Origin of the sequence: Streptococcus oricebi (assembly GCF_017883985.1) — a bacterium.
Lineage (GTDB): Bacteria > Bacillota > Bacilli > Lactobacillales > Streptococcaceae > Streptococcus > Streptococcus oricebi.
In genome coordinates this window covers 8991-122557 of sequence record NZ_PRDG01000003.1, presented here as the reverse complement: position 1 = coordinate 122557, position 113567 = coordinate 8991, and the positions used below count along the sequence as shown (strand labels likewise).

At 43.7% G+C, this 113567-nt stretch carries 118 protein-coding genes, 1 pseudogene and 2 riboswitches (2 of these 121 cut by a window edge); of the genes and pseudogenes, 102 read left to right on the top strand and 17 right to left on the bottom strand.

The features are described from left to right. The 15 genes from C4K46_RS05610 to C4K46_RS05540 form a co-directional block, all read left to right on the top strand. Window positions 1-1015, top strand: partial view of a diaminopimelate decarboxylase gene (locus C4K46_RS05610; RefSeq protein WP_209627911.1) — the 3' portion only. It extends 236 nt beyond the left edge of the window; the window shows 1015 of its 1251 coding nt (coding positions 237-1251); the start codon falls outside the window, past its left edge; the stop codon is at window positions 1013-1015. A 53-nt stretch (window positions 1016-1068) separates the two neighbouring features. Continuing rightward, on the top strand, window positions 1069-1314 hold the full coding sequence (locus tag C4K46_RS05605) for a YneF family protein (RefSeq protein ID WP_209627910.1): 246 nt from the start codon (window positions 1069-1071) through the stop codon (window positions 1312-1314). A gap of 145 nt (window positions 1315-1459) precedes the next feature. Continuing rightward, on the top strand, window positions 1460-2254 hold the full coding sequence (racE, locus tag C4K46_RS05600; protein WP_209627909.1) for a glutamate racemase: 795 nt from the start codon (window positions 1460-1462) through the stop codon (window positions 2252-2254). Continuing rightward, window positions 2251-3240, top strand: a complete 990-nt coding sequence (locus C4K46_RS05595; RefSeq protein ID WP_209627908.1) for a nucleoside-triphosphate diphosphatase — start codon at window positions 2251-2253, stop codon at window positions 3238-3240. The genes racE and C4K46_RS05595 overlap by 4 nt, the downstream gene beginning before the upstream one ends. Then, window positions 3219-3740, top strand: a complete 522-nt coding sequence (locus C4K46_RS05590) for a metallophosphoesterase (RefSeq protein ID WP_209627907.1) — start codon at window positions 3219-3221, stop codon at window positions 3738-3740. The genes C4K46_RS05595 and C4K46_RS05590 overlap by 22 nt, the downstream gene beginning before the upstream one ends. Beyond that, a complete protein-coding gene (cbpB, locus tag C4K46_RS05585; RefSeq protein ID WP_209627906.1) occupies window positions 3737-4198 on the top strand; it encodes a cyclic-di-AMP-binding protein CbpB in 462 nt (153 codons plus the stop codon). The genes C4K46_RS05590 and cbpB overlap by 4 nt, the downstream gene beginning before the upstream one ends. Beyond that, entirely contained in the window at window positions 4195-4926 is a 732-nt protein-coding gene (gene xerD / locus C4K46_RS05580; protein ID WP_209627905.1) for a site-specific tyrosine recombinase XerD, read from the top strand. The genes cbpB and xerD overlap by 4 nt, the downstream gene beginning before the upstream one ends. After that, a complete protein-coding gene (locus C4K46_RS05575) occupies window positions 4926-5636 on the top strand; it encodes a segregation/condensation protein A (RefSeq protein WP_209627904.1) in 711 nt (236 codons plus the stop codon). Before xerD ends, C4K46_RS05575 begins: the two co-directional genes overlap by 1 nt. Continuing rightward, complete coding sequence (gene scpB / locus C4K46_RS05570; protein WP_209627903.1) at window positions 5629-6210, top strand: SMC-Scp complex subunit ScpB; 582 nt, start codon at window positions 5629-5631, stop codon at window positions 6208-6210. Before C4K46_RS05575 ends, scpB begins: the two co-directional genes overlap by 8 nt. Beyond that, window positions 6197-6919 carry a pseudouridine synthase gene (locus tag C4K46_RS05565; RefSeq protein ID WP_209627902.1) on the top strand — a complete coding sequence of 241 codons (723 nt, stop codon included), beginning with the start codon at window positions 6197-6199 and terminating at the stop codon, window positions 6917-6919. Before scpB ends, C4K46_RS05565 begins: the two co-directional genes overlap by 14 nt. Continuing rightward, complete coding sequence (yidD, locus tag C4K46_RS05560) at window positions 6919-7161, top strand: membrane protein insertion efficiency factor YidD (RefSeq protein WP_420853778.1); 243 nt, start codon at window positions 6919-6921, stop codon at window positions 7159-7161. The genes C4K46_RS05565 and yidD overlap by 1 nt, the downstream gene beginning before the upstream one ends. Window positions 7162-7327: 166 nt before the next feature. Continuing rightward, window positions 7328-7843 (top strand): tRNA (cytidine(34)-2'-O)-methyltransferase, encoded by a 516-nt coding sequence (locus C4K46_RS05555; RefSeq protein ID WP_209627900.1) that lies wholly within the window; start codon window positions 7328-7330, stop codon window positions 7841-7843. A gap of 151 nt (window positions 7844-7994) precedes the next feature. Beyond that, window positions 7995-8106, top strand: a riboswitch (FMN riboswitch). 138 nt (window positions 8107-8244) lie between these two features. Continuing rightward, window positions 8245-8802: an ECF transporter S component gene (locus tag C4K46_RS05550; protein WP_209628128.1), complete on the top strand. Its 558-nt coding sequence runs from the start codon at window positions 8245-8247 to the stop codon at window positions 8800-8802. Next, window positions 8792-9442 carry a phosphatase PAP2 family protein gene (locus C4K46_RS05545; protein WP_209627899.1) on the top strand — a complete coding sequence of 217 codons (651 nt, stop codon included), beginning with the start codon at window positions 8792-8794 and terminating at the stop codon, window positions 9440-9442. The genes C4K46_RS05550 and C4K46_RS05545 overlap by 11 nt, the downstream gene beginning before the upstream one ends. Further along, the gene (locus C4K46_RS05540; RefSeq protein WP_209627898.1) at window positions 9442-9750 is read left to right on the top strand and encodes an MGMT family protein; all 309 of its coding nucleotides are present in this window, start codon (window positions 9442-9444) and stop codon (window positions 9748-9750) included. Before C4K46_RS05545 ends, C4K46_RS05540 begins: the two co-directional genes overlap by 1 nt. A 29-nt stretch (window positions 9751-9779) precedes the next feature. On the opposite strand, the gene C4K46_RS05535 is transcribed toward C4K46_RS05540, so the two are convergent. Next, the gene (locus C4K46_RS05535; protein WP_338059779.1) at window positions 9780-10541 is read right to left on the bottom strand and encodes a Type 1 glutamine amidotransferase-like domain-containing protein; all 762 of its coding nucleotides are present in this window, start codon (window positions 10539-10541) and stop codon (window positions 9780-9782) included. 18 nt (window positions 10542-10559) lie between these two features. Between C4K46_RS05535 and C4K46_RS05530 the strand changes: the two genes are divergently transcribed. The 8 genes from C4K46_RS05530 to C4K46_RS05495 all read left to right on the top strand — a co-directional run bounded on the left by C4K46_RS05530 (window position 10560) and on the right by C4K46_RS05495 (window position 17198). Next, a complete protein-coding gene (locus tag C4K46_RS05530; RefSeq protein ID WP_245335144.1) occupies window positions 10560-11429 on the top strand; it encodes a helix-turn-helix transcriptional regulator in 870 nt (289 codons plus the stop codon). A gap of 75 nt (window positions 11430-11504) precedes the next feature. Further along, a complete protein-coding gene (locus C4K46_RS05525) occupies window positions 11505-11906 on the top strand; it encodes a VOC family protein (protein ID WP_209627896.1) in 402 nt (133 codons plus the stop codon). A 9-nt stretch (window positions 11907-11915) separates the two neighbouring features. Continuing rightward, the gene (locus C4K46_RS05520; RefSeq protein WP_209627895.1) at window positions 11916-12503 is read left to right on the top strand and encodes a TetR/AcrR family transcriptional regulator; all 588 of its coding nucleotides are present in this window, start codon (window positions 11916-11918) and stop codon (window positions 12501-12503) included. Beyond that, window positions 12496-13242, top strand: a complete 747-nt coding sequence (locus C4K46_RS05515) for a DNA alkylation repair protein (RefSeq protein WP_209627894.1) — start codon at window positions 12496-12498, stop codon at window positions 13240-13242. Before C4K46_RS05520 ends, C4K46_RS05515 begins: the two co-directional genes overlap by 8 nt. Window positions 13243-13302: 60 nt before the next feature. Further along, window positions 13303-14247: a tRNA modification radical SAM protein MnmL/YtqA gene (gene mnmL / locus C4K46_RS05510; protein ID WP_209628126.1), complete on the top strand. Its 945-nt coding sequence runs from the start codon at window positions 13303-13305 to the stop codon at window positions 14245-14247. After that, complete coding sequence (gene mnmM, locus C4K46_RS05505; protein ID WP_209627893.1) at window positions 14241-14789, top strand: tRNA 5-(aminomethyl)-2-thiouridylate-methyltransferase MnmM; 549 nt, start codon at window positions 14241-14243, stop codon at window positions 14787-14789. The genes mnmL and mnmM overlap by 7 nt, the downstream gene beginning before the upstream one ends. 85 nt (window positions 14790-14874) lie before the next feature. Beyond that, window positions 14875-15132, top strand: coding sequence for a hypothetical protein (locus tag C4K46_RS05500; RefSeq protein WP_209627892.1), 258 nt, complete (start codon window positions 14875-14877; stop codon window positions 15130-15132). Between the two features lie 11 nt (window positions 15133-15143). Beyond that, entirely contained in the window at window positions 15144-17198 is a 2055-nt protein-coding gene (locus C4K46_RS05495) for a cation:proton antiporter (RefSeq protein ID WP_209627891.1), read from the top strand. Window positions 17199-17212: 14 nt separating this feature from the next. Here the strand turns inward: C4K46_RS05495 and C4K46_RS05490 are convergent, their stop codons facing one another. Continuing rightward, the gene (locus C4K46_RS05490) at window positions 17213-18742 is read right to left on the bottom strand and encodes a beta-carotene 15,15'-monooxygenase (protein WP_209627890.1); all 1530 of its coding nucleotides are present in this window, start codon (window positions 18740-18742) and stop codon (window positions 17213-17215) included. Then, window positions 18736-19530, bottom strand: a complete 795-nt coding sequence (locus C4K46_RS05485; RefSeq protein WP_209627889.1) for an ABC transporter ATP-binding protein — start codon at window positions 19528-19530, stop codon at window positions 18736-18738. Before C4K46_RS05485 ends, C4K46_RS05490 begins: the two co-directional genes overlap by 7 nt. A gap of 74 nt (window positions 19531-19604) precedes the next feature. On the opposite strand from C4K46_RS05485, the gene C4K46_RS05480 reads away from it, so the two are divergent. Next, complete coding sequence (locus tag C4K46_RS05480) at window positions 19605-20729, top strand: AI-2E family transporter (RefSeq protein WP_209627888.1); 1125 nt, start codon at window positions 19605-19607, stop codon at window positions 20727-20729. Window positions 20730-20981: 252 nt separating this feature from the next. On the opposite strand, the gene C4K46_RS05475 is transcribed toward C4K46_RS05480, so the two are convergent. After that, on the bottom strand, window positions 20982-21335 hold the full coding sequence (locus tag C4K46_RS05475; RefSeq protein WP_209627887.1) for a hypothetical protein: 354 nt from the start codon (window positions 21333-21335) through the stop codon (window positions 20982-20984). Window positions 21336-21709: 374 nt separating this feature from the next. Here C4K46_RS05475 and C4K46_RS05470 point away from each other — a divergent pair, with 374 nt between their 5' ends. After that, the gene (locus C4K46_RS05470) at window positions 21710-23047 is read left to right on the top strand and encodes a hemolysin family protein (protein ID WP_209627886.1); all 1338 of its coding nucleotides are present in this window, start codon (window positions 21710-21712) and stop codon (window positions 23045-23047) included. An 86-nt stretch (window positions 23048-23133) separates the two neighbouring features. On the opposite strand, the gene treR is transcribed toward C4K46_RS05470, so the two are convergent. Then, window positions 23134-23844 carry a trehalose operon repressor gene (treR, locus tag C4K46_RS05465; RefSeq protein WP_209627885.1) on the bottom strand — a complete coding sequence of 237 codons (711 nt, stop codon included), beginning with the start codon at window positions 23842-23844 and terminating at the stop codon, window positions 23134-23136. 196 nt (window positions 23845-24040) lie between these two features. Between treR and treP the strand changes: the two genes are divergently transcribed. The 10 genes from treP (at window position 24041) to C4K46_RS05415 (ending at window position 33059) form a co-directional block, all read left to right on the top strand. Continuing rightward, window positions 24041-26032: a PTS system trehalose-specific EIIBC component gene (gene treP, locus C4K46_RS05460; RefSeq protein ID WP_209627884.1), complete on the top strand. Its 1992-nt coding sequence runs from the start codon at window positions 24041-24043 to the stop codon at window positions 26030-26032. A gap of 70 nt (window positions 26033-26102) precedes the next feature. Then, window positions 26103-27731 carry an alpha,alpha-phosphotrehalase gene (gene treC, locus C4K46_RS05455; RefSeq protein WP_209628125.1) on the top strand — a complete coding sequence of 543 codons (1629 nt, stop codon included), beginning with the start codon at window positions 26103-26105 and terminating at the stop codon, window positions 27729-27731. Window positions 27732-27977: 246 nt separating this feature from the next. Then, the gene (pflA, locus tag C4K46_RS05450; RefSeq protein ID WP_209627883.1) at window positions 27978-28772 is read left to right on the top strand and encodes a pyruvate formate-lyase-activating protein; all 795 of its coding nucleotides are present in this window, start codon (window positions 27978-27980) and stop codon (window positions 28770-28772) included. 108 nt (window positions 28773-28880) lie between these two features. Next, complete coding sequence (locus C4K46_RS05445) at window positions 28881-29816, top strand: manganese-dependent inorganic pyrophosphatase (RefSeq protein WP_209627882.1); 936 nt, start codon at window positions 28881-28883, stop codon at window positions 29814-29816. A 113-nt stretch (window positions 29817-29929) separates the two neighbouring features. Next, window positions 29930-30634, top strand: a complete 705-nt coding sequence (locus C4K46_RS05440; RefSeq protein ID WP_209627881.1) for an MBL fold metallo-hydrolase — start codon at window positions 29930-29932, stop codon at window positions 30632-30634. Continuing rightward, window positions 30634-31218 carry a TetR/AcrR family transcriptional regulator gene (locus C4K46_RS05435; protein ID WP_209627880.1) on the top strand — a complete coding sequence of 195 codons (585 nt, stop codon included), beginning with the start codon at window positions 30634-30636 and terminating at the stop codon, window positions 31216-31218. Before C4K46_RS05440 ends, C4K46_RS05435 begins: the two co-directional genes overlap by 1 nt. Further along, the gene (locus tag C4K46_RS05430) at window positions 31215-31544 is read left to right on the top strand and encodes a DUF2568 domain-containing protein (protein ID WP_209627879.1); all 330 of its coding nucleotides are present in this window, start codon (window positions 31215-31217) and stop codon (window positions 31542-31544) included. The genes C4K46_RS05435 and C4K46_RS05430 overlap by 4 nt, the downstream gene beginning before the upstream one ends. Before the next feature lie 38 nt (window positions 31545-31582). Continuing rightward, on the top strand, window positions 31583-32095 hold the full coding sequence (locus C4K46_RS05425; RefSeq protein ID WP_209627878.1) for a YiiX/YebB-like N1pC/P60 family cysteine hydrolase: 513 nt from the start codon (window positions 31583-31585) through the stop codon (window positions 32093-32095). Beyond that, window positions 32088-32744, top strand: a complete 657-nt coding sequence (locus tag C4K46_RS05420; RefSeq protein WP_209627877.1) for a DUF1803 domain-containing protein — start codon at window positions 32088-32090, stop codon at window positions 32742-32744. Before C4K46_RS05425 ends, C4K46_RS05420 begins: the two co-directional genes overlap by 8 nt. Before the next feature lie 114 nt (window positions 32745-32858). Continuing rightward, a complete protein-coding gene (locus tag C4K46_RS05415) occupies window positions 32859-33059 on the top strand; it encodes a CsbD family protein (RefSeq protein WP_209627876.1) in 201 nt (66 codons plus the stop codon). A gap of 75 nt (window positions 33060-33134) precedes the next feature. Here C4K46_RS05415 and C4K46_RS05410 read toward each other — a convergent pair whose 3' ends face one another. The 5 genes from C4K46_RS05410 to C4K46_RS05390 form a co-directional block, all read right to left on the bottom strand. Continuing rightward, window positions 33135-34139 (bottom strand): FecCD family ABC transporter permease, encoded by a 1005-nt coding sequence (locus C4K46_RS05410; RefSeq protein ID WP_209627875.1) that lies wholly within the window; start codon window positions 34137-34139, stop codon window positions 33135-33137. After that, window positions 34129-35148, bottom strand: a complete 1020-nt coding sequence (locus C4K46_RS05405; protein WP_209627874.1) for a FecCD family ABC transporter permease — start codon at window positions 35146-35148, stop codon at window positions 34129-34131. Before C4K46_RS05405 ends, C4K46_RS05410 begins: the two co-directional genes overlap by 11 nt. 12 nt (window positions 35149-35160) lie before the next feature. Further along, window positions 35161-36075, bottom strand: coding sequence for an iron-hydroxamate ABC transporter substrate-binding protein (locus C4K46_RS05400; RefSeq protein WP_209627873.1), 915 nt, complete (start codon window positions 36073-36075; stop codon window positions 35161-35163). Between the two features lie 16 nt (window positions 36076-36091). After that, entirely contained in the window at window positions 36092-36880 is a 789-nt protein-coding gene (locus tag C4K46_RS05395) for an ABC transporter ATP-binding protein (RefSeq protein WP_209627872.1), read from the bottom strand. Window positions 36881-37334: 454 nt separating this feature from the next. Beyond that, window positions 37335-38780: a UDP-N-acetylmuramoyl-L-alanyl-D-glutamate--L-lysine ligase gene (locus C4K46_RS05390; protein WP_209627871.1), complete on the bottom strand. Its 1446-nt coding sequence runs from the start codon at window positions 38778-38780 to the stop codon at window positions 37335-37337. 259 nt (window positions 38781-39039) lie between these two features. Between C4K46_RS05390 and C4K46_RS05385 the strand changes: the two genes are divergently transcribed. The 13 genes from C4K46_RS05385 to C4K46_RS05325 all read left to right on the top strand — a co-directional run bounded on the left by C4K46_RS05385 (window position 39040) and on the right by C4K46_RS05325 (window position 55037). After that, window positions 39040-40671, top strand: coding sequence for a putative polysaccharide biosynthesis protein (locus C4K46_RS05385; protein WP_209627870.1), 1632 nt, complete (start codon window positions 39040-39042; stop codon window positions 40669-40671). A 281-nt stretch (window positions 40672-40952) separates the two neighbouring features. Beyond that, entirely contained in the window at window positions 40953-42053 is a 1101-nt protein-coding gene (locus tag C4K46_RS05380) for a cystathionine gamma-synthase (protein ID WP_209627869.1), read from the top strand. Window position 42054: 1 nt separating this feature from the next. Beyond that, window positions 42055-43242: a MalY/PatB family protein gene (locus C4K46_RS05375; protein WP_209627868.1), complete on the top strand. Its 1188-nt coding sequence runs from the start codon at window positions 42055-42057 to the stop codon at window positions 43240-43242. A 73-nt stretch (window positions 43243-43315) separates the two neighbouring features. Beyond that, window positions 43316-43472, top strand: a riboswitch (M-box (ykoK) riboswitch). Window positions 43473-44329: 857 nt separating this feature from the next. Next, window positions 44330-46984, top strand: a complete 2655-nt coding sequence (mgtA, locus tag C4K46_RS05370) for a magnesium-translocating P-type ATPase (RefSeq protein WP_209627867.1) — start codon at window positions 44330-44332, stop codon at window positions 46982-46984. Window positions 46985-47177: 193 nt separating this feature from the next. Continuing rightward, on the top strand, window positions 47178-47807 hold the full coding sequence (gene upp, locus C4K46_RS05365; protein WP_209627866.1) for a uracil phosphoribosyltransferase: 630 nt from the start codon (window positions 47178-47180) through the stop codon (window positions 47805-47807). A 79-nt stretch (window positions 47808-47886) separates the two neighbouring features. Then, on the top strand, window positions 47887-48501 hold the full coding sequence (locus C4K46_RS05360; RefSeq protein ID WP_338059784.1) for an ATP-dependent Clp protease proteolytic subunit: 615 nt from the start codon (window positions 47887-47889) through the stop codon (window positions 48499-48501). Between the two features lie 169 nt (window positions 48502-48670). Beyond that, complete coding sequence (locus C4K46_RS05355) at window positions 48671-48925, top strand: DUF2129 domain-containing protein (protein ID WP_209627864.1); 255 nt, start codon at window positions 48671-48673, stop codon at window positions 48923-48925. 97 nt (window positions 48926-49022) lie between these two features. Continuing rightward, the gene (locus C4K46_RS05350; RefSeq protein WP_209627863.1) at window positions 49023-50183 is read left to right on the top strand and encodes an ABC transporter substrate-binding protein; all 1161 of its coding nucleotides are present in this window, start codon (window positions 49023-49025) and stop codon (window positions 50181-50183) included. Window positions 50184-50312: 129 nt separating this feature from the next. Next, complete coding sequence (locus C4K46_RS05345) at window positions 50313-51470, top strand: ABC transporter substrate-binding protein (protein WP_209627862.1); 1158 nt, start codon at window positions 50313-50315, stop codon at window positions 51468-51470. 266 nt (window positions 51471-51736) lie between these two features. Then, window positions 51737-52606 (top strand): branched-chain amino acid ABC transporter permease, encoded by an 870-nt coding sequence (locus tag C4K46_RS05340; protein WP_209627861.1) that lies wholly within the window; start codon window positions 51737-51739, stop codon window positions 52604-52606. A gap of 3 nt (window positions 52607-52609) precedes the next feature. Further along, entirely contained in the window at window positions 52610-53563 is a 954-nt protein-coding gene (locus C4K46_RS05335; RefSeq protein ID WP_209627860.1) for a branched-chain amino acid ABC transporter permease, read from the top strand. Beyond that, window positions 53563-54327: an ABC transporter ATP-binding protein gene (locus C4K46_RS05330; RefSeq protein ID WP_209627859.1), complete on the top strand. Its 765-nt coding sequence runs from the start codon at window positions 53563-53565 to the stop codon at window positions 54325-54327. The genes C4K46_RS05335 and C4K46_RS05330 overlap by 1 nt, the downstream gene beginning before the upstream one ends. Next, a complete protein-coding gene (locus tag C4K46_RS05325; RefSeq protein WP_209627858.1) occupies window positions 54327-55037 on the top strand; it encodes an ABC transporter ATP-binding protein in 711 nt (236 codons plus the stop codon). Before C4K46_RS05330 ends, C4K46_RS05325 begins: the two co-directional genes overlap by 1 nt. Window positions 55038-55320: 283 nt before the next feature. Here the strand turns inward: C4K46_RS05325 and C4K46_RS05320 are convergent, their stop codons facing one another. Next, window positions 55321-57435, bottom strand: a complete 2115-nt coding sequence (locus C4K46_RS05320; RefSeq protein ID WP_209627857.1) for a C69 family dipeptidase — start codon at window positions 57433-57435, stop codon at window positions 55321-55323. 299 nt (window positions 57436-57734) lie between these two features. On the opposite strand from C4K46_RS05320, the gene C4K46_RS05315 reads away from it, so the two are divergent. Further along, on the top strand, window positions 57735-58391 hold the full coding sequence (locus C4K46_RS05315; RefSeq protein WP_209627856.1) for a CBS domain-containing protein: 657 nt from the start codon (window positions 57735-57737) through the stop codon (window positions 58389-58391). 48 nt (window positions 58392-58439) lie between these two features. Here the strand turns inward: C4K46_RS05315 and C4K46_RS05310 are convergent, their stop codons facing one another. Next, complete coding sequence (locus tag C4K46_RS05310; RefSeq protein WP_209627855.1) at window positions 58440-59324, bottom strand: YitT family protein; 885 nt, start codon at window positions 59322-59324, stop codon at window positions 58440-58442. 285 nt (window positions 59325-59609) lie between these two features. On the opposite strand from C4K46_RS05310, the gene tmk reads away from it, so the two are divergent. The 18 genes from tmk to C4K46_RS05220 all read left to right on the top strand — a co-directional run bounded on the left by tmk (window position 59610) and on the right by C4K46_RS05220 (window position 74110). Next, a complete protein-coding gene (gene tmk / locus C4K46_RS05305; protein WP_209627854.1) occupies window positions 59610-60239 on the top strand; it encodes a dTMP kinase in 630 nt (209 codons plus the stop codon). A gap of 4 nt (window positions 60240-60243) precedes the next feature. Further along, window positions 60244-61128 carry a DNA polymerase III subunit delta' gene (locus C4K46_RS05300; RefSeq protein WP_209627853.1) on the top strand — a complete coding sequence of 295 codons (885 nt, stop codon included), beginning with the start codon at window positions 60244-60246 and terminating at the stop codon, window positions 61126-61128. 32 nt (window positions 61129-61160) lie between these two features. Beyond that, window positions 61161-61481, top strand: coding sequence for a DNA replication initiation control protein YabA (yabA, locus tag C4K46_RS05295; RefSeq protein ID WP_209627852.1), 321 nt, complete (start codon window positions 61161-61163; stop codon window positions 61479-61481). 2 nt (window positions 61482-61483) lie between these two features. Next, window positions 61484-62344 (top strand): 16S rRNA (cytidine(1402)-2'-O)-methyltransferase, encoded by an 861-nt coding sequence (gene rsmI / locus C4K46_RS05290; protein ID WP_209627851.1) that lies wholly within the window; start codon window positions 61484-61486, stop codon window positions 62342-62344. Window positions 62345-62387: 43 nt separating this feature from the next. Further along, window positions 62388-62585, top strand: a complete 198-nt coding sequence (locus C4K46_RS05285; protein WP_209628135.1) for a hypothetical protein — start codon at window positions 62388-62390, stop codon at window positions 62583-62585. 42 nt (window positions 62586-62627) lie between these two features. Continuing rightward, window positions 62628-63296, top strand: coding sequence for a hypothetical protein (locus tag C4K46_RS05280; protein ID WP_209627850.1), 669 nt, complete (start codon window positions 62628-62630; stop codon window positions 63294-63296). 8 nt (window positions 63297-63304) lie between these two features. Continuing rightward, window positions 63305-63895 carry a hypothetical protein gene (locus C4K46_RS05275; protein WP_209627849.1) on the top strand — a complete coding sequence of 197 codons (591 nt, stop codon included), beginning with the start codon at window positions 63305-63307 and terminating at the stop codon, window positions 63893-63895. 321 nt (window positions 63896-64216) lie between these two features. Continuing rightward, complete coding sequence (serC, locus tag C4K46_RS05270) at window positions 64217-65308, top strand: 3-phosphoserine/phosphohydroxythreonine transaminase (protein ID WP_209627848.1); 1092 nt, start codon at window positions 64217-64219, stop codon at window positions 65306-65308. 12 nt (window positions 65309-65320) lie between these two features. Then, on the top strand, window positions 65321-66508 hold the full coding sequence (locus C4K46_RS05265; RefSeq protein WP_209627847.1) for a 3-phosphoglycerate dehydrogenase family protein: 1188 nt from the start codon (window positions 65321-65323) through the stop codon (window positions 66506-66508). Further along, window positions 66505-66993, top strand: a complete 489-nt coding sequence (locus C4K46_RS05260) for a methylated-DNA--[protein]-cysteine S-methyltransferase (protein ID WP_209627846.1) — start codon at window positions 66505-66507, stop codon at window positions 66991-66993. Before C4K46_RS05265 ends, C4K46_RS05260 begins: the two co-directional genes overlap by 4 nt. A gap of 32 nt (window positions 66994-67025) precedes the next feature. Then, window positions 67026-67379 carry an arsenate reductase family protein gene (locus C4K46_RS05255; protein WP_209627845.1) on the top strand — a complete coding sequence of 118 codons (354 nt, stop codon included), beginning with the start codon at window positions 67026-67028 and terminating at the stop codon, window positions 67377-67379. Window positions 67380-67623: 244 nt separating this feature from the next. Next, a complete protein-coding gene (nth, locus tag C4K46_RS05250) occupies window positions 67624-68247 on the top strand; it encodes an endonuclease III (RefSeq protein ID WP_209627844.1) in 624 nt (207 codons plus the stop codon). Between the two features lie 102 nt (window positions 68248-68349). Beyond that, a complete protein-coding gene (locus tag C4K46_RS05245) occupies window positions 68350-69420 on the top strand; it encodes a DUF805 domain-containing protein (RefSeq protein ID WP_209627843.1) in 1071 nt (356 codons plus the stop codon). A 262-nt stretch (window positions 69421-69682) separates the two neighbouring features. After that, a complete protein-coding gene (locus tag C4K46_RS05240) occupies window positions 69683-70507 on the top strand; it encodes a DUF805 domain-containing protein (RefSeq protein WP_209627842.1) in 825 nt (274 codons plus the stop codon). 100 nt (window positions 70508-70607) lie between these two features. Continuing rightward, on the top strand, window positions 70608-71363 hold the full coding sequence (locus C4K46_RS05235; protein WP_209627841.1) for a MerR family transcriptional regulator: 756 nt from the start codon (window positions 70608-70610) through the stop codon (window positions 71361-71363). A gap of 4 nt (window positions 71364-71367) precedes the next feature. Next, window positions 71368-72363, top strand: a complete 996-nt coding sequence (locus tag C4K46_RS05230) for an alpha/beta fold hydrolase (RefSeq protein WP_209627840.1) — start codon at window positions 71368-71370, stop codon at window positions 72361-72363. Window positions 72364-72450: 87 nt separating this feature from the next. Continuing rightward, the gene (locus tag C4K46_RS05225) at window positions 72451-73323 is read left to right on the top strand and encodes an SDR family oxidoreductase (protein ID WP_209627839.1); all 873 of its coding nucleotides are present in this window, start codon (window positions 72451-72453) and stop codon (window positions 73321-73323) included. 145 nt (window positions 73324-73468) lie between these two features. Further along, window positions 73469-74110, top strand: coding sequence for a DUF4230 domain-containing protein (locus tag C4K46_RS05220; RefSeq protein ID WP_209627838.1), 642 nt, complete (start codon window positions 73469-73471; stop codon window positions 74108-74110). A 44-nt stretch (window positions 74111-74154) separates the two neighbouring features. On the opposite strand, the gene C4K46_RS05215 is transcribed toward C4K46_RS05220, so the two are convergent. After that, window positions 74155-74982, bottom strand: a complete 828-nt coding sequence (locus C4K46_RS05215; protein ID WP_209627837.1) for an exodeoxyribonuclease III — start codon at window positions 74980-74982, stop codon at window positions 74155-74157. 130 nt (window positions 74983-75112) lie between these two features. Between C4K46_RS05215 and C4K46_RS05210 the strand changes: the two genes are divergently transcribed. Together C4K46_RS05210 and C4K46_RS05205 are read left to right on the top strand one after the other, a co-directional pair. Continuing rightward, on the top strand, window positions 75113-75565 hold the full coding sequence (locus tag C4K46_RS05210; RefSeq protein WP_209627836.1) for a DUF3290 domain-containing protein: 453 nt from the start codon (window positions 75113-75115) through the stop codon (window positions 75563-75565). Continuing rightward, window positions 75562-76194, top strand: a complete 633-nt coding sequence (locus C4K46_RS05205; RefSeq protein ID WP_209627835.1) for a DUF421 domain-containing protein — start codon at window positions 75562-75564, stop codon at window positions 76192-76194. Before C4K46_RS05210 ends, C4K46_RS05205 begins: the two co-directional genes overlap by 4 nt. Window positions 76195-76343: 149 nt before the next feature. Here the strand turns inward: C4K46_RS05205 and C4K46_RS05200 are convergent, their stop codons facing one another. After that, window positions 76344-76907, bottom strand: coding sequence for a TetR/AcrR family transcriptional regulator (locus C4K46_RS05200; RefSeq protein WP_209627834.1), 564 nt, complete (start codon window positions 76905-76907; stop codon window positions 76344-76346). Between the two features lie 138 nt (window positions 76908-77045). Between C4K46_RS05200 and C4K46_RS05195 the strand changes: the two genes are divergently transcribed. From C4K46_RS05195 to C4K46_RS05055, 29 genes and pseudogenes are all read left to right on the top strand, one after another. After that, window positions 77046-78170, top strand: coding sequence for an alpha/beta fold hydrolase (locus C4K46_RS05195; protein WP_209627833.1), 1125 nt, complete (start codon window positions 77046-77048; stop codon window positions 78168-78170). 202 nt (window positions 78171-78372) lie between these two features. Continuing rightward, window positions 78373-79209, top strand: a complete 837-nt coding sequence (locus tag C4K46_RS05190; RefSeq protein WP_209627832.1) for a PRD domain-containing protein — start codon at window positions 78373-78375, stop codon at window positions 79207-79209. Window positions 79210-79257: 48 nt separating this feature from the next. Next, the gene (lacA, locus tag C4K46_RS05185; protein ID WP_209627831.1) at window positions 79258-79683 is read left to right on the top strand and encodes a galactose-6-phosphate isomerase subunit LacA; all 426 of its coding nucleotides are present in this window, start codon (window positions 79258-79260) and stop codon (window positions 79681-79683) included. A gap of 15 nt (window positions 79684-79698) precedes the next feature. Further along, window positions 79699-80214, top strand: coding sequence for a galactose-6-phosphate isomerase subunit LacB (gene lacB / locus C4K46_RS05180; protein ID WP_209627830.1), 516 nt, complete (start codon window positions 79699-79701; stop codon window positions 80212-80214). A gap of 12 nt (window positions 80215-80226) precedes the next feature. Beyond that, window positions 80227-81156: a tagatose-6-phosphate kinase gene (locus C4K46_RS05175; RefSeq protein ID WP_209627829.1), complete on the top strand. Its 930-nt coding sequence runs from the start codon at window positions 80227-80229 to the stop codon at window positions 81154-81156. A 3-nt stretch (window positions 81157-81159) separates the two neighbouring features. Further along, complete coding sequence (gene lacD / locus C4K46_RS05170) at window positions 81160-82140, top strand: tagatose-bisphosphate aldolase (protein ID WP_209627828.1); 981 nt, start codon at window positions 81160-81162, stop codon at window positions 82138-82140. Between the two features lie 11 nt (window positions 82141-82151). After that, the gene (locus tag C4K46_RS05165; protein ID WP_209627827.1) at window positions 82152-82466 is read left to right on the top strand and encodes a PTS lactose/cellobiose transporter subunit IIA; all 315 of its coding nucleotides are present in this window, start codon (window positions 82152-82154) and stop codon (window positions 82464-82466) included. Between the two features lie 2 nt (window positions 82467-82468). Then, window positions 82469-84172 carry a lactose-specific PTS transporter subunit EIIC gene (locus C4K46_RS05160; protein WP_209627826.1) on the top strand — a complete coding sequence of 568 codons (1704 nt, stop codon included), beginning with the start codon at window positions 82469-82471 and terminating at the stop codon, window positions 84170-84172. 14 nt (window positions 84173-84186) lie between these two features. Then, window positions 84187-85590 (top strand): 6-phospho-beta-galactosidase, encoded by a 1404-nt coding sequence (gene lacG, locus C4K46_RS05155; RefSeq protein ID WP_209627825.1) that lies wholly within the window; start codon window positions 84187-84189, stop codon window positions 85588-85590. 192 nt (window positions 85591-85782) lie between these two features. Beyond that, window positions 85783-87780: a methionine--tRNA ligase gene (metG, locus tag C4K46_RS05150; RefSeq protein WP_209627824.1), complete on the top strand. Its 1998-nt coding sequence runs from the start codon at window positions 85783-85785 to the stop codon at window positions 87778-87780. Between the two features lie 149 nt (window positions 87781-87929). Next, window positions 87930-89018 carry a glycosyltransferase family 8 protein gene (locus C4K46_RS05145; protein ID WP_209628124.1) on the top strand — a complete coding sequence of 363 codons (1089 nt, stop codon included), beginning with the start codon at window positions 87930-87932 and terminating at the stop codon, window positions 89016-89018. Window positions 89019-89077: 59 nt separating this feature from the next. Continuing rightward, window positions 89078-90124, top strand: a complete 1047-nt coding sequence (gene holA, locus C4K46_RS05140) for a DNA polymerase III subunit delta (RefSeq protein ID WP_209627823.1) — start codon at window positions 89078-89080, stop codon at window positions 90122-90124. 60 nt (window positions 90125-90184) lie between these two features. Beyond that, complete coding sequence (locus C4K46_RS05135) at window positions 90185-90793, top strand: superoxide dismutase (protein WP_209627822.1); 609 nt, start codon at window positions 90185-90187, stop codon at window positions 90791-90793. Between the two features lie 58 nt (window positions 90794-90851). Then, window positions 90852-91175, top strand: coding sequence for a hypothetical protein (locus C4K46_RS05130; RefSeq protein ID WP_209627821.1), 324 nt, complete (start codon window positions 90852-90854; stop codon window positions 91173-91175). Window positions 91176-91329: 154 nt separating this feature from the next. Beyond that, window positions 91330-92388, top strand: a complete 1059-nt coding sequence (locus C4K46_RS05125; RefSeq protein ID WP_209627820.1) for a serine hydrolase — start codon at window positions 91330-91332, stop codon at window positions 92386-92388. Window positions 92389-92625: 237 nt separating this feature from the next. Further along, complete coding sequence (locus C4K46_RS05120; protein ID WP_209627819.1) at window positions 92626-92766, top strand: hypothetical protein; 141 nt, start codon at window positions 92626-92628, stop codon at window positions 92764-92766. Between the two features lie 266 nt (window positions 92767-93032). Further along, window positions 93033-94613: an ATP-binding cassette domain-containing protein gene (locus C4K46_RS05115; RefSeq protein ID WP_209627818.1), complete on the top strand. Its 1581-nt coding sequence runs from the start codon at window positions 93033-93035 to the stop codon at window positions 94611-94613. A 14-nt stretch (window positions 94614-94627) separates the two neighbouring features. Beyond that, window positions 94628-95113, top strand: a complete 486-nt coding sequence (locus C4K46_RS05110; protein WP_209627817.1) for a hypothetical protein — start codon at window positions 94628-94630, stop codon at window positions 95111-95113. 169 nt (window positions 95114-95282) lie between these two features. Further along, window positions 95283-95528: pseudogene (locus tag C4K46_RS05105) on the top strand (methicillin resistance protein FmtA); the annotation flags it as partial. Window positions 95529-95744: 216 nt separating this feature from the next. Continuing rightward, the gene (locus C4K46_RS05100; protein WP_209627816.1) at window positions 95745-96512 is read left to right on the top strand and encodes a YhfC family intramembrane metalloprotease; all 768 of its coding nucleotides are present in this window, start codon (window positions 95745-95747) and stop codon (window positions 96510-96512) included. Next, window positions 96502-96780 carry an autorepressor SdpR family transcription factor gene (locus C4K46_RS05095; RefSeq protein WP_209627815.1) on the top strand — a complete coding sequence of 93 codons (279 nt, stop codon included), beginning with the start codon at window positions 96502-96504 and terminating at the stop codon, window positions 96778-96780. Before C4K46_RS05100 ends, C4K46_RS05095 begins: the two co-directional genes overlap by 11 nt. Continuing rightward, on the top strand, window positions 96770-97276 hold the full coding sequence (locus tag C4K46_RS05090; RefSeq protein WP_209627814.1) for a DUF1648 domain-containing protein: 507 nt from the start codon (window positions 96770-96772) through the stop codon (window positions 97274-97276). Before C4K46_RS05095 ends, C4K46_RS05090 begins: the two co-directional genes overlap by 11 nt. 113 nt (window positions 97277-97389) lie before the next feature. Further along, window positions 97390-98079: a Crp/Fnr family transcriptional regulator gene (locus C4K46_RS05085; RefSeq protein ID WP_209627813.1), complete on the top strand. Its 690-nt coding sequence runs from the start codon at window positions 97390-97392 to the stop codon at window positions 98077-98079. 125 nt (window positions 98080-98204) lie between these two features. Then, window positions 98205-98834 (top strand): hypothetical protein, encoded by a 630-nt coding sequence (locus tag C4K46_RS05080; protein ID WP_209627812.1) that lies wholly within the window; start codon window positions 98205-98207, stop codon window positions 98832-98834. 291 nt (window positions 98835-99125) lie between these two features. Beyond that, window positions 99126-99671 carry a hypothetical protein gene (locus C4K46_RS05075; protein ID WP_209627811.1) on the top strand — a complete coding sequence of 182 codons (546 nt, stop codon included), beginning with the start codon at window positions 99126-99128 and terminating at the stop codon, window positions 99669-99671. A 387-nt stretch (window positions 99672-100058) separates the two neighbouring features. After that, the gene (gene arcA, locus C4K46_RS05070) at window positions 100059-101288 is read left to right on the top strand and encodes an arginine deiminase (protein ID WP_209627810.1); all 1230 of its coding nucleotides are present in this window, start codon (window positions 100059-100061) and stop codon (window positions 101286-101288) included. 129 nt (window positions 101289-101417) lie between these two features. Further along, entirely contained in the window at window positions 101418-102434 is a 1017-nt protein-coding gene (argF, locus tag C4K46_RS05065; RefSeq protein WP_209627809.1) for an ornithine carbamoyltransferase, read from the top strand. A 200-nt stretch (window positions 102435-102634) separates the two neighbouring features. Then, entirely contained in the window at window positions 102635-103582 is a 948-nt protein-coding gene (gene arcC / locus C4K46_RS05060) for a carbamate kinase (protein WP_209627808.1), read from the top strand. 261 nt (window positions 103583-103843) lie between these two features. After that, window positions 103844-105346 (top strand): YfcC family protein, encoded by a 1503-nt coding sequence (locus C4K46_RS05055; RefSeq protein ID WP_209627807.1) that lies wholly within the window; start codon window positions 103844-103846, stop codon window positions 105344-105346. 46 nt (window positions 105347-105392) lie between these two features. On the opposite strand, the gene C4K46_RS05050 is transcribed toward C4K46_RS05055, so the two are convergent. Genes C4K46_RS05050 through C4K46_RS05040 form a run of 3 tightly spaced genes read right to left on the bottom strand, consistent with a single transcriptional unit; the run spans window position 105393 to window position 107087 of the window. Further along, entirely contained in the window at window positions 105393-105863 is a 471-nt protein-coding gene (locus C4K46_RS05050; protein ID WP_209627806.1) for an arginine repressor, read from the bottom strand. 7 nt (window positions 105864-105870) lie between these two features. Further along, entirely contained in the window at window positions 105871-106902 is a 1032-nt protein-coding gene (queA, locus tag C4K46_RS05045) for a tRNA preQ1(34) S-adenosylmethionine ribosyltransferase-isomerase QueA (protein ID WP_209627805.1), read from the bottom strand. A gap of 8 nt (window positions 106903-106910) precedes the next feature. Then, on the bottom strand, window positions 106911-107087 hold the full coding sequence (locus tag C4K46_RS05040; protein ID WP_209627804.1) for a hypothetical protein: 177 nt from the start codon (window positions 107085-107087) through the stop codon (window positions 106911-106913). 133 nt (window positions 107088-107220) lie between these two features. On the opposite strand from C4K46_RS05040, the gene C4K46_RS05035 reads away from it, so the two are divergent. From C4K46_RS05035 to C4K46_RS10555, 4 genes are all read left to right on the top strand, one after another. Further along, window positions 107221-107925 (top strand): glucosamine-6-phosphate deaminase, encoded by a 705-nt coding sequence (locus tag C4K46_RS05035; protein WP_209627803.1) that lies wholly within the window; start codon window positions 107221-107223, stop codon window positions 107923-107925. A 209-nt stretch (window positions 107926-108134) separates the two neighbouring features. After that, a complete protein-coding gene (locus C4K46_RS05030; protein ID WP_420853775.1) occupies window positions 108135-109508 on the top strand; it encodes a DUF1958 domain-containing protein in 1374 nt (457 codons plus the stop codon). Between the two features lie 223 nt (window positions 109509-109731). Further along, complete coding sequence (locus C4K46_RS05025) at window positions 109732-110145, top strand: hypothetical protein (RefSeq protein WP_209627802.1); 414 nt, start codon at window positions 109732-109734, stop codon at window positions 110143-110145. Window positions 110146-110174: 29 nt separating this feature from the next. Then, on the top strand, window positions 110175-113567 hold the 5' end (the start) of the coding sequence (locus tag C4K46_RS10555; protein WP_245335142.1) for a calcium-binding protein. It continues 3636 nt past the right edge of the window; 3393 of the gene's 7029 nt are visible here — the first part of the coding sequence; it begins with the start codon at window positions 110175-110177; its stop codon lies beyond the right edge, outside the window.

Sequence of the window (113567 nt, the reverse complement as noted above, 5' to 3'; positions counted from 1 at the left end):
GCTTTTGATGAGCCATAAGCTGGGCTTTGCAGGCTCTGATATCATGTTTTCGTCCAATAATACTCCGGCTGAAGAGTTTCAATATGCTAGAGAATTAGGAGCGATTATTAACCTAGATGCCTATGAGGACATCGCCTTTTTACAGGAAGTAGCGGGTATTCCGGAGACCATTTCCTGTCGCTACAATCCTGGTGGGACTTTTGAGCTGGGGACAGAAATCATGGACCACCCAGAGGACGCTAAGTTCGGGATGACCAAGGCGCAGTTGATTCAGGCCTTTAAAGATTTAAAGGATCTGGGGGTTAAAAAGTTTGGGATTCATGCCCTCTTGGCTTCCAATACCGTCAGCAATGCCTACTATCCCGAACTGGCGCGTCAGTTGTTTGAGCTGGCAGTAGAGGTTGTCCAGGAGACCGGGGTTGACTTGGACTTTATCAATCTTTCGGGTGGAATTGGGGTCAATTATCGACCGGAGGAAGAACCCAATGACATCGCCCTCATCGGTGAGGGAGTGCGGCAGGTTTATGAAGAGGTTTTAGAGCCAGCAGGTCTGGGCCAGATCAAGATTTTTGCTGAGCTGGGTCGCTTTATGCTGGCCCCTCATGGTCTCTTGGTAACCAAGGTTACTCACCGCAAGGAGACCTATCGGACTTATGTCGGGGTTGATGCCTCTGCGGTCAATCTCCTGCGGCCAGCTATGTACGGTTCCTACCATCATATCAGCAATATGACTAATCCAAACGGTGAGATTGAAGTAGCGGATGTGGTCGGCAGTCTCTGTGAAAATAATGATAAATTTGCGATTCAAAGAGAATTACCAAAAAATCATATTGGTGATACATTGGTCATTCATGATGCGGGAGCTCATGGTTTTTCAATGGGCTACCAGTATAATGCCAAGCTCCGTTCCAGCGAGATTTTGCTGAAAGAAAATGGGGAGGCCCAGATGATTCGTAGGGCAGAGAGGCCAGAAGATTATTTCGCCACTCTCTATGGCTTTAATTTTGAAAAATAACATAAATTTGATATAATAAAGTGAATGTAAAATAAGAGGAGAAAAAGTTAGATATGAATCTATGGTTAGCTATTTTTTTGATTTTGGCAGCCTTTCTTGGCGGAATGGTTGCAGGGATGTTCTTGGCCCGTCGCCAGATGGAGGACTACCTGGAGAAGAACCCGCCACTGAATGAGGATGTTGTTCGGACCATGATGAGTTCTATGGGCCAAAAGCCAAGTGAGGCCAAGGTCCAGCAGGTTGTTCGTCAAATCAATAAACAGCAAAAAAATGCGAAGAAGAAGGCGAAGAAAAAATAATTTGGAAATGAGAGGCTGGGCCGTAAGTGTCTCAGCCTTATTTTTTGAGTGGGAAAAGCTAGGGAGGACCTGTTTTTAAGGAGTTGCTTCTTTTTGAAAAGGAAATCCGGCTAGCAAGGGGAGTTCAAGTTAGAAAGAGCAGCAGATGGATAATCGACCAATTGGTTTTTTAGACTCGGGAGTGGGAGGCCTGACGGTAGTCAGAGAGCTAATGCGTCAACTCCCCTATGAAGAAATCATTTATATCGGCGACTCTGCTCGGGCGCCTTACGGCCCGAGACCAGCCCAGCAAATCAGAACCTATACCTGGCAGCTGGTTGATTTTTTGTTAACCAAGAATGTCAAGATGATTGTTATCGCCTGCAATACAGCAACCGCTGTTGTCTGGGAGGAAATCAAGGAAAAGTTAGATATTCCTGTCTTGGGAGTGATTTTACCGGGAGCCAGTGCGGCGATTAAGTCGACTGAGGCTGGTCGGATTGGTGTGATTGGGACACCGATGACGGTCAAATCGGATATTTACCGCCATAAAATTCAGGCCCTCTCGCCAGAAATGGACGTGACTAGTCTGGCCTGCCCCAAGTTTGCCCCCTTGGTTGAGTCCAATCAGCTAAATTCTAGCTTGACCAAGAAGGTGGTTTATGAAACCTTGCAGTCCTTGACTGGGCAGGTAGATACTCTGATTTTGGGTTGTACCCATTATCCCTTGCTTAAACCGATTATTCAAAATGTAATGGGGCCCCAGGTCAAATTGATTGATAGCGGGGCGGAGTGTGTCCGGGATATTTCCGTTTTATTGAATTATTTTGAAATCAACCGCAGTCGGGACAAGCAAGAATTGAGGCATCGTTTCTATACGACTGCCAGTGCCAAAAGTTTTGCCGACATTGCCAAGGTTTGGCTCAATCGGCAGGTAGATGTGGAGCATGTGACATTATGACAAGTAAAATCTATGAATACAGGGATGAAAATGACTGGTATATAGGCGAATGGTCGTCTTTTGGGGCAGGCTTTTATTTTAATGATGTCCCTGAAGAATCTGCAAATCAGCTTGAAAGACAGCTGCGAGAGCTAGTAGAGGACGGCCAGGAAAGTTTTGACCTGGTCCTTATCAAATATAGCTCGGCCATGACTCTGGTGCAGTTTGTTCTCAATATCATCAATGAGAATCTGGGGACAGACTACAAGGCAGTCGCTCATCAGGGAACAATCTTGATTGAGGATCAAGACCAGCTGAAAAAGGTGATTTTCCTGGATAAGCAGGGAGTCAAATTAACCGACTTTTTTGCCCAAGAATCCTTAGAAAAGTCAGTAGTGGGAGACAGTATCCTGATTGCGACCCATAATCAGGGAAAGGCCAAGGAATTTCGGGCCATCTTTGAAAAATTTGGCCTAAAGGTAGAGAGTCTGCATGACTATCCCGACCTGCCCCAGGTGGAAGAAACGGGGACGACCTTTGAGGAAAATGCCCGCCTAAAGGCGGAAACCATTGCCCAATTAACAGGCAAGATGGTCCTGGCTGATGATTCGGGTCTTCAAGTGGATATTTTAGGAGGGCTTCCGGGAGTCTGGTCGGCCCGCTTTGCAGGGCTTGATGCGACCGACCAGGAAAACAATATCAAGCTCCTACATGAGCTGGCTATGGTTTTTGATGTCAAGGACCGTAAGGCCCACTTTCATACAACCCTAGTGGTGGCTAGTCCAGGCAGGGAAAGTTTGGTGGTTGAGGCCGACTGGCCAGGTTATATCGCGCATGAGCCCAAGGGAGAAAACGGCTTTGGCTATGACCCTCTCTTTTTAGTAGGGGAGACAGGAAAAACGTCAGCCGAGCTGACTTTAGATGAGAAGAATAGTCAGTCGCATCGGGCTCAAGCAGTGCAGAAATTAGTGGAGGTATTTCCAGCATGGCAAAACAAACTATTATAGTCATGAGTGATTCTCATGGCGACCGTGCAATTGTTGAAGAAGTTAAGAATTATTATTTAGGGAAAGTAGATGCGATTTTTCATAATGGAGACTCGGAATTACCGAGTGATGACTCAGTTTGGTCTGGTATTCAGGTTGTCGCTGGCAATATGGACTTTTATGATGGCTATCCAGAGCGCTTGGTGACCAATCTAGCTGGGACCAAGATTGTCCAGGCTCATGGTCATCTCTTTCATATCAATTTTTCCTTCCAGAAGTTGGACCTCTGGGCCCAGGAAGAAGGGGCAGATATCTGCCTCTACGGTCATCTACACATTCCAGATGCCTGGATGAGCGGGGATACCCTCTTTGTCAATCCAGGATCAATTAGCCAACCTAGGGGGACCATCAATGAGCGCCTCTATGCCAAGGTTGAGATAGATGACCAGTCCTTTAAGGTGGACTTTTATACCCGCAAGCACCAAGTCTATCCAGGTCTATCAAAGGAGTTTGCTAGATGATTGCTAAAGAATTTGAAGATTATCTCCTAGAGCAGGAAGAAACTTTTTTGACTCCCGCAGCTGATTTGGCAGTGTTGATTGATAGTCATAATGTGGACCATGCCATCCTCTTGCTGAGTCAGATGACCTATTCGAGGGTCCCGGTAGTAACAGCAGACAAGAAGTTTGTCGGGACGATTTCTCTGACGGATATTTTGTCCTATCAGATGCAGCATGATTTGCCAGACCAAGAATTTATGTCCATGGATATTGTCTATATGACTAAAAAGGATGTTCCCAAGTTAGAAGTCAATTACAGCTTGACCAAGGTCCTCCACCAACTGGTGGACACCTCTTTTTTACCGGTTGTCGATGAAGGCAATACCTTTATGGGGATTATTACCAGAAAGTCCATTTTGAAAGTTATCAATTCCCTCTTACATGATTTTACCAACCAATACGAAATGAAAGCCAAATGAAAGAAGTTATTCAGCAATTTTTAGATCAAAAAGAATTAGCAGGAAATTCTCGTCAGGCCTACCAGTATGACCTGGAGCAATTTCTCTTACAGGTTGAAGAAATTGATGAGCAAAGGCTCCGCCTCTACCGGACCTGGCTGGACTCGCTCAAGGTCTCCGTTCAGAGGCGGAAATTATCAGCTGTCAATCAATTTTTGGCCTATCTCTATCAGGAAGGTCTCTTAGCTGACTTTCATCGTCTAAAGTCACCCAAGTCCAATATTGCGACAAAAGAGCAGCAGGAACTCTTGGATTTGGAAGATTTTTGGGATGAGAGTCCAAATCAAGCCGGTCGCTTGATTGCCCTCTTGATTGTGGAAACGGGCCTTTTACCCAGTGAAATTTTAAAGATTAGGACCGCAGATATTAGTCTGGATTTCCAGATTTTATCGGTGGAGAAGGCCGGACAAAAAAGGGTCCTCTCTCTTTCTAAGGAGCTTTTGACAGAGCTTGAGCCCCTTTTAGAGGAGACGACCTATATCTTTGAAAGAAAGGGCAGCCCCTACTCCCGCCAGTGGTGTTTTCGTCAACTTTCTGTCTTTCTGGCCGAAAAGGGTCAACCTCAATTATCGGCCCAGTCCTTGAGAGAGCAGTATATCTTGCGGCAACGCCAAAAGGGGGTTGACTTGACCCAGCTGGCGCGTGATTTGGGCCTAAAGACCAGCATCACCTTGGAAAAGTATAAATAATGGATATTAAGATTAAGGATTTTGAAGGTCCCTTGGACCTGCTCTTGCATCTGGTTTCTAAGTACCAGATGGATATTTATGATGTGCCGATTACCGAGGTTATCGAGCAATATCTGGCCTATGTGGCGACCTTGCAGGCCATGCGTCTGGAAGTGGCCGGTGAATATATGGTGATGGCAAGCCAGCTCATGCTGATTAAGAGCCGCAAGCTCCTACCCAAGGTGGCTGATGAGCTCGATCAAGTCGAGGACCTAGAGCAGGATTTGCTCTCGCAAATCGAGGAATATCGAAAGTTCAAGGTCTTGGGCGAGAAAATGGCAGACCAGCATCAAGTGAGGGCCCTGTCCTATTCCAAGCCCAAGTTGGAATTGGTCTATGAGGAGGCTGAGCTAGTTCACGACAAGTCAACGATTGACCTCTTTCTGGCCTTTGCCAAGGTCATGGCCAAAAAGCAGGAAGAATTTAGTCAGACTCATACGACCATTGTCAAGGATGAGTACAAAATCGAGGACATGATGGAGTTAGTCAAAGAGCGTTGTCGAGGTCAGAAACGCCTGGCCCTGCAAGCGATTTTTGCAGAGACTAGGGATATGAATGAAGTGATTACCCTCTTTCTGGCAACCTTGGAACTGGTCAAGGTCCAGGAAGTCCAGGTCATTCAGGAAGAAAATTTTGGGGAGATTTACCTAATAGGAAGAAAGTATGAGTAAATTATCAGAGATTGAAGCCCTGCTTTTTGTGGCAGGAGAAGATGGTTTAAGTCTCGGCCAGCTAGCCGAGCTCTTGTCCATGCCAGTAACCGGGGTTAGTCAGAGCTTAGAAAAACTAGCCGACAAGTATCAAGAGGACAAGGATTCTAGCCTGGCCCTACTGGAGACAGCCCGGACCTATAAGCTGGTCACCAAGCAGGACTTTGCCGAGCTCCTAAGGGCCTATTCCAAGGCTCCTATCAACCAGAGTCTGTCTCGGGCCTCGCTGGAAACCCTGTCTATTATCGCCTATAAACAGCCGATTACTAGGGTAGAAATTGACGATATTCGCGGGGTAAACTCCAGTGGCGCCCTGGCTAAATTGCAGGCCTTTGAACTGGTTTGTGAGGCGGGGAAAAAAGAGGTTTTGGGTCGGCCCAACCTCTATGTGACCACCGATTATTTCCTGGATTATATGGGAATCAATCATTTAGAGGAGTTGCCAGCGGTGGAAGAAAGTGAACTGGTGGCCGAAGAAAGCCAACTCTTTAAGGAAAGAAGGATTGAGGAAGAAGAGCAAGATGAGAATAAATAAATATATCGCCCATGCAGGAGTAGCCAGTCGGCGTAAGGCTGAAGAGTTGATTCGTCAGGGCTTGGTAACCATCAATGGACAGGTCGTCCGAGAGCTGGCAACCAGTGTCAAGTCAGGAGACTTGGTTGAGATAGAGGGTCAGCCCATCTACAATGAAGAAAAGGTCTACTACCTCCTCAATAAACCGCGGGGGGTCATCTCCAGTGTATCCGATGATAAGGGCCGCAAGACCGTTGTCGATTTACTGCCCCAGGTTAAGGAGCGGATTTATCCTGTTGGTCGCTTAGACTGGGATACGTCAGGAGTCTTGATTTTGACCAATGACGGGGATTTTACTGATGAGATGATTCACCCCCGCAATGAAATAGACAAGGTCTATGTAGCCCGCCTAAAGGGCCTAGCCAATAAGGAAAATCTCCGTCCCTTAACGCGGGGAATCGAGATTGATGGCAAGAAAACCAAGCCAGCTGTCTATGAAATTTTAAAACTGGACCCTAGCAAAAACCGCTCGGTCGTCCAGCTAACCATTCATGAGGGGCGAAATCATCAGGTTAAAAAGATGTTTGAGGCTGTCGGACTTTCGGTTGATAAACTATCGCGGACCCGCTTTGGCAACCTAGACTTGACTGGTCTCAGACCTGGTCAATATCGTCGGCTCAATAAAAAGGAAATCAGCCAGCTCCATACCCTGGCTGTCACCAAAAAATGATTAAAAAAATATTGATTGCCCCGGTTCGCCTCTATCAAAGATTGATTTCTCCCCTTTTTCCTCCCTCTTGCCGCTTTCAACCGAGCTGTTCCAACTATATGATTGAGGCCATTCAAAAGCACGGAGCTAAGGGGGTCTTAATGGGGCTGGCTCGAATTTTACGTTGCCACCCCTGGTCAAAGACAGGACCTGATCCGGTGCCGGATCATTTTAGCCTTAAAAGAAATTCAAAAAAATCTTAAATTTTCAAGACTTTAGGGTTGACTTGACCAAGGAAAGTGGTATACTAAATAAGTACTATCATTGATTTACCTCAAACCTGTTGTGATGTAAGTTAATGAAGTTTGAACCATGCTGTTTGCTGAGCTTGACTCCGGGCAGTGTGGCTATTTTTTTGGAGAAAGATAGATGAGTCAAGACTGCAGAAATCACATTGTTTTGTTTGAGCCACAGATTCCCCAAAATACGGGCAATATCGCTAGGACCTGTGCCGCAACCAATAGTCCCTTACATATTATCCAGCCTATGGGTTTTCCCATTGACGACCGCAAGATGAAAAGGGCCGGCCTTGACTACTGGGACAAGTTGGATATCCATTTTTATAGTAGCCTGGATGATTTTTTGGCCCAGATGACCGGAAAGCTTTATCTGATTTCTAAGTTTGCAGACCAGGTTTACTCGGAGGCTGATTTTAGCCTGACCGGGGACCATTATTTTCTCTTTGGTCGCGAGGACAAGGGCCTACCTGAGGACTTTATGCGTCAACATCGCGACAAGGTCCTGCGGATTCCCATGAATGACCAGCATGTCAGAAGCCTCAATGTTTCAAATGCGGTCTGTATGGTCGTCTATGAGGCCCTGCGTCAGCAAGATTTTGCTGGTCTAGAGCTGGTCCATACCTATGAAAAGGACAAACTTAAGTAAGAGACTTCCAAGAATAGAAGGCAAAGATAGCCCAGAAAATGCTAGAAAAGCTGGTCCTATCTTTCAATCTTTTTTTGCTTACTAATCTAGGCTTTTAGGAAAGCCCTTCAAACTAAAACCTTGCCTCGGCAAGGTTTTTTTGTTATGATAAAAGTGTCTTCAGGGCAGGGTGCAAGTCCCGACCGGCGGTAAAGTCCGCGAGCGCAAGCTGATGTGGTGTAAGTCCACAACCGACAGTATAGTCTGGATGGGAGAAGACGAAAGGGCTCAAGCCTTCTTGGGGAATTTAATCTTCTTTTAAGCTGGATTTAGTATCTTAAAAGAGGAAGATTTTTAGGCTCTCTATCTGGCCTCTGTCCTTTCCAACTTCTCTAATTTTTTATAAATTGGAGGAAGCTATGATGACACAAACACGTAAAATGGCTATGATTGCCATTCTTTCGGCTAGTTCATTTTTACTAATGTTCTTTGCCTTTCCCTTACTAACTGATTTTTTCAAGTTAGATTTTAGTATTTTGCCTATTTTATTGGGCCTCTTGATTTTAGATAGCAAGGGCGCTTTAACCATTTTGCTCCTGCGCTCACTCTTGAAATTGCTTCTAAACAATCAAGGGATAGAAACCTTGGTGGGTCTTCCCATGAATATGCTTGCAGTGGCTGCCTTTATCCTTATTTTTTCCTTTATCTGGAAAAGGGAGCAGACCCTTCCGCGCTTTATTCTAGCTAGCTTGCTAGCGACTCTGGCTTTGACCCTAATCATGATTTTGCTTAACTACCTCTATGCAGTCCCTCTTTATGCCACTTTTGCAGGCTTTCAGATTTCTGAATCCGGCGGTTGGGTAACCTACCTCTTAGCCCTAGTTGCCCCCTTTAATCTCTTGCAAGGTCTCATTTGGAGTTTTGCCTTTTGGCCAGTTCAAGCCCTCTTAAAACCAATTTTAAAAAAGTATGAAAAATAAAGAAATGTATTTGACCAGGGGCTCTTTTGCCCTTTTACTATTTGTAATCTTAGGCTATGTAGTCAAGTTTTATCCCGAACAGTTGACCAGCCTAGATAGCCAGATTCAGACAGCCATTCGGGGTGACTTGCCTGCTGTCTTGACCACTCTGATGAAATTTATCACCAGTTTTATCAATCCCCAAATTTTACCGATTTGGGTCCTGCTTTTAGCTGGGATTTTCTGGTTTAAGAAGTGGAGAAGCGAGAGTCTCTTTCTCCTGGGCAATCTAGCCCTGGCCGGTCTCTTGGTCCTCTTTATCAAGAACATCTACCAGCGCCCTCGGCCAGCCATTATCCATTTGGTGGTCGAAAAGGGATACTCCTTTCCAAGTAGCCACGCCCTGGCGGCCACTCTCCTTATCGGTAGTTTGATTATTATCAGCCGGCAGCGCTTGGGGAAAAACCGTCTCAGCTATCTGGTCCAGGCCCTCTTGGCCAGCTTTATCTTGCTCCTTCTCCTATCGCGGGTCTATCTGGGTGTTCATTATCCGACAGATGTCCTAGCGGGCTTGATTCTGGGCTTTGCCCTCTTAAATATTGAATATCCTTTTTACGATAGATGGCGCTTTCAATGGCGTTTCAAAGGAAGGCAGAAATAATGCCTGTCAAGCTTAATCCAGTAGTAGTGGAGCAAGTTCTGGCCCTAATGGAGCAGATTCCCCCAGGTAAGGTTGCTAGCTATGGGCAAATCGCGCGGCTGATTGGTCGGCCTCAAAATTCCCGCTTGGTCGCTCAAATCATCAGCCAGGCTGACCTCTATGGCAACTATCCCTGCCATCGGCTGGTCAATCATGCAGGCCGCCTAGCCCCAGCCTGGGAAGAACAAGAACACCTACTCTGGGCAGAGGGCGTGATTTTTAAACCCAACGGCTGCGTGGATATGAAAACCTGTCAGTGGGAGAAATAATAAGATAAAAGCAGACGGAAAGTCTGCTTTTATTTTCTCCTTACAGTGATTTGCCCGTCTTTCACCAAAATCGCTTCCTTGTTGCTAATTGCTTTCAAAGGAAGTTTTGCCGAATATTCCTCGACGATTTGTTGGGAAATTTTCTTAAAAGGCATACTCTTGTAATGAGGGACAACAGAAAAATCAACTAAAGCCAAACCTTGGAAGTTTTCCAAATCGGGCGCTTTTTTAGGACTGTCCATAGCCTGCAGATATGCAATATCTGGAGCTGTGACAACAGCACCAGCAGATTCGCCAAGATAGAGCTTACCAGCCAAAACCTCCTCTTTAATTAGCTTGTCGGCACCAGTCCTTTTGAGCTCTTGCAGCAAGAAAAAAGTATTGCCCCCTGTCATATAAATGATGTCATTCTTGATGAGCTTGTCAGCTATTTCTTGCGTGCTGGCTGTGGAAATGTCCAGCTCATCAACAATCAACCCCAGTTTTTTCAGAGCTTTCTTTCCAGCCTTGACAAAGAAAGTCACTTTTTCGACCTTACTAGCGGTTGGGATGAAAGTGACTCTTTTGTCGGCTAAATTTTCTTCAAATTCTGCCAGAAGCCCAGCCACATCGCTGAAAGATGAAGATAAAAATAATTTCTTATTCATGCTGTTTTCCTCCTGTATTTTCTTTCTAACTATAGTATAATAGATAAAAGTGTCAAAATATGGCACCTTTATATCGAAAGGAAATAAAAAATGAATAAATCCGAACGCCTCAACGATATGCTGATTTATCTGAATAATAAACATTATTTCAATCTCAATGATTTGATAGAAAAATATCAGATTTCGCGAAGCACGGCACTCCGTGATATTCAGTCTTTGGAGGCAATCGGTATGCCGATTTATGCCGAATATGGGAGGTATGGACGATACGGCATTTTGAAAAATCGTCTTTTGTCTCCTATTGTTTTTAGGCTGGATGAGATGTACGCTATGTATTTTGCTATGTTGACCTTGCAAAATTATCAGTCAACGCCTTTTGATTTGGATTTGAAAAAGCTGAAGCAAAAGTTTGAGACCTGTCTTTCCCCAGAACATCAAGCAAATCTGAGCAAGATGAGTCAGATTTTTAGCTTTGCGGCCAACGAGCAAATGACTGAAAGTCCCTTGTTGAAAGAGATTGTCTATGCAGCTTTGGAGCGTTCTATTCAGGATATTGCCTACAAGGGTGGAAAGGGCTCGCATACCTATAGAGTTCAATTTTTAAAAGTCACTTCCTCTTTTGGGCAATGGTATACCATTGCTTACAATTATCATCGGGCGGCTCTACAAGTTTTTCGCTGTGATAAAATTCTTTCCCTGTCTCAAAATGAAAGCGAGCTTCCACTGAGTGATGAGAGAATTGCAGAGCTTCTAAGCAAAGGTTTTAAAGATGAGACTGCCAAGGACTTTGAGGTCATAATCACAAAAAAGGGCGTGGATTTATTTTTGAAAGAGCATTATCCGTCCATGAGTCTTTTTTACAAAGATAATAAAGCAGTCGTCAAGGGTTACTACAACCAAAACGAAGAAGATTTTATCGCAGCTTATTTTTTAGCCTATGGAAAAGAAATCGAGAATATTCAGCCTGTGGAATTAAAACAAACCCTGTTGAGAAAAATGGAAAATAATTTGGAGTATTTAAAAACTTTGTAAAGTGGGGAATTTTTTAATTGACATACATACAGTGTGTATGTTATTCTTGTTTTAAAATAAATAAGGAGCAATTTTATGCTAAATAGTTTTTATCCTGTATTGATGTGTCAAGAGGTAGATTCTTGTGCTGATTTTTTCACTAGATATTTTCACTTTGACTGTGTTTTCCAAAGCGACTGGTATGTCAGCCTAAAGAGCAAGGAAGGTTTTGAATTAGCCGTGATAGCCAGTCATCATGATACCATACCTGAAACATATAGGCAGATCTGCCAAGGAATCATTTTAAATCTTGAAGTGGAGAATGTAAGCGACCTTTATTCTATTTTTAAGGAGGAAAAAGAAGTTCAGATTATCCAGGAGCTTCGCGACGAGGGTTTTGGACAGAGGCACTTTATTATAGCAGGACCAGAAAATATATTGATTGATATTATTAAGGTCATTCCGCCAAGTAAGCAGTATGCAGAAAATTATCAGTAGGAGATTTTGATGTCAAATAAAAAAGAAACAGCGAGCAAGCAAACTGTTGGTCAGCTCATGGAAGTAGCACGAAAACACTTTATTCTCTATGGTTATGACAAGAGTTCTTTGGAAAAGATTGTGGCAGAAGTGGGGATGACAAGAGGAGCTTTGTATCATCATTTTAAAAATAAAAGAGCTTTATTTGTAGCCGTCTTAAATGAAATCCAAAAGGAAGTCGGACAAGCTGTCGAAAGAGAGGCTGACTCGCATACAGATACATGGGAGCAGTTACTTTATGGCTGCCTTACCTTTGTCGAAGAAGCCATAAAAGAAGATAGGAAACGTATCTTACTGATTGATGCTGTAAATGTGGTGGATTGGAAAGAATGGCGTGAAATGGATCAAGCAAACTCGGCCACTCTTTTAAAAGAGCAGCTAGGATTGCTGAAAGATGAAGGAAAGTTGATTGATATAGATATTCCTGTGCTTGCCCATCTGCTGTCAGGTGCTTTAAATGAACTTTCTCTTTATCTAGCAGAGAGAGAAAGCTATGATAGACAGAGCATTTATCAGGTGATTGCCCGCTTACTAGGAGGTTTTAAGGTCAATGGCTAAAAAGCTGAAAGATTATTATGATGAGAACTATGTGATAGATTTGGCGACTAAGCTACAGTCAGTTTATAGCCCCTTTAATGCAAAAGAATTTATCGCAGAAGTTCGAGACGATTTAGAAAATCAAGAGTTTACAGGCAGACAGGTTTTAATAGCTCGCACTTTGAAGAAGTATATTGCTTTAAATTATGAGGAAACAATCGATCTATTTAGCAAAATCCTCGGTCCAGAATTAGAGGGAAGTTTGGGCATGTTTACAGAGGGTTATTGGCTCTGGCCGATTGGGAAATACGTAGAATTATATGGAGCAGAGCATTTTGAAGTAACTAGTTTATTTAGTAAAGAATTGACTAAAAGATTCACAGGTGAGTTTTGCATGCGTCCTCTTGTCCATCATTATCCAAAACAAGCTATGGAGTTGCTCTTGGAATGGAGTAAAGATGAGAATAAACGAGTTCGTAGATTAGCTAGCGAGTGTCTTAGAATAAGGCTGCCTTGGGCAAAGAAACTCTATGTGACTTTGGATTATTTTGATGATTATGTAACTTTACTGACCAATCTAAAGAACGATGAGGATAAGACGATTCAAAAGAGCGTCGCCAATAGCTTGAACGATTTGTACAAAGAAGCGCCAGAAAAGTTCGATGTGATTATTAAGAACTGGCAGGAGGAGGATTTATCCCCTCAAACTGCTTGGATTATTAAACACGCTTCGCGCACCAAGGAAAAACATGCTAAATAAGGCTGAAAAACAAGTCCTGAGTGGACTTTTTTTCATCTTTCTTGCTCAAGCTGTGTTATAATATATTCTATGAAACCTTACAACGCTTTGAATGATTATTATCGAAAATTATTTGGGGAAAAGACTTTTAAGGTGCCGATTGACGCAGGTTTTGACTGTCCTAATCGCGATGGTACAGTGGCTCGAGGCGGCTGTACCTTTTGTACGGTGTCGGGTTCGGGTGACGCCATTGTAGCTCCTGACGCACCCATTCGGGAGCAATTTTATAAGGAGATTGACTTTATGCACCGCAAGTGGCCAGATGTAAGGAAGTATCTGGTCTATTTTCAGAATTTCACCAATACCCATGAGCGGGTGGAGGTCCTGCGGGAGCGTTATGAGCAGGCCATCAATGAACCAGGAGTTGTAGGCATTAACATCGGGACAAGGCCCGACTGCCTGCCTGATGAGACTATCGCTTACTTGGCAGAACTGTCCGAGCGCATGCATGTGACGGTAGAGCTGGGTTTGCAGACGACTTATGAGGAAACTTCGGACTTGATTAACCGGGCGCATTCTTACGAGCTCTATGTGGAGACGGTCAAGCGCCTGCGAAAATTTCCCAAGATTGAGATTGTCTCCCATTTAATCAATGGCCTACCCGGAGAAAGTCATGAGATGATGTTAGAGAATGTCCGCCGTTGCGTGACAGACAATGATATTCAAGGAATTAAACTGCATTTACTGCATCTGATGACCAATACCCGTATGCAGCGGGATTACCATGAAGGGCGCCTGCAACTACTCAGCCAAGAAGAGTATGTCAATATTATCTGCGACCAGCTGGAAATTATCCCTGAGCACATCGTCATTCATCGGATTACGGGTGACGCCCCACCAGAGATGTTAATCGGTCCCATGTGGAGCCTCAATAAATGGGAAGTATTGAATGCTATTGAGCAGGAAATGCAAAGACGGGGAAGCGTTCAGGGTTGCAAAGCGAAAGAGCAGGTGTTTTCATGTTAAGACCTTTACAAATGGCCCACCAATTTTTGGCAGAGGTTATCCAACCAGAGGACACGGTGGTAGATGCTACCATGGGCAATGGCCATGATACCTTATTTTTGGCTGGCCTAGCCAAGACTGTTTATGCCTTTGATATTCAAGAAGAAGCCTTGATTAAGACGGAGAAGCGCTTGGAGGAGGCTGGTCTGACTAATGCCCAGCTGATTTTAGCCGGTCATGAAAAGGTAGACCAGTATGTAACTGAACCTATTCGTGCAGCCATTTTTAATCTGGGTTATTTGCCTGCGGCAGATAAATCCATTATCACTCAGCCGACAACTACGCTTGAGGCCCTGACCAAACTCTGCCAGGTCTTATCACTTGGCGGTCGGATTGGGGTCATGGTATACTATGGACATGAGGGTGGTCAAGAGGAGAAGGAGGCAGTCTTGGACTTTGTGAGCTCCCTGCCCCAGCAGGAGTTCACAGTGGCCATTTACCAGACCATTAACCAAATCAATCGACCCCCGTTTTTAATTCTCATCGAAAAATTGAAAAAATAATGATTATGAAAGGATTAGGGTCCAGAGGAAATCTTATCAGTAGCCTGGCTGCTAGTAGGATAGACTTCTAGGGCTCTCCCATCTTATGGACAAGCAATATTTACAAGACAAGCTGGCTGATTTACGCAGTCGTTATATCGAATCAAGCACTAGTCAGGATAGCCTGATTAGCAAGTACGATCAGGACCAGATGACCAAGAAAATGCTGCGGATTAAAAAGAAACTTCTGGCTTTGGAAATGGAAAGGTGTCAGAAAAAAATTGAACACCGAGACCTGTCCAAGGTTGATCAGAAGATTTCCCAGCAAAAGACACTCTTTGAAAAGTGTTGTAGACAAAGATAAGGAGGTTGGTATTGGAACTTCTCCTTGCAGCCATTATTTTTGTTTTGGTCCTGATTATCTCTAGTGCGACCAACAAACTCTTTCCCAAGCTTCCCCAGCCCCTCTTACAGATTCTGCTAGGGATTGGCTTGGGCTTCTTGATACCACAAAATGATTTTCACCTGGAAACGGATCTCTTTCTAGCCTTGGTTATCGGTCCCCTCCTATTTCGAGAGGCCGAAGAAAGTGATATTACCAGTATCCTCAAGCACTGGCGGATAATCCTTTTTCTCATTTTTCCGGTTATTTTTATCAGTACCCTTAGTCTGGGCTACCTGGCCCATTATTTCTGGTTGAGCCTACCCTTGGCGGCCTGTCTAGCGGTGGGAGCTGCCCTAGGTCCAACTGATTTGGTGGCCTTTTCCTCCCTGTCGGATCGCTTTTCCTTTCCCAAGCGGATTGAAAACACCCTAAAAGGAGAGGGCTTGCTCAATGATGCCAGCGGTTTGATTGCCTTTCAGGTTGCCCTTACCGCCTGGACCAATGGGACCTTTTCTTTAGAAAAGGCTAGCGTCTCCTTGGTTTTATCCATCCTGGGTGGTTTTTTGGTTGGCGGGCTGACTGCTCTAGTCAACCGTTGGCTCCACAGTTTTCTGTTGAGTATGCGGGCTTCTGATATTGCCAGTGAATTACTCTTGGAATTAGGCCTGCCCTTGGTTACCTTCTTTTTGGCCGAGGAAATCCATGTATCGGGGATTATTGCTGTGGTGGTGGCAGGAATCTTTAAGGCCAGTCGCTTTAAGCGGATTACCCTGCTAGAGGCCCAGGTTGATACGGTGACCGATACCGTCTGGCAGACCATTAGCTTTATGCTCAATGGCTCGGTCTTTGTTATCCTGGGAATGGAGATTGAAGTCATTGCGGAGCCTATTTTAAAGAGCCCCTTTTACGACAATCTGCTCCTCCTCGTCAGTATCTTACTTTTGACCCTACTTTTATTTGCCATTCGCTTTATCATGATTTTTGCCTTTTACTTCTACCGGCTCAGACGCCTGAAGAAGAAGATGCAAAATTATCTCAAGGACATCTTGCTTTTAACCTTTTCAGGGGTCAAGGGGACGGTTTCGATTGCAACCATTCTCTTGATTCCCACTGAGTTGGAGCAGGCCTATCCCCTCCTTCTCTTTCTGGTAGCAGGGGTGACCCTCCTTAGCTTTTTGAGCGGAATTTTAATCCTGCCTCGTCTGGCCCAGAGTCGCTCCGAAACTGGAGAGCACCTTATGCACATTGCTATTTTAAACGATGTGGTGGCTCAACTTGAGGAGGAACTCAAGGTCAGCAAGGCCAAGGCCCCCTTATATGCCGCTATTGACAACTATCATGGTCGGATTGAAAACCTGATGTTGGAGCAGGAAAAAGGCTCTGTTCAAAAGGACTGGACCAATCTCCAGCTTTTGATTTTAAGTATTGAAAATGATGGTCTGGAGCAGGCCTATGAAGAGGGAAAAATCAGCAATCGCAGCTACCATCTCTATCAGAAATATTTACAAAATAAGGAGCAGGCCATCAATCGGCATCTGGCCTCGCGCCTGACCTATTTCTTTTTAGTCTCGCTGCGTCTCTTGCGCCTCCTAGTTCATGAGCTCTTGACTCTGGGTTCTACCCTGCGCTCCTGGTCCAAGCCCAAGAGTCCTCGCTTAACCGAGCAGGATATCGAAGAAATTGCCCAACTCTATCTGTCAAATACAGAGGTGATTGTCGATAGTTTGGAAAATTTAAAAGGGGTCTACCAAACCTTCCTGATTAGCTTCTTGCAGGAATCGCGGATTAGGGAAACAGCTATTATCGGTAGTGGGGCCTTTATCGAGCGGGTTATTACCCGCATAAAACCCAACAATATTGACGAGATGCTCTGGGGCTACTATTTGGAGCGTAAACTTATCTTTGAATACGAAGAAAATAAGCTCATCTCTGCTAGCTATGCTAAGCGCCTACGTCGCAATGTTAATAATCTGGAAAATTATTCCTTGAAGGAAACGGTTAATACCCTGCCTTATGATATGATCAATTATGCCAGAAATCGTTAGATAAAAAAACTCACTCAGTTTTGCCGAGTGAGTTTTTGCTTGTTTAAGCTCAGGACCTGGGCTGCAGTAGGCAGCAGCAGGAGAATATAGATATAGACATACTGGCTCTTGGTTTCCCAAAAGAAGTGGAAGAAAAATCCTCCCAGAAAAAAGACATAGGGATAGAGCTCAAAAACGCTCAAGGACTTTTGGGCCCAAAAGATTTGGTAGAGCAAAAAGCAGCTTGTTAAGAGGTAGATGCTGGAAAGTAGGACCAGGCCAAAAAGATTGAGTCTTTGGTAGCCCTCTTTTTCCTCGTAAATGCTTCTTAAGAGCGGGGTGGCCGTATATTGCTGCCGCTCTAGCTGGGGTCCAGTCCAAATCGACTGGAAGGTTGGCTCGGTCCAAGTGGACTTAACCTTTTCATAGAAGAACCTTAGGGCATAGCTAGGATTCTTAAGAAAATTCAGCAGGAGCTGCTTGAGGTCCTGGATAGCCATTTGCTCGGCCTTTTTTTCATCATAGCCATTGCGTTTTAAAATTTTAGTATTGTAGGCATCATACCAGCCTCCCAAGGTCTTGCGGTTGGGGTCATCTCGCAGGCCCATGGTAACATAGGCAATCTTGGGTGTTCCCTCGCCGATGGTGTGGCCGACCAGGTCCTCATAGTAGCGATTGATGGCCTTGCCAGATAGAAAGAGGCAGGCCAGAATCGTTCCTAAAAGGAGCAATTTTTTAAAGGACCAAGTCTGAAAGAGGGAAAGAAAGTAGATGCCCAAGACCATAAGAACAAAGATAATGTAGTTGTTCCGCAAGAGGCAGGCGATAGAAAGTGAGATTGCCGCTAGCAAACCATAGTGAAAGGAAGGCTTGTCATTGAATAAGAGCAGCAAGTAAAAACCGAGCAGGCAGAAAAAGAAGCCTGGAATGGTGCCGTAGGCAAAGAGGATAAAGAAGAACTGAGGAAAAAAGAGAAAGGTCAAAAGAATGGTGTACTTGTGGACCAGCTCATCCTTGTTGAGTTTAGCTGTGATACGATAGATGAGAAAATTGCTCAAGATTATCCAGACTAGATTGATAGAAAAGATAAATTGGCTGGTCGGAGAGATGAGGGCATAGAGTCGTTCCAAGCTCATCAGGCCCAACTGGTGGGGGTTGCGGTACATATAGCCCCCCAGGGTCGTCAAGGAACTGTAATCCCCCCGATTAAAGGCCAGGGCGGCGTTAAAGACATGCTTGGCATCGGCCCGAATCAATCCCGAACTATTTATAATCAAGTAAGCAGCAGCCAGTAGATAGAACAGGCTGAGAAAGATAAAGAGTTTGGGAGCCGTTAGCTTATTTAGCCAGAAACGACTGAGGATAAGCAGGCCCAAAAAGGCCAGCAGGAGGGGATAAAAGATAAGGGGATTGTTCTCAAAGCGAATCCCTTCGGCAATCTCCAAGGGAATGTAGCTATGGGAGAAGAAGATTTGCAGGCCCAGAAAAAAGAGGAGGATAGCCGCTAAGGCCAGAATCAAGAAGTAGCCAAACTGAAAGATAAAATTTGTCAGTTTCTTTAGCATGGAGGAACCTCGGCTTTGACAAAATAGCGCTCCTGACCTAGGGGAATAATGTCTACTCCCTGACCGTAAAATTGACTCAAAATCTCCTTCTTAAAAATCTGACTCTTTTCTCCCTGGGCTACAATTTCCCCGTCCCTAAGGAGCAGGAGGTGGGACATGGTCTGACTAATCTCTTGGGCATGATGGGTGACATAGATGATGCTGGGAGCATCATCTAGCTGGCTGATTTTCTCAATTTGACCCAGCAATTTCTCGCGGGCAAAGAGATCTAGCCCACTAGTGGCCTCATCAAAGATTAAGATTTCTGGCTGATCCATCAGGCTACGAGCGATAAGGAGACTTTGGCGCTCTCCTTGTGAGAGACTAAGATACTTGCGACCAATCAAGTCCTGAGACCCCAGAGCAGTCAGTAAACTTTTAGCCTCTTTTAGCTCAGCCTGGTCATAGCTCTTGTAGAGAATGCTACTTTTATAGCGACCGGTCAGAACGATTTGCTCACTTAAAAGCTGGCTGGGGAAGCGTTCAGCCAAAAAAGAGCTGACTACTCCAATTTTTTGGCGCAGGCTAGGAATATCCCCCTGGCCAAAGGTCTGGCCCAGAACTTCTAAAGAGCCACTAGTCTTCCAAGTATCGGCCATGATGAGACGTAAAAGGGTTGATTTACCAGCCCCGTTCAGACCTAAAATGGCCCAGACTTCTCCCCTTTTTACCGTCCAATTAAGATTTTTCAAGAGGAACTTTCCCTGTCTCATCAGGGATAAATCCTTCATTTCGATAATTGTTTCCATTATTCTACTTTCTTTTTTTAAATCTTCTTTATTTTATCATAAAATATGTTAAAATAGCTCTTAGGAGGGGAAGAATGTTTCGTAATAGTAAGTTACTTTTTTGGACAGTGGAAATTTTACTAGCTAGCCTAGTCTTTTATCTCTGGCGTGAAATGGGAAATGTCGTAACACCACTGGTTAGTGTGGTTAATACGATTTTAATCCCCCTACTTATCGCAGGCTTTTTATACTATATCACCGAGCCGGTCGTGCGATTTTTGGAAAAACATTTCAAAATTAGAAGGATTTTCGGTATTCTCTTGGCCCTCTTTCTAATCTTTGGCCTCTTGATTTTAGGGGTGGTCTATCTCCTACCTATCTTAATCAACCAGTTGACCAGTTTGATTAACTCCAGCCAGAATGTTTACAGCGAGATTCAAAGTTTTGTCAATAACATTGCTAAAAATCCAGCCATTAGAAAGTTAAATATCCAGTCCACCCTGCAACAGCTCAATCTATCCTATGTTGATATTTTGCAAAATATTCTCAATAGTGTCACCAATAGTCTAGGCAGTGTGGTTTCGGCCCTCATCAATACCATGATGATTTTGATTATGACCCCGATTTTTCTGGTCTATTTCCTCTTGGACGGCTACAAGCTCTTGCCGCTCTTAGAGCGGACCGTTCTCAAGCGGGACAAGCTAAATATCGCTAACCTACTTAAAAACCTCAATGCCACCGTCGCCCGCTACATCAGTGGTATCTCTATTGATGCCCTCTTGATTGGAACCCTGGCCTTTATCGGTTATAGCGTGATTGGCCTCAAGTATGCCCTGGTCTTTGCTATCTTTTCGGCCCTGGCCAATCTCATTCCTTATATCGGTCCGACCATTGGCCTGATTCCCATGATTTTAACCAATGCCTTTACCGACCCTCAAAGAATGTTCCTGGCTATTGGCTATATGCTTCTGGTCCAGTTGGTGGATGGAAATATCCTCTATCCCCGGATTGTCGGTGGAGTCATGAAGGTCCACCCAATCACAATTATGATTCTCCTGCTCTTGTCCAGCAATATTTATGGAATTATTGGCATGATTATCGCCATTCCAACCTACTCCATCATCAAGGAAATCATCAAATTCCTAGCCAATCTCTATGATAACCATAAGGAAGCCCAAGAAGCCAAAAAAAAAGAAGAATATGGAATTATTGAGAAATAGGAAGCATTCTTTAAATAGGGTGAATTTTTGATGGTAGGAATACTTAAGACTAGAGAAATGATATTAGTCTTTCAGATTAAGATAAAAAGAGGATTAAATGTAATCCTCTTTTTATGATACAGTTCAGGTCTTAAGCTAGTCTCTTATTTTCTTTTTCTTAGGACCTAATAAAGCTGTAAAGATAGCTGCAATTGGATCAATAAATGAAAGCAAAATATTGATTAGCTCATTCATAATAAGACCTCCTTAATATCAGTTTTCACAATAAAAACCAACAGCTTGCCCACTCTGTCCCATTCCGAATTTACCTCTAGGACTTATCTTCTGATACCAACGTACCCTATATGTTTTTCCTGCATTTATAGTTCCGTATTTATATAAAACTGCATTTCGGACGCGATATTCAAAAGTTCCAGGAATTTTAGCTCCCCAGTGGTTTAAAGCACTACCTGTCCTGTATGCGAAAAAAGGACCATAAACCATATGAGTCATTTGTTTTTGTCGTTCCCAATATGGGTCTGTACCTGCCTTGACATTAGAGGTAGAGATTGCTGTAAATATGATTAAAGAAAAAAGTAACAAAGTAAATATTTTAATTTTTTTCATAATAAGCACACTTTCTTAGAATATAAAACCAAAAAGTTAGTACCTGTTCTAGTTGTATTCATTAAATATAGTTTCCGAAGTGTTCCTTTCTAAACAAATACAACTTTCTATATAAAATTATAACACATTTGATAAAAAATAGCAACATTCTCTCGTCCTAAATGTTGCTATTTCCAAGTGAAAAGTCCTGAAATAAAGCCAATTGCTTGAGAGTGTTCAAAAATAAATAATTAGAGAACTTAGAGATGTAAAACTATTATACACCAAAAGGAACATTCACAAAATATCTGACAATTTCTCTTTTATGAACTATGCAAACCGAGGGAATTTATGATATAATCAAAAGATAATACATACTTTAGGAGAGAAATTTCATGGAAGACCCCAGCAGTCAGACGCTTTTACTACAGTTTTTATTATTAGTCGTTTTGACCTTTTTAAATGCTTTTTTCTCAGCCGCCGAAATGGCCATGGTCTCGCTTAATCGGGCCCGGGTGGAGCAAAAGGCAGAAGAAGGAGATAGTAAGTATCTTCGCCTACTAAAAATCTTAGAAAATCCTAATAATTTTCTATCGACCATCCAGGTTGGAATCACCCTGATTAACATCTTGTCCGGGGCCAGCTTTGCGGATACCTTGGGGCGTAAAATCGCCAGTCTCTTAGGCAATTCTGAGACGGCCCACGCCCTGGCTAGCTTTTTGGCCTTGGCCCTCTTGACCTATATCTCTATCGTTTTTGGTGAGCTTTATCCCAAACGAATTGCCCTCAATCTCAAGGACGATTTGGCAGTCTGGGCCGCTCCCATTATTCTCTTTTTAGGAAAGATTGTCAGTCCTTTTGTCTGGCTCCTATCTGCCTCTACCAATCTCCTGAGTCGGATAACCCCGATGAAGTTTGATGATGCAGATGAAAAGATGACCCGCGATGAGATTGAGTATATGCTGACCAAGAGTGAGGAGACCTTGGACGCCGATGAAATCGAGATGTTGCAAGGGGTATTCTCTCTGGACGAGCTCATGGCGCGTGAGCTGATGGTGCCACGGACCGATGCCTTTATGGTCGATATTCAAGACGACACAAAGGAGATTATCGAAAGTATCCTCAAGCAGAGTTTTTCCCGTATCCCCGTTTATGACGGGGACAAGGACAAGGTGATTGGTCTCATTCATACCAAGCGCCTCCTGACAGAAGCCTTTACCAATGGTTTTGACAATATTGTCCTCAGAAAGATCTTGCAAGAGCCCCTCTTTGTGCCAGAGACCATCTTCGTTGATGACCTTTTAAAAGAGTTACGCAATACGCAAAATCAAATGGCTATCCTGCTGGACGAATACGGTGGTATGGCTGGTCTGGTGACCCTAGAGGACCTCTTAGAAGAGATTGTCGGGGAAATTGATGATGAAACCGACAAGACAGCTATCGAGGTTCATGAGATTGCTGACAGCACCTATATCGTACTAGGAACCATGAGTCTAAATGACTTCAACGAATACTTTGATGTCGAGCTAGAAAGTGATGATGTGGATACCATTGCTGGTTATTATCTGACCGGTGTAGGGACTATCCCTGACCAGAAAGAAAGAATTAGCTATGAAATTACAAGTAACAATAAAGAGTTGACCCTAATCAATGATAAGGTCAATAATGGCCGGGTAACCAAGGTCAAATTGCTGATTAAGGAAGTTCCGCCAGAAGAAGAGGAAGAGAAGTAGCCCTTGTTGCTTCTCTTTTTTATGTCTAGCGACTTGATATAGTTGGAAGTCAGTCAAAAAGAGACCTAAGCGGTCTCTTTTAACCTTTATTTATGGCGGTGGGCAAAGTCGACAAAGCGGAACTTTTCCAGTTTATGGCGGCTTTCCGTATATTGGAATTGCTGGCCGTCTGCTAGGTAGACTTGGGATTTGACCGAGACGACATGCTGGTCATTGCCTAGCTGGAGAAAGATTTTATCGCGGTCTGTGGCGTGATCAATGGTAATCTCCTTGCGGGCATAGGTGATGTCCAGCCCCAGGTCATTTTCCAGATAGGCATAGATGGACTGCTCGGCGATTTCCCGATTAAGGCCTGTGACTAGCTCCTTATCTATATAATCAATGTCTAAAACAGAAGCCGTATGGTCGACCAGACGCTGACGGATAATGCGCCAGACCAGGCGATAGGGGGCAAAACCGGTAATGCGAGCCAGCCGTTGATCGACAGTTAAGAGCTCAAAGCGGATGACCTTGGTCGTTGAGGGGAGGCCCAACTGCTCGATAAGCTCGCGGTAGCTAGTCAAGCGCGAAACCGGAAAGTCAATTTGTTCCCGCTTTAAAATCTTGGATCCCTGTCCTTGAATTTTCTCAATCAGGCCAATTTTTTCTACTAGAGCCAGAGCCTTTCTAACTGTTGAGCGACTGACTTGGTAGGTCTGGCTGAGCTCGTGTTCACTGGGCAAATAATCGCCGACCTGGTATTTTTCACTGAGGATTTCTTCTTGAATGGTTTTAAATAATTGCTGGTATTTTTTCATGGTTCACTTGTCTTCTTTTTAGCATACAACTGACCTTATTTTACCAAATAATTTTACTTTTTGCTAGAAATAGCTTGCATCTAAAATAGGAAACGTTTACAATTAAATAGTGAGCGTTTGGACAGACTTTAGTAAACTGTTCAAACAAGCATAAAAAAATAAAGGAGAGTGTTAGGGTAACCTAACCAAGCGAAAAATGGGAAAATTCGAAAAAGAAGCCAAGACCCTGTTAGACGCGATTGGCGGTAAGGAAAACGTCTCAGCTGTTAGCCACTGTGCAACGCGGATGCGTTTCGTCTTAGGCGATGACAAGAAGGCTGATGTAGCAGCTATTGAAGAGATTCCAGTTGTTAAAGGAACCTTTACCAATGCCGGTCAATTCCAAGTAATCATCGGAAATGATGTACCGATTTTTTACAATGACTTCACAGCTGTTTCTGGTATCGAAGGGGTATCAAAAGAAGCAGCTAAGTCAGCAGCTAAAAGTAAGCAAAACCCAATCCAACGGATTCTTGCCACCTTGGCTGAAATCTTTACACCACTGATTCCAGCCTTGATTGTTGGTGGTTTGTTGCTTGGTTTCCGTAATGTCTTAGAGGGAATTGGTTTTGAACAATTTGGAACCAAGATGGTAGATGGCAAAGAAGCTCTTAAAACCATCGTTGATGTTTATCCTTTCTGGAGCAATGTAAATGACTTCTTAGGAGTCATTACCGATGCTATTTTTGGTTTCCTACCTGTCGGTATTACTTGGTCCGTTTCCCGTAAAATGGGAACCAGCCAGATTTTAGGGATTGCCCTTGGTATCTGTTTGGTACACCCAAGTTTGACAAATGCCTATGTATATGTTGCAGAAAAAGCTGCTGGTAATATAAATCATTTTGATTTTGGTATTATTTCACCTGAAAAAGTTGGGTACCAAGGTCAAGTTATTCCGGCCCTACTTGCTGGATTAGCGCTTGCCTATTTTGAAAAATTCTGGAGGAAATATATTCCAGAAGTCATTTCTATGATTTTCGTACCGCTCTTATCAATCGTTCCAGCTGTACTTCTTGCCTATGCAGTCTTAGGTCCATTTGGATGGTGGTTAGGTTCAGGTATTGCTGTGGTAGTTAAAGCCGGTCTGACTGGTCCACTTAAGTGGCTCTTTGGAGTTGTCTTTGGTGCAATCTATGCCCCATTTGTTATCACTGGTCTCCACCACATGACCAATGCCATCGACTTACAACTTAAGGCAGAATTTGGTGGTACAGGTCTCTGGCCAATGATTGCCCTGTCAAACATTGCCCAAGGTTCAGCAGTGCTTGCCTACTACATTATGAACCGTCGCAATGTAAAAGACGCAGAAATCTCTCTGCCAGCAACCATCTCAGCCTACCTAGGAATTACTGAACCAGCCCTTTTCGGGGTTAACGTCAAGTATGTCTATCCTTTGGTAGCCGGTATGATTGGTTCATCAGTTGCAGGACTTCTTTCAGTCATGATGAATGTTACAGCAAATTCAATCGGTATCGGTGGTTTGCCAGCTATCCTATCTATCCAAGCACAATCATGGGTGCCATTCTTGATTGCAATGGCTGCAGCCATTGTTACCCCACTTATTCTGGTGCCAACTTTCCGTAAAGTAGGTTTCTTGACTAAAACAGAAGATGAGCTCAAAGGAATCGGTAAGGTAGCTGCTCCAGCAGAAGCTAGCCCAGCAGCTCCAGCGGAGTCTGAGTTGGCAGATTCAATCGAAATTCTCAGCCCTCTTGCTGGTCAAGTCAAGGAACTAAAAGAAGCGACTGACCCTGTCTTTGCTCAAGGAGTGATGGGTCAAGGTGTTGTGATTGTTCCAAGTGAGGGAGAATTGGTTTCACCAGTTGAAGGTGTTGTCTCTGTTCTCTTCCCAACCAAGCACGCGGTCGGAATCGTTTCTGATCAGGGAGTTGAGCTCCTCATGCATATCGGTATGGATACTGTCCAATTGGACGGTAAAGGCTTTGAAGCCCATGTCGCTCAAGGGGACAAGGTCACTCTTGGTCAAAAATTGATTAGCTTTGATATGGATGTGATTAAAGAGGCAGGCTATGTGACTGAAACACCAGTTATCATTACCAACCAAGATCTCTATCAGCCAGATGCTCTTGGTCAATTACCACGCGACATTAAACGTGGAGAAGCTCTTTATACAGCAGTTAAGAACTAAGAAAATAAAACTTATAGGGGATTGGGAGCGAAAGCCCCAGCCCCTTTCCTTATAGCAGAAGGAGGCAATGATGACATTAGATAAAAGTAAGGTTGTTTATCAAATCTATCCTAAATCATTCAAGGATACAAGTGGTAGTGGGGTTGGTGATTTCCGAGGAATTATCGAGAAAATTCCTTATTTGCAAGAGCTAGGAATTGATATGGTCTGGCTCAATCCTTTTTACCCCAGTCCTCAAAGAGACAATGGATACGATATTTCCGATTATACAGCCGTAAATCCCCTCTTTGGTGATATGGCTGATTTTGAAGAGATGATTGCAGTCGGAAAAGAGCATGGCATTGACTTTATGTTAGATATGGTTCTCAACCACTGCTCAACTGAGCATGAATGGTTCCAAAAGGCTCTGGCTGGGGATCCTTATTATCAAGATTTTTTCTTTATTCGTGACCAGCCAACCGACTGGGTCTCTAAGTTTGGTGGCAACGCCTGGGCTCCCTTTGGCGATACTGGCAAATACTATCTCCACCTCTTTGACGTGACCCAGGCCGATTTGGACTGGCGCAATCCTCATGTTCGCGAAGAACTCTTTAAGGTGGTTAACTTCTGGTTGGATAAGGGCGTTCGAGGTTTTCGCTTTGATGTCATCAACCTAATCGGTAAGGATGAGGTCCTTCAAGACTGTCCAGTTAATGATGGCAAGCCTGCCTATACAGACAAGCCGATTGTCCATGATTATCTTCACATGATGAATGAAGCCACCTTTGGCCAGGCAGAGGGTTCCTTTATGACTGTTGGTGAAATGAGTGCGACCACGATTGAGAACTGTATCCTTTACACTGCTCCAGAGCGCAAAGAATTGTCTATGGCCTTTAACTTTCACCACCTAAAGGTGGACTATGAAGATGGCCAAAAGTGGACCTTGAAGGAATTTGACTTTGAGGCGCTCAAAAAACTTTTCCACACCTGGGGCAAGGAAATGAGTGACCATGACGGCTGGAGTGCTCTCTTTTGGAATAACCACGACCAACCAAGAGCCCTGAACCGCTTTGTCGATGTCAAGAACTTCCGCAATGAAGGGGCAACCATGATGGCGGCCAGCATTCATCTTTCTCGAGGAACTCCTTATATCTATATGGGTGAGGAAATCGGAATGATTGACCCTGATTATGACAGCATGGAGGATTATGTAGACGTTGAGTCCCTCAATGCCTATCAAATCTTACTAGAGGAGGGCAAATCGGAAGCAGAAGCCTTTAAAATCATCCAGGCCAAGTCAAGGGACAATTCTCGGACACCGATGCAGTGGGATGATTCAGCCAATGCTGGCTTCTCAACTGGAACTCCTTGGCTCAAGGCCGGCAAATCCTATCCGCAAATCAATGTAGCTAAGGAAAAAAATGGTCCGATTTTCACCTTCTACCAAAAATTGATTGCTCTGAGAAAGGAAATGCCTCTGATTTCAGAAGGAAGTTACAAGCCAGCCTTTGAGGACAATCCTCAAGTTTATGCCTTTGAAAGAGAATATCAAGGCCAAAAACTTCTGGTCTTAAATAACTTCTATGCTACTCCAATCAGTTTAGAGTTAGCAGCAGACTATCAGGCAGGACGGGTGCTGATTAGCAACTATAAGTCGGTAGAACTTGGCAAAGCAGTTACTCTAGCGCCTTATCAAACCTTGGCTATTTTAGTAGACTAAATTATAATTAAAAAGAGCTCCGGCTCTTTTTTGCTGCTCTAGTTTGCTTTTTTCTAGCTGGGAGTAAGTCTCCCTTGGCTGACTGATACTTGATAAGATTTTTACCTTTTGTTTTTTTGAAAAACAGTGAAAATGAAACTGAAAAACAGATTATTTTCTTAAAAATAGATAAAGTATTGGGCAATTGCTCTTAAGCATGGTATAATATAGTATATAAAACGGTTTCAGGTTTCAGAAGGTGGTAGCATGGTAGAAGAAGTAATTGATTATGGAAAGGTGACAGGCATGGTCCATTCAACCGAGAGTTTTGGTTCAGTTGATGGTCCGGGTATCCGCTTTATTATCTTTTTGCAGGGCTGCAAGATGCGTTGCCAGTACTGCCATAATCCAGATACCTGGGCTATGGAGACCAATAATTCCCGCGAAAGAACGGTTGATGATGTTCTGGCAGAAGCCCTACGTTATCGTGGTTTCTGGGGAAAAAAGGGGGGAATTACCGTCAGTGGTGGTGAGGCCCTCCTTCAAATTGATTTCGTCACAGCCCTCTTCACCAAGGCCCAGGAGCTAGGGATTCACTGTACCTTAGACACCTGTGCCATGCCCTTTCGGCGCAATCCTGACTACCTGAAAATCTTTGATCGTCTCTTGGAAGTGACGGATTTAGTCTTGCTGGACATCAAGGAGATTGATGATGAACGTCATAAGCTGGTAACGGCTCATACCAATAAAAATATCCTAGATTGTGCCCGCTACCTCTCTGACAAGGGCAAGCCGGTCTGGATTCGCCACGTCTTGGTTCCTGGTCTGACTGACCGCGATGATGACCTCAAAAACCTGGGGGATTTTGTCAAGACCCTCAACAATGTAGATAAGTTTGAGGTTCTGCCCTACCACACCATGGGAGAATTCAAATGGCGGGAGCTAGGTATTCCTTATCCGCTGGAAGGGGTCAAGCCACCGACTGCTGATCGGGTCAAGAATGCTAAGGAACTCATGCAAACAGAAAGTTATCAGGACTATCTCAATCGAATTAAGAATTAAAAGCAGATTTTCTGCTTTTTCTTTTGCCAGAATGCCTTTGTTTCTTTGTGAAAAATGGATAAATATGATAAAATAAATTCAATCATTATTAAGTTAAGAGGTAGGAACATGTCAAACATTTTAGTTTTCGGTCACCAAAATCCAGATACAGATGCCATTGCATCAGCCATTGGTTTTGCTTATTTAGCGCGTGAGGCTTACGGTCATGCGACCGAGGCGGTTGCTCTAGGGACGCCTAATGAAGAAACAGCCTTTGTGCTGGAAACTTTTGGTCTTGAAGCACCGCGCGTGGTGACATCTGCTAAGGCAGAAGGGGTCAAGGGTGTTTATCTGACCGACCATAATGAGTTTCAACAATCAATTGCTGATATTCGCGAGGTAGAAGTGCTGGGCGTGGTTGACCACCACCGTGTGGCTAATTTTGAGACGGCTAACCCTCTTTACATGCGTCTTGAGCCGGTTGGCTCTGCTTCGTCTATCGTTTATCGAATGTTTAAGGAATCTGGTGTCGCTGTACCTAAGGAAATCGCAGGACTTCTCTTGTCAGGTTTGATTTCTGACACCCTACTCCTCAAATCCCCAACTACCCACGAATCAGACAAGGCTATCGCTCCAGAATTGGCAGACTTGGCTGGCGTTAACTTGGAAGAATACGGTCTGGCTATGCTAAAAGCGGGAACCAATCTTGCTAGCAAGTCAGCAGCTGAACTGATTGACATCGATGCTAAAACTTTTGAATTAAATGGCAACCAAGTCCGGGTAGCCCAGGTCAATACAGTGGACATTGCCGAAGTTTTGGAACGCCAAGCAGAGCTAGAAGCAGCGATTGAAGAAACAAATGCGGCAAATGGTTACTCTGATTTTGTTTTGATGATTACAGATATTATCAACTCTAACTCAGAAATTCTCGCTATCGGTAGCAATATGGACAAGGTTGAGGCAGCCTTCAACTTCGCTCTTGAAAACAACCATGCTTTCTTAGCCGGTGCTGTTTCACGTAAGAAACAAGTCGTACCGCAATTGACAGAAAGTTTTGGTGGATAATGAAAGAAAAGATAGGACGAAAGTTCTATTTTTTTTGTGACTTTTTTCTAGTTTTATGATATACTTTCAGAAAAACTAACCAGTGGTTAGGTGTTTTAAAAAGGAGGGGAAGTATGCCAGATTTATTGCTGAAACCATTTGCTCAAAAGAAGCAAATCAGCCCGCATATTAGTAAGATAGAGTTTAATTTTGCTTTGATTATTTTTTCAATCTGGTTGGTGGAAAGTGATGGCCTTTATTTTTTGGTGGATACGGGCTTGCCTGCTCTGGTCAAATATGCCATCAAGCAGTATTTTCCGCAGGACTTAAAGGCTGTCTTTCTGACGCATGGGCATGCTGACCATATTGGCGGCTTGACAGAGGTCAGGCGGGCTTTTTCTGACCTAGCTTTAGTGATTGATGAGCGCGAATTTCCTTATATTTCAGGGGAGCTCCCTTATCCCAATCGTAAGAAGCCAGAAAAGAAAGTTTTTGAGCCTGGTCTCTTTGTGACGACGTCTAGTCAGCCTGGGCAAGATTTGCTAGCTCAAGCGGGATTAAAAGCGATTTTTTCACCGGGTCACGCGCCAGGTCACACTTGTTATTATCACGAGAGCGACCAGGTCTTGATTGCAGGGGATTTATTCACCAGCAGTCAAAGCGGAAAATTGCGGCCACCTATGAAAATCTTTACAGCAGATATGGCAGAAGCTCTAGCAAGTGGGCATGAAGTTTTACAGCGCTATCCTGAGGCTCTTCTCAGTCTTTGTCATGGTAAGGACATTAAGAATGCTCTAGTGGCATTTGAAGTAGCAGACGGCTTTAGAAAGGCTTTGTAGTGGGAAAAGATAGGAAAGAAAGAATTATAACAGCGGCAGAAGAGCTCTTTCAAGAGAAATCTTTTGAAGAGGTTGGGATTCGTGAGATTGCGCAAAGAGCGGGCTGCTCTCATACCACACTCTATCTTTATTTTAGGACTAAAAATGATATTCTCTCAGCCGTGGCGCAAGAGCCCTTGGAGGAACTTTATAGCCAGTTTCTAGCTATTCAGGAGCTAGAAACTTCTGCGGGGCAAAAGTTACTGGCTTTGGCTGAGACCTTTGTCATCTTTTCTTTTCAACATCGAAACTCCTACCAATTATTACTGCTTGCTGGTGGGGAACGGGTGGATAAAGAAGATTTTGACTTGCCGCTTAATCGCATTCGCCTGCAGTGCTTTGCTATTTTGCGGGAGAATGTGGAAAGTTTGCTGCCAAAAGACCTGAGCGAGGAGGAAAAACTAAATATTAGTCGCGGAGTTTTCCTCTTTCTGCAAGGCTTGGTTTCGGTTTATTCCTTAGAGAAGCCTACTGATTTTGCACATTTGGAGCAAATTACCAAAGATTATCTGAATTATACTATTTTAAATAAGGGGTTGAAATGATGCCTACTCTTATTCTTGTGCTTCGTTTTTTAGTGGAGCTGCTGGCTGTCTTGGGCTTAGTCGCTAGTCTTTTCCTGAAAAAATCTCTTTTTGAAAAGCTGGTCTTTCTTTTGTTAGCTGCCGCTCTTGTCCTTGTTTGGAGCAAGTATGGTGCTCCAAAATCGCCAACTGCTTTGAGGGGAATAGCAAGATTGGTCTTGGAAATTGGAGTTTTTGCTCTTGCGACGCTCAGCTTTCTTTGGCTCTATGGTTGGAAATTTTCTCTTTCCTATTTGCTGGTGGTAACACTTGACTTGCTGGCCTTGTATTCCTTTCATTTGCAGTAAATTGTTCGAGTAAGTTGATTTTATGCTACAATAGAGATATGAGAAAAGAAGATTTACAAAATGGAGATTTGATTTTTGTGCAGAGTTCTTCGGACTTGGCTGAGGCCATTCAGGAGACGACAGGGGCTTACAGTCATGTGGCCCTTTATTTTGCTGGACAAATCTATCATGCGACGGCAGACCGAGGTGTCATCAAGGAAGCCTTGGAGAATTTCCTAAATCCAGAGGAGTCTTACGCCCTTTATCGTTATCCAGAAGTTGAGCAAAGCCAGTTGCTAGCTAGGGCGGAGAAGCACTTGGGCAAGCCCTACAATCATAGTTTTTATCCAGAGCAGGAAGCTTTTTATTGCTCCCAGTATATAGCAGAAGTCCTGCCGATTTTTGAGACCATTCCTATGAAATTTGGCGATGACAAGGAGGAGATTTCTCCTTTTTGGCAAGAGTATTATCAACAGTTGGGTCTGGCCGTTCCTCTGGGCTTGGCTGGGACCAATCCTAGCCAGCTAGCCCAGTCGACTTTATTGACCTATCAGGGGGAGCTTCATGATTAAAATTTACAATCCCAGTCGCTTGACTGGCCAGCCCTTTTTTCAGGAGCTGCTTAACTATTTGGACCAGAGAGAAGATGTGATTTTGCGCCAAATCAAGCGAGATTTTTCTAATGTCGCCAATCTTGACCGCATGCTGGATAGCTACATCAAGGCCGGCTATATCGGGCGGTCCAATCGTCGCTATTTTCAGCAAGTAAGTCTGCTGGAGAGTCTGGAGCAGTTGGAGCTAGACCAGGAAATTTTTGTGCGGGAGGAGAGCCCGCTCTACTTGGAGTTAGAAAAATTAACTTTTACAACCGAGCTTAAAAATCAAACCAATGCAGCGATTTTGCTGGAGGAAACAGACTTTGGTCGCGAGGCCCTAACCCTGTCCAATTATTTTTATAGGTTGAGACGAGCCTATCCCTTATCAGATCAGCAAAAGGAACTTTATGCTATTTTGGGCGATGTCAATCCCGAATACGCTCTTAAATATATGACGACTTTCCTCCTAAAATACGTGCGTAAGGACCAGCTAATGCAGAAAAAGAAAGATATTTTTGTGGACGTCCTGCTTCTTTTGGGTTATATTGACCTGACAGAAACAGGCAAGTATCGGCTGAAACTGGACTTTGACAAGGATAGACTGATTTTTCGGGTCCCTTGCTAAGCAAGATTTTTGTCTTTCTAGCTGAGAAAGGCTATAATAGTGGAAGCGATACCAAATTATCGTTAACTAAAAATCAAGCACTTACTAGTGCTCAAGCATCAAGGAGGCCAATCTATGTCAGTAGAAGAAAAATTCGACCAAGCTAAAGCTTCTGTAAAAGAAGGTTTTGGTAAATTAACAGGTGATAAAAAGACAGAAGTTGAAGGAGCGGTTGAAAAAACAGCTGCCAAAGCCAAAGAAGTAGCCAAAGATGCTAAGGATGCCCTTGAAGGGGCTGTTGATGGTGTCAAAAAGGCTTTTGATAAGGAAAAATAGGTCCAAAAATCCCCTATCGAATCGATTCGATAGGGGATTTTACTGTCTAGAAGGAGACAGAAATATTTTTGGCTTTCATTTCTGTGTCCGATAGAGCAGATAGAGGAAATAGGGGGCTCCGATAATGGAGATAATGATACCCGTCGGAATGGAGGAGCCAATCAGAAAGGAGCGGGTGATGGTATCGGCTAGGAGCATGATTAAGGCACCCCAGAGCATGCTGGCGGGTAGGGTTAGCCGATGGTCTCCGGGTAGGAAACGTTTGCTGATGTGGCTGGCCAGCATACCGACAAAGGAGATGTTACCAGCTAGCGACAAGCTAAAGGCGACCAGACCGCTGGCCAGGGCCAGTAGGAGCTGGCGCTCTCTTTTGACATTAAGTCCCAGCCCTAGGGCCAGTTCCTCATTGAGAGAGAGGATATTGAGCTTATGGGACCGGCTGTAAATGGCTAGCCAAAAGAGGAGGAGGATGGGACTGGCCAGGGCCAGGCTTTCCCAATTGTTACCTGTAATTTTTCCAGCTAACCAGTTGATGACATAGGTTAGCTTGTTTTGATTGACGCGGCCAGTAATGGCAATCATGCTGGATGACAGGATTGTTGATAAGGTGACACCTGAAATAATGACCTTGGCTGGACTGATTGCTTGGCCCGTCTGATGGGAGATAAAGTAGGTGACCAGGACCGTAGCCAGCCCTCCCAGCATAGCGATAAAGGGAAGGTAGAGGATAAGACCAGGATCACTAATTTCCCACCAGCTGATGGCCAAGGTGATGACTATTCCGGCTCCTGCATTGACTCCTAGGGTCGCTGAGTCGGCTAAGGGATTGCGGGTAAAGGTCTGGAGTAGGACCCCGCTCATCCCCAGAGAGGCCCCAGCCAAGAGACAGACCAGAATTCGAGGGAGACGGAGATCCCCTAGGATAAACCTAGTTCCCTGATCGGCCTGGCCACTGATAAAGGCTAGGCTCTCTTCTAGATTGAAGCTGTAATCGCCTAGGGACAGGGAAAGTAGGCTTAAAAGGATGATTGCTAGCAGCATGAGGAGAAAGAAGGTCTTTATCTTTTTCTCATTTCTCATAGAAGGCCCCCTTTCGCATCAGATAGAGAAAACTAGGTAAGATAGCTAGACTAACTAGGGCGCTTAGAGGCGTTCCGACCATGTAGCTAGCTAGCAAGTCACAGCAGAGCATAAAGACAGCGCCCAGTAGGGCCGATAGGGGCAGGATTTTCTGATAGTTGCGACCGCTAAAAGACTTGATAAAATGGGGAATCATCAGACCAACCAGGGCTAGACTTCCGACCAGGGCGACTGCCGCCGCTGATAAAATTAAGACCATACTTAAAAAGAAGAAGGTTACCTGCTGCGTTTTTTGACCTAAGCCCTTGGCCAGGGTCTCATTGAGACTGAGAATGGTCAACTGGTGGGCAAAAACTTGGCTTAAAATAAGGCCTAAAATGATAAAGGGAGCAATGATTTCCAACATCTTCCAGTTGGTCCCGAGCAGCCCCCCGGCCTGCCAGCCAATCACAGCAGTGGAGAGATTAAAGGCCAGGGTAATCCCTTGGCCAATAGCGGTCAAGAGACTGGCAATCATGGCTCCGGATAGGACCAGTCGGAGTTGTTCAAACCCCCGTCTAGGATGATAGGAAAGCAGAAAAACGAGGACCGTTGCTAGGAGCGCTCCCAGAAGGGAGAAAAGTAAAATGCCACTATAATGCAGGTTTTTAAAGAGGGCATAGGCGCAGATAAGGGCTAGGCCAGCTCCAGCATTGATACCCAGTAAACCAGGATCAGCAATGGCATTGCGGGTCAAACCCTGCATGATAGCTCCAGATACAGCAAAGGCTGCCCCGACTAGAACTGCGGCAATGCTTTTGGGGAGGCGAATATCAATAATAATATTTTGACTATGGCTTTCCTGAAAAGGATGGAGCAGGGTCTCAAAGAGCTCTTTTTGGGAGAAGGAAGGAATCCCCCAGCGCAGGCTGGCATAGAAACTCAAGATTAAGACCAGGAGGAGGATGAAAAAAACAAGCCAAAATCTTTTTGGCTTATTTTTCTTGAGGAAGCTTGAAGAATGGATCATGGATTTTTCTCCCTATTGTATCTTTTCCAGCCCTTTTTGAATGACATCAAGCTCGTATTCGAGGGTTAGAGGGTCATTGAAGTAAAAGGCATTGGCGTCAACCTTGAGGACGTGGCCCTTTTGAACAGCGGGAATGGCCTTCCAGATATCGCTCTCATAGAGGGAACTTCCTGTTTCCTCATTTTCAGCTGCTACGAGGACGTAGTCACCGATATAATCACCGACTGTTTCTTGAGTGACAGCCAGGTAGCCTGGTTTAAAGACTTGGTCCTTGACCTTTTGTGGGGCATCAAAACCGAGGGCTTGGTAGATGACCTCGCCACCTCGACCCCAGTTGTTTCCAAAGAGGTAGATTTCCTTTTCAAAGAGACCAGCCACAGTAAAGGTTGTCTCTTGACCGAGCTTGCCCCTTAGGTCTTGCCCGATTTTGGCTGTCTTGGACTTCCAGTCCTTAATCCAGTTGTCGGCTTCTTTTTCCTTACCGAAAATCTTACCGAAATTGCTGTGGATGGCTAGGTAGTCGTTCTTGCCGTATTTGATGGCAATGGTTGGCGCGATTTTGGCTAGTTCCTTGACATTTTTATCATCTGCATCAACCACAATCAAATCAGGTTTGGTCTTGGCAATGCTTTCCAAATCATCTGGCATGAGGACCTTGGCTGATTTCACCTTGTCCTTGAGGACAGGGTTTTTAGCATCGTAGGAGGTAACAGCAACAGGGTCGAAACCTAGTTTTAAGAGGTAGCCAGTATAGGTAGAGGAGAGACTGGCAATCTTTTGAGGATCTTTAGGAATATCTCCATAGTAGGTGAAGCCTTCGATTTTTGGCATGCTAGATAGCTGCTTGCTTGACTGTTTGTTAGAGCCACAAGCTACTAAGACAAGGGCGAGCAAGGTCAGTGTTAGGACTGAAAAAATTTTTTTCATGATAAACCTTTCTAAGTTAATCTTTAATGAGTTGATAGGTCAGACATAGGGGCTTATTCTGGATAGGGTCGCGAATGATTTGAGCCTGAATTTGGAAGATATCCTCTAAAATAGCGGGAGTCATTATCTCTTCCACCCCTCCCTGATACTTGATTTGCCCCTCTTTCATGGCAATCAACTGTTGGGAGAAACGGGCGGCTAGATTAAGATCATGCAGGACCATGACGATAGTCTTTTGCTTTTTCTGGTTGAGCTCTTCCAGTAATTCTAGAATTTCTAGCTGGTGGTTTAGGTCCAGATAGGTGGTTGGCTCATCTAAAAAGATGGTCTCGGTATCTTGGGCCAGGGCCATGGCAATCCAGACCCTCTGCCTTTGTCCACCAGACAGTCCATCCACCGGCCAGTCAGCAAAGTCCTCAATAGATGTGGCCTGCATGGCCCAGGCAATTTGCTTTCGGTCCTCGGGAGTCAGTCGTCCCAGGCCAGACTGGTGGGGGAAGCGGCCATAGGAGACCAGGTCATAGACGGTGATTCCTTCGCTAGCCTCCATGGTTTGGGGCAGGAGGGCCAGCTTTTTAGCCACATCCTTGGTGGCCAGCTGGGCCAAATCCTTGCCATCTAGTAGGACCTGACCAGCCTTGGTTGGTAGAATCCTAGTCAGGGCCTTGAGCAGGGTTGACTTGCCACAACCATTGCTACCGATGATAGTGGTAATCTGACGGCTAGCTAATTGGCAGTCTAAGTTATCAATAATGGTCTTTTGCTCATAGGCAACTTGAATCGCTTGCGCCCGAATTTCAGACATAAAAAACCTTTCTGTCTACTTTTATCAGATATGATTATAGCACAAGTTTTCTTAGAAAAAAAGAGTTTTCAGAAAATTTAATGTTTGTAAAAGATAGATTTCCAGGAAAATTTCAAAAGTTCCCTCTTTTCCTTTGCTGATGAAGGGAATAATGAAATTTAGCAAGCTACTTATAGACGGAAAAGGCGACACAAGCTCTCTCTAAACCCGCCAGCAAAAAAGGTCGGAGACAAAAACCTCCAACCTTTATATACATAAAAATATGAGCCAGGCGTATTAAGCCTTTGATTTAAGCCTAGCCTATGTGGACATGGCCCTTTGATACAAGTTTGGCCTCATTTATCTAGTCACTTAGACGGATCCCAGGCTTACAAGTTAGGACTAGAGTCCTAAAGTCGACATCAATAATTTAGCGGTATTTCCTTTTGAGCAAGTTCTGCTCTTTTTGGCTTGCTTATAAATATTTTTCAGCGATGGGATAGTCACCTAGATAGGCGACTTTCTCGCCCTTGACAATCTGGTAGGCATCCGCCCCCTTACCTGCAATGATGACCGCATCACCTACCTGCTGGGTCCGGCTGAGGGCCTCTTTAATGGCCAACTCACGGTCTACTTCAATGGCTACTGGACGCTCAATATAACTAGCAATTTCTTGGGCAATCTGGGCCGGATCTTCAAAGTTTGGATCGTCCGCAGTTAGGATGAGCTCTACTTGGGGGTGCTGGTTGAGGAGGAGGCCAAAGTCCTTCCGGCGGCTCTGGCCCTTGTTGCCCGTAGCTCCCAGGATGAGGATAATTTTACCAGTCTGGTGACTTTCGACAACCTCTAGTAATTTTTTCAGGCTTTCCCCGTTATGGGCATAGTCCACAAAGACCTTGGCCCCATTGGCTTGGGTTAGGACCTCCATTCGGCCAGGGACACGAGTGGCCGCAATTCCCCTCTTAATCTCCTCTCTGGAAGCTCCCAGTCTTAGGCAGGCTAGACCAGCCGCCAAGGCATTTTCCTGATTAAAGAGACCGATGAGCTGAATGTCAAAATCCTCGCTTAGCTTCCCTTGGCTCCTAAAGGAGAAGGCTTGGGAATTTTCGATATAGTTGGCAGAGCCTGGCCCGTAAAAGTCGTGGTCCTGACCTGCTACCTGCTCTTTAAGAAGTTGGAAGTGGTCCATGCCGCTGTTAATAATAACGGCCCGACTGTGTTCCATTAAGAGTCGCTTGTGGTAGAAGTAGTCCTCAAAGTTGGGGTGTTCAATCGGCCCGATATGGTCGGGGCTGATGTTGAGAAAGACCCCAACATCAAAGGTCAAACCATAAACCCTTTTCTTTAGGTAGGCCTGGCTAGATACCTCCATGATGAGATGGGTCCGGCCATTAGCAACAGCCTGAGCCATCATGTCTAAAAGATCCAGACTTTCAGGTGTGGTCAGACTTGATTTAAAGAAGGTCTGACCGTCCAGGGTGGTGTTCATGGTCGATAACAGGGCTGGTTTATGACCCTCCTTGAGGATATGATAGGCGAAGTAGGCTGTTGTCGTCTTACCCTTAGTCCCAGTAAAGGCCAGAAGTTTTAGCTTGTCCTGGGGATTCCCGTAAAATTCCATGGCAATTAAGCTCATGGCTTGTTTGATGTCATTGACCAGGATGACTGGAATGGCTAGCTCAAAGTCTTTTTCGCTGACATAAAAAGTAAGCCCAGCCCCAACGGCCTCTTCTAGAAATTCCTTTTTGAAATTCTCCCCCTTGACAAAAAAGAGGGTCTTTTCATCGACCTTGCGACTATCGTAACTCAAGGCTTCAAAGCTGACCTGCTGATATTCATAATAGTAATGGCCCTGGTCCAGAATTTCGCGAAAGTTCTGGTCCTTTTTTAAAATGGATAATACCGTTTCAATTTTTATCATGGTTTTTATCTATACTTTCTGTCAATATTCCTATATTGTATTATAGTCTCTTGAGGCTGATAAATCAAGGTCTTTGGCAAAATTGTCTGCGTCCCTTTTGAGGAGCTTTCCTTTCAACCTTACTCTAGTAGTGAACTTTTTAGGCAAGCAGAAATAATTTTTAAATTAGGCTAGGAAATGAGCCTAAAAATGAGGGCAAGTTTTACAAGAGGAGAGGAAAAGTTTATAATATTAAGTAAGAAAGACTAAGAGGAAATTTATGACAGAACAAAGCCAAACAAGCCAACAGGAAAAAATGTTGCGAGGGACTGCCTGGCTGACAGCCAGTAATTTTATCAGCCGTTTTTTGGGAGCCATCTATATTATCCCTTGGTATATCTGGATGGGCCAGCATGGCCCCGAGGCCAATGGTCTTTTTACCGCAGGTTATAATATCTATGCTTGGTTTCTTTTGATTTCGACGGCAGGAGTGCCGGTCGCAGTAGCTAAACAGGTGGCCAAGTACAATACTGTTGACCAAGAAGAACGTAGTTTTGCCCTGATTCGGGAATTTCTCAAGTTTATGCTGATTTTGGGGGCTATCTTTGCCCTGGCCATGTATCTCTTCTCCCCGCTCTTGGCCAGTCTTTCAGGTGGGGGCAAGGACTTGGTTCCAATCATGCAAAGCCTATCTTGGGCTGTCTTGATTTTCCCTTCTATGAGTGTGATTCGCGGCTTTTTCCAGGGCTTTAATAATCTCATGCCCTATGCCCTCAGTCAAATCGCTGAGCAGCTCATTCGGGTTATTTGGATGCTCTTGACCACCTACTTTATCATGAATTTAGGTTCTAAAAATTATGTAGAGGCAGTGACCCAGTCAACCTTTGCCGCCTTTATCGGTATGCTGGCCAGCATGCTGGTCCTCTTTTACTTCCTCTGGAAGAGCCAGATGCTTCCTTCAATCTTTGCTAGGTCTCAAAATCGGGCGCAAATCAATAGCCAAGCCCTGCTCCTTGATACCATTCGTGAGGCTATTCCCTTTATTATCACAGGTTCGGCCATCCAACTGTTCCAAATCATTGACCAGATGACCTTTATCAATACTATGAATAGTATCGGTAAATACAGCCATTCCGAGCTTTGGGTTATGTTTAGCTACTTTTCAGCCAACCCTAATAAAATCACCATGATTTTAATTGCGGTAGCGACCTCTATCGGAGGTGTCGGGATTCCGCTCTTGACCGAAAACTATGTCAAGAAGGACTTTCCAGCAGCGGCCCGCCTTGTTCAGGACAATCTAAGCATGCTGCTCTTTTTCCTCCTGCCAGCAACGGTAGGCTCTGTCCTAGTGGCGGCTCCCCTCTATACCGTCTTTTATGGTCAGCCAGATAGTCTGGCCCTGGGCCTCTTTATCTTTGCCATGCTCCAGACCATTATTCTAGGTCTTTATACGGTACTGGCTCCCATGATTCAGGCCCTCTTCCAAAACCGGAAGGCCATTATTTACTTCCTCTATGGGGTAGCTGTGAAAATCGTCCTACAAATTCCTTTTATCTATCTGTTTAAGGCCTATGGTCCCTTAGCAGCGACGACCATCGGCTTAATCGTTCCTATTGTTCTCATGTATCGAGAAATCAAGCAGGTAACAGGTCTTAATCCAGAGAATCTGGTGAAACGAAGCATTCTGATTAGTATTTTGACCTTGCTTATGTCCATCTTTGTAGCGGGAGGAGACCTCCTCTTAAGCCTCTTTTTCCAAGCCAATGGCCGTGTATCCAGCATGGTTCATCTTTTGTTGATTGGCGGTCTTGGTCTGGCTATCTATGGTGGTTTAGCTCTCAGAGTGCGTCTAATGGATCGCTTTATCGGATCTAAAGCAGCTAGCCTAAGACGAAAACTTCATATAAATTAAAGGTATTTATTAACAATAATGAATAGATGAAAAGCTACATTTTAGAGAGAGCCAGATTAGGCTCCTCTTTTTATATGTTTAAAGCAATCGGATTTTTGCTTGTCAAGTGTAACTTACCAGACACTCAAATGCCGGGAGACAAGGATAAAGTAGGAGTAGTCTTGGGTTGACCTATTGAAAGAAGTTATAAGTTGAAACTATATCTAGCTCTTGAAAAGAACAAAGCCTACTTTTTCCAGAAGGTGCTACAATAGTAATAAGAAATTTTTGCGAGGTGCCAGATGACAGAAAAATTGCAGCTAGATACACTCTTAGCCCAGGCTGGAGTCAAGACAGACTCAAAGACTGGGGCTTTAACCACCCCCCTACATTTTTCGACAACCTACCAACATCCGGAATTTGGCCAATCGACAGGCTACGATTATACACGAACTAAAAATCCTACCCGAGCGGCCCTGGAAGAAACACTGGCTGCCATTGAGGGGGCTGACTATGCTTTGGCAACTAGCTCAGGCATGAGTGCAATCGTCCTGGCCTTCTCGGCCTTTCCTGTGGGCAGTCGGGTCCTGGCAGTACGCGATCTCTATGGGGGAAGTTTCCGTTGGTTTAATCAGATGGAAAGTGAGGGTATCTATTCCTTCACCTATGCCAATAGTGAAAAGGAGTTGATTCGCAAGTTAAAGCAGGAGGATGTTGATATTCTTTATATCGAGACGCCGACCAATCCCCTCATGCAAGAGTATGATTTGGCCCGCCTTTCTCAAATAGCCCATGAAGAGCAGGGGGCCATAGTCATTGTCGATAATACCTTTTATAGCCCTATTTATCAACGTCCCCTGTCCCAGGGGGCCGACTTGGTCCTTCATTCAGCGACCAAGTATCTGGCCGGCCACAATGATGTCCTGGCTGGAGCGGTTATGACAAGTGATAGCGAGTTATACGAGCGACTTTTCTATAATCTCAATACTACTGGTGCGGTCCTATCTCCTTTTGATAGCTACCTCTTGCTCAGAGGTCTCAAGACTCTTTCATTAAGAATGGAACGCTCGACGCAGAACGCCCAAAAAATTGTTGCCTTTCTGGAGCAAAGTCCCCAGGTCAAGGAAGTTCTTTATCCTGGCCGCGGAGGTATGATTTCTTTTAAAGTAGTTGATGAATGGAAAATTCCAGCTATTTTGAACAGCCTGCGGGTCTTTACCTTTGCCGAAAGTCTAGGTGGAGTAGAAAGTCTGATTACCTATCCGGCTACCCAGACCCATGCTGATATCCCTTTAGGAGTCCGCTATTCCTATGGTTTGACAGACGACTTGCTACGTCTATCGATTGGGATTGAAGCAGCAGAAGACTTGATTGCAGACTTGAAAGCAGCTTTGGAGGACTAAGATGGGACAGTATGATTTTCAAACCGCCCCCAAACGTTTGGGGCAAAATAGTGTTAAGTGGAAGGAAGTCGAGGCGGATTCTGAGCTTTTGCCGGCCTGGATAGCCGATATGGACTTTGAAGTGCTAGCTGAGATTAGACAGGCCATTCACGACTATGCTGACCAGCTGGTCTATGGCTATAACTATGCTAGCTCAACCCTTTTTCAGGCCATTATGGACTGGGAGCGCAAGGAGCATGGCTATTATTTTGAAGAGGAGGCCCTGCTTTTAATTGAGGGAGTGGTCCCTGCTATTTCAACTGCCATCCAGGCTTTTAGTAAGGAAGGTGATGCGGTTTTAATTAACACACCGGTCTACCCTCCCTTTGCCCGCAGCATTCAGTTTAACCAGCGCAAGCTAGTGACAAATTCTCTGCAAGAAAAGGATGGCTTATTTGAGATTGACTTTGAGCAACTTGAGCAGGACTTGGTCGACAATCAGGTCAAGATTTACTTGCTCTGCAACCCCCACAATCCAGGTGGTCGTGTCTGGTCCAAAGAAGACTTGGAAAAGATTGGCCGACTCTGCCAGAAGCATGAGATTATTTTGATTTCAGATGAAATCCATCAGGACTTAGTCCTCTTTGGCAATCACCATCATTCTATCAACACAGTTTCGCCTGATTTTAAGGACTTTAGTCTGGTCTTAGCCAGCGCGACCAAGACCTTTAATATTGCGGGAACTAAAAATAGTTATGCTGTGATTGAAAATCCTAGTCTGCGCAGTAAATTTCGGAAGCGGCAACTAGCCAATAATCAACATGAAATCTCTAGTCTGGGCCTTTTGGCAACGGAGACTGCCTACCGTTATGGCAAGCCTTGGTTAGAGGAGCTAAAGGCTGTTCTGGAAGAAAATATTGACTTTGCAGTGGCTTACTTTGCCAAGCAGGCTCCCCAATTAAAGATTATGAAACCGCAGGGGACCTACCTAATTTGGCTGGACTTTTCAGCCTATGCTTTGACAGATGACCAGCTGCACCGGCTTCTACATGATGAGGCCAAGGTCATTCTCAACCGAGGGACAGATTTTGGTAAGGAAGGCTCCTTGCATGCTCGCCTCAATATCGCAGCACCCAAAAGGATTGTTGAAGAAGTTTGTCGCAGGATAGCGAGCAGTCTCGCCCAATTTGAGCAAAGAAATGACTCTTAACTATTGACATTCCTATAAAAGTGGAGTATAGTGGTTTTTGGAGAAAAGAGACTTCGTTTATGTAAGGCTCTTTGCATCATTTCGGTAGGTGAGGCTACCATAGGGATACGGACGGCTGCCGCAAAGGAGTGGAGACACTACGCGCTGGTCAACAGTGGTGATCGCTAAGGTCACAACTAACGTCGTTTCATTGCCCTATGGAGTTAAAGCTTGAACGGTTAACGTCCAAACTAAAGATAGTCTCGCCCTGATTTCAAGGCGGGACTTTTTGCTTGCGCCAAAAGAGTAGGCCAGATAGGTGGACAGTTATAAAATAGTCTGCCAAGGGGCTAGTGCTGAACTCAGGACGCAGTAGCAGTATGCTAGTTGCCATCGTCACTAGTGACTTGTCACCTAGCTAGTCAGCCTTGCCTAGGGTTCAAACAGTCCGGTGGACTGTTTGAAGGCTAGCCTAGAAACTAAAAAGCTAGCTAAGTTCGGCCGCCTATTTTTTCTTCGTTTTTCGACATTTTCCAAGCAAAACGATAATTTTTGCTTGGAAAATTAGTGCAGACTGTAGAAAGGGCACGCTAGTGGCTTTCGTTTCAGAGCATTGCGTTCAGCAATAGCGATGAAGCAGTCTGCCAACGGGTTTTGTATCTTGTTAATTGAACACGCCCTAAAATCTCGGAATTTAGATGAAATTTCCTAGGTTCTGGAGAACCTTCGTCAATTTCCCTAAAATTCTTTCGATTTTTTAACGGGCTTTGTATCTTAGAATTGAACTCGAGCTAAAAGCTTCGGAAAATACGCAAATGAGTAGTTGTGATATCCAGACGCAGTAGACATCTGCTTGTAGGTGGCGCTAATGCTTACCTCCAAGCTAGTTGTCCTTGCGGGGGTCTCACAACGGAGTTGCTAGCAACTCCTGTTCGGCCGCCTATTTTTTCTTCGTTTTCTTAACGGGCTTTGTATCTTATTAAAGGAGGTGAGGAGAATGCCAGAAGATGGTCATCCGGAGAAACCCTTGCTAGTCGAAGTTGCAAGCTGGTATTCTCCTGGTTTGTAGTTGTCGACTCTAGTCTAAAAAATTAGAGGAGAAATCAAATTGAAAACAGCAAAAGAAAGATTGACAGAGGCACTGCAAGTGCCTATTCTAGAAACAATGGCTAGTCTTAAGACAGCCAAAATTGGGCTCAGTCAGGAGCAGGTCGATGAAAATCGGGACTTGTATGGAGAGAATGTGATTACCAAGGGGCAGGAAGTACCGCTTTGGCGCAAGATTTACGAGTCCATCATCAATCCTTTTACGGTTATACTCTTGTTGATTGCCCTAGTATCCTTGGTAACCAATGTTTGGTTGGCCAAGCCTGGTGAGGCAGATCCAACGACCTTTTTCATCATAGTTATCTTAGTCCTCCTATCCGGTACTATTCGTTTTATTCAGGAATTGCGGAGTGATAAGGCAGCTAGTAATCTATCGCGGATGATTGTCAATACTGTCAGTGTGACCCGGGAGGGAGAGACCCAGGAAATTCCTATCGATGACTTGGTTGTCGGTGACATGATTGAGCTGAGTGCGGGAGATATGCTACCGGCAGATGTTGTTCTGCTAGAGTCGCGTGACTTTTTCGTCCAGCAGTCTGGTCTGACTGGAGAGAGTGACGCCATTGAAAAGTTGGCTCTCAATAAGGCTGAAAATAACCAAGTGGATAATCTTTTGGAGGCAGACTCTCTAGCCTTTATGGGAACTACTGTTATCAGTGGTCGGGCCACTGCCTTGGTTTTAGTCGTCGGAGATGAGACCATGATGGGAGCCATTGAGCAGACCCTCAACACTTATGATGAGCCGACTTCTTTTGAGCGGGAGATGAATAGTATTTCCTGGCTCTTGATTCGTCTCATGCTAGTCTTGGTTCCTGTTGTCTTTTTAATCAATGGACTGACCGACGGAGACTGGCTGGAAGCTGGGGTTTTCGCCTTGAGTGTCGGAGTTGGTTTGACTCCGGAAATGCTGCCTATGGTTATCACTGCTAGTCTGGCCAAGGGGTCGATTATTATGGCCAAGGAAAAGGTTGTCATCAAAAAATTAAATGCCATCCAGGACCTAGGAGCTATTGATATCCTTTGTACAGATAAGACAGGCACCCTAACTCAAGACGAGATTGTCCTAGAGTATCCCTTGGATATCCATTCTAATCTTGATTTACAGGTCTTACGTCGGGCCTATCTCAACTCTTACTACCAAACAGGTCTTAAAAATCTCATGGACCGGGCCATTATCAACCGGACTGAAAAAGAAGCCAAGGAACAAGAATCCCTGCGGGATCTGGACCAAAAATTTAAAAAGGTTGATGAGTTACCCTTTGACTTTGAGCGGCGGCGGATGAGTGTCCTCGTTCAGGACCATGCTGGAGAGGTGAGCATGGTGACCAAGGGAGCCTTGGAGGAGATGCTGGCTATTTCTAGCTATGTTGAGGACCAGGGAGAAATCCTGCCCCTGACCCAGGAAATTCGTTCCGAGATTTTAAAAGAAGTTGCCCAGCTCAACGAGCAAGGTCTGCGAGTGCTGGGAGTTAGCTATAAGTCCCAGTTGGATCTAGACTATGCCTACTCTGTGGAAGACGAGTCTGACATGATTTTGACGGGCTATCTAGCCTTTCTAGACCCGCCTAAACCGTCAGCGGCGCCAGCCATTAAAATCCTCAAGGAATATGGGGTAGCTACTAAAATCCTAACGGGTGACAATGAAAAGGTGACCCAGGCTGTCTGTGAAAAGGTAGGACTGGATGTAGATGAGATTCTGCTAGGCTCTGTGGTAGATCAGATGTCTGATGATGACTTGAGTCAGGCTGTGGAGAAAACGACGGTCTTTGCCAAGCTATCTCCTGACCAAAAGGCTCGAATTATTTTACAGCTCAAGGCCAATGGTCACAAGGTGGGCTATATGGGTGATGGGATCAATGATGCTCCATCAATGAAGGTGGCTGATGTAGGTATCTCGGTTGATACCGCTGTCGATATTGCCAAGGAAACGGCCGATGTTATCCTCTTGGACAAGGACCTGCTGGTCTTGGAAAAAGGTCTGGTTGAAGGGCGCAAGGTCTATGCCAATATGACCAAGTACATCAAGATGACGGTCAGCTCCAACTTCGGGAATATCTTTTCCCTTTTGGTAGCTAGCATCTTTCTGCCCTTCCTCCCGATGGCTCCTATCCATCTCATCGTGCTCAACCTAGTCTATGATATTTCCTGTATCGCCCTGCCCTTTGATAATGTTGATAGTGAATTTCTCAAGAAGCCAAGGATTTGGACCGCCAAGTCAATCACGCGCTTCATGGCCTGGATTGGTCCAATCAGCTCCATCTTTGACTGCTTGACCTTCCTCTTGCTCTACTTTATCATTGCGCCTATGTTGACCGGCAGCAACTATCTAAACGGAGACTCTACAGCCTTTATCACTATTTTCCAAACAGGTTGGTTCCTAGAGTCCATGTGGACCCAGACCATGGTTATCTATATGCTGCGTTCACCTAAGCTGCCCTTTGTTCATAGTCGGCCAGCCTTGTCCGTTGTTTTGACAACCCTAGCAGCGGCCCTCTTTGTCACCTTTATTCCTTATGGCCCGCTAGCCAGTCTGATTAAGGTGGCTCCATTAAATGGAATTTACTTTATTTTCCTATTTTTGATTATCATTCTTTATATGGTCAGCGTGACCTTTGTCAAGCACCTATATATCGAGCGTTACAAGGAATGGTTATAATTTTAAGAAGGTTTGCTCTTGAAGCAAGCCTTTTTAAAGGCTTTTTGGTATAATGAGATGATTATACTTTTGGGAAATCAGAATTGAGTAGCCCGCTAAATCTAGATAAAGCCAGTCCTCGTCTAGGTCCTTATGGCCCTCTTTACTTCTGCTTTTTCTGGAAACTAAATAAAGTAGAAAAGGAAGTCCTATTATGGAAAAATTTCAAGTTATCCAACACCCTCTCATTCAGCACAAACTGTCTATCTTGCGGCGGACAGATACATCAACCAAGGCCTTTCGGGAATTGGTCAATGAGATTGCTATGCTGATGGGTTATGAGGTCCTGCGTGATTTACCCTTGGAAGATGTGGAAATCGAAACCCCCATTACCAAGACAGTGCAAAAGCAGTTAGCTGGAAAGAAATTAGCAATTGTCCCAATCTTGCGGGCAGGAATCGGTATGGTGGATGGCCTCTTGAGCCTAGTGCCTGCAGCCAAGGTCGGCCACATCGGTATGTATCGGGATGAGGAGACCCTACAGCCGGTCGAATATTTGGTTAAGCTACCAGAGGACATCAAGCACCGGCAAATTTTTGTTGTCGACCCCATGCTAGCAACGGGGGGATCCGCTATTTTAGCCATTGATTCCTTAAAAAAACGGGGAGCTAGCAACATCAAGTTTGTCTGCCTAGTAGCTGCCCCAGAAGGAGTGGCTGCCCTGCAAAAGGCCCACCCAGATATCGATATTTTCACTGCTGCCCTAGATGAAAAGCTCAATGAAAATGGCTATATCGTCCCTGGACTGGGAGATGCCGGGGACAGGCTCTTTGGAACCAAGTAAGTTTTTTGTTTGACCTTTTTTGACCAAAGAGGTATAATAAAGCATATCAGTTAGAGTGACAAGGATTGATTCGCACTCAATTTTACTAAAGGAGAGAAAAACTATGATTCCAGTAGTTATCGAACAAACCAGTCGTGGAGAGCGTTCCTATGACATTTACTCGCGGCTCCTAAAAGACCGCATTATCATGCTGACAGGCCAAGTTGAGGACAATATGGCCAACTCTATCATTGCCCAGCTCCTCTTTTTGGACGCCCAAGATAGTAGCAAGGATATCTACCTTTACATCAATACTCCGGGTGGTTCTGTACCAGCAGGTCTAGCCATCATGGACACCATGAACTTTATCAAGTCAGATGTTCAAACCATCGTTATGGGAATGGCAGCCTCAATGGGAACCATTATCGCGTCAAGCGGAGCCAAGGGCAAACGCTTTATGCTTCCAAATGCTGAATACCTGATTCACCAACCAATGGGAGGAACAGGTAGCGGTACCCAACAAACTGATATGGCTATTGTAGCTGAACGCTTGCTCAAAACTCGTAATACCTTGGAAAGAATCCTTTCTGAGAACTCTGGCAAGCCAATTGAGCAAATCCACAAGGACGCTGAACGCGATTACTGGATGAATGCCCAGGAAACCCTGGACTACGGCTTTATTGATGAAATTATGGAAAATACCAATTTAGCTTAAAATAATTGAAAAAAGTGGGGCGCAAGCCCCGCTTTTTTGGTATAATCAAACAAGTGCTAGTTTTGCTTGAAGCTAGCCTCGTGAAAAAATATTCTTGGGGACTCCTTTGATTTTTGTGGCTAGTCAGAAGGCCAAAGGGAGCTTCCTCAGGAAGCAAGAAAGGAATACCATGTTTGAAAAGGAAGCTAGAATCGGCTTGATTGTCTATCTCTACTATAATCGAGATGCCAAAAAGCTGGCAGCCTTTGGGGATATTATCTATCATTCAAGGAGACGCCGCTATCTGCAACTCTATGTAGAAGAGGATCAGGTAGAAGAAGTCAGACAGCGCCTGCTGGGTGAAAAATATGTCAAAGAAGTCCGACTTTGTCACATCAAGGACTTGGATACTAACTTTGTAGGTAGCCTCTTTAAACAGGCCTAGAAGGGCCTGGCAAATTTTTTTGTAAAAAAGGTTGACAATTTTCAGATAATTCTGTATATTATTATTTAATCATTTAAGAACTAAAGGAGTCGATGATATGAAAAAACGATTTAAGGCAACTCTGGTGACCCTTCTAGGGGCCACCTTTCTAGCAGCCTGTGGGAATGTCTCTACCAATGGTGGGGCAGCTAGCTCAGGGACAAAGATTGAGGGCGATACGATTAAAATCGGCTTGAACCTGGAGGAAACAGGAACAACAGGTGCCTACGGTAGTGCAGAGCAACGTGGAGCCAAGTTGGCCATTGAAGAAATCAATGCAGCTGGTGGTGTAGATGGCAAGAAGTTCAAGGTCTATGACTATGATAATAAGTCAGAAACAGCTGAAGCAGCCCAGATTTCTAGTAAGTTGACCAGCAAGGACAAGGTCAATGTTGTTATTGGACCAGCTACATCAGGAGCGACAGGGGCCGCTGTTAAGAGTACAGACCAGGCGGGAGTTCCCCTCATCACTCCAAGTGCGACCCAGGACGGTTTGACCAAGGGTCACGACTCCCTCTTTGTAGCCATCTTCCAAGATAGTTTCCAAGGAAAAATCTTGGCCAAGTATGCAGACACCCTCAAGGCTAAAAAGGTTATCCTTTATACAGATAATGGTAGTGACTATGCCAAGGGAATTGCCAAGTCCTTCCGTTCTGCCTATAAGGGTGAAATCGTAGCCGATGAGACCTTTACAGCGGGAGATACCGACTTCCAAGCAGCTCTTACCAAGCTCAAGAACAAGGACTTTGATGCCATTGTCATTCCTGGTTACTATACCGAGGCTGGTAAAATCGTTAACCAAGCGCGTGGTATGGGAATTGAGCAACCAATCTTGGGTCCTGACGGTTTCAATAGTGACGCCTTTGTAGAACAGGCAACCAATCAATATGCCAACAATATCTACTACATCACTGGTTTTGCAACTACAGGTGATATGACTGATAAGACCAAGAAGTTCCTCGAAGCCTACAAGGCTAAATACAAGGAAAATCCATCCATGTTTGCAGCCCTAGCCTATGACTCTGTTTATATGGCCGCAGAAGCAGCCAAGGGGGCTAAGACCTCTGCTGACATCAAGGACAAGCTTGCTAAGTTGAAGGACTTTGAAGGGGTTACTGGTAAGATGTCTATCAATAAGGACCACACAACTGAGAAGTCAGCTCTGATGGTAACTATGAATAATGGAGCGGTGGACAAGGTCGAAACCGTTGAGCCATAAAAGTTTAGAGGAAAAAATCGGCCTAATGTATTGACAATATTCAGATAATTCAGTATATTAGTAACGGTTATAAAATAAAAAAGAGTGCAAGAAGCCTTGCATATCCTATCTTGAAGGAGATTTGTAGACATGAAGAAAAAATTAGGCTTGTCCTTGTTGACATTTGCTAGTTTAGCCTTGCTCGCAGCTTGTGGAGATGTTTCCTCATCTAAATCAGCTGCCACTGGTACAGAGATTGGTGATAAGATTAAAATTGGATTTAACTTTGAAGAATCCGGCCAAACAGCCGCTTACGGTGGAGCAGAGCAAAAGGCTGCCAAGTTAGCCATTGAAGAAATAAATGCTGCTGGTGGGGTAGACGGTAAGATGTTTGAAGTCAAAGACTATGATAATAAGTCTGAGACAGCTGAAGCAGCCAATATCACAACCAAGCTAGTCACCCAAGACAAGGTCAATGTTCTGGTCGGCCCAGCGACCTCAGGAGCGACAGCGGCTTCTGCGCCTAAAGCTGATAAGGCAGGTGTCCCTTTGATTGCCCCAAGTGCAACCCAAGACGACATTACCAAGGGTCATGACTTCCTTTATGTTGCAGCCTTTCAAGATCGTTTCCAAGGAAAAATCTTAGGAAAATTTGCTAATGATGATTTAAAATTGAAAAAGGTTATCCTTTACACTGATAATGGAAGTGACTATGCCAAGGGAGCGGCAGCTGCCTTTCGTAAGTCCTTCAAGGGTGAAATCGTAGCTGATGAAACCTTTACTAGTGGGGACACAGATTTCCAAGCAGCTCTTACCAAGTTCAAGGGTAAGGAATTTGATGCCCTGGTGGTACCGTCCTACTATACCGAAGCTGGTAAGATTGTGAACCAAGCGCGTGGGATGGGAATTGAGCAACCAATCTTGGGTCCTGATGGTTTGAACGGTGATGAATTTGTTCAACAAGCGACCGCAGAGCGGGCCAACAACATCTACTTTGTTTCTGGCTTTGCAACCAAGGGAGATGTCAGTGAAAAGACCAAGAAGTTCTTAGAAGCCTACAAGGCTAAGTATAAGGAAGAGCCATCCATGTTTGCGGCTCTAGCCTACGACTCTGTTTATATGGCCGCAGAAGCGGCCAAGGGAGCTAAGACTTCGCTTGATATCAGCAAGAACCTCTCTAAGTTGAAAGACTTTGAAGGAGTGACTGGTAAGATGACCATCAATAAGGATCACACAACTGAAAAATCAGCTTATATGGTTACCATGAATAATGGTCAGGTTGATAAGGTCCAAGTTGTTGAACCCTAATTTAGTGAATGGATAAGAAAAGCTGGGACGAGAGTTCCAGTTTTTCCAAGTTATAATGTTAGAAAGCTCGATGAAATTTTTTCATCCTTAAGGGAGGGGTAGCTGCCTGGCTGGCCGAACTTTCCAGAAAATCTCACCTGGCCTAGGGCTTCAGATAGGCTGGGCCTTCTTGATAAGAGGTCTTCCTCATCTAGGTTTGATTTTCTCTGAGTTTCAGCCCCAAAGTAGCCCCTCTCCCTTTATTATTTTAGAAAGTGTGGTAGAAGATGCTCCAACAACTGGTAAACGGGATCATCCTAGGGAGTGTATATGCGCTCTTAGCCCTAGGCTACACCATGGTTTATGGAATCATTAAACTGATTAACTTTGCCCATGGTGATATTTATATGATGGGGGCCTTCATGGGCTATTACCTGATTGGCTCCCTCCATGTCAACTTTTATCTGGCCCTGATTATTTCCATGATCGGAACGGCTGTCTTAGGGGTCTTGATTGAATTCTTGGCCTATCGGCCGCTTAGAAATTCAACGCGGATTGCTGCCTTGATTACAGCTATCGGGGTTTCCTTCTTCTTGGAGTACGGAATGGTCGTTTTGGTTGGGGCCAATGTCAAGCCCTTCCCTCAGGTCTTAAAGACTGTTCGCTTCAACTTGGGGGCCTTCACGATTACCAGTGTCCAACTAACCATTTTAGCGGTTTCCTTGATTTTGATGGTCTTGCTCCAGCTGATTGTTCAAAAGACCAAGATGGGGAAGGCCATGCGGGCTGTTTCTGTTGATAGTGATGCTGCCCAACTCATGGGAATCAACGTCAACCAAACCATCAGCTTTACCTTTGCCCTGGGTTCTGCCCTGGCTGGGGCTGCGGGTGTCCTCATTGCCCTCTACTATAACTCACTTGAGCCCCTGATGGGGATGACGCCAGGGATTAAGTCCTTTGTGGCGGCCGTTATCGGTGGGATTGGGATTATTCCTGGTGCGGCCCTGGGTGGTTTTGTTATCGGTATCTTGGAAACCTTTGCTACCGTCATCAACCTATCCGAATATCGAGACGCCATCGTTTATGGTATCTTGATTTTAATCCTCCTAGTTCGTCCCTCAGGAATTCTTGGTAAGAATGTGAAAGAGAAGGTGTAAGCAATGAAAGAAAATTTAAAAGTAAATTTAATTTGGCTTGGCCTTATTATAGTCGGCTATGCTGCCATTGCAGGTCTAGTTAGTATAGGCCTGCTCAATGACTTTTACATTCAGATTTTAGAGTCCATCGGAATCAATATCATTCTGGCTGTGGGTCTCAACCTTATCGTTGGTTTTTCTGGTCAGTTTTCACTGGGGCACGCTGGTTTTATGGCTATTGGGGCCTATGCAACAGCTATCTTAGCTGGTCAGGCAACGACCTATGGTGCCTTTTACCTCTCCATGCTAGCGGGTGCCTTGATTGCGGGAACGGTTGCCCTGGTTGTCGGGATTCCGACCCTGCGACTCAAGGGGGACTACCTGGCTATTGCTACCTTGGGGGTGGCTGAAATTGTCCGGATTTTCATCGTCAATGGCGGTCAATTAACCAATGGGGCTGCCGGTATCACTGGGATTCCGTCCTTTACCAACTGGTCCTTGGTTTATATCTTTGCTGTTTTAATCATCGTATTGACAGTAAACTTTATCCGCAGTCCTCTGGGACGCAATGTTTTATCTGTTCGAGAAGACGAGATTGCGGCAGAGTCTGTCGGAGTCAATACTACCAAGGCCAAGGTTATCGCCTTCGTTATCGGAGCCATGACGGCTAGTATGGCAGGCTCCCTTCAAGCTGGTTATGTAGGAACAGTCGTTCCCAAGGACTTCTCCTTGATGACGTCTATCAATGTCCTCATCATTATTGTATTTGGTGGTCTGGGCTCTATGACAGGAGCAGTGGTTGCTGCCATTGTCCTGGGTGTTCTCAATACCCTCTTACAGGACGTAGCCAATATTCGGATGATTATCTACTCTCTGGCCCTGATCTTGGTCATGATTTTCCGGCCAGGTGGACTCCTAGGCACTTGGGAATTTAGCCTGGGCAAATTGTTTAAGAAGAAAAAGGAGGTCAACAACTAATGGCACTTCTTGATGTAAAAAATTTAACCAAGCACTTCGGCGGTTTGACCGCTGTTGGTGATGTGACCCTAGAACTCAATGAGGGAGAGCTGGTTGGCCTAATCGGTCCGAATGGAGCGGGTAAGACTACCCTCTTTAACCTCTTAACCGGGGTCTATGAGCCTAGTGAAGGGACAGTTAATCTGGATGGTCACCTTCTAAATGGCAAGAAACCCTACCATATTGCCCGTCTGGGCCTGGCTCGGACCTTCCAAAATATCCGGCTGTTTAAAGACTTGACTGTTTTAGACAATGTGCTGATTGCCTTTACCAATCATCACAGAAATCATATCCTGGCAAGTTTTCTGCGCTTACCGGCCTTTTATAAGAGCGAGAAGAAACTGCGGAAACGGGCCATGGAGCTCCTGGAAATTTTTGAGTTGGACAAGGAAGCGCAGACCCTGGCTAAAAATCTAGCCTATGGTCAGCAAAGGCGCCTAGAAATCGTTCGGGCCCTAGCGACTGAGCCCAAGATTCTCTTTTTGGATGAGCCTGCTGCGGGTATGAATCCCCAGGAAACAGCTGAATTGACCAAGCTTATCCGCCGGATTCAAAGCGAATTTAAGATTACCATTATGTTGATTGAGCACGATATGAGTCTGGTTATGGATGTCACTGAGCGCATCTATGTGCTAGAATATGGTCGCTTGATTGCCCATGGAACGCCAGAAGAAATCAAAAATGACAAACGAGTAATCGAAGCATATCTAGGAGGTGAAGCCTAATGTCCATGTTGAAAGTTGAAAATTTATCGGTTCATTATGGGATGATTCAGGCTGTCCGAGATGTCAGCTTTGAAGTCAATGAAGGTGAGGTTGTCTCACTGATTGGGGCCAATGGTGCTGGAAAGACGACTATCTTGCGGACCATTTCTGGTCTGGTTCGTCCTAGCCAGGGTCGGATTGAATTTCTAGGTCAGGAAATTCAAAGGCAGGCCGCCCAGAAGATTGTTTCGGCTGGACTTTCTCAAGTTCCTGAAGGTCGGCATGTCTTTTCTGGTTTGACCGTTTTGGAAAATCTGGAGATGGGGGCCTTTCTCCGTAAAAATCGGGAGGAAAATCAGGCTAATTTGCAAAAGGTTTTCTCACGTTTTCCACGTTTGGAAGAAAGAAAAAATCAAGATGCTGCCACTCTTTCAGGTGGTGAGCAGCAGATGCTAGCTATGGGGCGAGCCTTGATGAGTGCTCCTAAACTCCTCTTATTGGATGAGCCATCAATGGGCTTGGCGCCAATCTTTATCCAAGAAATTTTTGATATTATCCAGGATATTCAAAAACAGGGAACGACCGTTCTTTTGATTGAGCAAAATGCCAACAAGGCCTTGTCCATTGCTAATCGAGGCTATGTTTTAGAGACAGGGAAAATCGTTCTTTCTGGAACTGGCCAAGAATTGCTGGCTTCTGATGAAGTCCGCAAGGCCTACCTAGGTGGTTAAGCCTGTCCAGACCAGCAAAAAGTTTATAAATAAGATAGAGAAACCTCCATAAAATCAAGGATTTAATGGAGGTTTTGTTTATTATAGAACTTTCGGTCCGTCTGACAGCTTTTGGAGCGGAGCAAATAGGGAGGGGGAATCATCTTTTCCCCTTATCCTAATTTGCTAGCATAAGAAAAGGCCTGAAATCAATGTTTTTATAGGTAAGACTTCAGACCTTTGGCCTCATCTGGGGCTTATGCCCCAGCCCCATGATTGATGCTTATTTGAAAGTCGGCCTGGTTTATTTTTGTTTTTTGGCCTTGATAAAGACGAAAGCTAAGACAATTAGGATAATCAGGCCTACCAGTCCCAGGAGGCTCATTTGCTCTCCAGTGAGTGGCAGGGTCTTGCTCCAAGCATTGGTCTTGACTTGGGCATCCTTATAGACGACAGCATAGGTTGAGAAGTGGTTGGTTGTGAAAGAGACGGTTTGGTCCTTGCTTTCAAAGTCAAATTTCTCTAATTGCCCGTTTGCTGCTAGGCTATAGACGGCTTCTACCTGTGCATCCTTCCTAGTCGGAATGCTTACCAGACTAGGAGAAACCTTGCTTAGGTTTTGCTTGGTTTTTAGGTCTTCCAGGCGGATGTCGTAGGCATCATAAGTCCGGCCTTTCAGGCTGTCTAGCTGGTCCAGCTTTTTAACTGTTAGACCGGTTGTACTTGGACTCAAATCCTTGTTAAAGATTTGAATACCGCTAGCAGGGTCAACCAGGGGCTGAATCAAGTCAGAGCTTGGACTAGGCTGACTTGAGGACTCTGAAGGATTGCTGTTGGATGAACTTTGGCTTGGTTGGCTGGGCTCATCTGCCTTGCTGGATGAAGAGCTTGAGGAGCTGGGCTCTTGGCTAGAGCTAGTGGAAGAAGAACTGCTAGATGAGCTAGGTTGGCTATCTTTTTCCTTAATCTTGGCTTCCATTTCAGCCTCTAGGGCCTTCATCTCCTTGAAGACCTGCTCTGCTCGTGCCAGAGAGGCCTGGGTCACTTCTTGACTGCTATCACCTTGGTTATTGGCATACTTGGCGTCAAGAGCGGCCTGTTCTTCTATCAGTCGGGCTTCTAGGGCCTTCCACTTTTCTTGGACCTGGCTTTCAAAGAGGTCTCGATGTTTAGCAGCCATATCATAGATATGAGAAGCTACCCAATACCAGGATTGAGGGTTGTAGCTTTTATCCTCTACTTGGTAGGCCGAATAGGTATCTGTAATATTGCCATAATAAGGCAGATAAGGTGAAAAACGAGGGCTACCGACGGCTAGCCACATGGTTCCCCCTCCCATGCTGGCAGGGATAGAGTCCTTGAGTTGGAAGATATGGGCTTCCATGACATTAGGGTTTCCCAGTGGGTACTTGTAGACTGGGTCGATTGTTCCCCGCTTAGGTAGGCCCTTACCGTCTAACTCCATCTGGTCTAGCGGCTTGAAAGGAGTACCTTCAAAGCGATTGCGCTGCATCCGCATAACATCCGCGACCCCGATTGGTTGGGAGCTAGACTGGAAGAGGTCAAAGTAGGCATCGTCATACTTGACAGGGGCATTGGGGTTGAGGGCGGTAATTCCTGCCCAGGCCCGGGAGCGATCAGCCTCTGACATAGGTGGATTGTAGGATTGGGAAATGTGGAAGCGTCCATCGATTTCTTTGTAAACCCCGGCATCCTTGGCTACCTTTTCAACATCCTTGGAGGCAATGACATTTTCCTGGTCCTGGAAGTCTACACTACCCAGGAAGAAAGTATTAGGGAAGACTGAGTATTTGTCGTCAGGATATTTGATGGCAACGTACTGGTGGCCGGATAGGATTTCCATATACCAAATTCCCTCTTTGTCAGCCAAGACCAAGATATTGCCTTCTGCGGCCCCTTGCTCGCGGACAACCTTGGCCAAAAGCTCGACCCCTTCTCGGGCGCTTTTAACGTGAGGTAGGACCAGGGTGGTGATAATGGACTCGGCTAGGCCGTTTTCAACATAGGGATCCACCCCTTGAATTTGCTTGTTGGCCTTGGCCGAAACAGTCGCCGAAATGGAGACACCATGCTCATTGAAACCAACCTCATCAAAGATTCCCTCCTGGGGAGTGACATCGGAAACCGAGGTGTACTGATAGCTTTGTTCGGGTAGCTTCCAGCTAAAGCCATTGGCCTGGTCGGTCAAGACACTGCCAGCTGGATTTGACTTGGCCTTGTTGACCTTAAAGACCTTATTATGATTGGGTTCCAAATCTTCGGTCCGACCATAGAGGGCGGAGCCATCAGTCGTCAGATTTTTACCGACAATAAAGCCGGTGCAGGCCTGGACGATTTGGACCGGAAAGAGTAAGCAGATCGCAAGTATAAGTAGCGAACGGAATAAGAGCTTTTTCATAAGTTCCTCCTTTAAGTATTTTTGGTTATTATATTAAATATTATACTCCAAAAAAGGAACTTGTGCAATCGCTTACACAAATTTGGTCCTAAAAAGAGTAAAAGATTAGATGGCTACCTGCCGATTAAACCTAGTCTAAAAGAGCTGGGAAAATCAAAGTAAGGCCACAAAAGACTTGCTAGCTCTGTAACAACTTGGCTGGATTTTACTAGGAAATAAGAGGGAAAGAGGATAGAAATTTAAGTCCCTTCCTCTTTTCTATGATATAATAGAAAGAAAAAGGAGATAAAGGAGTCAATATGGCAGTAAAAGATTTTATGACCCGTAAGGTGGTCTACATCAGTCCAGATACCACTGTGGCCCATGCTGCTGACATCATGCGTGAGCAAGGCCTGCACCGCCTGCCGGTCATTGAAAATGATCGGTTGGTAGGCCTAGTGACAGAAGGGACCATTGCTGAGGCCAGTCCCTCTAAGGCAACCAGCCTTTCCATCTATGAGATGAACTACCTGCTCAACAAGACCAAGATTAGGGAGGTCATGATTCGCGATGTGATTACGGTTTCCCAGTTTGCCAGCCTAGAGGATGCGACCTATCTCATGCTCAAGCATAAGGTAGGCATCCTGCCTGTCCTGGATAATGACCAGCTCTTTGGGGTCATTACCGATCGCGATATTTTCAAGGCCTTTTTGGTCATTGCAGGCTATGGAGAAGAAGGAGTGCGGATCCGCCTCTTTACTCAGGATGAAGTGGGCAACTTAGAGAAGGTTATCCACTTGCTGGTAGAGGAAAACCTCAATATCGCTAGTGCCGTCAACTGGCCTGACCGCCATGACCGCATTGTGATTGAGCTACAAATCGATGGCAAGATTGATAGTGAAAGGCTCAAGACCAAGTTTGAGGCGAATGGCTTCACAGTAGACAGCATTGAAGAGACCGTCACCAAGGCCCTATAAACAAAGAAAGACCGAGTCAGTCAAAGTCTGGCTCAGTCTTTTTTTCTGCTAGCGAATGGGCTGCTTGTCCTTGTCTAAGGTGAAGCCCTCACCCAAGATTTCATGGGCTTCGGTAATGGTGATAAAGGCATAGGGGTCAATCTGATTGATTAGCTTTTTCATCTGCTGCATTTCATTTCTAGAAACGACACAGTAGACGATTTTAACATCTTCCTGGCGGTAGTAGCCTTGGCCATGCAGGAAAGTGACTCCCCGCTCTAGTTTTTCAACAATGGCCTGGGCCAAATCGTCCGGCTTGGTGCTGACAATCAAGAAGCCCTTGCCGGCAAAACCACCCTCGGCAATAATGTCTATAACCCGAGAAGTGATAAAGACAAAGATAATCGTATAGGAAACCATGCGGAGGTCCCTAAAGACCAGAAGGACCAGGGAAATCACTACGATGTCCACAGTGAACATCAGTTTTCCCATAGAAATACTGGTATATTTGTTGAAAATTCGAGCGACAATATCCGTCCCCCCGGTTGTTCCTCCGGCATTAAAGATAATTCCAAGGCCAGAGCCCAGAATAATACCGGTAGCCAGACAGGCAATTAGAATGTCTCCTTGCAGAGCCTCGAAAAAGTAATTTTGCAAGTGCTGGGAGCTAGGAAAGAGCTCGAAGACACTGAGCCAGGCGGAGACTGAAAAAGTCCCCAAGATACTTAGATAGAGCTGTTTAGGGCCCAGGAGTTTCCAAGCAATGATAAATAAGGGGATATTGATGAGGAGGTTCATGGTCGAGACGGGGATTTTAAAGAGATAGTAGGCAATCAGGGTTAAACCAGTTGCCCCGCCCTCGTATAAATGAAAGGGAATGACCAGATAGTGGATTCCAAAGGCGAAAATGGCTGCGCCTAGAATAATCATTGCAATGTTTTTGAACTTGAACATGAACTCTCCTCCTAGAAAAATCTCTACTCTCTATTGTAACATGAAGGGGACATTAACAAAAGCTATTTAAAGTAATTTTTTTCAGAATGATTTTTACTTATTTTTTTGGTAGAATAGTATAAGCCTAGAAGTAAGCCGAGTCAAAAGCAGGGCTAGCCTTTTAAAGCCAAGTCTGGCAGGGGGCTTGGAATAAAAAGATATTAAAGGCTTACTATTAAAGGACAGCTAGCCTAGCTTTAAAGACTAGCTTAGACCAGTTAAAGATGATTAGAAAAAGAGGAGCCTATGAAAAAAGGTTTATTGATTTCTTTGGAAGGACCAGATGGGTCGGGCAAATCCAGTGTTTTGGAGGCCCTATCCAACTTCTTTCAAGAGAATAAGCAGGAAGTGATTACTACAAGAGAACCCGGCGGCGTTCCCATTGCCGAGGCCATTCGTCAGATTATCCTGGATCCTAAGAATACAGCCATGGATGAAAAGACAGAATTGCTCTTATATATCGCCAGCCGGCGTCAACATTTGGCGGAAAGGGTCCTACCGGCCCTAGACAAGGGAGAGACCATTATTATGGACCGCTTTATCGATAGCTCTGTCGCCTACCAAGGCTTTGGTCGGGGCTTGACTGTAGAGGAGATTAACTGGCTCAACCACTATGCCACAGATGGTTTAAAGCCTGATTTGACCCTGTACTTGGACTTGGACGTCGAGGTGGGTCTAGCTAGGATAGCTAAAAGCCAGCACCGTGAGGCCGACCGCTTAGATAGGGAAAGTCTGGACTGGCATGAGCGGGTCCGCCAGGGCTACCTGACTATTTTAGCTGCAGAGCCAGACCGCCTTGTTAAGATTGATGCTAGCCAGCCCCTGGATAAGGTGATTGCGGATAGCTTGGCTGTCATTCAGGAACGATTTGGATAAGAAGATGAAAGTAGAAGAAATCAGGGATTTACAGCCCCAGCTACTAGCGAATTTTCAGCAGATTTTAGAGCAGGATAGGCTCAGTCATGCCTATCTCTTTAGCGGGAATTTTGCGAGCTTTGAGCTAGCTATCCTCTTGGCCCAGACCCTTTTTTGCCCGGAGAAAAAAGACACTTGGGCTTGTGGGACTTGTCGCTCCTGTCGCTTGATTGCGGAGGAAGATTTTTCTGATTTGACCATTCTAAGGCCGGTCAATAATCTGATTAAGACCGAGCGGGTCAGGGACTTGCTGCGCAATTTTAGCCAGACAGGTCTGGAAAGTCAGCAGCAGGTCTTTATCATCGACCAGGCTGAAAAGATGCATGCCAATGCAGCCAACTCCCTCTTAAAGGTCATTGAGGAGCCCCAGACAGATATTTATATCTTCTTTTTGACCAGTGATGAATACCATATCCTTCCGACCATTAAGAGTCGGACCCAGCTCTTTCACTTTCCCAAAAACCAAGCCTACCTGCAGGAGCTCTTGGAAAGACAAGGCCTGGTTAAGACCGAGGCCAGGCTCCTAGCGACTTATAGTCAAAGTTTAGGCGAGGCCCAAAGCCTAGCCAAGACCAGCGGTTTTTTTAGTCTGGCCAGTGAATGCCAGACCTTGATTAAGCTAGGTCTTGATGGGACAAATCAAGCCTATTTACAGGCCGGAAAGCTAAGTAGTTTGGCAGAGGATAAGGACAAGCAGGGCCAGGTTTTCCGACTGTTAGAAATCTATCTAGCCCAGCAAAAGACCCATCCTAGGGGATTTGCATACCTGGAGCGTTTATTTAAGGCCCAGCAGATGTGGCGGGCCAATGTCAGCTTTCAAAACTGCCTAGAGTACCTATGGTTGGGCTAGGCCTAAGAGACCTAGTAAGAGGAGATGAAACCATGAATAAAAAAGATTTATTTGATGCCTTGGATGATTTTTCACAAAGCCTACTCTTGACCTTGGCAGAAGTCGAGGCTATTAAGAAAAATCTCCAGGCTGTTGTTGAGGAAAATACCAGCCTACGCTTGGAGAATGACAAGCTGCGCCAGCATTTGGGTGAGGTCGAGCATACCATGCCTACCCGGACCAGTCAAGGTCGGGACAATCTAGAAAAGATTTATCTGGACGGTTTTCATGTCTGCACAGACTTCTACGGTCAGCGCCGGGATAATGACGAAGAAGAATGCGCCTTTTGTAATGAATTACTATTTAGGGAGTAGCCATGCAGATACAAAAAAGTTTCAAGGGGGACTCTCCCTATGGTAAACTCTATCTAGTCGCTACCCCTATCGGCAATCTAGCAGATATGAGCCAGCGAATGATTGAGACCCTCAAGGAGGTCGATTTGATTGCGGCCGAAGATACCAGACAGACCGGTCTTTTACTCAAACACTTTGAGATTTCAACCAAGCAGACCAGTTTTCACCAGCACAATGCTCAGGAGAAAATTCCGACCTTGCTGGCCCTGCTCAAGGAAGGAAGAAATCTAGCCCAGGTATCTGATGCGGGCCTGCCCAGCATTTCAGACCCAGGCCATGACCTGGTCCTAGCTGCCCTGGCCCAGGATATCGCTGTTGTGACCATTCCAGGCCCCAGTGCAGGGATTTCAGCCTTGATTGCCAGTGGTCTGGCCCCCCAACCCCATGTCTTTTACGGTTTTCTACCTAGAAAAAAGGGACAGCAGGAGGACTTCTTTGAGGAGAAAAAATCCTATCCAGAAACGCAAATCTTCTACGAATCTCCCTATCGAATCGAGGCAACCCTCAAGAATATGCAGGCGGTCTATGGCAATCGGCCAGTGGTCCTGGTTCGAGAATTAACCAAGATTTATGAAGAATACCAGAGGGGCAGCATTTCGGAAGTTCTGGCCTATCTAGCAGAGCAACCTGCCAAGGGAGAGTGCCTCTTGATTGTCGCAGGAGCAAGTCCCAAGGAGGAGAAAGAGAAAAGCCTAGAGGAGATTTTTCTAGAAATCGACCAGCAGGTGGCAGCAGGAAATAAGAAAAATCAAGTTATCAAGGAGCTGGCCAAGAAGTACCGGCTCAACAAGAGCCAACTCTATGCCGCCTATCATGACCGATAAAGCGAGCTAGCTCAACCAAGCTAAGGAGGAGGCGGGGGATTTGATGAAAAAAACAATCTTTAATGCTTCCCTGGAAGAGAGCATGAATTTCGTCAAAGATGACTATATTAAGACCTCTCTTGACGATATTAACCAAAAGGGAGTGAAGAAGAAGGTTTTAGGATTTTTTACAGTATTGTTGCTTATTTCCTTTAACAGTGCTATGGGAGATATTATCAATGATTTTGTATTATTTTTTTGATATAATATATTTATTAAATAGTTGAGAAAGAAGAATTTGACTATGGGGAAATATGATGATTTAGATTTAGGTTGGGGAGGGATTCTCCTTGGTGCAGCTACAATTGCCGGATTATTTGGTTTAAGTGTACGTAATGCGAGAGCATCAGCAGAGGCAGAGACTAGGAGAAGAGCGGTACCGATACAGTGGACTGAGGGTCTATCACTAGAAATATTTAGTAAGTTTTGTATAGAATCAGCCAAAACTATTCGACGCTTAAAGGTTGTATCAATTGAAGGGCTGTCCATTACGTGTGAGGTCAGATCAAGTAGTGGGATATCTACTTGGCGATTTAGTGCAGATTTTTGTGACTATGGGAAACTAAGTGGTCGCTACTATATAAACTATACGGAGAATATTGATTCACAAATTCCTGAAATTTTCTTACAAAAAGTTTCCGATAAAATCAAAGGAATCACTTATAGTTACAATGTATTTACTCCAAAATCATATGAGGATATGATTGGTATGAATGTAGAATCTGTAAAGAATTTATTCTTGAACAGTGGATTTTTAAATGTCACCACTATACCTAAGGAAAAGTCCCTTTTTAAATTTTTTAAAAGAACAGGAAATGTTTATGATATTGAAATTGATGGACAGTATTCTTTTGAGAACTCTCAGTGTTTTAGAAGTGGGAGTATGGTAAAAATATTTTATTATGGGAAATAGAGGTAATTATGGCTATACAACAAGTAACTTTAATTGTACCACCAGATATCCAACAAGGATTATTGACAGGTGAATATTCTCAAATTGGCTCTGTAATTAGAAATTCGTCGGGTCATATAGTTAGACACCTAAAGGAAGCAAAGATTTCTATAAAAAAAGAAGTACCAAATGTAGCACAAAAATCATTAGCAAATAAAAATATCGTTTTTGGTATAGTTACGATAGGAGTTTTGGCCATGGGTGGTACTGGTTATTATATTTATATTTCTAAAAAGCAAAAAAATCTTGCTAAAAAAATTATACAATTTCTTACTGACTTTTTAATATCTGCTCAGGATGGAACACTTACAGAAAAAGATGTTGATGAATTCGTTTTGTTCTTGTCTAAGAACGAACAAAATCTTGCTAAATTGAAGTTAGATAATCGTATTAGTGAACCCTTAACTCTTGTGAAAGAGTATACAATGAAGTTTGCAGAAGCTAATGATTTTAAAGTCGAAGATACAATTTTAAAAGAGAAATATATCCCAGATAATGTTATTGATTTACGAAGCTATCTCAGTATTCAAAAGGAAATATACCAATCTGATGCTCTTTGATAGAAAGAGAAATTCAGTTAAAAGTCTGCTTAATCCACCAAGATATGGCATAGAATGATACTAATATCAGTTAAATCTTATGATGATTTGATGAATTGGTATCAGAAGCCAGAGACGACAAAAGCACAAGATAAGGAGTTAAAAGTTAAGTAATTAGCCCAAAAACATGGCAAACTCAACTAGATAAGAAAGCTTCGGCTTTCTGTTTTTTTATACAGAAATGTTCGTGATTCTAAAAAAATATGCTCTTTTTCCCTTTGAAAATTAGCAGTTTTTGGAACATTATGGTATGATAGAGAAAATCATTTTTGGAGGTAGGATATGACAATCTATAATTTTTCTGCTGGACCGGCAGTATTGCCCAAGGAAGTATTGAAAAAAGCCCAGGCTGAATTGCTTGATTATGCGGCTAGTGGCATGAGTGTATTGGAGCTGTCCCACCGTTCCTCTGAATTTGCTGACATCATTGAACAGGCTGAACGTCTCCTGCGTGACTTGATGGGGATTCCAGATAATTATAAGGTTCTCTTTTTGCAAGGAGGGGCTTCGACTCAATTTTCTATGTTGCCTCTTAATCTAGCCAAGGGTAAGAAGGCCTATTATGTAGTGGCTGGGTCTTGGGGCAAGAAGGCCTATACAGAGGCAGTTAAGTTGGCTAAAAGTTTCCCCTTTGAACCGCTTTTACTAGCCTCATCAGAAGAGGATAATTTTAGGCAATTGCCTAGTTTCAAGGCAGACGAGATTGACCCAGAGGCTGCCTATGTCCATGTGACAACGAATAATACGATTGAAGGAACAGCCCTTTATGACCTACCAGCTACGAATGGAGTGCCCCTGGTTGCTGATATGTCCTCAAATATTTTAGCCTTTGATTACCGGGTAGAGGACTTTGGCTTGATTTATGCTGGGGCGCAAAAGAATATTGGTCCGGCTGGGGTGACAGTGGTGATTGTGCGTGAGGACCTGCTAAATAGTGAGCCCACCCTGTCTAGCATGCTGGACTATCGGATCCAGGCCGATAATGGTTCTCTTTATAATACGCCACCAACCTTTGCCATTTACTTGGCTAAATTGGTCTTTGAATGGGTCAAGGACCTAGGCGGCTTGCAGGAGATGGAGGCCCGTAATCGGGAAAAATCAGGCCTTCTTTACGATTTTATCGAACAGTCTGATTTTTATCAAAGCCCTGTCCGCTATCAAAAAGAGCGTTCTCTGGCCAATATCCCCTTTGTTTCTCCTAGTCCAGATTTAGATGCTAAATTTATCAAGGAAGCAGGCTTGGCAGGCTTTAAGAACATCAAGGGCCACCGTAGTGTGGGTGGTATGCGAGCCAGTCTTTACAACGCCTTTCCCTTGCAAGGGGTCAAGGACCTGATTGACTTTATGGCAAGATTTGAAGCAGAAAATAGCTAAGTGAGGTAGCAGATGGTTTTTAGTGTTAAAACATTTAATAATATCAATCCTATTGGTTTAAAAGAGTTGGGCAATGCCTTTCAAATTGACGGGGACAAGGCGGACAATCCAGATGCCTTTGTCCTGCGTAGTCAAAACCTGCATGAGACTACTTTTCCTGAGCAGCTCAAGGCCATTGCTCGGGCCGGAGCAGGGACCAATAATATTCCGGTAGATGCAGCCAGCGCCCAGGGAATCGTTGTTTTTAATACTCCTGGTGCCAATGCCAATGCGGTTAAAGAGGCGGTCCTGACCTCGATTTTATTGACAGCTCGGGACTATCTAGCAGCCAATCGCTGGGTCAACCAGCTGACAGGGGCTGATGTTCCCCAGCAGGTGGAGGCTGGTAAGAAGCAGTTTGCAGGAAGTGAAATTGCCAATAAGACCCTGGGTGTGATCGGTCTTGGAGCTATCGGGGGGCGGATTGCCAATGACGCTTACCGGCTGGGAATGAATGTCCTGGGCTATGACCCTTATGTTTCTATCGAGACAGCCTGGAATATCTCTAGTCATGTCAAGCGGGTTGATGACATCAAGGAAATCTTTGCCCAGAGTGACTATATCACCATCCATGTTCCCCTGACCGATGATACCAGACAGGTCATTGACCAGTCGGCCTTTGATTTGATGCAAAAGGGAACCACCATTATCAATTTTGCGCGTGGTGAATTGGTAGACAATCAGGCCCTGTTTGAGGCCATTGAAGCTGGAGTGATTAAGCGCTATATCACTGACTTTGGGACTGAGGACTTGCTCAATCGGGAGCAAATCACCGTCTTTCCTCATCTGGGTGGTTCTACCGAGGAGGCCGAGGTCAACTGTGCCATTATGGCAGCTAAGACCGTCCGTCGTTTCCTAGAGACCGGAGAAATCATCAATTCGGTCAACTTCCCTAATGTTCGCCAGGCCCTAGCCGCCCCTTATCGGATTACCCTGATTAACAAGAATGTCCCTAATATTGTGGCTCGGATTTCAACAGCTGTGTCGGACTTGAACATCAATATTGACAATATTATCAACCGTTCCAAGGGGGACTATGCCTATACCCTGCTTGATTTGGATGAGACAGACCAGCAGAAAATTCAGGATTTGGTGGCTAAGTTTGAGGCCAGCGAAAATATTATCCGCGTTCGTTTGATTAGAAATAAGAATAAAAAATGACCCTGTTTAAAAATATTTACTCTTCCCCTTTAGGGGACCTTTCTCTGATAGCTGATGAAGACTCGCTCTTGGGGGTCTGGTTTCTGGGACAGAAATACTTTGAAAGAGGCCTAGAGGGCCCCTTTCTTGACCAGGAAACGGAGATCTTACTCAAAACCAAGCAGGCCTTAGATGACTATTTTGCAGGTCGTGAGGTCGATTTCAGAGATTTACCCTTGGCCCAGCGAGGAACAGCCTTTCAAGAGAGGGTTTGGGCCTATCTGCGGGCCCTTTCTTGGGCTGAAACCAAGACTTATGGCCAGCTTGCCCAGGATCTAGGAGTCTCATCAGCCCAGGCTGTCGGTGGAGCAGTGGGGCGGAATCCCTGGTCTATCTTGGTTCCCTGCCACCGCGTTTTGGGTAGTCAGGGGCAGTTGACTGGCTACGCAGGTGGACTGGAGAAGAAGATTTGGCTCTTGGAGCATGAAGGACTGAAGCTCCGCTAGGTTTTTAATTAAAGAGGAAGAAAGAGAAGAAGATGTTAGAATTTATGGAATATCCCAAGTGCTCAACCTGTCGCAAGGCCAAGGCTGAGCTTGAATCCTTGGGTCTAGACTTTAGGGCTCATGATTTGGTGGCCCAAACTCCTAGCAAGGAGGATTTTCTAAGCTGGTTTGAGGAAACCGGCTGGGAGCTTAAAGCTTTCTTTAATACCAGTGGTCTCAAATATCGGGAGCTGGGCTTGAAGGACAAGGTCCCTCAACTGAGCAAGGAGGCGGCGGCAGAACTTTTGGCTAGTGACGGTATGCTAGTTAAGCGTCCCTTGCTGGTCAAGGACGGTCAGCTCCTCCAAATCGGCTACCGGCAGGCCTATCAGAATTTGGATTTATAAGTCCAGAAAGTAGGGGGCAACTTTCTTGTGACCTGCTTGCTTAAGACCTCCCCCTACTTCTGAACTAGCTAGCTACCCTCAGAAAGAGGAAGGCTTCCAAGAGTCTGATAGCTAAAGGGGCTTGAAAAATAAAAGAAAAGACTTCTTTCTTGGCTTGGCGCTTGCTAGGTTTGGTGAAAGCGGGTCTTTTCTTTTTTTAGGTTTTTCATGGTATAATGAAAAAAAGTAAAGATTGGAAGTTTCTATGGTTTTATCGAAAAAACGGGCGCGCAAGGTCTTAGAGGAAATCATTGCCCTCTATCCAGATGCCAAGCCCAGTCTTGATTTTAGGAATCATTTTGAGCTCTTGGTGGCGGTGATGCTCTCGGCTCAAACGACAGATGCAGCGGTTAATAAGGCTACTCCAGCCCTCTTTGCAGCCTTTCCTAGCCCAGAGGTGATGGCCCAGGCGGAAGTGGCAGAAATCGCTCCCTACATTTCTAAGCTGGGTCTCTATCGTAACAAGGCTAAGTTTTTAAAGCAATGTGCCCAGCAATTATTGGAGCAGTTTGACGGTCAGGTGCCCCAGACCCGGGCAGACTTGACCAGTCTAGCAGGAGTGGGACGCAAGACAGCCAATGTTGTGATGAGTGTTGGCTTTGGTATCCCGGCTTTTGCGGTAGATACTCATGTTGAGCGCATTTGTAAACATCATCAGATTGTAAAAAAATCAGCCAAACCCTTGGAGGTGGAGGAGCGGGTCATGGAGGTCTTACCACCAGAGCGCTGGCTCCCTGCCCATCAAGCCTTAATTTACTTTGGACGAGAGGTCTGTCACCCTAAAAATCCAGCCTGCCAAGACTATCCTCAATTGTATGAATTTGACTGATTGAAAGGGCTTTAGCAAATAATAAACTCCAGCTGACCTTGTTTTGTAGTCTTTTGTGTGCTATACTAGTAGGGTATTTTAAAAAAACAAAAGGAGAGTCTAATGCTTACAGCTTACAAAAAATACTGGAAAAACTATGTGAACTTTGAAGGTCGCTCCAGTCGTTCTGATTTCTGGTGGGTCGTTTTGGTCAATGTCCTCATTGCAATCATCATTGGTATTATTGCTGGCGTAATAATGTTTGGGACTGCTGCTTCTATTGTTTCTGATGCAAGTTCCATGGATTATTATGATGACGCAGAAAGTATAAGAAATGGTGTTACCATTTTGTCAACCCTTGCCCCACTTTGGATTATAAATACGCTTTGGGGTCTAGCGAATTTCTTACCAGCCCTAGCTCTTACCATCCGTCGTTTGCGTGATGCTGGTCTGCATTGGGCTTTCATTTTCTTAGTTGCAGGACCTTATCTAGCACTAATGATTCCTATTGTCAATATCCTAGCAATCATTGCTATCTTACCTTGTGAAATTGCCTTTATCGTTCTGCTATGTCGTCCAAGTAAGGAAGAGCCAATCAACTATCAGGCTGGTTACCAAGGAGCGGCTAATCAGGGTCAATTCGGTCAAAACCCAGGTCAATTTAACCAGTTTAACCAAGGAGCCAACCCAGGACAAGGTCAATTTGGACAAAACCCAGGTCAATTTAACCAGTTTAACCAAGGAGCCAACCCAGGACAGAGTCAATTTGGACAAAACCCAGGTCAATTTAACCAGTTTAACCAAGGAACCAACCCAGAACAGGGTCAATTCGATCAAAACCCAGGTCAATTTAACCAGTTTAACCAAGGAGCCAACCCAGGACAAGGTCAATTCGGTCAAAACCCAGGTCAGTTCAACCAATTTACCCCAGGAGCAAACCCAGAACAAGGTCAGTTTGGTCAAGACCAAGCTTCCTTTAACCAATTCAACCAAGCCAACAATCCAGCGCAAGATCAATTTGAACAAAATCAAGAGCAAGGCAAGCCCTTCCCTCAAGCAGCGGTAGAAGAAGAACCAACTGTAGCGAGTCCAGAGATTGTAGAACCAAGTCAGGAAGAAGCGAACCCTTTCTCAGCCGCTGAACCAATTCAAGATTCAGCAACTGATTCTGAGAGTTCAGATTCTAAGGAATAAGGCTTATTCATATAGAACAATAAAAAAAGGAGATCTAATCAGATCTTCTTTTTTAGTCTAGAAAGTCAGCCGAGAAATTCTTTACTGCTAGACTAATAAGCATATTTCCTTTCTAGCTCCACTCCAAAGGGTCTAGCTTATTTATTAAAGCATCAGGAAGAGTCCTTGATTGCTAGATGAGCAAAAGAGAGCGGACCTTGTTTTGACGGGCAGACTATGCTATACTAGTAAGGTGTTTTAGTTAAAGAAAAAGGAGAGTTTTATGTTTAGTGCCTATAAGAAATACTGGAAAAACTATGTCAAGTTTGAGGGACGAGCTAGCCGTTCCGACTATTGGTGGGTTTTCTTGATGAACTCGCTTATCTCGTTTATCCTCTTTCTTATTTTTTTATTTATCATCTTTGGAGGGGGTGCTGCGGGAATTTCAGGTTCAGAGACTGGCTGGTCTGGTGCTTGGGCTACCATCATCTTAACCATCTTTCCATTCCTGATATTTGTTGTAATTTGGGGCTTGGCTAACTTCTTACCAAATCTGACCCTGTCTATTCGTCGTCTGCGTGATGCAGGTTTTCATTGGTCTTTCATCTTTTTACCCTATGTTCCAACCATTGCCTACTATCTCACTGGGGGTAATGACTATATTTCTTTCATCAATCTTTGCTGTCAAATTGCCTTTATAGTTCTGATGTGCCAACCAAGTAAGGCGGTAGCAAGCAACTATCAGGCTGGTTATCAAGGTCAATTTAACCAGTTTAACCAAGGAGCCAACTCAGGCCAGAGTCAATTCAATCAAAACCCAGGTCAGTTCAACCAGTTTACCCCAGGAGCAAATCCAGAACAGGGTCAGTTTGGTCAAGGCCAAACTTCCTTCAACCAATTCAACCAAGCCAACAATCCAGCGCAAGGTCAATTCGTTCAAAGTAAAGAGCAAGGCACGCCCTTCCCTCAAGCGGTGGTAGAAGAAGAACCAACTGTATCGACTCCAGAGTCTGTGACTCCAAGTCAGGAAGAAGCAAGTCCTTTTTCAGCTACTGAACCTATTCAAGATTCAGCAGTAGATTCTGGCAATCCAGATGCTAAGGAATAGCAGATGCTTATAAAAGCAGGTAAGAGTTTCATAACTTTTCCTGCTTTTTGCTTGCAACTTACTTTAGGTCATCTTGTATAATAAGAGTAAAGGAGGAAGTATGGACAAAGATTTTTATAGTAGTGGCGAATTGGCAAGTTTGGTTGGTTTGAGCGTTCGGACCATTCGCTATTATGATAATATTGGTCTCTTGCCCTCATCAGAAAGGACGGTAGCCGGTCATCGAAGGTATGGAGCAGCCGACTTGGTTAGGCTAGAGCAGATTATTATCTACAAAAAACTAAATTTTTCACTTAAGGACATTCAAAAGCTTCTCTTGGTAAATCCCGAAAATCAGGATATATTAGCTTCTTTAGACCAGCAGCAGTATTTACTGGCAGAGCAGATGGAAGAACTCCACAATGCCCATTTGGGGATTGAGCTGATGAAAAAGCGTCTGCTTGGGGGGCAAGCCCTCTCTTTTGCTAATCTTTTGCGGGCCTTTCAGCTCTTACCCAAGAGCTCGATTTTTAAGCAGGCTCCGACCTATCTCTCTCCCCAACAAAGGGAAAAATGGGGTCAAGTCTTTAGCGACAACCATCTGGTGACCGACTTTTATCATGATTGGAAGGAGGCCATCATGGAGGCCCTCTTTTTGCAGGCTCAAGGTTTGGCTGCAAATAGCCCAGAAGCTCAAGAAATGGCTAGCCATTGGTGGGCAGCCTTGGAGCGGTTTTCAGCTGGGCTACCAGCAGGGCTGGGGCAGGAAATTGCTGATTTAAACCTAGAGGCAGAATTGACTCAAAATCAGGCTGATTTAATCTTGGCCAAGGACTATCTAGAGGAGGCTTTAAACATCTATCTAGAAGGAAGGTGATGATATGAGTAAAGCAGGGAAAAAGAGAAAATTTTTGAAAACTCTTGCTCTAATCATTGGAATCTTTTGTTGTATCTATACTCTTATGTCCCTAGTTTTTCCTAGTCCCCAGCTTGGGCATTTTAAAACGGCCAGTGGCCAGGAAACCTATCTAAAATACTACGACCAGGTCATGGAGAAGATGCCTCTCAAGCCTAACCAAGTCTATGACCTAAAGACGACTTGGGGAACGGTCCGTCTCTATGAATGGTCAAGGCCGGAGACCAAGCAGGCTACTCCCCTTATGCTCTTTCCAGGTCGGAGTTCGGGTGCCCCTATGTGGGAGAAAAATATCCCTTATTTTGCCCGCAATCATCCGGTCTATGCCTTTGATATGCTGGGTGATGCTGGTAAATCCCTCCAATCTCTGCCTTTTAAGAATATGAAGGAGGTGGCGGCGTCTATCTCTCAACTGCTAGACCAGTTGGCCATCAAGAAGGCCCATCTGCTGGGGCACTCTTTTGGTTCAGCCATCGCCGCTGCCTTTGCCAAATTTTTCCCTGGACGGGTCCAATCCTTGACCCTCTTGGAGCCAGCCTTTACCCTTAACTATCCCTCCTTATCTGTCTTTTTCTGGGGCAGCTTGAGCCAGCTCAAATTTTTACCCAAAGATTTGAAAAATAAGGCCCTGGCAGAGATTTCAGGTGAGGACCCTAAAAAAATTGCCAGCAATCAAGACCCCCTGGCTCAGATGATAAAGGCTGCAACGGATAGCTATTCCACAAGCTTGCCTACTCCTAAACCGCTCTCGGAGGCTGAGCTCAAGAGCTGGACCTTCCCGGTCTATCTGGGCTTGGCCGAAAAAAGCTCCGTCACCAAGGAAGAAACGCAAAAAAACGCTAAGGCTATTCCCCAAGTGACGATTAAAAAATGGGAGAAAACCACTCATTCTTTACCCATGGAAGTGGCTGAGCCGCTGGCACATGAGTTAGAAGATTTTTGGCAAAAGGCTGAAAAATAATGCTTTCCTTTCTAGCTTTTAGATTTCGCTTTAACATGCTATAATAGAGCCAGGAAAACGCTTAATCGAGCTAGAAAGGAGCCTTCTATGGAAAAGGAGAAAATACTTCTAGCGGGAGCGACGGGTTATTTGGGGCAATTTATTTTGAGAGCTTTGCTGGATAAGGGGTGCTCTACACGGATTGTCGTGCGAAACAAGGATAAAATCCCACAAGATTTGCAGGAGCACGCCCAGCTGGAAATTGTGGAAGGGCAGGTGACAGACCCGACAAGTATCGAGCATCTCTGCCAGGGAATTGACCAAGTCATCTCAACGGTCGGCATTACCAAGCAAAAGGACGGCTTGACCTACATGCAGGTGGATTATCAGGCCAATCAGAACTTGCTGGAAGCGGCGCAAAGGTCTGGTGTGAGAAGGTTCATCTATGTTTCTGTGCTCAATGGTGAAAAGCTGAGAAAAATCGCTATCGGTGCAGCCAAGGAGCGTTTTGTTGACAGCCTGAAAGGTTCGGGTATGGATTATTGCATTATTCGTCCCAATGCCTTTTATTCGGATGTGTCTGAGATTTTTGACATGGCGAAGAAAGGCAGGATTTACCTTTTTGGCAAGGGAGATTTGCGGTCAAATCCCATTCACGGTGCGGATTTGGCAGAAGTCTGTGTGAGCCAGCTTCATTCGACTGACAAGGAAGTGAGAGTGGGCGGGCCAGAAATTTTGACTCAAAACGAACTCGCGCAGCTTGCTTTCTCAGTTTTGGAAAAGCAGCCGAAAATCAGTCATCTTCCTGATTGGCTGCGGCTCTTGACTTTGAAAATAGGAAAGTTTTGCCTGCCCAAGTCGGTTTATGGGACGCTGGAATTTGTCCTAACAGTGACCGCCATGGAGCTACTCGCTCCAGCTAGCGGTCAACATACTTTAGGCGCTTATTTTGAGCACTTAAAAGAAGAACAGACAAAATAAAACGAGGCTTGGCCTCGTTTTTAGTTTATACTTAATAGAAAAAGGGGGAAAAGTTATCATAAATATATTGTATTGAAAAAAGATTATTATAATGGTATACTATGTGAGGGATTATTATAAAAAATAAAAGTTATAGGAGATTATTATGAATATTTTGTTAGGTGTTTTTAGGTTTATTGGAAGGTTATTAGCGAAAAAGATTTATGTATGGGTCGTCGTCGTAATTTTTCTTTTCCCTGCTGTTTTTTACGCTTATGTTAGACTCAATCCAAGTTCTTTCTTTGGTAGTAACAGTTCATATTCTATGGTAAAATATCTTGAGAAGGCAAATGAGAAAGTATTTTTAAATGTTGGAATTCAGGATGTATTAACTCAGAAGAATGACACAAAAATCCCTTGGACTAATATCGGAATTCCACTGACCCAGAAACGAGCAATTATGATTGTAAGTTATGAGGCGAAATTAGGTATTAAGAAACCAGTTAAAATTTTGCCAATGGGAAATAAAAAGTTTCATATTGAAGTTCCTCAATATCAAGTAATCGGTGTTAAATTAGACGAAAAGAAACCTTATACAGTATACGATGAAGGTGGAGAACTGTTAAGTATCACTACTGAGAATATTGATAAAGCTAAAATTGTTACTCAAACATTGTCAAACAAAAAACAAGAAGAGTATTTGAAACAATATACGGAAATGATGGATGAATCTGCCAAAGATTATTATCAAGAACTTTTTAAATCTGTGGATCCTGAAATACAATTAGAGTTTAGTTTCAAACATTAGAATTTAGACAAAATAAAACGAGGTTTAGACCTCGTTTTATTGTTTTATAAGTCAATTTCCAAGATAATGGGTGTGTGGTCTTGGCGCGTGCCGGAGTCAATCATTTCAGATTTGGTGACCTTGTCAGCAATTCGATTGCTGGTCAGCCAGTAGTCAATTCTCCAGCCAGTGTTGTTAATCTTGCTGGTTTTGCTGCGCTGGGCCCACCAGGTATATTGATGGGGAAGATCGCCATGCAAGTGGCGGAAGGTATCTGTAAAGCCCTTGGCGAGGAGATTGGTAAAGCCAGCGCGCTCCTCGTCGGTAAAGCCAGGTGAGCGCCGGTTGCTGGCTGGATTGGCTAGGTCAATCTCATGATGGGCGACATTGTAGTCACCGGTCGCAAGAACTGGCTTTTGCAGGTCTAGCTCCTGGAGGTAGGCAGCGTATTTCTGGTCCCAAACTTGACGGTCAGCCAAGCGTTTGAGGCCGTCCCCAGCGTTAGGCGTGTAGACCTGGGTCACGAAAAAGTCCGCAAATTCCAGCGTGATAATCCGGCCTTCTAAGTCCATGGTCGTAGGGGCACCGATTTCAGGAAAGCTAATCTCAGGTTTCAACTCTTTTTTATAAAGGAACATGGTCCCTGCATAGCCCTTACGAGCAGGTTCGATAGAGGAACGCCAGGTGTGCTCATACTGGGGAAAGAGTTCCTCTAAAATCTCCAGGTGCTTTTTGGTCGGACCCTTGCTGGATAGTTTGGTTTCTTGAATAGCAATGACGTCAGCATCTTGGGCGACCAAGTCAGCCAGAACAGCCTGGGAAAGCTTGGCCCTGGCAGAATCGCTAGTCAGAGCAGCGTTGAGGGAATCAATATTCCAGGAAATCAGTTTCATCAAGTTCTCATTTCTAATCTTTTTCTAGTATTATATCAAAATTGTCCCCTCTTTTATAGCTGAAGAGCTTGAAATGGTCTGCATTTTTTTCTATAATAGAGAAGAATTTTGAAAAGGGAGAACTTGCTAGGTGAAATTTTATTCCTATGATTATGTGACAGGACAAATCTCTAAGGTCAACTGGCTCTTTCTAGTAGCCTTTGTCCTTTTTTTGTCCTTAGTCTTATTTTTTAGCTTCAAATATGCCCATGCCAAGAAAGACGGCAAATATCGTGAACTGGTCATTATTTTTGCCCTTTCCGCTGTAACGGTTGCCCTGATGGGTTTTGGTCAATACCAGACCAATCAAGCTACCGACAACCAATATCGGACCTCCTTGCACTTTATCGAAGTCATTTCTAAAGAGCTCAAGGTCCAGAAATCTCAGGTCTATGTCAACACCTCTGCAGAGACTGACGGGGCCATTGTCAAGGTCGGAGATAATTTTTATCGGGCCATTGCTGGGACTGATCCAGACAGTTATTTATTAGAAAAGATGGACTTGAAAAGTCCTAAAGTAGAGTTAGTGGAGGCAAATCAATGACAATATCATACTGGGAAGTAGCCATTAAGCTGGCTATCGGACTTTTATCCCTAGTTTTTGTAATCAATATTTCTGGCAAGGGCAATCTAGCCCCCAATTCAGCCAGTGACCAGGTCCAAAACTATGTCTTAGGTGGGATTATTGGTGGAGTTATTTACAGTCCCTCCATTACCGTTTTTCAGTTTATTATTATCCTTTTAATCTGGGCCATTCTGGTCCTTAGTCTCAAATGGCTCAAGACCAATAACCATTGGGTCAAGCAGGTCATTGATGGCCAACCCCTGGTCTTAATCAAGGGAGGAAAACTAGATGTTGAGGCCTGCCGTTCGGCCGGTTTAAGTGCCTCTGATGTTGCCCTCAAATTAAGGGGCCAGGGAATTTTCCAAATCAAGCAGGTCAAGCGGGCAGTCTTGGAGCAAAACGGTCAACTTGTCCTGGTGCAGTTTGGCGAGGAAAATCCTAAATATCCGATTATTACAGATGGGGTCATCCAGCTAGACCTCCTAGACACAATTGATAAGACAGAAGATTGGCTCCTGAAGGAGCTGGCTAGCCAGGGCTATGATAATGTCGCTGATATCTTTATCGCTGAGTACGATAAGGGAGAAATTAGTGTGGTGACCTATTAAACGAATCTTGCTTGGATACTAGAGGAATTATGACGGATAAAAAAAGACTTCTTAAGACAAGGAGTGGGAAAATGATGTAGGACATTCTAGGAACCGAACCAAGCAAGGTTAGAAAAATCCTTTGCTAGGTAGGTTTTTTGAATCTCACTTTAAAAAGTAACTCCAATCTGCTGGAACATCTGCCGAATATCTTGGGCGACCTTGACTGGTGGTTCAGGATTTTCCTCTTGTAACCAGAGATAGAGTAGATTGTAGTAGCCACCGACTATAAAGTGAGTGACATAATTGAGGTTGTGCTCATCAATATGAGGAGTGATAGGCCAAGGTCCATTGATGCTTTTGTAAATATCACTAGCATGCTCGTTCCACTTAAGCAAAAATTGGTCAAAGAGCTGATTGCGGATAAAGAGCTGTAAAAGCTCGCGCTCTTGATACCAAAACTCAAAAGATACTGTCATCATGGCTTCAAAGCAAGATGCAGCAAGGAGTTTGTCTTTTTGCGCCAGATATTTCTGGATGAGTTTTTCCATTTCATAGTGGAGAAGCTCTTTTTTATTAGTAAAATGGCGGTAGAAAGTGCGCCGTGAAATGCCTGCTAAATCAAGGATTTCACTGATAGGAATTTCTTGATAACGATTGTGTTTGAGTAACTCAATAAAAGCTGCGCTTAATTGTTCCTTGGAATAGTGAATTTGTAGTGCTTTTCCGTCCATTTTCTCCCTTTCTAAATGCAACAAAATCAGAAAAAAGTATCACTTCTAGCTAACCTCTTGTTATCCAATTTTCTTTTGGATATAGTAGAGTTGATGATACAATTGTAGCATTTATTTTTACAAAAGAAAGGAAAAAAGATGGATAGATATACAGGTATTGAACAATTTGACTTTCAAATTCTTAGATTTACAGTAGAATTGAAGAAAAAATACCCGCAGGTGGCAGCAGATTTAAAAGAAATTGGGCAGGCCATTACTGACTTTGAAAGTTGGTATAGTTGGTGGGTCAATAAAGCAGCTACTTATGAGGCAGCGGATTTGTTAGAAGTGGCAGCGACCTACTATCGGGCTTCGCTCTTTTATCTGGCAGCAGCTGATGAGCGTCTAGCGGCTTGTCATGAAAAATATTTAGCTTGTTTTTATCGTTTTCATAAAGATACAAGCATGGAAAGCTATCAAGTGCCCTATGATGGCGGCTATTTACCAGTGATTTTTTTGAAAAATGAAAATGCTAAAGGGACTCTCCTAGTCCATGGTGGCTTTGATTCTTACTTGGAGGAATTGACTTCTTGGTTTTTAAAACTGTATCAAGCAGACTTCCAATATAATATTTTGATTTTTGATGGGCCAGGGCAAGGCTATGTAGCGGCACAGGGACTTTATTTACGGGCAGATTTTGAGTATGCGGTGTCTACCGTTTTAGATTATTTTCATTTATCCGCAGTGGATGCGGTCGGCATTTCATTAGGTGGTTACTTAGTAATGCGAGCTGCCGCTTTTGAGAAGCGAATCAAGCGCGTGATTGCTTTTGATATTTTTTACGATGCTATGGATGCAGTGGCAATGAGCGCAGGCTGGTCTGCCAGCAAAGTGTTGCAAGGATTGCTGAAAATACAACAAAAAGACTTGGTCAATCGTTTGATTGAGTCAAGAGCTAAACGAGATATCAATTTGAACTGGATGTTGACCAATGGCTACCGAGTTAGTGGTACAAGGACTCCTTTTGATTTTATTAGCTATTTTCAGCAGTTTCAAGTCAAGGATTTTCTGCCCCTCATCAATCAACCTTGCCTACTGCTAGCCGGACAGGATGATTTCTATGTGCCCGTCAAGCGCCTCAAAACCATTGAAAAAGGCTTGAAGAATAGCAAGTTGGTCGAAAGTAGGCTATTTACTAAGGAAAGCGGAGGCTCGCTTCATTGTCAAATTGACCAGATTGAACTAGCTATGAGGGCAATCAAGGAATTTTTGATAAGAGAATAGATAAAAAACTTATAATTTTTTAAGAAATCGCTTGCATTTTTCTAAAAAAGTGGTAAAATACAAATATAGCATGAATACGGTGGTTCGTAACTAAAATAATTAGGCGAGACTGCAAATTTTCTAGAATGATATTCTAGATTGTTTGTGGTCTCTTTTTGTGTAGTTTAGAGCACCTATTTATAATTTTATTCGAGGAGGGACTATGCTCAGGATTGTTCAAGCGCTAAATAATAATGTTGCTTTGGTAAAAAATGAACAAGGTGAACAAGCAGTAATTATGGGCTTGGGATTAGCATTTGGGAAGAAAAAGGGCGACTTGGTAAATGAAAATAGGGTAGAACAACATTTTATTTTGAAAAGCGAAGAGTCAAAAGAAAATTTTATAACTCTATTTAAAGATGTTCCGTTGGATTTCATTACGGCAAGTTATGAAATGATTGATAAGGCTATCAAAAAATATAATTATCCTGTTCAAGATTATATATACATAACTTTGACCTACCATATCTTTTACGCATATAAGAGTCTCAAAAAATCCGATTATAAACATGGTAAGTTACCTAATATAGCTCAAGACTATCCGCTGGAATATGAGATGGCAAAAGATAGTGTGGATCAATTAGAAAAAGCATTGACTATCCGCTTTCCAGATGAAGAGATTGATAGATTTGCTTTACATTTTATAAATGCAAAGGGAGGGGAGGTCTTAGATACTCAGGATTCTGTCAATCTTGAAAAAGAAATAATATCAAAGGTTCAGGAAGTCTTATTTGACTATGGTATTCAAAGAAATTCCCGAAATAGTGATTTTTATGAAAGATTCATGGTTCATATGACATATCTAATTGATAGGAAGGAGCAACCTGTAAATCAAAATGAACAGGCAATATTAGACCTAACAAAAAGTTTAAAGATTTCTCATCAGAAAGCTTATGAGATAGCTAGTGATATTTACCAAATTTTGCAAAGCTATCTGAAAACGAACTTATCTGAAAGTGAAAAAATTTATTTAACCTTACATATCCAAAGATTGTTGTAAAATTTTAAAAATTGGTTTTTCAATTATCCATAAAATAAGGAGGAAAAAATGGTAGTTATTATTGGTGCAGATGCACATGGTAAGAAGTTGAAAGATAAGGTAGTAGCTTATCTTTCCAGTCAAAAGGTAGCAGTTCTTGATGTCAGTCAAGAGGGCTCAGATTTTGTAGATATTACTTTAGCTGTTGCTAAAGAAGTGAATCAATCATCTGATAATCTAGGCATTGTCATTGATGCTTATGGGGCAGGTCCCTTTATGGTAGCTACTAAAATTAAAGGGATGATTGCAGCTCAGGTTTCTGATGAGCGTTCAGCTTATATGACACGTGGTCATAATAATGCACGCATGATGACCATGGGCTCAGAAATTGTTGGCGATGAACTAGCAAAAAATATTGTTAAGGGCTTTATTAACGGTCACTATGATGGTGGTCGCCATCAAATTCGTGTAGACATGTTGAATAAAATGTGTTAGAAAGGAGCAAAAATAATGAAGATAGCTATTGGATGTGACCATATTGTTACAGATACTAAAATTGCGGTTGTAGATTATTTAAAATCTAAAGGACATGAGGTCTTAGATTTTGGAACTTATGATTTTACAAGAACCCATTATCCGATTTATGGAAAAAAAGTAGGTGAGGCTGTCGTTTCAGGTCAAGCAGAATTAGGTGTTGTAATTTGTGGTACAGGAGTAGGAATTACCAACTCGGTAAATAAGGTTGCCGGTGTTCGGGCCGCTCTTGTGCGTGATATGACAACTGCCCTATATGCTAAGGAAAGATTAAACGCTAACGTAATTGGCTTTGGTGGGAAGATTATAGGCGAGCTCCTAATGTGTGATATTATTGATGCTTTCCTTGGCGCAGAGTATCAACCAAACAAGGAAAGTGAAGAGTTAATTGCTAAAATTTCTGCCTTAGAGACAAGTCATCTAAATCAAGCAGATTCGGACTTTTTCCAAGAGTTTTTGGAAAAATGGAATCGGGGAGAATATCACGATTAAAGGGAGAAAATCATGATTCTTACTGTCACTTTAAATCCGTCAGTTGATATTTCCTACCCCTTAGAAGATTTTAAAATAGATGCAGTTAACCGGGTTGAATCTACCAGTAAAACCGCTGGAGGAAAAGGCCTAAATGTTACACGTGTCCTATCAGAGCTAGGCGAACAAGTTATGGCAACTGGTTTTGTTGGTGGAACAAATGGGGATTTTATCAGTCAACATTTGCACCAAGGGGTAGAACCTGTTTTTTACCAGATTGCTGGAGATACTCGTAATTGTATCGCCATATTACATGACGGTTGTCAGACTGAAATTCTTGAGTCGGGTCCCTGGATTAGGGAAGATGAGGCCGTTGGCTTTATACAATATTTTACTCAGCTTTTGCTCAAAGTCAGTACCGTTGTTATCTCCGGTAGCCTTCCTAAGGGATTAGATAAAAACTATTATGAACACTTAATAAAAGAATGCATTCAAGCAGATTGTAATGTGATTCTTGATACGTCTGGTCAAACTCTGGAGGAAGTGCTTCGCTCTGATTTTAAGCCAACTGCGATTAAACCAAATAATGAGGAGCTGAGTCAACTATTGGGACGAGAGATTGGCAAAGATGTTCCCTCCTTAAAAGAAGCTATTAGTAATCCCTTATTTAAAGGAATTGAATGGATTATTGTTTCCTTGGGGAAAGATGGAGTGTTGGCTAAACATGGGGAAAAATTTTATAAGGTGGATATTCCAGCTATTAAGGTGAAAAATCCAGTGGGTTCTGGGGATTCGACTGTGGCAGGAATTGCATCCGCTTTAAATAAACAAGAGAATGATTATCAACTACTAAAAAAGGCAAATGTACTGGGGATGCTTAATGCGCAAGAGGATATGACCGGTCATGTTAATCTGGCGAATTATGATTCTCTGTGGGAAAAAATTATTATTAGAGAGGTATAAGAAATGACAAGTAATGGAAAAATCAAACACATGGAAAAATTAGCGAGTGAGACAGGGATTATTTCAGCCCTGGCCTTTGACCAGAGAGGGGCCCTTAAGCGTCTGATGGCCCAGTACCAAGAAGCGGAGCCTAGCCGGGCCCAAATGGAGGAGCTCAAAGTATTGGTGGCCCAAGAATTGAGCCAGTATGCCTCGTCTATGTTGCTGGACCCCGAATACGGCCTAGCAGCCAGCAAGGTCTTGAGTCAAGAAACAGGCCTCCTTTTGGCCTATGAAAAGACTGGCTATGATACGACCTCGACCAAGCGCCTACCAGACTGCCTCGGAGACTGGTCAGCTAGACGTATCAAGGAGGCAGGTGCAGATGCGGTCAAATTCCTCCTTTACTATGATATCGATTCTAGCAGAGAGGTCAATCGACAAAAAGAAGCCTATATTGAGCGGATTGGCTCCGAATGTCTGGCCGAGGACCTTCCTTTTTACTTGGAAATCTTGGCCTATGATGAAAAGATTCCCGATACCAAGAGTGCAGCCTATGCCAAGGTCAAACCCGCAAAAGTCCTGGGAGCCATGAAAGAATTTTCTAAAGAAGGCTACCATGTCGATGTTCTAAAGGTCGAAGTGCCCCTCAATATGGACTATGTAGAAGGTTTTGCCAAGGGGGAAGTTCTTTATAGCAAAAAAGAGGCTGCTGCCCTCTTCAAGGAACAGGGTCAGATTTCAAGCCTTCCCTTTATCTACTTAAGCGCTGGTGTATCTGCCAAGCTCTTCCAGGAAACCCTACTATTTGCGGCGGAGGCTGGGGCCAACTTTAACGGGGTCCTTTGTGGCCGGGCTACTTGGGCAGGAAGTGTCGAGGCCTACATCAAGCAAGGACCAGAAGCTGCGCGAGACTGGCTGCGGACCACTGGCTTTGAAAATATCAATGAGCTAAACAAGGTCTTGGAAAAAACAGCCAAGCCTTGGAATGATAAATATAACTAGGAGGTAAGACAATGAATCGTGAAGAAGTAACATTATTAGGGTTTGAAATTGTAGCATATGCAGGTGATGCCCGCTCTAAACTTTTGGAGTCTTTAACAGCTGCTCAGAAGGGGGAGTTTGAGAGAGCGGAGGCATTGGTTAAGGATGCGGAGGAGTGTATTGTGTTAGCTCACAATGCACAAACGACCCTTCTTCAAAAAGAAGCCGCTGGTGATGACCTTGCTTTCAGCGTTACTCTAATGCATGGCCAGGATCACTTGATGACCACACTACTTCTTAAAGATATGATGAGTCATATGATTGAACTATATAAAAGAGGAAACTAGTTATGAATACATTGATTGCACAGATTGAAAAAGGAAAACCTTTTTTTGAAAAACTTTCACGTAATATCTATCTGAGAGCAATTCGTGATGGATTTATTGCGGGTATGCCGGTGATTCTGTTCTCAAGTATCTTTATCTTGATTGCTTTTGTACCGAACGCTTTTGGTTTCTTTTGGCCCAAAAATATTGAAGCTTTACTAATGAAGCCTTATAGTTATACAATGGGAATTTTGGCAGTGTTAGTTGCTGGGACAACTGCGAAATCTCTGACAGATGCGATGAATCGTAAGATGGAAGCGACAAATCAAATTAACTATTTATCAACGATGTTAGCTTCTATCTGTGGCCTCTTGCTACTTGCAGCTGACCCCATTGAAAATGGCTTGGCAACAGGATTTTTGGGCACAAAAGGACTATTAGCAGCTTTTGTGGCAGCTTTTATCACTGTAAATATTTATAAAGTTTGTGTGAAAAATAATGTTACAATCCGTATGCCTGAGGAAGTTCCACCAAATATTTCGCAAGTTTTCAAGGATATTTTTCCCTTTGCATTCTCGATTATTTCGCTATATATTCTTGATATTTTGGCTCGGAATTTTGTTGGGACAGGAGTAGCAGAGGCTATTGGTAAATTTTTTGCTCCTTTATTCTCAGCGGCTGATGGTTATCTAGGTATTACTATTATTTTTGGAGCTTATGCCTTCTTCTGGTTTGTTGGGATTCATGGGCCATCTATTGTTGAACCAGCAATTGCGGCGATTACTTACGCCAATGTTGAACTTAATTTACAAATGCTACAAGCAGGTCAGCATGCAGACAAGGTTTTGACCTCAGGAACTCAGATGTTTATTGTTACGATGGGGGGAACTGGTGCAACTTTAGTAGTTCCATTCATGTTTATGTGGCTCTGCAAGTCAAAGAGAAACAAGGCAATAGGACGTGCTTCCGTAGTCCCAACTTTCTTTGGAGTAAATGAGCCTATTTTGTTCGGTGCTCCCATTGTACTAAACCCTATATTCTTTGTCCCATTCATTTTAGCACCGATTGTGAATGTTTGGATTTTCAAGCTCTTTATTGATGTTCTTGGTATGAATAGCTTTACAACCAACCTACCTTGGACTACGCCGGGACCTTTAGGAATTGTTTTAGGGACTAATTTTCAAGTTTTATCATTTGTTTTAGCAGCGCTTTTGATTGTGGTTGATGTAGTTATCTACTATCCGTTCCTAAAAGTATATGATGAACAAATTTTAGCTGAGGAAAACTCAGGAAAAACGGATGAGTCCTTGAAAGAAAAAGTATCAGCTAACTTTAATACAGCTAAGGCAGATGCTATTCTTGAAAAAGCAACTGAGGATGATAAAGAAACTACCGAAAGCAAAATTAGTCAACAAACAAATGTTCTAGTATTGTGTGCAGGTGGGGGGACCTCGGGATTATTGGCAAATGCTCTTACTAAAGCTGCCAAGGAACATAATGTTCCTGTCACAGCAGCAGCAGGAAGTTATGGGGCTCATCGTGAGATGCTTCCAGAATATCAATTAGTCATACTTGCTCCGCAAGTTGCATCAAATTATGACGACATGAAAGAAGAAACAGACCAATTAGGCATTAAATTGGCTAAGACTGAAGGAGCTCAATATATCAAATTAACTAGAGATGGACAAGGAGCTCTTGATTTTGTAAAAGCACAATTTGAGGAATAAAAAGAGGTACTGCTATGAAAAAACTTCCAAAAGATTTTATTTTTGGTGGAGCTACGGCTGCTTATCAAGCAGAAGGAGCTACTGAAAAGGACGGTAAAGGTCCGGTTGCTTGGGACCAGTATTTAAAAGATAATTATTGGTACACTGCTGAGCCAGCTAGTGATTTTTATAATCAATATCCAGTAGACTTAGAATTGGCAGAAAAATTTGGAGTTAATGGGATTCGGATTTCGATTGCTTGGTCTCGTATTTTTCCGAAAGGCTATGGTCAAGTCAATTTAAAAGGTGTGGAATTTTATCATAAATTATTTGCAGAATGTCATAAACGTCATGTAGAACCATTTGTTACTCTTCATCATTTTGATACTCCACTTGCTCTACATTCCAATGGTGACTTTTTAAATCGTGATAATATTGAGCATTTTGTAAATTATGCAAAGTTTTGTTTCAAAGAATTTTCAGAAGTTAATTATTGGACGACCTTCAATGAAATTGGTCCTATCGGTGATGGACAATATCTAGTCGGTAAATTTCCGCCGGGAATCCAATACGACCTGGCTAAGGTGTTTCAATCTCATCATAATATGATGGTTTCACATGCTAAAGCAGTTAAATATTTTAAGGAAAACGGGTTTAAAGGTGAGATTGGAGTAGTCCATGCCTTGCCAACTAAATATCCAGTGGATCCAAATAATCCCAAAGATGTGAAAGCAGCAGAGCTTGAGGATATTATTCACAATAAATTTATTCTAGATGCTACTTATCTAGGTTGTTATTCACCAGAAACTATGGCTGGAGTTAATCATATCCTAGAAGTAAACGGAGGACAGTTGGATTTTCGACCAGAAGATTTTAAGGTACTTGAGGCAGCTAAGGACTTGAATGACTTTCTGGGCATCAACTACTATATGAGTGATTGGATGAAAGCATTTGATGGTGAAACAGAAATCACTCACAATGGTAAGGGGCAAAAGGGCGGATCTAAATACCAGATTAAGGGTGTCGGTCAGCGTGAATTTGACGTTGATGTACCAAGAACTGACTGGGACTGGATGATTTATCCTCAAGGCTTGTATGACCAAATCCAACGAGTTATAAAAGATTATCCCAACTATAAAAAAATCTATATTACAGAGAATGGACTAGGCTATAAGGATGAGTTTGTAGATGAGACAGTCTATGATGATGCCCGTATTGATTACGTTAAGCAACATCTAGAGGTTATTTCTGATGCAATTTCTGATGGAGCAAATGTGACAGGTTATTTCATTTGGTCCTTGATGGATGTTTTTTCATGGTCTAATGGGTATGAAAAACGATACGGTCTCTTTTATGTAGACTTTGAAACACAGAAACGTTATCCTAAGAAATCAGCCTATTGGTATAAAAAAATAGCTGAAAGTCAAGAAATTTTCTAATTAGCTAGATTTTTCAAAACACTTGATTTAATGATACATCTAGGAGGTTAAAACTAGTTTAGCCTCCTAGATGTTATTTTTTATTTCTTAATATCCTAAATATCAATTCCCACCGCAGTATTGTTGGAAAATATGCTATAATGAAGTGTTGACAAAATTGGGTTTCATTTGCCCTGAAAGGATTTTTAATAAATGTCTGAAAAGAATTTTTATATTACAACCCCTATCTACTATCCAAGTGGCAAGCTCCACATTGGTTCAGCCTATACGACTATTGCTTGCGATGTTTTGGCCCGCTATAAGCGTCTGATGGGCCACGATGTTTTCTACTTGACTGGCCTGGATGAGCATGGTCAAAAGATTCAGCAAAAGGCAGAAGAGGCAGGGATTTCTCCCCAGACCTATGTGGATGGTATGGCCGAGTCTGTCAAGGAACTCTGGCAGTTGCTGGATATTTCCTATGACAAGTTTATCCGAACAACAGATAGCTATCATGAGGAAGTAGTGGCCCAGGTCTTTGAGCGTCTCCTAGCCCAGGATGATATTTATCTAGGAGAGTACGCTGGTTGGTATTCTGTTTCAGATGAGGAATTTTTCACTGAAAGTCAGTTGGCCGAGGTCTTTCGTGATGAAAATGGCCAAGTGACCGGTGGAATTGCGCCGAGTGGCCACGAGGTGGAGTGGGTCTCTGAGGAGTCTTACTTCCTAAGACTCAGCAAGTACCAGGACTGGTTGGCTGATTTCTTCAAGAGCCAGCCCGACTTTATCTCTCCAGATGGTCGCATGAATGAAATGCTAAAAAACTTTATCGAGCCAGGCCTTGAGGACTTGGCGGTTTCTCGGACGACCTTTACCTGGGGTGTCCCTGTACCGTCCAATCCTAAGCATGTGGTCTATGTTTGGATTGATGCCCTGCTCAACTATGCGACAGCTCTAGGCTATGGTCAGGAGGACCAAGCCAACTTTGACAAGTTCTGGAAGAATGGACATGTTTATCACATGGTGGGTAAGGATATCTTGCGTTTCCACTCAATTTACTGGCCGATTATTCTTAAGATGCTGGGCTTGAAACTACCTAATCGTCTTATCGCCCATGGTTGGTTCGTCATGCAAGACGGCAAGATGTCCAAGTCTAAGGGAAATGTGGTCTATCCAGAAATGCTGGTCGAACGCTATGGCCTAGATGCCCTGCGTTACTACCTCATGCGTAGCCTGCCAGTCGGTAGCGACGGGACCTTTACGCCGGAGGACTATGTTGGCCGAATTAACTATGAATTGGCCAATGATTTAGGAAATCTGCTCAATCGGACGGTGGCCATGATTAACAAGTATTTTGATGGTCAAGTACCAAGCTACCAGGAGAATGTCACCGACTTTGATGCGCCACTTTTGGCGGCAGCCCAGCAGGCAGTTGCTGACTACCACAAGTATATGGAGGCTGTGGATTATCCGAGAGCCTTGGAGGCTATCTGGTCCTTGATTGCCCGCAGCAACAAGTATATCGACGAAACTGCTCCTTGGGTCCTAGTCAAGGAAGAGGATAAGAGAGAACAGCTGGCTAGTGTGATGAGTCACTTGGCGGCTAGTCTGCGTTTGATTGCCCACATGATTGAGCCCTTCATGATGACGACCAGTCGTGCTCTTTTGGAGCAGTTGGGCTTAGAGCCGGTTGCTAGTCTAGAGCACCTGGCCCTGGCTGACCTGCCATCAGGCTTGACAGTCGTGGCTAAGGGGCAACCTATCTTCCCTCGCCTAGATATGGAAGTAGAAATCGCCTACATCAAGGAACAAATGAGCGCAGGAAAACCAGCCCAGGAAAAGGAATGGAAGCCTGAAGAGGTGGAGCTGACACTCAATCGCAAGGAAATCAAATTTGATGACTTTGATAAAGTTGAAATCCGAGTAGCAGAAGTCAAGGAAGTCAGCAAGGTAGAAGGGTCAGACAAGCTCCTCCAATTCCGCCTGGATGCAGGAGACGGTGAGGACCGCCAAATCTTGTCTGGTATTGCCAAATACTATCCTGATGAGCAAGCCCTGGTCGGTAGGAAGGTCCAAATCGTTGCCAATCTCAAACCTCGTAAGATGATGGGGCGAATCAGTCAGGGAATGATTTTATCGGCTGAGTACGGAGACCAATTGAGTCTTCTTACGGTGGATTCTTCTGTTCCAAATGGTTCCTTGATTGGCTAGGAGAGACTCATGAATAAAGCGATTGCCTTATGTGCAGATTTTGCCTATGCAGATAAGGTTATGACGACCATTAAATCAATTTGTGCCAATAATGTTCGGGGGGGCTAACATTCTACCTTTTAAACCTTGATTTTCCTCAGGAATGGTTTATTGACCTACGAAAAAAATTGGCCCGCTTTGGTTATCAGATTAAGGATGTAAAGATTGAGCCAGAAAACGTCATTTCTCATCAGATGAATGATTCCCATAGTCATGTCAATTATGTTGCTAATCTTATCTATTTCATTCCCCAAGTTATCAAGGAGGAAGAAAGGGTCCTGTATCTTGATTCGGATATGATTGTAAATCAGGACTTATCTGTCCTCTTTGACCTGGATTTGGGTCACTATCCGATTGCAGCGGTCAATGACTTGGATGTTCAAACTGATTTATGGGATTTGGGGATTAAAGATACCTTTAATTCTGGTCTGGTCCTCTTTAATCTAAGGGAAATTGTTAAGGAAAATTCAGAAGAGAAGCTCCTTGTCCTCGCTAAAGAATATGCTGAGCAGGTCCGGTTAGGAGACCAAAGTATCCTCAATATTGCTTTTAAGGATAATTGGTACCATCTGGACCGGACCTACAACCACCTCTTGGTTGCTGATTCCAACTGGGACATTGGCGATAGGCGGGGTCATAAGGTTGGTAAGATTGACCTGGACCAGCTACCGGCTGTCTTACACTACTGTGCGCCAGGCAAGCCTTGGAACTTGAACTGCTGGATGCAGTTAAAGGAGCTCTGGTGGTATTATTACGGCTTGGAATGGAGCCAGCTAGTTAGCTTTGAACCTCAGCTTTTAGAAAAGTCGGGCCGCCCTCAACTCTTGATTGTGACGGGAAGCGGGGACTTGGAGCAGTTGGAAAATCTGCTGCGCCTCCTGCCTGACTTTGACATTCATCTCTGTGCCTATACCAACTTTTGGTCGGGCTTAACCAAGCTGACTGCCTATGAAAATCTAAAATTGCACCCTCATGTGCTCAATATCACTCTTGATGATTTACTAGATAAGTGTGGGGCTTATCTGGATATCCACCATGGTGAGGAAGTTTACGATAGTATTCAGAAGATGTTGGCGAGCCAGAAGCCGGTTTTTGCTTGGGCCAAGACCAGTCATCGACCAGCTGAGAGTCAAGTTTACGAGGAAGACCAACTAAGTGATTTGGTAAGGGATATTTATCGGGCCAGTAGGGAGCATTAGGCTTCCTGCTTATGGCAAGTAAGAGCGCCCTAGACTAGAAAGATTGTAGAGGAAAGATTGTGTTAGCGATTGAAGAAGTAGAGAAGGTTGAGCTGGACCAGCTAGCCTCCCTATCCGTTTTGACTGGGGAGGATTTGGGGCAGTTCAGCCTCCTAAAAGAGGAGTTTTTAAAGCGGATTGCCTTTGACACGAGCGATTTGAATTATAGCTACTTCGATATGAAGGAGGCTAATTACTCGGAAATCGAGCTGGATCTAGTCAGCCTGCCCTTCTTTACAGAGGAAAAAATCATTATCCTAGATCATTTTCAGGATTTGACCACAGCTAAGAAGCGTTTTTTAAGTGATGAGGAGCTCAAGTCCTTTGAAGCCTATCTGGAAAATCCAGTGTCTACAACCAAGCTCATTATCTTTGCGGAAGGTAAGCTCGATAGCAAGCGCCGTTTGGTCAAGATTTTAAAGCGTGATGGGCACATTTATACAGCTAGTGAGCCCAAGGAGCAGGAGCTACGCCACTACTTTAGCCATAAGGCTGACCAAGAGGGACTAGTCTTTGCCCAAGGAGCCTTTGAGCAGGTCCTAGTCAAGTCTAGCTTTCAATATAGTGAGATTAGTCGCAACCTGGCCTTTTTGAAGAGCTATAAGGGCCAGGGCCAGATTGAGCTAGCTGATGTAGACCAGGCCCTACCCAAAACCCTGCAAGACAATATCTTTGATTTGACCCAGCTGATTCTATCCAGCCAGGTTGATGCGGCCCGGGCCTTGGTGCAGGACTTGCGACTTCAGGGAGAAGATGAAATCAAACTGATTGCCATCATGCTGGGCCAGTTTAGAATCTTTACCCAGGTCAAGATTTTATCCCAGGCTGGTCGCCAGGAGAGTCAGATTGTCGCTGACCTATCCGAGATTTTGGGCCGCAGGGTCAATCCCTATCAGGTCAAATTTGCCCTCAAAGACAGCCGCAAGCTCCAGCTTTCCTTTCTGAAAAAGACCTTGAAAATCTTGATTGAGACAGATTTTCAGATTAAATCTGGCCTTTATGACAAGGACTACCTGTTTGACTTAGCCCTATTGAAAATAGCCGCTGCTGATTTCCAAGCAGATTAGTTGAAAAAAAATGATGATTGCGTTATCATTTTCATATAATAAAGAAAAAGAGGTGCCGAAATGACTATTCTTTTACCAGACCTACCTTATGCTTATGATGCCCTTGAGCCTTATATTGATGAAGAAACAATGCACTTGCATCATGACAAACATCACAATACCTATGTAACAAATGTTAATGCTGCCCTAGCAAAACACCCAGAAATCGGGGAAGACTTGGAAAAATTATTGTCAGATGTGACAGCTATTCCAGAAGACATCCGTCAAGCTGTTATCAATAACGGTGGTGGCCACTTGAACCATGCTCTTTTCTGGGAATTGATGACTCCAGAAAAGACAGAACCATCAGCAGCCCTACTTGCAGATATTGAAGCTAGCTTTGGTTCCTTTGATGACTTTAAGGCAGCCTTCACAGCAGCTGCAACCACTCGCTTCGGTTCAGGCTGGGCTTGGTTAGTAGTCAACAAAGAAGGCAAGTTAGAGGTTATCTCAACAGCTAACCAAGATAATCCAATTTCAGAGGGCAAGACACCTATCCTAGGACTAGATGTTTGGGAACATGCCTACTATGTTAAATACCGCAATGTTCGCCCAGACTACATTAAGGCCTTCTTCTCAGTAATTAACTGGAACAAGGTAGATGAATTATATGCCGCAGCTAAGGCTTAAAAAATAATCAGGTGCTGAGTGTAACTCAGCACTTTTACTGTTTGTAAAAAGGGGGCATATGGTGAGCAATAAACGTAAAATAGGAGTGACTGTATCCTTAGCCTTCATAATTATTATTGCTTCTATTTTCTGGTATTTTTCTAGCCGTATCTACTGGAAATATGATGACCAGTGGATTTTAGGCAAGACCAAGGAGCAAGTGGAAACACGTTACGGCAAGTTTGACTATCAAATTCATGCAAAATCAGTTGCTTATTTGATTGATGACGGAAATAAAACACTCTTTACAGTTGACGAGAAAGTAGCTGAATATTATTTTATGATTTTTAACGACCAAGGAAAATGTATAAAAATCCATGTCGGCGGAAAGCCAGGCGGATAAGTTATAAAAACAAAAGCAGTAAACTGTTTGCTGCTTTTTTATTTACCAACCAAACTAGGCCCCCTCTTTTTGATTTTGTGGACTTGGTATTTTTACCTAACAATTTCAGTATTCCCTTGTTATTTTTCTAATATTTTTTTATAATACAAGTGTCATGAAAAAATATTCGCCCAAAACGATAACAATTCTTAGTCTAGCTCTCTTGACCTTTCTGGGCCTGGTTCTTTGGTTTAGCAAGGTCTCTTTTGGTCAGAAAAAGACTCTGCCCTCCCAGTCGGAGACCTCGTCTAGTTCGTCAGAGCCTAGTCCAGTCAGTCCCCAGCAAGAAGAAATTCCACCAGCACCTGCTAAGAGTATGGAGGCCAAGCAAGCGGTGATGGAGGCTGATGCTGCCACCATGGATGCCTATGGTCTCCATTATGACTATGCCAATCTTAGCCTGCCCCAGGTCGTTCAAGCCTACTTGGCTGAAATGGAGATTGATCCGTCTTGTATCGCTTTTTCCTATAAGGATTTGACGACTGGACAGACCGCTAGCATGAATGAGAGCCAGCCCATGACAGCAGGCTCAACCTATAAACTTCCCCTCAATATGCTAGTTGTTGATGAGGTGGAGGCTGGCAAGCTGTCCATGACTGAAAAGTTTGATATTACCAATACCTACTACGAATATATCGGGGAGCATAATAACTATGTGGGTGCCTTTGCTGGAGCGATGACGATTCCAGATATGCAGGAGTATTCCCTCCTTTACTCGGAAAATACCCCGGCCTATGCCCTGGCTGAACGTCTCGGTGGGATTGACAAGGCTTATAGTCTCTATAATCGCTATGGCCAGTCCAAGGGAGAAGTCAAAACGATTAGTCAGGAAAATAAGACGACTAGTGACTATTACATCCAGGTCTTGGACTACCTCTGGCAGCACAAGGACAAGTACAAGGATATTCTCTACTATATTGGTGAGTCCTTCCCCAATGAATATTACAAGCGCTACTTGCACGATATTACTATCTACCAAAAGCCCGGCTATGTGCGTGAAGCCTTGAATGTCGATGCGATTGTTATGGAGGAAAAACCCTATATCGTTGCTCTTTATACGGCAGGACTGGGTGGCAGCACCCTTGAAAGCAACGAGATCAGTGGGGTCGGTATCAACCAGGTCGGAGAGTTATCCTATGTCATCAACGAATGGCACCGGGTCAATATGAATTGATAGACAAGTGGGACAATTCTGTTCCACTTTTTTTACTTAATATTTAGAAAAAAATCAAAATAGCTCTTGCTTTTAGAAGCAAGACGTGATAGAATCTATTTAGAAGGAATTCTAATTACTTTGTTTTTTTGGTCATGCGATGATTGGCCAGATAATTTTTGAGAAGTATTTAGAAAAAATTCTAAATATTATCTGCCGATTAGATGCTTGCCTGCTTAGCGCAAGAAGGAGGAGAAAATGAAGAAAGCAAGAAGGTCTATTCTACTGACAGTCTTAGGGCTAGTGACTGGTTTATCCATTTGGCTGGCTGTTTTCTCATGGGTGCTCTATAAAAATAGAGACGAACTTGAAAAAATATCCAAGCAAAAACATTTTTAAAAAACTATAAAATCTAGCTTTTCTAGACTAGATTTTTTAAGCTAGAGTATTTAGAAAAAAATCTAAATATCTAGGTTGACTAAATGGAGATGCTACTTGTTTTTTGCGATTTGTGTTTAGAAAATTTTCTAAATAGATAAATGAGGAAAGATGAAAAGAGAATTACTTTTGTTGCTTGTGGGCTTGCTAGCGCTTTTATCCGTCTGCTGGGCAATCCCGTCTTGGCTTATTTTAAAAGATAGACGAAAATTGGAAGGAAAAATTAAATGTTGAAAGAAATCTTACGAAAATACCGGGCTTCTTATCTGGGTGCGACTATCTTTAGCATTGGAGCAACGATTTCTATAACTTTGTTTTCTTTGCAGCTGGGAGTAGTTGTGGACAGTGCGCAGAAGGCTCATTCTAACTTGCTTGGACAATTTTTTATCTGTCTTCTTTGCATTTGTGTTTGGTCTCTTTGCAGCTTGCTGGCCATTTGGCTCAAGAACAAGCATATCAAGCAAGTCTTGGAAGAAGTGAAAATGCGGCTCTTTGCTTCTTTTTATGGCAAGGATTTGCATGACAAGGCTTCCGAGCAAGAAAATAGCTATCTCAATACAACGACCAAGAATATGGATATTTACCAAGAGAATTACTTGACCCCACGCTGTGATATTGTGGCTGCCTTTTTCTCCGTTTTCATCAGTACGCTAGCTATTTTCTGGATTGAATGGCAAATGGCTCTGGGCTTTATCCTCATCTCTATCTTGACTATGGTAGCGTCGCAAATTCCGGGTGTTTTGATGAGAAAGGCGACGGCGAATTTCACCCAGAAAAGCAATCATTTCTTGAAGCAAGTCACCAATTTTTTGGAAGGATTTGAGCAAATCAAACTCTTACAAATCCAAAAAGGGATAGTCAAGCATTTGTCTAGCAGCAACAGCGACTTTGAGCAAGCCAGAAAAAGTTACAATGTGGCAAAAGAAGGCGCTGTGAATCTGATGATGCTTTTTAGCTATCTCTCTCAGATATTTTGTCTGTCTCTGGGGATTTGGTTTGTCAGTCAAGGCTCACTGACGATTGGGGCATTGATTGCCAGTGTCCAGCTTTTGAACTTTGTTTTCACTCCTTTGCAGCTCTTTCTCAATAATAAAAATCTCATGAGCACGGTCAAGGATATTGAGAATGATGTTGATGCCAAGTTGGCTGGGAAAGAGGCGGAGCCCACTCAAAATCTGACCGAAACGATTGAGCGGATTGACTTTGAGCACCTCGGTCTGGAGCTGGGCGACAAGACTCTCTTTCAGGATTTTTCTTATCAGTTTGTCAAGGACAAGCATTATGCCATTATCGGCGAGTCCGGTCGAGGCAAGTCAACCTTGATGAAGCTCCTGCTCAATTATTTTGATAAAAAGGACTATACTGGTCAAATCATGGTCAACAACCAAGCGGTCAGCCAGCTAGTAAACGGCAGCCTTTATCAGAAAATTGCCTTTATCCAAAAGAATGACTTCTTTATCGAGGGAAGTGTAGCAGACAATATCGCGCTGTATAGGAATATCAATGTATCTGACCAAAGTGCCTTGTACCAAAGTCTGCATTTTAATGAGGATTTCTTGAGCAAGAAGCTGGACTTGGAGCGGCAGGAAGTTTCCTATGGCGAAAAGCAGCGGATTGATTTGGCGCGTTTCTTGGTCAAGGATTATGATGTGCTGATTTTTGATGAACCAACTAGCAATCTTGACCCGAATTTGGCAGCGGAAGTTATGGACTATATTTTGTCAATCAAAGACCGCATTGTCATCGTTATTACCCACAATCAAGGTCGGACTCTCTTAGACCGCTTTGATGACTGTCTGGAATTATAAATTGGAGGAAAAAAATGAAGATAAAATGGAAAGAACTCATCGCCAGCCTAATCGCTATTTGGCTACCGCTTATCTACGCTTTGTCAATCTATACTGACCTACCTCAAATAATCAGAGGGCATTTTCATTATAGAGGTCTAGGCATGCCCAAGCCAATTTTCATCTGGTTTTTGCCAGTTCTCTTGACTATTATCCAACTGATTGTTTGCTACACGACGACCATTAAGGAGATTATCGACAAGCAATTTGTCCATTTCCTTTACTGGCTGGTTCCTTTTATCAATGCTGTGGTCTATATCAGCCTTCTTCTTTATGCGCTCAATCCGGCTTTCCCGATTTTTAAGGTCAATGGGATTATGGTGGCAATTATTCTTAACGCTGTCAGCTACTTTCTCACAAGACAGTTAGTGGCAGACCAGAAGCCCGCACCACGCGTCTTAGCTTATATCTTCAGTGGCATCGGCTCAATTCTTTTCCTTGTGAGCCTCTTCCTCTTTTAAAAATGTCTGATATGAAGGGAGAGAATCATGTTTCATATTTTCGGTTTTGTTAAAATCCTGTTATTCTTTATTTTTGGCTGGTTGTGGCTTCTTCTCAGCCTGCTCGGTTTGCTCTTTTTCTTTCCTTTTTGAGTGAGCAAACTCTAGCAAATGATGATTGGAGGCAAATATGAAAAGATCATTTTTGCAAAGCGTTATGGCGTTGGTAACGTGTGGGCTGGTCGTTTTTGGAGCGACGCGTGTTCGAGCCGACGAGCAAAAGCTGTCGTCGGGCACGCCTTACGACCAAATCGGTCAGAAGATTGAGGACTACTACAAGGAGCACGAAAAAACTAGCGCAGGACTGGCGACAACGGTCTTTGACAAAGACGGCAACACTCTTTATCAGAACAATTTCGGCTATCTGGATGAAAAATAAGGCCTACCTATAAAGAGGTCTTTTAAAAGTGATTAGTAAAAGAAGTAGGAGTGCTTAAGACGAAATCGAGGTTTTATTTATTTGTTTCTTGCTAATCTGGGAAGGGCTTTATCATAAGAAGTCTTTGAGCTCTGAGTTTTCTTGTTTTTTGCCTACAAAAACAGTATAATGGAAATAATTTGAAAGTTTTCTAAATAGTTTGAGGAGGATATTATGGCAGGAAATGTCACCCATTTGAGCATTGCGCTTTTGTTAATCGTTCTTGTTATTATTGGGGCGCTAATTTATGCCCGTCGGAAAATGAAGATTTCCTTTGGGCTAGTGGGATTAGGGGCTCTAGCCTTTGTTTTGGCTGTTAATATTTTAGAAAGACTAGTCCATAGTCTGGTTTTACAGCCAAATCCAGATGCTAGTATCAGCTTAATCAGGAAAGCACCCGGGGTTTATGTCCTCTACGCTTGCTTGATGGCTGCTATATTTGAGGAAGGCGCCCGTTACTTGGTCTTTTACTGGCTTGGGAAAAAGCGGAGTTTAAGACTGACAGATGGCCTAGCCTATGGACTGGGACATGGTGGAGCCGAGTTATTTCTAGTTGGTTGGGTCACATTTTTGCTCTATCTACTGGTTTATCTGACTGGTCCTTCCGCAAAACTTCCGCCTATCATTGCCTACCAAGCTTGGTCCTTATCTCCTCTTTCTATCTATCTGGGACTGCTAGAGCGTTTACTTGCTTTTGCTCTTCAAATTTGCTTGTCTTTCTGGGTCTATTATGCTCTGGAAAAGAAAAAGATAAGCTATTTCTTCTGGGCTCTTGTCTTTCATGCTTTGTGTGATTTACCAGCAGCCCTGGGACAAGTTGGTTTATTAGGTAATATCTGGCTACTAGAGGGGAGTTTGGGTCTGTGCTTACTTGTCCTTATTTTCCTTACTAGAAAGTATATAATAGGTCCAACTTTAGGAGGTGAAAAAATTGGGAATTAGCGAAACCATGAAGGCCTTGGCCGATCCTGTTCGGCGGGAAATTTTAGAAATCTTGAAGCAAGGACCCAAGTCGGCTGGGGAAATTGCCCAGGCTTTTGATTTGACGGGGGCCACCGTTTCTTACCACTTGTCCCAGTTGAAAAAAGCAGGGCTCATCTATGAAGAACGACAAAAGAACTTTATTTACTATCATTTAGATGCGACTGTCTTTGAGGAAATTTTAGTCTGGATAACTGCTCTTGGAGGAGGAAAAAATCATGAAAAATAAGAAGAAATTAAGAGAGCTGGGGCTGACCTTTTTGGTCATCTGGTTGCCGGTCCTCTATGGACTTTCTGTCTATCAGGATTTGCCACAAAATATTAGGATACATTTTGGTTGGTCGACAGCTCAGCCGTTTGAATATATGGATAAATCCCTCTTTATCTGGGCTCTTCCTCTCTTTTTGACTCTAGTCCAAGGCTTTGTCTATTGGACTACCACCTATAAGAAGATTAGTAAATCCTCTTTTGAACATTTTATCCTATGGATTGTTCCTGTGGTTCAGGCTGTCATTTATTCTTCTGTCCTTTTTAAGGCCCTAAATGCCAGTTTTGATATTATGAAGCCGACCCTTATTCTAACAGGCCTTATCCTAGTCATTTCCGGTAATTATCTACCTAAAAAGGTGCTTGAAGAGGAAAAGCCAGCCCCTCGTCTTTTGGCCTATAGCATGGTCTTAGTTGGCTTTCTTTGTCTCTTGGCAGGCTTCTTTCTGTCTAGCTAGTTTTCTTTGAGCAGAAGTGCACAAGGCAGGGGACCTTGTAGGTATTCTTCCTTTGGTTTCAAGGTCTTTTGTGGTATAATGGTCTTGTATTTTAGATAAATGAGAAGAAGAATATGATTGATAAAGACCAGTATCAATTTATCAGAAATCACCCGGCTTTTGAGCGGCTTCCGGTAGAATATCTGGATAAATTGGCAACCGAGATTCATTTTCGGAAAATTCCCAAGGGACAGATTATTTTTTTTGAAGGAGATCGCAGGGACCGCCTCTTTCTTATTTATAAGGGTTACGTGCGGATTGAGCAGTATGACCAAACGGATAGTTTCTCCTATATCGACTACATCAAGGAGGGAGCTGTCTTTCCTTATGGGGGTCTTTTTTACGAGAAAAACTATCATCATACAGCCAGCGCCATGACCAATTTGGAGTATTTCACTATTCCGGTTGATTTGTTTGAAAAGTATTCCAGACACAGTAGTGACCAACTGATTTTTCTGGCCCAGGCCCTCTCGCAAATCCTCTCTTTTCAGGAATTGCGCCTGATGAATGTGGTGGTTGCTAGCGCGACCGAAAGAGTCATCCAAACCTTATCCGTCCTCTGTCGGGATTTTTGCCAGGAGAGAGACGATATTCCCTTTCCTTTGAGTATGAAAGAGCTGGCCAAGCTAGGGGCAACCACCCGCGAAACGGTCAACCAAGTCCTAAAAAAATTGTTGGAAGAGGGCAAGATTGCCTATGAGCACAAGATACTAACCTTCTTGGACAAGGAAGCTTTCTTAAAGTATTTTAGCCCTCTAGATTAGTGGTAATATTTGATAAAAAAACAGAGGTCGTTTAGGCCTCTGTTTTACAGAAATAGGGTTTATTCTTGGAACTTGCTCAGACTTGGGTTATAATAGAGAGAAAATAGAAAGAGAAAAAAGACTTCATGATTAAAAAGATTTTCAAATTTATTGCCCTAGTCCTAGTCTTGCTGGTTCTTGCCTTGCTTTTCCTAGTTCAGGGCTCGGTCAAGTCATCAGAGCAACTTAAAAACCTGCCCAAGCCCAACAGTATCGCAGAGATTCTAGACTTATCCAAGGCTAACTACAATCTTACTTCTGATGGCCTCACTACGGATTTATTGCTGGATAGTCGACAGTTTAGCCAGTTAATCAAATTTTCTAGTCAGGACGACCAAGGAAGCGAGCAGAATATGGCCTTTACGATTGAGGGAGACCATCTGCGGATACAGTCACCAGTCAAACTAGCCTTTCTAGATAGCAAGGCCGATATTGATGCTGTTCCTCGAGTGGTTGAGAATCAGCTGGAATTAGAATTCAAGGCTGTCCGCTTGGGGAATTTGCCGATTCCAAAGTCTATCCTCATCAACCAGCTTAAAACGAGCTTAGGAGACCAGGATAATGTTCGTCTTGTGGGAGACCGGCTTCGTATCGACCTACCCCAGACCTTTTTCACAGTCAAGCAAGTAGAGGTCAAGGATAGCAAGCTAGCCCTACAAGTCAGCCTCTCTCAAAACCTACTTGATAGCCTAAACGGACTGATGAATACCAACTAATTTAAAGGAAAAGACCGAGCCTTAAGGCCGGTTTTTTGCTGCTTTTAAAAGGGATGATTGGCTTAGATGGACCTTAGATTCCCAGACTTAGATATGATACAATATAGAAAGATTTATAGGTTTTCATTCTAATTCTGATATTAAGAGCAAAGGACTTATAAAAGCAGAGCTCAACTCATGGAAGAGTCTCTTATCGGGAGGTTATGGAGATAATTTAGGAGAAGATGGTAAGCCAAATGATGCAGATATGATTCAAGATGGTATTGATGACTTTAAGAAAGGACATACTAAATGATTTCACTTCTCTTATTATTCTTGATATTACTAATCCTCACTTTTGTGACTTCCTTTTTGATGAGGGGGCAAAAAAAGCGATATTTATTGCTTATTCTTTTTTTACTGTATTCGGTTAGTATCTTTTCTTTTGTTATCTGGGTAAAAAATCTTGGAGTTTATACCCTAAGACCGGGAGAAAGTATTAAGATAGAAGTTAAGTCTTTGAGTCACCAGACCGAGTATAGTTCAGAACTTATACTTGATAATTTAAGTGGAGGCAAACTTGAATTAACAGGAGACGATAGCCGCTATTGGGTAGAGTTAGGAAGATTTCTTGAAGACAGCATATATTATGATATAGAAGAGCAGACGATTGAAAATTCTGATAAAAAGGTTCCCAATTCTCCCAGTCGTGATGTCTATCTAAAAGGTCCTAAGTTAATTGTTCAGGCCAAAGGGAAAAGAGTGTTTAGTGTAACCAGTGCAAAAAAATATCATCTAATCATTAAAAATCTGTCCGACAAGCCTGCCCACTTTGAGGCTAGAGTAGTCAACCGTTAAGTCTTTATCGCTAGTAAGTAGTAGGTCTAAAAGCTCACCCTTGTGGTTGGGCTTTTTCTTATATTCTCATTTAGAATGGATGAAAGGACTAGTTGGGTAGCTAACCAAGGGTTGGCCTAGCTAGCGGTTACTTCCTATATTAAAATATTTTTAGCAAAAAACAAAAAAATAATTATCTAGTGAACTAATAAAAGATAGAAAATATTCATATAAAACGGTTTATTGTAGATTTTTATTCTATTTTTTATAAAATAATGCCAAATCCTTTGCATTCAAAGTGTAAAATAATTGGTGAAAGCGTTAACAAAGAGTGCTACAATAGGATTTGTAAAAAGGACTTGGGAGAAAATCCTAGGTTACAAGAATAATCAATAAGGGGGACAGCAGATGTCTACACATCCTATTCATGTCTTTTCAGAAATTGGAAAACTGAAAAAAGTCATGTTGCACCGTCCAGGTAAGGAGCTTGAAAACTTACTACCTGACTATCTAGAACGCCTTCTTTTCGATGATATTCCATTCTTGGAAGATGCTCAAAAAGAACACGATGCCTTTGCTCAAGCTCTTCGCAATGAAGGTGTTGAAGTACTTTATGTTGAAAAACTTGCTGCTGAATCACTGACTTCACCAGAAATTCGTCAAGAATTTATCGAAGAGTGGTTGGAAGAAGCAGGTATTCGGGGTCGTGAAACCAAGAAGGCTGTTCGGGCAGCCTTGGAAGCTATTGAAGACAATCAAGAATTGATTGAAAAAACAATGGCAGGTTTCCAAAAATCAGAATTGCCTGAAATTCCTGAATCTCAAAAAGGCTTGACTGACCTAGTGGAATCTGATTATCCATTTGCGGTTGATCCAATGCCTAACCTTTACTTCACTCGTGACCCATTTGCAACTATGGGAAATGCAGTATCCCTCAACCACATGTATGCGGATACTCGTAACCGCGAAACCATCTATGGTAAATACATCTTCAAATACCACCCAGTATATGGTGGCAAGGCTGAACTAGTCTATGACCGGACAGAAGACACTCGGATTGAGGGTGGAGATGAATTGGTTCTTTCTAAAGATGTCCTTGCGGTAGGTATTTCCCAACGTACAGATGCTGCATCTATCGAAAAACTCTTGGTCAACATCTTCAAGAAAAACGTTGGCTTCAAGAAAGTATTGGCCTTTGAATTTGCCAACAACCGTAAGTTCATGCACTTGGATACAGTCTTTACCATGGTTGACTATGACAAGTTCACTATTCACCCAGAAATTGAAGGCGATCTTCGCGTTTACTCTGTAACTTATGAAAATGACGCCTTGAAGATTGTTGAAGAACATGGTGACTTGGCTGAAGTCTTGGCTGAAAACTTGGGCGTAGAAAAGGTTCACTTGATTCGTTGTGGTGGAGGCAATATCGTTGCTGCTGCTCGTGAACAATGGAACGATGGCTCAAATACTCTCACCGTAGCACCAGGTGTCGTAGTCGTTTATGACAGAAACACTGTAACCAATAAGATTTTGGAAGAATACGGCCTACGCTTGATTAAGATTCGCGGAAGTGAATTGGTTCGCGGTCGTGGTGGACCTCGTTGTATGTCTATGCCATTTGAACGTGAAGATCTCTAGAAGTAACTGGCTTTCTAGCCCAGCCCCCTGTTTAAGCTCTCTTGGCTGATAGGACCGGTATAGAAAGCCCTATCTTCACTAGTAGTTTGATTTATTTACATTATTTTAAGAAAGAGGATTGATAATAAAATGACAACATCAGTATTTAAAGGTAGAAGTTTCCTTGCAGAAAAAGACTTTAGTCGTGCAGAATTGGAATGGTTGATTGACTTTTCTGCTTTCTTGAAAGATTTGAAGAAACGCAATATTCAACACCGTTACCTAGAAGGCAAAAACATTGCTCTCTTGTTTGAAAAGACTTCAACTCGTACTCGTGCAGCCTTCACAACAGCTTCTATCGACCTTGGTGCTCATCCAGAATACCTCGGAGCGAACGACATCCAACTCGGCAAAAAAGAATCAACAGAAGACACTGCTAAGGTTCTTGGCCGTATGTTCGACGGGATTGAATTCCGTGGATTCAGCCAACGCATGGTTGAAGAATTGGCTGAACACTCAGGTGTTCCAGTATGGAATGGTTTAACTGACGAATGGCACCCAACTCAAATGTTGGCTGACTACTTGACAGTTAAAGAAAACTTTGGAAAATTAGAAGGTTTGACTCTGGTTTACTGTGGTGATGGCCGTAACAACGTTGCCAACAGCCTCTTGGTAACTGGTGCAATCCTTGGTGTAAATGTTCACATCTTCTCACCAAAAGAACTCTTCCCAGAAAAAGAAATCGTTGAATTAGCAGAAGGCTTTGCAAAAGAGTCTGGCTCTCGTATCCTCATCACTGAAGATGCTGACGAAGCAGTGAAGGGCGCTGATGTTCTCTACACTGACGTTTGGGTATCTATGGGTGAAGAAGACAAGTTTGCTGAGCGTGTAGCCCTCCTTAAACCTTACCAAGTAAATATGGACTTGGTTAAGAAAGCTGGCAATGAAGACCTTATCTTCTTGCACTGCTTGCCTGCCTTCCACGATACAGAAACTGTCTACGGTAAAGACGTTGCTGAAAAATTCGGCGTAGAAGAAATGGAAGTTACAGACGAAGTCTTCCGCAGCAAGTACGCTCGTCACTTCGACCAAGCTGAAAACCGCATGCACACTATCAAGGCGGTTATGGCAGCTACTCTTGGTGACCTCTTCATTCCAAAAGTGTAAACTAGAAACCATAATACCAACAGCGATGAGGGCTGCGACTATAGCTTTAGTCCAGTCCTCATTTTTCATGAAAGTTTCTTTTATGAAGTCATTCAAAAAAAAGAAAAGGAGCAGGCAGAGCCTGACCTGTGAGTCCCGATTATGCAGTCTCAGGGGCTCGCAGGGGACTTTTCTAGGATAAAATAAGGAGAATATGATAAATGGCAAATCGTAAAATCGTCGTTGCTTTGGGAGGAAATGCAATCCTTTCATCAGACCCATCAGCTAAGGCTCAACAAGAGGCTTTGGTGGAAACAGCCAATCACTTGGTTAAATTGATTAAAAATGGAGATGACTTGATCATCACTCATGGGAACGGTCCACAAGTTGGGAACCTGTTGCTTCAACATTTGGCAGCTGATTCTGAAAAGAACCCAGCTTTCCCGCTTGATTCCTTGGTTGCTATGACTGAAGGAAGTATCGGTTTCTGGTTGCAAAATGCTTTGCAAAATGCCCTCCTCAAAGAAGGCATTCAAAAAGAAGTAGCTTCTGTGGTTACCCAAGTTGTGGTTGACAAAAATGACCCAGCCTTCAGCAACCTCAGCAAGCCAATCGGACCTTTCTACTCAGAAGAAGAAGCAAAAGCAGAAGCTGAAAAGAGTGGCGCAACCTTCAAGGAAGATGCTGGTCGTGGTTGGAGAAAGGTTGTTGCTTCACCAAAACCAGTGGACATCAAGGAAATCGAAACTATTCGCACCCTCTTGAATGATGGCCAAATCGTCGTTGCTGCTGGTGGTGGCGGAATCCCTGTTGTCAAAGAAGCAGATGGCAGCCTTCATGGAGTTGAGGCGGTTATCGACAAGGACTTTGCTTCACAACGTTTGGCAGAATTAGTCGAAGCAGACCTCTTCATCGTCTTAACTGGTGTAGACTATGTCTTTGTTAACTACAACAAGCCAGACCAAGCAAAATTAGAGCGCGTCAATGTAGCCCAATTAGAAGAATACATCAAACAAGATCAATTTGCTCCAGGAAGCATGCTACCTAAGGTTGAGGCAGCTATTGCCTTTGTCAATGGCCGTCCAGAGGGAGAAGCGGTTATTACTTCCCTTGAAAACCTAGGAGCTCTGATTGAGTCTGAAAGTGGAACCATTATTGAAAAAGGATAGAAAGTAGGTCGGTTGAGTCGACCTTGGTCGGTCGATTTCAACCTGCTTTCTTCTGTTTAGTAGGATGTCATTTGAAAGGAGAGTTTCACTGCAGCCTCTTGCCTTCTTTCATATTTTAAAGAAAAAATTTCCTGAAAACTTCTGATTTCTTTCAGATGACCTAGTCTTTTTTAGGTAAATATGTTAAAATAGTTAATGAAAGGTAAGCGCTTTTATAAAGAAACAAAACCGTTTCAATTTTATTCTATTTGGGAGGAAAAAATGAGCGAAAAAAATAAAAAAAGGTTTAAGATGCCTTCATCTTATTCCGTCTTGATTATCATTATTGCCATTATGGCAGTTTTGACTTGGATTATTCCAGCTGGTCAATATGAAGCTGATAAGGCCGGTAAGTTGATTGCTGGAACCTATAAAACCGTTGCCCAAAACCCACAGGGAATTTGGGACATCCTGATGGCACCGATTCGGGCCATGCTAGGAACTGAAACAGTCGGCAAGGCCATCGACGTTGCCTTCTTCATCCTGATGGTTGGTTCTTTCCTAGGTGTGGTTAACGAAACAGGAGCCCTCGATGTAGGGATTGCCTCTATCGTGAAAAAATACAAGGGCCGCGAAAAGATGCTGATTGTGATTCTCATGCCTTTGTTTGCCCTTGGGGGAACAACTTATGGTATGGGTGAAGAAACCATGGCCTTCTATCCCCTCCTTGTACCGGTTATGATGGCGGTTGGTTTTGACAGCCTGACCGGGGTAGCTATCATTCTCTTGGGTTCACAGATTGGTTGCTTGGCCTCCATTCTCAACCCCTTTGCGACTGTTATCGCCTCAGAAGCAGCTGGTGTTCCAACTGCCGATGGGATTCTCTGGCGTATCCTTCTCTTTGTAGTTATGACTGCACTTAGCACCTACTTTGTTTACCGCTATGCAGACAAGATTCAAAAAGATCCAACCAAATCCCTGGTTTATAGCACTCGTGAGGAAGACTTGAAACACTTCAATGTTAGCGAAAGTGAAGCTGCTCCTTCAACCCTGAGCAAGAAACAAAAGCAAGTCCTGGTCCTCTTTGTCTTGACCTTTGTCTTGATGATTGCTAGCTTCATTCCTTGGACCGACCTTGGAATCAGCTTCTTTGCTGACTTTAACAAGTGGATTACTGGTCTACCAGTCTTGGGCCAAATCGTTGGTAAATCAACTTCAGCCCTAGGTACTTGGTACTTCCCAGAAGGAGCAATGCTCTTTGCGGTTATGGCTATCATCATCGGCTTTGTTTACCGCATGGAAGAAGAACGCTTCATCACTGTCTTTATGAATGGTGCAGCTGACCTCTTAGGGGTTGCCCTCATTGTAGCTGTTGCGCGTGGTATCCAAGTCATCATGAATGACGGTATGATTACTGCAACCATCCTTCACTGGGGTGAGCAAGGTCTAAAAGGTCTATCTTCACAAGTCTTTATCGTTTTGACCTACATCTTCTACCTACCAATGTCCTTCTTGATTCCATCTTCATCTGGTTTAGCCAGTGCGACAATGGGAATCATGGCACCGCTTGGTAAATTCGTTAATGTACCAGCAAGCTTGATTATCACCGCTTACCAATCTGCTTCTGGTCTCCTTAACCTGGTTGCTCCAACTTCTGGTATCGTTATGGGAGCCTTGGCTCTGGGCCGTATCGAGCTGGGAACCTGGTGGAAATTTGTCGGCAAATTTATCCTAGTCTTGATGGCCATCAGTATCGCCGTCTTGATTCTAGCAACCTTCTTTTAAGAATTAAAGAAAGAAACAACCAAGGCCTTGCCTTGGTTGTTTTAGTTTATTTACTAAAGAAAAATGGGGGGGTAAATTCTTTTAGCTTGTTAAAGCAGGCTTGGGCTCCATCAGAGTCCTCGCAGATAATCAGACAGACATCGTCCCCACAGACGGTAGCGATAATTTCAGATAGCTCTAGGGCATCAAGAATGGCACCGAAGGATTGGGCTAGTCCAGGTAGGGTTTTCATAACGACTTGATTTTGCACGGGCCGCAGCATGACTAGGGCGTCCTCCATATAAAAGCGGAGGCGTTTCTCCCAGCGAGAGGGGGCAATGCTATTGATGACATAGTAGGAGGTGTCATTTTCATTGACCTTGACTAGATTGAGTGATTTCATGTCCCGCGAGAGGGTCGACTGGGTCACATTGACTCCATTTGCTTGGAGCAATTCTTGGAGTTCCTGCTGGGTCCGAATCTTTTTTTCAAGGACCAGGGAGCGAATGAGGCGGTGGCGACTTTCGATTTTATTCATAGGCTAGCTACTCCTTAATAAACATGGCATCACCGAAGCTAAAGAAGCGGTAATGCTGGGCGATAGCGTGCTGATAAGCCTCTAGGGTCAATTTGCGACCGGCAAAGGCGGCAACCAGCATGACCAGGGTTGACTTGGGGAGGTGAAAGTTGGTAGAAAAGGCATCGACAATTTTCCAATCATAACCTGGCTTGATAAAGATATTGGTCCAACCAGAGTCGGCCTTAATCTGGCCGTCAAACTTGCTGCCGATAGTTTCCAGAGTCCGGATAGAAGTCGTTCCGACAGCGATAATCCGACCTCCCTCGGCCTTGGTCTGGTTGAGGGTTTGGGCGGCTTCTGGAGATAGCTGGTAGAATTCGGAGTGCATCTCATGCTCGTCCAGATTATCGGTAGAGACAGGACGGAAGGTTCCTAGGCCCACATGGAGGGTCAGATAGACTAGGCGGACTCCCTTAGCAGCGATTTTATCTAGAAGTTCCTGGGTAAAGTGGAGACCAGCTGTTGGAGCTGCGGCCGATCCGTTTTCCTTGGCATAGACGGTTTGATAGCGTTCTCGATCAGCCAATTTTTCATGGATGTAAGGGGGCAGGGGCATTTCTCCCAGGCTTTCTAAGACCTCTAGGAAAATTCCCTCATAGCTAAAGCGGACAATCCGGCCCCCATGCTCTAACTCTTCTAGGACCTGGGCCTTGAGGCGGCCATCTCCAAAGCTAATGCTGGCTCCCACCTTTAGGCGCTTGGCAGGCTTGGCTAGGACTTCCCAAGAGTCGCCCTCGATATTTTTTAGGAGGAGCAATTCCACATGACCACCTGTCTGGTCCTTACTGCCGTAGAGTCTGGCTGGGAGGACCCGGGTATTATTCATCACCAAGGCATCGCCAGGATTGAGATAGTCGATAATCTGATCAAAGTGCTGGTCAGTAATCTGGCCAGTTTTTCGGTCAAGCACTAAAAGGCGAGAAGCATCCCGCTTTTCAAGAGGAGTTTGGGCGATTAGCTCCTCTGGCAGATGAAAGTCAAAATCAGCAGTGTTCATGGTTTCTCCTATAGGGCTTGGGAAATGGTGATAAAGAAGTAGAGAATTAGCAGGAAGGGAAGAGCCATTAAGACAATACCCAAGATTCTCAAGACGATTTTCCAAGTCCGACTCTTTTTCAAAAAGAAACTGATAAGAAAGAGGATAAGACCAGTTATAAAAATAAATAAAGTTTGTAGTATCATTCCTCTATTATATCATGGAGGCCCTTTTTTGTCTCCTATTAGTCTATAAAAAAGGGGCTGGTTGAGCCTCCTTTTTCTTGACAAAAATTGGTCTATACCATATAATAGAATTAGAAATGAACGGAGGTGTCAGATGAAAGTTATTCAAGTTGAAAATCCAGCAGCAGGTGGAAAAGTTGCCCTGGACCTCCTGCGCCAAAAACTGGCAGCAGGGGCCTCTACTCTAGGCCTAGCAACGGGAAGCAGCCCCTTGGACTTTTATCGGGAGCTGATAGCTAGTGAGCTAGATACCAGTCACTTGGTCAGTGTCAACCTAGACGAGTATGTGGGGTTAGACGGTCAAGACCCTCAGTCCTATCAATACTTTATGCAGGACAAGCTCTTTGCTCATAAGCCCTTTAAGGCTAGCTTTTTGCCCAATGGCAAGGCCAGTGATTTGCAAGCAGAGGTAGAGCGTTACAATCAAGTCTTGGCGGATTATCCCGTGGACTTACAGATTTTGGGTATCGGTAGAAATGGCCATATTGGCTTTAACGAGCCTGGGACTAGCTTTGAGAGCCAGACCCATCTGGTTGATTTGGCTAGCTCGACCATTGAGGCCAATGCTCGCTTCTTTGAGCGCCTAGAAGATGTACCAACCCAGGCCCTGTCCATGGGGATTGCTAATATTATGCAGGCTAAGTCCATTATCCTCTTTGCTTATGGCCAAGCCAAGGCCCAGGCTATTCGGGGTATGGTGCAGGGGCCAATTACAGAGGAGCTACCTGCTAGTGTCCTACAAAAGCATCCAGATGTAGTGCTTATTGGAGATCAGGCAGCTCTTAGCCTCTTAGACTAAGGGGGTAACTTAAAAATGAGGGTCAAGTCCAGTCTTAAGAATAGTCTGGGCTTGGTCTTTACTCAACCTATCTTTCTAGCTCTTGGACTGGCTGGAAAGATTTTTTTATAAAATTAGAAAAAATACAGCAAGTCCTTAGAAAAAGAGGGCTCTCCTTGTGAAAAATGTGGTATACTAGATAGGAATGAGTTTCTATTAGGAGGAATATTGTGAAAAAAATCACCCTAGCAACTGGCCTAGTACTTGCTGGTTTTTTCTTACCCTTGGTCGGTCGAGCTGACGACTTGATGGATATTACCCGCCAGGCTGGTTATTCAGATGTTCAAGAAATCAATCGTCCCAAGTCCTCGATTATTATCGATGGCAATACAGGGGATATTCTCTGGCAGGACAATGTGGATGAGGTTCGGGATCCAGCCAGCATGAGTAAGCTGATGACCCTCTATCTGACCTATGAGGCCATTAGTCAGGGCAAGCTGACCGAGGAGACGACGATTAAGGCGACGGCTACGGATCAGGCCATCGCGGGAATTTATGAGATTTCTAATAATAAGATTGTGGCTGGAGTGGACTATACGGTATCCGAGCTGATTACCATGACGGCTGTTCCCTCCTCCAATGCGACAACAGTCATGCTGGCCAATTACCTCTCGAATAATGATCCGGATGTCTTCTTAGACATGATGAATGCCAAGGCCAAGGAGCTAGGTATGACCAATACCAAGTGGTTTAATGCCAGTGGTGCCGCAGCAGTTTCTTTCAAGGGCCTCTATAATCCCCAACGCTATGATATTTATGAGGCCAACCAGACGACAGCGCGTGATTTAGCTATTTTAGGCTATCACTTTGTCAAGAATCATCCGGCTATCTTAAACCATACCAATAAGCCGGTGGTGACGGTTAAGGAGGGAACTCCCTACCAAGAGACTTTTGAGACCTATAACTACTCTCTTCCCGGAGCCAAGTATGGGATTGAGGGTGTGGACGGTCTTAAGACCGGCTCAAGTCCTAAGGGAGCCTTTAACTATATTGCCAGCATTAAAAGAGGAGACCAACGCCTAATCAGTGTCATTATGGGGGTTGGTGACTGGTCGGACCAAAATGGGGAGTATTACCGTCATCCCTTTGGCAATGCCTTGATTGAAAAGAGCTATGCGGACTATGAGTACAAGAAAATCTTGCCAGCTGGCCAGCATGAAATCAATGGGGAGACCTATAAGTTAACCAAGGATTTTTATGCAACAGTTAAAAAGGGGAGCAATCCCAAGCTAGTGGTTGAGAATCATCGCTTGCGGGTCGATAATGGCCTAGAAACGGTGACTACTCTGATTTCAGATGGCGTCGAAGTAGAAGAAGTCCAGGAAAATATGATGGATACAGCCAAGGAGGTAGCCAGCCAGCCAATCAGTGGTAAGTCCTGGTTCAAGCTCTTGATTAAGCACAAGCTCCTTTGGGGCATTCCTTTCCTGATTTTCTTTATCATTGTTTATTTGGAAATTCGGAGGAAGAATAAAAAGAAAGCCCGCCAGTCAGCCTCTAATCGGACCGATTATCAGGCAGGTAGCTCACGACGCGAGCGCTAGGAAAATGAAAATAGCACCAAGCACCTTGTCAGCCTCTATCGGCCGACGAGGTGTTTTTTGCTGGATAAAAACTAGGATAAAAAAGTCTGGAAAATTATTCCCTAGCACTGAAAAAATCAGCAGAAAAACCGTCAAAATAGAACAAGCTGTCTAAAAAAGCGATTTCAAATAGAGAAAAAATAGGGTATAATTGGAAAGGAAATAAATTTAAGGAGGAATCACAATGGGATTCGTAAAGGAAAGACCTATTCCGGCAGACGGAGTAGAATTGTTAAAGGCACATGGGATGTACACTGACTGGGTAGCTGGTGTAAGTAGATGGGCTGCAGAGAGAGAGAGAGAGAGTTATCTAGTCTGTACATATTCTGGGGGACTAGATGATGAGTTTGCTAATACCTATGGGCTACTTTTTGAGGGCTATGTCATTTACTTTGTTGTGCTACGATTTTGGACTGTCAAAGACTGGGTCATTAAAGATAAAAAAGTAATTGAACCTGCAGAAACTGCACTTGATATTCAAGACTTAGTCATTCCACCAGAGTTAGCAAATAGACGTGACGAGGTCTTAGAGGCTATCATAGAAGGCATGGCAGCACTATTAGATGGTGATATTGTTACAATAAAGAACATTTTCTAAAATTACTTATTTTAAAAAGGGGATAAAGAATGGCATATAAAAGTAAGGCAGATATTATCGCTTGGTTGAGAAACCATGCGCCGGTTGATAAGACTGGTTTAGAAGATTTTGCTAGGGAGCTAGGAGAGCAGATTAAGCAGATGGATTTCCGTGCCTCTAATGGGGGTGCTGCCATGGCTTATTCGGGCTCTACGAGTAATGGTAAAGGGACGAGATCTGCCGTCTATCTAACGGTAGACACCATGGTCGGACAGAGTGGTGGGAAAGCTGCTTATATCAATAATGGTGCGGAAAATATCCTAAATGATGATGAATTTAAAAAAGTACTAGATTCAGTTGTTGAAAATGATAAAATACGTGATAGAATTATAGGTGGAGACTGGGACACATATCATAATGATGTCCGTTTGAAGTATTCTTATGGAAATAATTTATCGCTTAACGACTTGGTTTCCAAACATTTTATGCTTCATAATGCCAAGGGAGATGTGCCTGTCCTAGTAGGGGCTGCGTCTCGCTCAGATAGTGTCTTAGTGACGACGGAGTTAAAAGTCTTGATTGACCAGTCAAAGGAAGTGACGCATGTCATGGGCCTTCCCGTCGAAAAGCTTCGTCCCTTAGATGATATGCAGCGTTTCCAACTGGTCAAGGAAGCCTCTCTTCGTTGGCAGGAGAAAGGAACTATTTATCGTGTTACTCATGACTCTCAAGGGAAGAAACTAAAGGATCCTCTTGAGTATATCGACCTCAGTCAGACAGAATATAGCCAAAAGCAAGGTCTCAAGTTTCAGCAACCAAAAGGTGCAGAAGCTATAGAAACCAATCGAACACGGGCAACAAGGGAATTGCTCAAGACTGGTAATTTAACAGCTGAGCAAGAGCGGAAAGTCTACGATATTATCTCGGGAAAGAATCAAGAGATTGATAGCAACTTAAAGAATGCTGAACTAATTTTTGATAAAGATGGCAAGTTTAAGGATGTGGTGCCTAAAGGTCAGAAAAGCAAGGGTGCTAAGACTGAAGGGTATAGGGTAGATTTTGATGATTACAAGCTTTTTAAAAGTAATTATGAAATGAGCAAGGACTATCCAAATTTCAATAAATTAACGGCTCTGGAACAGCTCGAACTGAAAAAGAGTAGACTTGTCCATGAAAGAGTAAATCATGCTTTTAAGGGCGAAATATCCGCAGAGCAACAAAGGAAAATTAGTGATATCGTTCGTGGAAAACATAATCAGATTGATGCAGACTTTAAAAACGCCTCCTTTATCTATGATAAGAATGGTCATTTAAAGGATATTGTTCCCAACTCTGCCCTGACTGGAAAACCCAAGAAAGGAAAGGGTGAATTTGATGTTCTCTATGATGAAATCAAACATTTTTCACAGGACAAAATTTTAGAGAAACGTTTTGAAGGCTATTCAGATTTAACTCCACATGAAAAAATGAAGGTGAAAGTAGGGGATGCCCAGATTCATAAAATGCTGGACGACGCTTACTATAAACCTTCTAAGGTAGCAACCGCTCGTTATCTACAAGCGTCAGGGAAAAAGGCACATAAATTAACCTCTTTTGACCGATGGTTGATTGGCCTAGGAGAAAAAGCATCTCATGGTGATGAAAAAGCTGTGAGAGAAATTTCTAGGTTTTCCGATACTTATAGAGAGCTTGGAAAAATTGGCAGTAGTGTTTTAAAGTGGGTAGATAGAGGATTTACAGCTGTAGAGTTTGTAAAGACAGCTTTAGATGTTGCTCCTGACTATTATGCTGGTAATTATGAACGGGGGAATGCCAGACTAGCTCATAAGTTGATTGAATCTGGAATTACAGCAGGTCTAGGACATCTTGCGATTACTAGTTCTGTTGCTCAATCCCTACTTGGTTTAGTCGGAGTGTTATCGGGAGGCTCTGCTCTCGGAGTTGCTATGGCCGGTTTGGCACTTGGTTTTGTGGTATATAACATTACAGGTATGCTTGGAAGTGCAATTGCTGATTGGCTCTTAGGCGAACAACTGAAGCAATTTGAAGGAGCTTCGTCTGCCAGACCTGTGGATCCCTTGGTGCTGGACTTGGCGGGCAATGGCTTCAATCCAACATCGCTAGAAGAGGGCGTTCACTTTGACTTAGATCAAAATGGTTTCGCTGAGCGAATGAGTTGGATTCAAGGAGATGATGCTTTCTTGGCTTTTGACCGCAATGGTGACGGCAAGATCAATGATGGTAGCGAACTTTTTGGCGATCATACCAAGTTGAAAAATGGTCAGTTTGCCAAGGGAGGCTTTGAAGCTCTAAGTGATTATGATGATAATAAAGACCAAGTCATTGACAGCCAAGATGAGATTTACAAATCATTATTGGTATGGCAAGACAGAAATCAAAATGGCCAGTCAGAAAAAGAGGAACTTTATACCTTAGAAGAGGCGGGTATCAAGGCTATTCAGCTAAAAGCTGAGCGTAGTGGTGAGACCACTGTATCAGGTACAGTAATTGGTAATGTAGCTACATTTACCAAGGATGGTAATGGAACATCTAACTTAGCTGAGTATTGGGTGAGAAAGAGTTCACAGGATACGCAAAACTTAGTTGAGGTCGAGGTTTCAGAAGATATTCGTGCTTTACCAAATGTAAAAGGAATGGGACTTCTTCCCTCTCTTCATCAAGCGCTGATGAATGATGCTATCAAGCAACCGCTGAAAGCAACTCTGGAAGCCTTTACGAAAGAAAAAGACTCTCAGGAGCAGATTCGATTAGTTGAAAAGATGCTCGGCATTATGACTAAGTCATCAGAAATTGCAGAAGGAAGCCGTGGTTCTCACATGGATGCTCGCCATCTGCATATAGTAGAGCAGATGTTGGGGCAAAAATTTGTAGGAACTTCAGGAGCTAATCCTCATAACGGTTCAGCGCCTCAGTTGAAGCAAATTTATGATAATTTGGTGCAGGGTTATTACTATACTTTGATGGAGCAAACACACTTGCGTGAACTGACGCCATATCTTCGTACAGTGGAAGAAAAACAGGTGGACATGTCTCTCTTAGATCGTGTTCTGCCAGTTCAACATGCAACTGTTCAAGTTCGGAAGCCAGAATTGGGATACTTAGCTGGATATCTTAAATTCCTTGAAAAGCAAGGATTTGCAGGTTATGAATCCTTTAAGAATCAGTATGGTAGTCTATCCTATGATTTGATGAAGACAATTGTTATCGGCTCAAGAGACTTAGTTGTCGGGACAAATAAAGATGATAACCTACAAGTTAAAGATGGTAAATCTGGCATCCAAGCTGGAGCAGGCAACGACACCTTAAATGGTTCATCCCAGGCAGATACTCTCTATGGCGAAGCAGGAGATGACACCCTAAATGGGAATAATGGCAATGATATCCTAGACGGTGGTACCGGTAATGATAAGCTCTATGGTGGT

Coding starts and splice junctions, on each gene's coding strand:
- queA (WP_209627805.1), bottom strand. CDS start 106,902: ATGAACACTGCTGATTTTGACTTTCATCTGCCAGAGGAGCTAATCGCC.
- C4K46_RS05400 (WP_209627873.1), bottom strand. CDS start 36,075: ATGAAAAAAATTTTTTCAGTCCTAACACTGACCTTGCTCGCCCTTGTC.
- C4K46_RS05085 (WP_209627813.1), top strand. CDS start 97,390: ATGATTGATAAAGACCAGTATCAATTTATCAGAAATCACCCGGCTTTT.
- C4K46_RS05175 (WP_209627829.1), top strand. CDS start 80,227: ATGATTCTTACTGTCACTTTAAATCCGTCAGTTGATATTTCCTACCCC.
- C4K46_RS05235 (WP_209627841.1), top strand. CDS start 70,608: ATGGACAAAGATTTTTATAGTAGTGGCGAATTGGCAAGTTTGGTTGGT.
- C4K46_RS05515 (WP_209627894.1), top strand. CDS start 12,496: ATGGCTAAAAAGCTGAAAGATTATTATGATGAGAACTATGTGATAGAT.
- C4K46_RS05390 (WP_209627871.1), bottom strand. CDS start 38,780: ATGATAAAAATTGAAACGGTATTATCCATTTTAAAAAAGGACCAGAAC.
- treR (WP_209627885.1), bottom strand. CDS start 23,844: ATGAAAAAATACCAGCAATTATTTAAAACCATTCAAGAAGAAATCCTC.
- C4K46_RS05345 (WP_209627862.1), top strand. CDS start 50,313: ATGAAGAAAAAATTAGGCTTGTCCTTGTTGACATTTGCTAGTTTAGCC.
- xerD (WP_209627905.1), top strand. CDS start 4,195: ATGAAAGAAGTTATTCAGCAATTTTTAGATCAAAAAGAATTAGCAGGA.
- C4K46_RS05545 (WP_209627899.1), top strand. CDS start 8,792: ATGAAAAATAAAGAAATGTATTTGACCAGGGGCTCTTTTGCCCTTTTA.
- C4K46_RS05200 (WP_209627834.1), bottom strand. CDS start 76,907: ATGGACGGAAAAGCACTACAAATTCACTATTCCAAGGAACAATTAAGC.
- C4K46_RS05315 (WP_209627856.1), top strand. CDS start 57,735: ATGGCAGTAAAAGATTTTATGACCCGTAAGGTGGTCTACATCAGTCCA.
- C4K46_RS05265 (WP_209627847.1), top strand. CDS start 65,321: ATGGTTTTTAGTGTTAAAACATTTAATAATATCAATCCTATTGGTTTA.
- C4K46_RS05125 (WP_209627820.1), top strand. CDS start 91,330: ATGAAAAAATATTCGCCCAAAACGATAACAATTCTTAGTCTAGCTCTC.
- yabA (WP_209627852.1), top strand. CDS start 61,161: ATGAATAAAAAAGATTTATTTGATGCCTTGGATGATTTTTCACAAAGC.
- C4K46_RS05165 (WP_209627827.1), top strand. CDS start 82,152: ATGAATCGTGAAGAAGTAACATTATTAGGGTTTGAAATTGTAGCATAT.
- arcA (WP_209627810.1), top strand. CDS start 100,059: ATGTCTACACATCCTATTCATGTCTTTTCAGAAATTGGAAAACTGAAA.
- C4K46_RS05575 (WP_209627904.1), top strand. CDS start 4,926: ATGGATATTAAGATTAAGGATTTTGAAGGTCCCTTGGACCTGCTCTTG.
- scpB (WP_209627903.1), top strand. CDS start 5,629: ATGAGTAAATTATCAGAGATTGAAGCCCTGCTTTTTGTGGCAGGAGAA.
- C4K46_RS05055 (WP_209627807.1), top strand. CDS start 103,844: ATGAGCGAAAAAAATAAAAAAAGGTTTAAGATGCCTTCATCTTATTCC.
- C4K46_RS05215 (WP_209627837.1), bottom strand. CDS start 74,982: ATGAAACTGATTTCCTGGAATATTGATTCCCTCAACGCTGCTCTGACT.
- C4K46_RS05445 (WP_209627882.1), top strand. CDS start 28,881: ATGTCAAACATTTTAGTTTTCGGTCACCAAAATCCAGATACAGATGCC.
- argF (WP_209627809.1), top strand. CDS start 101,418: ATGACAACATCAGTATTTAAAGGTAGAAGTTTCCTTGCAGAAAAAGAC.
- upp (WP_209627866.1), top strand. CDS start 47,178: ATGGAAAAATTTCAAGTTATCCAACACCCTCTCATTCAGCACAAACTG.
- C4K46_RS05520 (WP_209627895.1), top strand. CDS start 11,916: ATGTCAAATAAAAAAGAAACAGCGAGCAAGCAAACTGTTGGTCAGCTC.
- C4K46_RS05080 (WP_209627812.1), top strand. CDS start 98,205: ATGATTAAAAAGATTTTCAAATTTATTGCCCTAGTCCTAGTCTTGCTG.
- C4K46_RS05500 (WP_209627892.1), top strand. CDS start 14,875: ATGGACAAGCAATATTTACAAGACAAGCTGGCTGATTTACGCAGTCGT.
- C4K46_RS05425 (WP_209627878.1), top strand. CDS start 31,583: ATGAGAAAAGAAGATTTACAAAATGGAGATTTGATTTTTGTGCAGAGT.
- C4K46_RS05395 (WP_209627872.1), bottom strand. CDS start 36,880: ATGTCTGAAATTCGGGCGCAAGCGATTCAAGTTGCCTATGAGCAAAAG.
- C4K46_RS05340 (WP_209627861.1), top strand. CDS start 51,737: ATGCTCCAACAACTGGTAAACGGGATCATCCTAGGGAGTGTATATGCG.
- C4K46_RS05310 (WP_209627855.1), bottom strand. CDS start 59,324: ATGTTCAAGTTCAAAAACATTGCAATGATTATTCTAGGCGCAGCCATT.
- cbpB (WP_209627906.1), top strand. CDS start 3,737: ATGATTGCTAAAGAATTTGAAGATTATCTCCTAGAGCAGGAAGAAACT.
- C4K46_RS05320 (WP_209627857.1), bottom strand. CDS start 57,435: ATGAAAAAGCTCTTATTCCGTTCGCTACTTATACTTGCGATCTGCTTA.
- C4K46_RS05120 (WP_209627819.1), top strand. CDS start 92,626: ATGAAGAAAGCAAGAAGGTCTATTCTACTGACAGTCTTAGGGCTAGTG.
- serC (WP_209627848.1), top strand. CDS start 64,217: ATGACAATCTATAATTTTTCTGCTGGACCGGCAGTATTGCCCAAGGAA.
- C4K46_RS05220 (WP_209627838.1), top strand. CDS start 73,469: ATGAATATTTTGTTAGGTGTTTTTAGGTTTATTGGAAGGTTATTAGCG.
- C4K46_RS05440 (WP_209627881.1), top strand. CDS start 29,930: ATGCCAGATTTATTGCTGAAACCATTTGCTCAAAAGAAGCAAATCAGC.
- C4K46_RS05225 (WP_209627839.1), top strand. CDS start 72,451: ATGGAAAAGGAGAAAATACTTCTAGCGGGAGCGACGGGTTATTTGGGG.
- C4K46_RS05090 (WP_209627814.1), top strand. CDS start 96,770: ATGAAAAATAAGAAGAAATTAAGAGAGCTGGGGCTGACCTTTTTGGTC.
- C4K46_RS05160 (WP_209627826.1), top strand. CDS start 82,469: ATGAATACATTGATTGCACAGATTGAAAAAGGAAAACCTTTTTTTGAA.
- nth (WP_209627844.1), top strand. CDS start 67,624: ATGGTTTTATCGAAAAAACGGGCGCGCAAGGTCTTAGAGGAAATCATT.
- C4K46_RS05415 (WP_209627876.1), top strand. CDS start 32,859: ATGTCAGTAGAAGAAAAATTCGACCAAGCTAAAGCTTCTGTAAAAGAA.
- C4K46_RS05190 (WP_209627832.1), top strand. CDS start 78,373: ATGCTCAGGATTGTTCAAGCGCTAAATAATAATGTTGCTTTGGTAAAA.
- C4K46_RS05110 (WP_209627817.1), top strand. CDS start 94,628: ATGAAGATAAAATGGAAAGAACTCATCGCCAGCCTAATCGCTATTTGG.
- treP (WP_209627884.1), top strand. CDS start 24,041: ATGGGAAAATTCGAAAAAGAAGCCAAGACCCTGTTAGACGCGATTGGC.
- C4K46_RS05430 (WP_209627879.1), top strand. CDS start 31,215: ATGATGCCTACTCTTATTCTTGTGCTTCGTTTTTTAGTGGAGCTGCTG.
- C4K46_RS05280 (WP_209627850.1), top strand. CDS start 62,628: ATGGGGAAATATGATGATTTAGATTTAGGTTGGGGAGGGATTCTCCTT.
- C4K46_RS05555 (WP_209627900.1), top strand. CDS start 7,328: ATGAGTCAAGACTGCAGAAATCACATTGTTTTGTTTGAGCCACAGATT.
- C4K46_RS05130 (WP_209627821.1), top strand. CDS start 90,852: ATGGTGAGCAATAAACGTAAAATAGGAGTGACTGTATCCTTAGCCTTC.
- C4K46_RS05100 (WP_209627816.1), top strand. CDS start 95,745: ATGGCAGGAAATGTCACCCATTTGAGCATTGCGCTTTTGTTAATCGTT.
- C4K46_RS05135 (WP_209627822.1), top strand. CDS start 90,185: ATGACTATTCTTTTACCAGACCTACCTTATGCTTATGATGCCCTTGAG.
- C4K46_RS05565 (WP_209627902.1), top strand. CDS start 6,197: ATGAGAATAAATAAATATATCGCCCATGCAGGAGTAGCCAGTCGGCGT.
- C4K46_RS05490 (WP_209627890.1), bottom strand. CDS start 18,742: ATGCTAAAGAAACTGACAAATTTTATCTTTCAGTTTGGCTACTTCTTG.
- C4K46_RS05115 (WP_209627818.1), top strand. CDS start 93,033: ATGTTGAAAGAAATCTTACGAAAATACCGGGCTTCTTATCTGGGTGCG.
- C4K46_RS05420 (WP_209627877.1), top strand. CDS start 32,088: ATGATTAAAATTTACAATCCCAGTCGCTTGACTGGCCAGCCCTTTTTT.
- C4K46_RS05470 (WP_209627886.1), top strand. CDS start 21,710: ATGGAAGACCCCAGCAGTCAGACGCTTTTACTACAGTTTTTATTATTA.
- C4K46_RS05590 (WP_209627907.1), top strand. CDS start 3,219: ATGGCAAAACAAACTATTATAGTCATGAGTGATTCTCATGGCGACCGT.
- lacB (WP_209627830.1), top strand. CDS start 79,699: ATGAAGATAGCTATTGGATGTGACCATATTGTTACAGATACTAAAATT.
- tmk (WP_209627854.1), top strand. CDS start 59,610: ATGAAAAAAGGTTTATTGATTTCTTTGGAAGGACCAGATGGGTCGGGC.
- lacD (WP_209627828.1), top strand. CDS start 81,160: ATGACAAGTAATGGAAAAATCAAACACATGGAAAAATTAGCGAGTGAG.
- C4K46_RS05475 (WP_209627887.1), bottom strand. CDS start 21,335: ATGAAAAAAATTAAAATATTTACTTTGTTACTTTTTTCTTTAATCATA.
- C4K46_RS05375 (WP_209627868.1), top strand. CDS start 42,055: ATGGGACAGTATGATTTTCAAACCGCCCCCAAACGTTTGGGGCAAAAT.
- rsmI (WP_209627851.1), top strand. CDS start 61,484: ATGCAGATACAAAAAAGTTTCAAGGGGGACTCTCCCTATGGTAAACTC.
- C4K46_RS05230 (WP_209627840.1), top strand. CDS start 71,368: ATGAGTAAAGCAGGGAAAAAGAGAAAATTTTTGAAAACTCTTGCTCTA.
- C4K46_RS05075 (WP_209627811.1), top strand. CDS start 99,126: ATGATTTCACTTCTCTTATTATTCTTGATATTACTAATCCTCACTTTT.
- C4K46_RS05480 (WP_209627888.1), top strand. CDS start 19,605: ATGTTTCGTAATAGTAAGTTACTTTTTTGGACAGTGGAAATTTTACTA.
- mnmM (WP_209627893.1), top strand. CDS start 14,241: ATGTTAAGACCTTTACAAATGGCCCACCAATTTTTGGCAGAGGTTATC.
- C4K46_RS05205 (WP_209627835.1), top strand. CDS start 75,562: ATGACAATATCATACTGGGAAGTAGCCATTAAGCTGGCTATCGGACTT.
- treC (WP_209628125.1), top strand. CDS start 26,103: ATGACATTAGATAAAAGTAAGGTTGTTTATCAAATCTATCCTAAATCA.
- lacA (WP_209627831.1), top strand. CDS start 79,258: ATGGTAGTTATTATTGGTGCAGATGCACATGGTAAGAAGTTGAAAGAT.
- C4K46_RS05595 (WP_209627908.1), top strand. CDS start 2,251: ATGACAAGTAAAATCTATGAATACAGGGATGAAAATGACTGGTATATA.
- C4K46_RS05485 (WP_209627889.1), bottom strand. CDS start 19,530: ATGGAAACAATTATCGAAATGAAGGATTTATCCCTGATGAGACAGGGA.
- C4K46_RS05525 (WP_209627896.1), top strand. CDS start 11,505: ATGCTAAATAGTTTTTATCCTGTATTGATGTGTCAAGAGGTAGATTCT.
- pflA (WP_209627883.1), top strand. CDS start 27,978: ATGGTAGAAGAAGTAATTGATTATGGAAAGGTGACAGGCATGGTCCAT.
- C4K46_RS05195 (WP_209627833.1), top strand. CDS start 77,046: ATGGATAGATATACAGGTATTGAACAATTTGACTTTCAAATTCTTAGA.
- C4K46_RS05035 (WP_209627803.1), top strand. CDS start 107,221: ATGAAAGTTATTCAAGTTGAAAATCCAGCAGCAGGTGGAAAAGTTGCC.
- C4K46_RS05605 (WP_209627910.1), top strand. CDS start 1,069: ATGAATCTATGGTTAGCTATTTTTTTGATTTTGGCAGCCTTTCTTGGC.
- C4K46_RS05385 (WP_209627870.1), top strand. CDS start 39,040: ATGACAGAACAAAGCCAAACAAGCCAACAGGAAAAAATGTTGCGAGGG.
- C4K46_RS05050 (WP_209627806.1), bottom strand. CDS start 105,863: ATGAATAAAATCGAAAGTCGCCACCGCCTCATTCGCTCCCTGGTCCTT.
- C4K46_RS05285 (WP_209628135.1), top strand. CDS start 62,388: ATGAAAAAAACAATCTTTAATGCTTCCCTGGAAGAGAGCATGAATTTC.
- C4K46_RS05335 (WP_209627860.1), top strand. CDS start 52,610: ATGAAAGAAAATTTAAAAGTAAATTTAATTTGGCTTGGCCTTATTATA.
- C4K46_RS05300 (WP_209627853.1), top strand. CDS start 60,244: ATGAAAGTAGAAGAAATCAGGGATTTACAGCCCCAGCTACTAGCGAAT.
- C4K46_RS05410 (WP_209627875.1), bottom strand. CDS start 34,139: ATGAGAAATGAGAAAAAGATAAAGACCTTCTTTCTCCTCATGCTGCTA.
- C4K46_RS05350 (WP_209627863.1), top strand. CDS start 49,023: ATGAAAAAACGATTTAAGGCAACTCTGGTGACCCTTCTAGGGGCCACC.
- C4K46_RS05550 (WP_209628128.1), top strand. CDS start 8,245: ATGACACAAACACGTAAAATGGCTATGATTGCCATTCTTTCGGCTAGT.
- C4K46_RS05275 (WP_209627849.1), top strand. CDS start 63,305: ATGGCTATACAACAAGTAACTTTAATTGTACCACCAGATATCCAACAA.
- C4K46_RS05245 (WP_209627843.1), top strand. CDS start 68,350: ATGCTTACAGCTTACAAAAAATACTGGAAAAACTATGTGAACTTTGAA.
- racE (WP_209627909.1), top strand. CDS start 1,460: ATGGATAATCGACCAATTGGTTTTTTAGACTCGGGAGTGGGAGGCCTG.
- C4K46_RS05535 (WP_338059779.1), bottom strand. CDS start 10,541: ATGTTTATTATTCAGATAAATCAGCATATCGTTGAGGCGTTCGGATTT.
- C4K46_RS05025 (WP_209627802.1), top strand. CDS start 109,732: ATGGGATTCGTAAAGGAAAGACCTATTCCGGCAGACGGAGTAGAATTG.
- C4K46_RS05040 (WP_209627804.1), bottom strand. CDS start 107,087: ATGATACTACAAACTTTATTTATTTTTATAACTGGTCTTATCCTCTTT.
- C4K46_RS05260 (WP_209627846.1), top strand. CDS start 66,505: ATGACCCTGTTTAAAAATATTTACTCTTCCCCTTTAGGGGACCTTTCT.
- C4K46_RS05405 (WP_209627874.1), bottom strand. CDS start 35,148: ATGATCCATTCTTCAAGCTTCCTCAAGAAAAATAAGCCAAAAAGATTT.
- C4K46_RS05325 (WP_209627858.1), top strand. CDS start 54,327: ATGTCCATGTTGAAAGTTGAAAATTTATCGGTTCATTATGGGATGATT.
- arcC (WP_209627808.1), top strand. CDS start 102,635: ATGGCAAATCGTAAAATCGTCGTTGCTTTGGGAGGAAATGCAATCCTT.
- C4K46_RS05255 (WP_209627845.1), top strand. CDS start 67,026: ATGTTAGAATTTATGGAATATCCCAAGTGCTCAACCTGTCGCAAGGCC.
- C4K46_RS05355 (WP_209627864.1), top strand. CDS start 48,671: ATGTTTGAAAAGGAAGCTAGAATCGGCTTGATTGTCTATCTCTACTAT.
- C4K46_RS05380 (WP_209627869.1), top strand. CDS start 40,953: ATGACAGAAAAATTGCAGCTAGATACACTCTTAGCCCAGGCTGGAGTC.
- C4K46_RS05330 (WP_209627859.1), top strand. CDS start 53,563: ATGGCACTTCTTGATGTAAAAAATTTAACCAAGCACTTCGGCGGTTTG.
- C4K46_RS05540 (WP_209627898.1), top strand. CDS start 9,442: ATGCCTGTCAAGCTTAATCCAGTAGTAGTGGAGCAAGTTCTGGCCCTA.
- lacG (WP_209627825.1), top strand. CDS start 84,187: ATGAAAAAACTTCCAAAAGATTTTATTTTTGGTGGAGCTACGGCTGCT.
- C4K46_RS05240 (WP_209627842.1), top strand. CDS start 69,683: ATGTTTAGTGCCTATAAGAAATACTGGAAAAACTATGTCAAGTTTGAG.
- metG (WP_209627824.1), top strand. CDS start 85,783: ATGTCTGAAAAGAATTTTTATATTACAACCCCTATCTACTATCCAAGT.